General features: G+C 65.2%; 103 protein-coding genes, 1 pseudogene and 1 riboswitch. Of the genes and pseudogenes, 78 read left to right on the top strand and 26 right to left on the bottom strand.

Going from position 1 to position 97,960, the window contains the following annotated elements; translation table 11 throughout:
- Window positions 1-597: 597 nt before the first annotated feature.
- The gene (locus SD72_RS10615) at window positions 598-1,182 is read left to right on the top strand and encodes a hypothetical protein (RefSeq protein WP_157000541.1); all 585 of its coding nucleotides are present in this window, start codon (window positions 598-600) and stop codon (window positions 1,180-1,182) included.
- Between the two features lie 185 nt (window positions 1,183-1,367).
- On the opposite strand, the gene SD72_RS10610 is transcribed toward SD72_RS10615, so the two are convergent.
- Window positions 1,368-3,779 (bottom strand): ATP-binding cassette domain-containing protein, encoded by a 2,412-nt coding sequence (locus tag SD72_RS10610; RefSeq protein ID WP_042544421.1) that lies wholly within the window; start codon window positions 3,777-3,779, stop codon window positions 1,368-1,370.
- 198 nt (window positions 3,780-3,977) lie between these two features.
- On the opposite strand from SD72_RS10610, the gene SD72_RS10605 reads away from it, so the two are divergent.
- Together SD72_RS10605 and SD72_RS10600 are read left to right on the top strand one after the other, a co-directional pair.
- A complete protein-coding gene (locus tag SD72_RS10605) occupies window positions 3,978-4,694 on the top strand; it encodes a hypothetical protein (protein WP_042544420.1) in 717 nt (238 codons plus the stop codon).
- Window positions 4,694-5,605 carry a CPBP family glutamic-type intramembrane protease gene (locus SD72_RS10600; protein WP_420038427.1) on the top strand — a complete coding sequence of 304 codons (912 nt, stop codon included), beginning with the start codon at window positions 4,694-4,696 and terminating at the stop codon, window positions 5,603-5,605. The genes SD72_RS10605 and SD72_RS10600 overlap by 1 nt, the downstream gene beginning before the upstream one ends.
- Before the next feature lie 15 nt (window positions 5,606-5,620).
- Here the strand turns inward: SD72_RS10600 and aroQ are convergent, their stop codons facing one another.
- Window positions 5,621-6,085 carry a type II 3-dehydroquinate dehydratase gene (gene aroQ / locus SD72_RS10595; RefSeq protein WP_232299725.1) on the bottom strand — a complete coding sequence of 155 codons (465 nt, stop codon included), beginning with the start codon at window positions 6,083-6,085 and terminating at the stop codon, window positions 5,621-5,623.
- A gap of 159 nt (window positions 6,086-6,244) precedes the next feature.
- On the opposite strand from aroQ, the gene trmB reads away from it, so the two are divergent.
- The 24 genes from trmB (at window position 6,245) to map (ending at window position 19,884) form a co-directional block, all read left to right on the top strand.
- The gene (gene trmB, locus SD72_RS10590) at window positions 6,245-6,982 is read left to right on the top strand and encodes a tRNA (guanosine(46)-N7)-methyltransferase TrmB (RefSeq protein WP_042544418.1); all 738 of its coding nucleotides are present in this window, start codon (window positions 6,245-6,247) and stop codon (window positions 6,980-6,982) included.
- 588 nt (window positions 6,983-7,570) lie between these two features.
- Window positions 7,571-7,879: a 30S ribosomal protein S10 gene (gene rpsJ, locus SD72_RS10580; RefSeq protein ID WP_010156393.1), complete on the top strand. Its 309-nt coding sequence runs from the start codon at window positions 7,571-7,573 to the stop codon at window positions 7,877-7,879.
- A 14-nt stretch (window positions 7,880-7,893) separates the two neighbouring features.
- Window positions 7,894-8,547 (top strand): 50S ribosomal protein L3, encoded by a 654-nt coding sequence (gene rplC, locus SD72_RS10575; protein WP_042544416.1) that lies wholly within the window; start codon window positions 7,894-7,896, stop codon window positions 8,545-8,547.
- Between the two features lie 3 nt (window positions 8,548-8,550).
- Entirely contained in the window at window positions 8,551-9,204 is a 654-nt protein-coding gene (gene rplD, locus SD72_RS10570) for a 50S ribosomal protein L4 (RefSeq protein WP_042544415.1), read from the top strand.
- Window positions 9,201-9,503 carry a 50S ribosomal protein L23 gene (gene rplW / locus SD72_RS10565; protein WP_042544414.1) on the top strand — a complete coding sequence of 101 codons (303 nt, stop codon included), beginning with the start codon at window positions 9,201-9,203 and terminating at the stop codon, window positions 9,501-9,503. The genes rplD and rplW overlap by 4 nt, the downstream gene beginning before the upstream one ends.
- Window positions 9,504-9,525: 22 nt before the next feature.
- The gene (gene rplB / locus SD72_RS10560) at window positions 9,526-10,362 is read left to right on the top strand and encodes a 50S ribosomal protein L2 (RefSeq protein ID WP_042544413.1); all 837 of its coding nucleotides are present in this window, start codon (window positions 9,526-9,528) and stop codon (window positions 10,360-10,362) included.
- 22 nt (window positions 10,363-10,384) lie between these two features.
- Window positions 10,385-10,666, top strand: a complete 282-nt coding sequence (rpsS, locus tag SD72_RS10555) for a 30S ribosomal protein S19 (RefSeq protein WP_025133706.1) — start codon at window positions 10,385-10,387, stop codon at window positions 10,664-10,666.
- Between the two features lie 26 nt (window positions 10,667-10,692).
- Window positions 10,693-11,073 carry a 50S ribosomal protein L22 gene (gene rplV / locus SD72_RS10550; protein ID WP_042544412.1) on the top strand — a complete coding sequence of 127 codons (381 nt, stop codon included), beginning with the start codon at window positions 10,693-10,695 and terminating at the stop codon, window positions 11,071-11,073.
- Between the two features lie 3 nt (window positions 11,074-11,076).
- Complete coding sequence (rpsC, locus tag SD72_RS10545) at window positions 11,077-11,835, top strand: 30S ribosomal protein S3 (RefSeq protein ID WP_042544411.1); 759 nt, start codon at window positions 11,077-11,079, stop codon at window positions 11,833-11,835.
- A 2-nt stretch (window positions 11,836-11,837) separates the two neighbouring features.
- Window positions 11,838-12,257, top strand: coding sequence for a 50S ribosomal protein L16 (rplP, locus tag SD72_RS10540; protein ID WP_042544410.1), 420 nt, complete (start codon window positions 11,838-11,840; stop codon window positions 12,255-12,257).
- Window positions 12,257-12,577, top strand: a complete 321-nt coding sequence (gene rpmC / locus SD72_RS18475) for a 50S ribosomal protein L29 (protein ID WP_042544409.1) — start codon at window positions 12,257-12,259, stop codon at window positions 12,575-12,577. Before rplP ends, rpmC begins: the two co-directional genes overlap by 1 nt.
- 2 nt (window positions 12,578-12,579) lie before the next feature.
- Entirely contained in the window at window positions 12,580-12,852 is a 273-nt protein-coding gene (gene rpsQ / locus SD72_RS10530) for a 30S ribosomal protein S17 (protein ID WP_042544408.1), read from the top strand.
- A 31-nt stretch (window positions 12,853-12,883) separates the two neighbouring features.
- Window positions 12,884-13,252 carry a 50S ribosomal protein L14 gene (gene rplN / locus SD72_RS10525; protein WP_042544407.1) on the top strand — a complete coding sequence of 123 codons (369 nt, stop codon included), beginning with the start codon at window positions 12,884-12,886 and terminating at the stop codon, window positions 13,250-13,252.
- A 4-nt stretch (window positions 13,253-13,256) separates the two neighbouring features.
- Window positions 13,257-13,619, top strand: a complete 363-nt coding sequence (gene rplX, locus SD72_RS10520; protein ID WP_042544406.1) for a 50S ribosomal protein L24 — start codon at window positions 13,257-13,259, stop codon at window positions 13,617-13,619.
- Entirely contained in the window at window positions 13,619-14,197 is a 579-nt protein-coding gene (gene rplE / locus SD72_RS10515) for a 50S ribosomal protein L5 (protein ID WP_042544405.1), read from the top strand. The genes rplX and rplE overlap by 1 nt, the downstream gene beginning before the upstream one ends.
- 114 nt (window positions 14,198-14,311) lie before the next feature.
- Complete coding sequence (rpsH, locus tag SD72_RS10510; protein ID WP_042544404.1) at window positions 14,312-14,710, top strand: 30S ribosomal protein S8; 399 nt, start codon at window positions 14,312-14,314, stop codon at window positions 14,708-14,710.
- Window positions 14,711-14,716: 6 nt separating this feature from the next.
- Window positions 14,717-15,253, top strand: coding sequence for a 50S ribosomal protein L6 (gene rplF, locus SD72_RS10505; protein ID WP_042544403.1), 537 nt, complete (start codon window positions 14,717-14,719; stop codon window positions 15,251-15,253).
- A 2-nt stretch (window positions 15,254-15,255) separates the two neighbouring features.
- Window positions 15,256-15,630, top strand: coding sequence for a 50S ribosomal protein L18 (gene rplR / locus SD72_RS10500; protein ID WP_042544402.1), 375 nt, complete (start codon window positions 15,256-15,258; stop codon window positions 15,628-15,630).
- On the top strand, window positions 15,627-16,337 hold the full coding sequence (rpsE, locus tag SD72_RS10495) for a 30S ribosomal protein S5 (protein WP_042544401.1): 711 nt from the start codon (window positions 15,627-15,629) through the stop codon (window positions 16,335-16,337). Before rplR ends, rpsE begins: the two co-directional genes overlap by 4 nt.
- Window positions 16,337-16,525 carry a 50S ribosomal protein L30 gene (gene rpmD / locus SD72_RS10490; protein ID WP_042544400.1) on the top strand — a complete coding sequence of 63 codons (189 nt, stop codon included), beginning with the start codon at window positions 16,337-16,339 and terminating at the stop codon, window positions 16,523-16,525. Before rpsE ends, rpmD begins: the two co-directional genes overlap by 1 nt.
- Complete coding sequence (gene rplO, locus SD72_RS10485) at window positions 16,522-16,983, top strand: 50S ribosomal protein L15 (protein ID WP_042544399.1); 462 nt, start codon at window positions 16,522-16,524, stop codon at window positions 16,981-16,983. Before rpmD ends, rplO begins: the two co-directional genes overlap by 4 nt.
- Window positions 16,984-17,135: 152 nt before the next feature.
- Window positions 17,136-18,461 carry a preprotein translocase subunit SecY gene (gene secY, locus SD72_RS10480; RefSeq protein ID WP_042544398.1) on the top strand — a complete coding sequence of 442 codons (1,326 nt, stop codon included), beginning with the start codon at window positions 17,136-17,138 and terminating at the stop codon, window positions 18,459-18,461.
- Window positions 18,458-19,036, top strand: a complete 579-nt coding sequence (locus tag SD72_RS10475; protein ID WP_042544397.1) for an adenylate kinase — start codon at window positions 18,458-18,460, stop codon at window positions 19,034-19,036. Before secY ends, SD72_RS10475 begins: the two co-directional genes overlap by 4 nt.
- Before the next feature lie 62 nt (window positions 19,037-19,098).
- On the top strand, window positions 19,099-19,884 hold the full coding sequence (gene map, locus SD72_RS10470; protein WP_198141939.1) for a type I methionyl aminopeptidase: 786 nt from the start codon (window positions 19,099-19,101) through the stop codon (window positions 19,882-19,884).
- Between the two features lie 12 nt (window positions 19,885-19,896).
- Here the strand turns inward: map and soxR are convergent, their stop codons facing one another.
- Complete coding sequence (soxR, locus tag SD72_RS10465; RefSeq protein WP_042544395.1) at window positions 19,897-20,409, bottom strand: redox-sensitive transcriptional activator SoxR; 513 nt, start codon at window positions 20,407-20,409, stop codon at window positions 19,897-19,899.
- A gap of 52 nt (window positions 20,410-20,461) precedes the next feature.
- On the opposite strand from soxR, the gene SD72_RS10460 reads away from it, so the two are divergent.
- The 7 genes from SD72_RS10460 to rplQ all read left to right on the top strand — a co-directional run bounded on the left by SD72_RS10460 (window position 20,462) and on the right by rplQ (window position 25,138).
- A complete protein-coding gene (locus tag SD72_RS10460; RefSeq protein WP_198141936.1) occupies window positions 20,462-21,913 on the top strand; it encodes an MFS transporter in 1,452 nt (483 codons plus the stop codon).
- Window positions 21,914-22,083: 170 nt separating this feature from the next.
- Entirely contained in the window at window positions 22,084-22,305 is a 222-nt protein-coding gene (gene infA, locus SD72_RS10455) for a translation initiation factor IF-1 (protein ID WP_025133723.1), read from the top strand.
- A gap of 82 nt (window positions 22,306-22,387) precedes the next feature.
- Window positions 22,388-22,504 (top strand): 50S ribosomal protein L36, encoded by a 117-nt coding sequence (gene rpmJ, locus SD72_RS10450; RefSeq protein WP_005050492.1) that lies wholly within the window; start codon window positions 22,388-22,390, stop codon window positions 22,502-22,504.
- Between the two features lie 153 nt (window positions 22,505-22,657).
- Window positions 22,658-23,026 (top strand): 30S ribosomal protein S13, encoded by a 369-nt coding sequence (rpsM, locus tag SD72_RS10445; RefSeq protein ID WP_042544394.1) that lies wholly within the window; start codon window positions 22,658-22,660, stop codon window positions 23,024-23,026.
- A 48-nt stretch (window positions 23,027-23,074) separates the two neighbouring features.
- A complete protein-coding gene (rpsK, locus tag SD72_RS10440) occupies window positions 23,075-23,473 on the top strand; it encodes a 30S ribosomal protein S11 (protein ID WP_042544393.1) in 399 nt (132 codons plus the stop codon).
- Between the two features lie 124 nt (window positions 23,474-23,597).
- Window positions 23,598-24,584, top strand: coding sequence for a DNA-directed RNA polymerase subunit alpha (locus tag SD72_RS10435; RefSeq protein WP_042544392.1), 987 nt, complete (start codon window positions 23,598-23,600; stop codon window positions 24,582-24,584).
- A 44-nt stretch (window positions 24,585-24,628) separates the two neighbouring features.
- Complete coding sequence (gene rplQ / locus SD72_RS10430) at window positions 24,629-25,138, top strand: 50S ribosomal protein L17 (protein WP_042544391.1); 510 nt, start codon at window positions 24,629-24,631, stop codon at window positions 25,136-25,138.
- Between the two features lie 252 nt (window positions 25,139-25,390).
- On the opposite strand, the gene SD72_RS10425 is transcribed toward rplQ, so the two are convergent.
- Complete coding sequence (locus SD72_RS10425) at window positions 25,391-27,310, bottom strand: acyltransferase family protein (protein WP_232299723.1); 1,920 nt, start codon at window positions 27,308-27,310, stop codon at window positions 25,391-25,393.
- Between the two features lie 97 nt (window positions 27,311-27,407).
- Here SD72_RS10425 and SD72_RS10420 point away from each other — a divergent pair, with 97 nt between their 5' ends.
- The 4 genes from SD72_RS10420 to glmM all read left to right on the top strand — a co-directional run bounded on the left by SD72_RS10420 (window position 27,408) and on the right by glmM (window position 30,831).
- Window positions 27,408-28,352 carry a tRNA pseudouridine synthase A gene (locus SD72_RS10420; RefSeq protein ID WP_042544390.1) on the top strand — a complete coding sequence of 315 codons (945 nt, stop codon included), beginning with the start codon at window positions 27,408-27,410 and terminating at the stop codon, window positions 28,350-28,352.
- 149 nt (window positions 28,353-28,501) lie between these two features.
- A complete protein-coding gene (rplM, locus tag SD72_RS10415; RefSeq protein WP_042544437.1) occupies window positions 28,502-28,948 on the top strand; it encodes a 50S ribosomal protein L13 in 447 nt (148 codons plus the stop codon).
- A gap of 32 nt (window positions 28,949-28,980) precedes the next feature.
- A complete protein-coding gene (gene rpsI, locus SD72_RS10410) occupies window positions 28,981-29,463 on the top strand; it encodes a 30S ribosomal protein S9 (protein ID WP_042544389.1) in 483 nt (160 codons plus the stop codon).
- Window positions 29,464-29,481: 18 nt separating this feature from the next.
- Window positions 29,482-30,831 carry a phosphoglucosamine mutase gene (gene glmM / locus SD72_RS10405; RefSeq protein WP_042544388.1) on the top strand — a complete coding sequence of 450 codons (1,350 nt, stop codon included), beginning with the start codon at window positions 29,482-29,484 and terminating at the stop codon, window positions 30,829-30,831.
- Window positions 30,832-31,117: 286 nt separating this feature from the next.
- Here glmM and SD72_RS10400 read toward each other — a convergent pair whose 3' ends face one another.
- The gene (locus SD72_RS10400; RefSeq protein WP_042544387.1) at window positions 31,118-31,948 is read right to left on the bottom strand and encodes a DUF559 domain-containing protein; all 831 of its coding nucleotides are present in this window, start codon (window positions 31,946-31,948) and stop codon (window positions 31,118-31,120) included.
- Between the two features lie 374 nt (window positions 31,949-32,322).
- Window positions 32,323-33,366: a type I pantothenate kinase gene (coaA, locus tag SD72_RS10395; protein ID WP_084767117.1), complete on the bottom strand. Its 1,044-nt coding sequence runs from the start codon at window positions 33,364-33,366 to the stop codon at window positions 32,323-32,325.
- Window positions 33,367-33,397: 31 nt separating this feature from the next.
- Between coaA and glmS the strand changes: the two genes are divergently transcribed.
- The 8 genes from glmS to SD72_RS16985 all read left to right on the top strand — a co-directional run bounded on the left by glmS (window position 33,398) and on the right by SD72_RS16985 (window position 40,236).
- Complete coding sequence (glmS, locus tag SD72_RS10390; RefSeq protein ID WP_042544386.1) at window positions 33,398-35,248, top strand: glutamine--fructose-6-phosphate transaminase (isomerizing); 1,851 nt, start codon at window positions 33,398-33,400, stop codon at window positions 35,246-35,248.
- Window positions 35,245-35,610, top strand: coding sequence for a holo-ACP synthase (locus SD72_RS10385; protein ID WP_042544385.1), 366 nt, complete (start codon window positions 35,245-35,247; stop codon window positions 35,608-35,610). Before glmS ends, SD72_RS10385 begins: the two co-directional genes overlap by 4 nt.
- Window positions 35,607-36,746 carry an alanine racemase gene (gene alr / locus SD72_RS10380; protein ID WP_042544384.1) on the top strand — a complete coding sequence of 380 codons (1,140 nt, stop codon included), beginning with the start codon at window positions 35,607-35,609 and terminating at the stop codon, window positions 36,744-36,746. Before SD72_RS10385 ends, alr begins: the two co-directional genes overlap by 4 nt.
- A 38-nt stretch (window positions 36,747-36,784) precedes the next feature.
- Entirely contained in the window at window positions 36,785-37,258 is a 474-nt protein-coding gene (tsaE, locus tag SD72_RS10375) for a tRNA (adenosine(37)-N6)-threonylcarbamoyltransferase complex ATPase subunit type 1 TsaE (protein ID WP_042544435.1), read from the top strand.
- Window positions 37,255-37,917: a tRNA (adenosine(37)-N6)-threonylcarbamoyltransferase complex dimerization subunit type 1 TsaB gene (tsaB, locus tag SD72_RS10370; protein WP_232299722.1), complete on the top strand. Its 663-nt coding sequence runs from the start codon at window positions 37,255-37,257 to the stop codon at window positions 37,915-37,917. Before tsaE ends, tsaB begins: the two co-directional genes overlap by 4 nt.
- On the top strand, window positions 37,914-38,438 hold the full coding sequence (rimI, locus tag SD72_RS10365; RefSeq protein ID WP_332307503.1) for a ribosomal protein S18-alanine N-acetyltransferase: 525 nt from the start codon (window positions 37,914-37,916) through the stop codon (window positions 38,436-38,438). Before tsaB ends, rimI begins: the two co-directional genes overlap by 4 nt.
- Window positions 38,435-39,541 carry a tRNA (adenosine(37)-N6)-threonylcarbamoyltransferase complex transferase subunit TsaD gene (gene tsaD, locus SD72_RS10360; protein WP_232299721.1) on the top strand — a complete coding sequence of 369 codons (1,107 nt, stop codon included), beginning with the start codon at window positions 38,435-38,437 and terminating at the stop codon, window positions 39,539-39,541. Before rimI ends, tsaD begins: the two co-directional genes overlap by 4 nt.
- Before the next feature lie 71 nt (window positions 39,542-39,612).
- Window positions 39,613-40,236: a hypothetical protein gene (locus SD72_RS16985; protein WP_052492604.1), complete on the top strand. Its 624-nt coding sequence runs from the start codon at window positions 39,613-39,615 to the stop codon at window positions 40,234-40,236.
- A gap of 11 nt (window positions 40,237-40,247) precedes the next feature.
- Here SD72_RS16985 and SD72_RS10350 read toward each other — a convergent pair whose 3' ends face one another.
- Window positions 40,248-41,534 carry a THUMP-like domain-containing protein gene (locus tag SD72_RS10350; protein ID WP_332307502.1) on the bottom strand — a complete coding sequence of 429 codons (1,287 nt, stop codon included), beginning with the start codon at window positions 41,532-41,534 and terminating at the stop codon, window positions 40,248-40,250.
- 10 nt (window positions 41,535-41,544) lie between these two features.
- Complete coding sequence (locus SD72_RS16980; RefSeq protein WP_052492603.1) at window positions 41,545-41,997, bottom strand: DUF4190 domain-containing protein; 453 nt, start codon at window positions 41,995-41,997, stop codon at window positions 41,545-41,547.
- A gap of 182 nt (window positions 41,998-42,179) precedes the next feature.
- Between SD72_RS16980 and groES the strand changes: the two genes are divergently transcribed.
- The 3 genes from groES to guaB all read left to right on the top strand — a co-directional run bounded on the left by groES (window position 42,180) and on the right by guaB (window position 45,094).
- A complete protein-coding gene (gene groES, locus SD72_RS10340) occupies window positions 42,180-42,476 on the top strand; it encodes a co-chaperone GroES (RefSeq protein ID WP_042544383.1) in 297 nt (98 codons plus the stop codon).
- Window positions 42,477-42,620: 144 nt separating this feature from the next.
- On the top strand, window positions 42,621-43,553 hold the full coding sequence (gene rarD, locus SD72_RS10335) for an EamA family transporter RarD (RefSeq protein ID WP_042544382.1): 933 nt from the start codon (window positions 42,621-42,623) through the stop codon (window positions 43,551-43,553).
- A gap of 38 nt (window positions 43,554-43,591) precedes the next feature.
- Window positions 43,592-45,094 carry an IMP dehydrogenase gene (gene guaB / locus SD72_RS10330; RefSeq protein WP_042544381.1) on the top strand — a complete coding sequence of 501 codons (1,503 nt, stop codon included), beginning with the start codon at window positions 43,592-43,594 and terminating at the stop codon, window positions 45,092-45,094.
- A gap of 42 nt (window positions 45,095-45,136) precedes the next feature.
- Here the strand turns inward: guaB and SD72_RS10325 are convergent, their stop codons facing one another.
- Window positions 45,137-45,523: an ArsR/SmtB family transcription factor gene (locus tag SD72_RS10325; RefSeq protein ID WP_042544380.1), complete on the bottom strand. Its 387-nt coding sequence runs from the start codon at window positions 45,521-45,523 to the stop codon at window positions 45,137-45,139.
- Between the two features lie 122 nt (window positions 45,524-45,645).
- Window positions 45,646-46,641: a cation diffusion facilitator family transporter gene (locus SD72_RS10320; protein ID WP_042544379.1), complete on the bottom strand. Its 996-nt coding sequence runs from the start codon at window positions 46,639-46,641 to the stop codon at window positions 45,646-45,648.
- 159 nt (window positions 46,642-46,800) lie between these two features.
- Here SD72_RS10320 and SD72_RS10315 point away from each other — a divergent pair, with 159 nt between their 5' ends.
- The 12 genes and pseudogenes from SD72_RS10315 (at window position 46,801) to SD72_RS10265 (ending at window position 59,257) form a co-directional block, all read left to right on the top strand.
- Window positions 46,801-47,667: a MurR/RpiR family transcriptional regulator gene (locus SD72_RS10315; protein ID WP_084767129.1), complete on the top strand. Its 867-nt coding sequence runs from the start codon at window positions 46,801-46,803 to the stop codon at window positions 47,665-47,667.
- Window positions 47,668-47,697: 30 nt separating this feature from the next.
- Window positions 47,698-48,162 (top strand): annotated as a pseudogene (locus SD72_RS18605) (NAD(P)-dependent oxidoreductase); the annotation flags it as partial.
- A complete protein-coding gene (locus tag SD72_RS18600; protein ID WP_420038426.1) occupies window positions 48,142-48,615 on the top strand; it encodes an NAD-binding protein in 474 nt (157 codons plus the stop codon). The pseudogene SD72_RS18605 and the gene SD72_RS18600, both read left to right, overlap by 21 nt.
- Window positions 48,616-48,617: 2 nt before the next feature.
- Window positions 48,618-50,156, top strand: a complete 1,539-nt coding sequence (locus tag SD72_RS10305) for an aldehyde dehydrogenase family protein (RefSeq protein WP_042544377.1) — start codon at window positions 48,618-48,620, stop codon at window positions 50,154-50,156.
- A gap of 21 nt (window positions 50,157-50,177) precedes the next feature.
- Window positions 50,178-51,383 (top strand): amidohydrolase, encoded by a 1,206-nt coding sequence (locus SD72_RS10300; RefSeq protein ID WP_042544376.1) that lies wholly within the window; start codon window positions 50,178-50,180, stop codon window positions 51,381-51,383.
- A gap of 27 nt (window positions 51,384-51,410) precedes the next feature.
- A complete protein-coding gene (locus SD72_RS10295) occupies window positions 51,411-52,781 on the top strand; it encodes a DUF3100 domain-containing protein (RefSeq protein ID WP_042544375.1) in 1,371 nt (456 codons plus the stop codon).
- Window positions 52,782-52,992: 211 nt separating this feature from the next.
- A complete protein-coding gene (locus tag SD72_RS10290; protein ID WP_042544374.1) occupies window positions 52,993-54,114 on the top strand; it encodes a GuaB3 family IMP dehydrogenase-related protein in 1,122 nt (373 codons plus the stop codon).
- A 2-nt stretch (window positions 54,115-54,116) separates the two neighbouring features.
- Window positions 54,117-55,034 carry an SURF1 family cytochrome oxidase biogenesis protein gene (locus tag SD72_RS10285; RefSeq protein ID WP_042544373.1) on the top strand — a complete coding sequence of 306 codons (918 nt, stop codon included), beginning with the start codon at window positions 54,117-54,119 and terminating at the stop codon, window positions 55,032-55,034.
- A 10-nt stretch (window positions 55,035-55,044) separates the two neighbouring features.
- Entirely contained in the window at window positions 55,045-55,533 is a 489-nt protein-coding gene (locus tag SD72_RS10280; RefSeq protein WP_042544427.1) for a DUF3817 domain-containing protein, read from the top strand.
- A complete protein-coding gene (gene guaA / locus SD72_RS10275; RefSeq protein ID WP_042544372.1) occupies window positions 55,530-57,113 on the top strand; it encodes a glutamine-hydrolyzing GMP synthase in 1,584 nt (527 codons plus the stop codon). The genes SD72_RS10280 and guaA overlap by 4 nt, the downstream gene beginning before the upstream one ends.
- A gap of 227 nt (window positions 57,114-57,340) precedes the next feature.
- On the top strand, window positions 57,341-58,036 hold the full coding sequence (locus tag SD72_RS10270) for a bifunctional 4-hydroxy-2-oxoglutarate aldolase/2-dehydro-3-deoxy-phosphogluconate aldolase (protein ID WP_232299720.1): 696 nt from the start codon (window positions 57,341-57,343) through the stop codon (window positions 58,034-58,036).
- Window positions 58,037-58,126: 90 nt separating this feature from the next.
- A complete protein-coding gene (locus SD72_RS10265; protein ID WP_052492602.1) occupies window positions 58,127-59,257 on the top strand; it encodes an NYN domain-containing protein in 1,131 nt (376 codons plus the stop codon).
- 15 nt (window positions 59,258-59,272) lie between these two features.
- On the opposite strand, the gene SD72_RS10260 is transcribed toward SD72_RS10265, so the two are convergent.
- The 3 genes from SD72_RS10260 to SD72_RS10250 form a co-directional block, all read right to left on the bottom strand.
- Window positions 59,273-60,262 (bottom strand): aldo/keto reductase, encoded by a 990-nt coding sequence (locus tag SD72_RS10260; protein WP_042544371.1) that lies wholly within the window; start codon window positions 60,260-60,262, stop codon window positions 59,273-59,275.
- Complete coding sequence (locus SD72_RS10255) at window positions 60,259-61,158, bottom strand: amidohydrolase family protein (protein ID WP_042544424.1); 900 nt, start codon at window positions 61,156-61,158, stop codon at window positions 60,259-60,261. Before SD72_RS10255 ends, SD72_RS10260 begins: the two co-directional genes overlap by 4 nt.
- A 225-nt stretch (window positions 61,159-61,383) precedes the next feature.
- Window positions 61,384-62,202, bottom strand: coding sequence for a Bax inhibitor-1/YccA family protein (locus SD72_RS10250; RefSeq protein ID WP_042544370.1), 819 nt, complete (start codon window positions 62,200-62,202; stop codon window positions 61,384-61,386).
- A 126-nt stretch (window positions 62,203-62,328) separates the two neighbouring features.
- Here SD72_RS10250 and SD72_RS10245 point away from each other — a divergent pair, with 126 nt between their 5' ends.
- Window positions 62,329-63,369: a glycerophosphodiester phosphodiesterase family protein gene (locus tag SD72_RS10245; protein WP_042544369.1), complete on the top strand. Its 1,041-nt coding sequence runs from the start codon at window positions 62,329-62,331 to the stop codon at window positions 63,367-63,369.
- Between the two features lie 64 nt (window positions 63,370-63,433).
- Here SD72_RS10245 and SD72_RS10240 read toward each other — a convergent pair whose 3' ends face one another.
- Both SD72_RS10240 and SD72_RS16975 read right to left on the bottom strand, forming a co-directional pair.
- On the bottom strand, window positions 63,434-64,453 hold the full coding sequence (locus tag SD72_RS10240) for an asparaginase domain-containing protein (protein ID WP_042544368.1): 1,020 nt from the start codon (window positions 64,451-64,453) through the stop codon (window positions 63,434-63,436).
- Window positions 64,454-64,499: 46 nt separating this feature from the next.
- The gene (locus tag SD72_RS16975) at window positions 64,500-66,356 is read right to left on the bottom strand and encodes a hypothetical protein (protein WP_157000540.1); all 1,857 of its coding nucleotides are present in this window, start codon (window positions 66,354-66,356) and stop codon (window positions 64,500-64,502) included.
- 145 nt (window positions 66,357-66,501) lie between these two features.
- Between SD72_RS16975 and SD72_RS10230 the strand changes: the two genes are divergently transcribed.
- Window positions 66,502-69,108, top strand: a complete 2,607-nt coding sequence (locus SD72_RS10230) for an ATP-dependent helicase (protein WP_042544367.1) — start codon at window positions 66,502-66,504, stop codon at window positions 69,106-69,108.
- Between the two features lie 94 nt (window positions 69,109-69,202).
- On the opposite strand, the gene SD72_RS10225 is transcribed toward SD72_RS10230, so the two are convergent.
- From SD72_RS10225 to SD72_RS17755, 4 genes are all read right to left on the bottom strand, one after another.
- Window positions 69,203-69,670, bottom strand: a complete 468-nt coding sequence (locus tag SD72_RS10225) for a hypothetical protein (RefSeq protein ID WP_042544366.1) — start codon at window positions 69,668-69,670, stop codon at window positions 69,203-69,205.
- Between the two features lie 423 nt (window positions 69,671-70,093).
- On the bottom strand, window positions 70,094-70,480 hold the full coding sequence (locus tag SD72_RS10220; protein WP_042544365.1) for a hypothetical protein: 387 nt from the start codon (window positions 70,478-70,480) through the stop codon (window positions 70,094-70,096).
- Window positions 70,481-70,620: 140 nt separating this feature from the next.
- Complete coding sequence (locus SD72_RS10215; protein ID WP_042544364.1) at window positions 70,621-71,115, bottom strand: hypothetical protein; 495 nt, start codon at window positions 71,113-71,115, stop codon at window positions 70,621-70,623.
- Window positions 71,116-71,281: 166 nt separating this feature from the next.
- The gene (locus SD72_RS17755) at window positions 71,282-71,443 is read right to left on the bottom strand and encodes a hypothetical protein (protein WP_157000539.1); all 162 of its coding nucleotides are present in this window, start codon (window positions 71,441-71,443) and stop codon (window positions 71,282-71,284) included.
- Between the two features lie 241 nt (window positions 71,444-71,684).
- Between SD72_RS17755 and SD72_RS18470 the strand changes: the two genes are divergently transcribed.
- The 13 genes from SD72_RS18470 (at window position 71,685) to SD72_RS10155 (ending at window position 86,555) form a co-directional block, all read left to right on the top strand.
- The gene (locus SD72_RS18470; RefSeq protein WP_269745579.1) at window positions 71,685-71,807 is read left to right on the top strand and encodes a hypothetical protein; all 123 of its coding nucleotides are present in this window, start codon (window positions 71,685-71,687) and stop codon (window positions 71,805-71,807) included.
- Between the two features lie 330 nt (window positions 71,808-72,137).
- The gene (gene sucC / locus SD72_RS10210) at window positions 72,138-73,304 is read left to right on the top strand and encodes an ADP-forming succinate--CoA ligase subunit beta (RefSeq protein ID WP_042544363.1); all 1,167 of its coding nucleotides are present in this window, start codon (window positions 72,138-72,140) and stop codon (window positions 73,302-73,304) included.
- A 33-nt stretch (window positions 73,305-73,337) separates the two neighbouring features.
- Complete coding sequence (gene sucD / locus SD72_RS10205) at window positions 73,338-74,240, top strand: succinate--CoA ligase subunit alpha (protein ID WP_042544362.1); 903 nt, start codon at window positions 73,338-73,340, stop codon at window positions 74,238-74,240.
- Window positions 74,241-74,541: 301 nt separating this feature from the next.
- Window positions 74,542-76,170, top strand: a complete 1,629-nt coding sequence (locus SD72_RS10200) for a hypothetical protein (protein WP_157000538.1) — start codon at window positions 74,542-74,544, stop codon at window positions 76,168-76,170.
- Between the two features lie 196 nt (window positions 76,171-76,366).
- Complete coding sequence (locus SD72_RS10195) at window positions 76,367-77,416, top strand: hypothetical protein (RefSeq protein WP_042544360.1); 1,050 nt, start codon at window positions 76,367-76,369, stop codon at window positions 77,414-77,416.
- A 32-nt stretch (window positions 77,417-77,448) separates the two neighbouring features.
- The gene (locus SD72_RS10190; RefSeq protein ID WP_042544359.1) at window positions 77,449-79,290 is read left to right on the top strand and encodes a cell division protein PerM; all 1,842 of its coding nucleotides are present in this window, start codon (window positions 77,449-77,451) and stop codon (window positions 79,288-79,290) included.
- A gap of 6 nt (window positions 79,291-79,296) precedes the next feature.
- Window positions 79,297-79,406: riboswitch (TPP riboswitch) on the top strand.
- A complete protein-coding gene (locus tag SD72_RS10185; protein WP_042544358.1) occupies window positions 79,404-80,510 on the top strand; it encodes a thiamine ABC transporter substrate-binding protein in 1,107 nt (368 codons plus the stop codon). It overlaps the preceding riboswitch by 3 nt.
- Before the next feature lie 33 nt (window positions 80,511-80,543).
- Window positions 80,544-82,220 carry an ABC transporter permease gene (locus tag SD72_RS10180; protein WP_042544357.1) on the top strand — a complete coding sequence of 559 codons (1,677 nt, stop codon included), beginning with the start codon at window positions 80,544-80,546 and terminating at the stop codon, window positions 82,218-82,220.
- Complete coding sequence (locus SD72_RS10175) at window positions 82,217-82,906, top strand: ABC transporter ATP-binding protein (RefSeq protein WP_052492599.1); 690 nt, start codon at window positions 82,217-82,219, stop codon at window positions 82,904-82,906. Before SD72_RS10180 ends, SD72_RS10175 begins: the two co-directional genes overlap by 4 nt.
- Window positions 82,903-83,517 (top strand): AAA family ATPase, encoded by a 615-nt coding sequence (locus SD72_RS10170; protein ID WP_052492598.1) that lies wholly within the window; start codon window positions 82,903-82,905, stop codon window positions 83,515-83,517. Before SD72_RS10175 ends, SD72_RS10170 begins: the two co-directional genes overlap by 4 nt.
- 253 nt (window positions 83,518-83,770) lie before the next feature.
- The gene (purN, locus tag SD72_RS10165) at window positions 83,771-84,370 is read left to right on the top strand and encodes a phosphoribosylglycinamide formyltransferase (protein WP_042544355.1); all 600 of its coding nucleotides are present in this window, start codon (window positions 83,771-83,773) and stop codon (window positions 84,368-84,370) included.
- An 80-nt stretch (window positions 84,371-84,450) separates the two neighbouring features.
- Window positions 84,451-86,121 carry a bifunctional phosphoribosylaminoimidazolecarboxamide formyltransferase/IMP cyclohydrolase gene (gene purH, locus SD72_RS10160; protein ID WP_042544354.1) on the top strand — a complete coding sequence of 557 codons (1,671 nt, stop codon included), beginning with the start codon at window positions 84,451-84,453 and terminating at the stop codon, window positions 86,119-86,121.
- Window positions 86,122-86,204: 83 nt separating this feature from the next.
- Window positions 86,205-86,555: a hypothetical protein gene (locus SD72_RS10155; protein ID WP_042544353.1), complete on the top strand. Its 351-nt coding sequence runs from the start codon at window positions 86,205-86,207 to the stop codon at window positions 86,553-86,555.
- A 144-nt stretch (window positions 86,556-86,699) separates the two neighbouring features.
- Here SD72_RS10155 and SD72_RS10150 read toward each other — a convergent pair whose 3' ends face one another.
- The 7 genes from SD72_RS10150 to SD72_RS10120 form a co-directional block, all read right to left on the bottom strand.
- A complete protein-coding gene (locus tag SD72_RS10150) occupies window positions 86,700-87,092 on the bottom strand; it encodes an META domain-containing protein (protein WP_042544352.1) in 393 nt (130 codons plus the stop codon).
- 15 nt (window positions 87,093-87,107) lie between these two features.
- On the bottom strand, window positions 87,108-87,518 hold the full coding sequence (locus tag SD72_RS10145; RefSeq protein ID WP_042544351.1) for an META domain-containing protein: 411 nt from the start codon (window positions 87,516-87,518) through the stop codon (window positions 87,108-87,110).
- 33 nt (window positions 87,519-87,551) lie between these two features.
- Window positions 87,552-88,241 (bottom strand): HAAS signaling domain-containing protein, encoded by a 690-nt coding sequence (locus tag SD72_RS10140; protein ID WP_042544350.1) that lies wholly within the window; start codon window positions 88,239-88,241, stop codon window positions 87,552-87,554.
- Entirely contained in the window at window positions 88,238-88,591 is a 354-nt protein-coding gene (locus tag SD72_RS10135) for a PadR family transcriptional regulator (protein WP_042544349.1), read from the bottom strand. Before SD72_RS10135 ends, SD72_RS10140 begins: the two co-directional genes overlap by 4 nt.
- Window positions 88,592-88,738: 147 nt before the next feature.
- Complete coding sequence (locus SD72_RS10130; RefSeq protein WP_042544348.1) at window positions 88,739-90,262, bottom strand: aldehyde dehydrogenase (NADP(+)); 1,524 nt, start codon at window positions 90,260-90,262, stop codon at window positions 88,739-88,741.
- A gap of 103 nt (window positions 90,263-90,365) precedes the next feature.
- Window positions 90,366-91,388 (bottom strand): agmatine deiminase family protein, encoded by a 1,023-nt coding sequence (locus SD72_RS10125; RefSeq protein WP_042544347.1) that lies wholly within the window; start codon window positions 91,386-91,388, stop codon window positions 90,366-90,368.
- 58 nt (window positions 91,389-91,446) lie between these two features.
- Window positions 91,447-95,160: a multifunctional oxoglutarate decarboxylase/oxoglutarate dehydrogenase thiamine pyrophosphate-binding subunit/dihydrolipoyllysine-residue succinyltransferase subunit gene (locus tag SD72_RS10120; protein WP_042544346.1), complete on the bottom strand. Its 3,714-nt coding sequence runs from the start codon at window positions 95,158-95,160 to the stop codon at window positions 91,447-91,449.
- Window positions 95,161-95,403: 243 nt separating this feature from the next.
- Here SD72_RS10120 and SD72_RS10115 point away from each other — a divergent pair, with 243 nt between their 5' ends.
- Both SD72_RS10115 and SD72_RS10110 read left to right on the top strand, forming a co-directional pair.
- Window positions 95,404-96,747 (top strand): hemolysin family protein, encoded by a 1,344-nt coding sequence (locus tag SD72_RS10115; RefSeq protein WP_042544345.1) that lies wholly within the window; start codon window positions 95,404-95,406, stop codon window positions 96,745-96,747.
- Window positions 96,744-97,796 carry a hemolysin family protein gene (locus SD72_RS10110; RefSeq protein ID WP_042544344.1) on the top strand — a complete coding sequence of 351 codons (1,053 nt, stop codon included), beginning with the start codon at window positions 96,744-96,746 and terminating at the stop codon, window positions 97,794-97,796. Before SD72_RS10115 ends, SD72_RS10110 begins: the two co-directional genes overlap by 4 nt.
- Window positions 97,797-97,960 lie beyond the last annotated feature (164 nt).

Here is a 97,960-nt window from a genome sequence, read left to right as displayed (position 1 = left end):
CAGAGTTGGCAGTTGTTGTCGCTTCAGCCCGCAGCAACCGACAACAACTGCCAACTCACGGAGGGATGAGCTGCGCCGAAGCGTCTCGGCGTGCAGCCGCGGCCTGTTGAAGGCGCAGCAGAGTTCTCCACAGTGCGAAACCGGTTCAGTGCGACGCGGGCAACTCCGATAAAGCTGGGTGCCATGAGTACCCCGAAACGTGAGATACCGCCGGAACTTGGAGACACCTTCCTCTGGTCCGATGCAATCGATGCGGGTGTGTCCCCGAGACGACTGCGACATTCCGACCTTGAAGCCCCGTTTCGCGGCGTGCGCCGGCGTCGCGACTTCGCGCTCACCCAGGCCGTGCCAGCCGGACCAGACCGTTGGCGAACGAGCCTTCAGCATGCAAGCCGGGGCCACCCACTTTCGGTCCGACGAGCTGAACACCTCGAGCGTGCTCGGCTGTACCGTATCGCCGCGAGCGAGGATTCCTTTTTCTGTGGGCTCACAGCGGCTACGGTGTTTGGCCTGTCCGCGACAATCGAACCCCGGCAGGCGATTGAGGTAGCCCGACTGTTTCCTGAACGGGCCCCTAGGGCTCGGGGCGTCCGCGGGGTGCAGATCCGACCGTGGCTTGCTTCCGTCGAGACGGTCGGTGGGCTCCGAGTGACCAGCCCAGCGACAACCTGGGCCATGCTCGCCCGTCGGCTCAGCGTGGAGGAGCTCGTGGTGCTTGGCGACGCAATCGTGTTTGCCCCGCGCTCCAAGGGGACACACCCCCGCCCACCTTCGCTGGGGAGCCTGGCAGAGCTTGAGGAAGCGGCCAACGCCCGTGGGCGTCCCGGCGCGCCGCTACTGCGAAGAGCCCTTGCTCAGATCCGGGTCGGTAGCGCGTCGCCGCCTGAGACTCGGCTGAGGTTGCTGCTGACTGCGGCTGGCTTGCCTGAACCCACACTCGACTTCGAGGTGCGGGACGAACGAGGCAGGCTCCTCGGACGCAGCGAGCTCGCCTATCCCGACGCCAAGGTCGCCATTGAATACGAGAGCGAACACCACCGCGTTGACCGGCAGCAGTGGAACCGCGACATCGAAAAGTATCAGGGGTACGCGGAGACAGGCTGGAGCATCGTCAGGGTGACCGCAGACATGTTGCACAGGAACAGCGAGGAGATCGTGCGGAGAGTGAGGCGTTCGGTGTAGCCCTCTCCAGTCGAGCTCACCCAGGGATCACCGTTGCGGAGTCGGCAGTAGTTGTCGCCAGGAGGACGCTCAAGTGACAACAACTGCCAACTCCGGGCGGGTGGCGGGCGGGGCCGGGCGGGGCCGGGGCCGGGCAGGCGGGGTCGGGGCCGGCCCGGGTTAGGCCGGCGCGGGTTAGGCCGGCCCTAGCTCACGTAGTCGGCGAGGTGCTCGCCCGTGAGGGTCGAGCGGGCAGCGACGAGGTCGCGCGGCGTTCCCTCAAACACGACGCGGCCGCCATCCTGGCCAGCGCCTGGGCCGATGTCGATGATCCAGTCGGCGTGCGCCATGACGGCCTGGTGGTGCTCGATGACGACGACACTCTTCCCCGAGTCGACGAGCTGGTCGAGCACCCCGAGGAGCTGCTCGACGTCGGCGAGGTGGAGCCCCGTGGTTGGCTCGTCGAGCACGTAGACGCCGGCGTCTTCACTCATCGCGATCGCGAGCTTCACGCGCTGCCGCTCGCCGCCCGAGAGCGTCGTGAGTGGCTGCCCGAGTGTGAGGTAGCCGACGCCAACGTCGACGAGTCGCGAGAGGATCTTCGCGGCCTTCGGAACCTTCGCGCTCGCGCCGGCGGGGGAGGTCCCGGCGAAGAAGTCGTGCGCCTCCGCGATCGACATCTCCAGCACCTCGGCGATGTTCTTGCCAGCGCCCTCACCAGCACCGTCACCGTCACCACCCAGCTCGTACTGGAGCACGTCGGCCTGGTAGCGCCGCCCCTCGCACTCGTCGCATGGCGTCGCGACGCCTGCCATCATCACGAGGTCGGTGTAGATGACGCCCGCGCCCCTGCACACGGGGCAGGCGCCCTCCGAGTTCGCGGAGAAGAGCGCTGGCTTCACACCGTTCGCTTTCGCAAACGCGGTGCGGATCGGGTCGAGCACGCCCGTGTAGGTCGCCGGGTTCGACCGGCGGGATCCCTTGATGGGGGATTGATCCACCGCGATGACGCCCTCGCGCTTCGACACGTAGCCGTGGATGAGCGACGACTTCCCCGAGCCCGCGACGCCCGTCACCGCGCAGAGCACGCCGAGCGGCACGTCGACGTCGACGTCCTGGAGGTTGTTCAGGGAGGCCCCACGCACTTCGATCGCGCCGGTCGCCTCGCGCACGGTTTCCTTGAGCGCAGCCCGGTCGTTGAGGTGCCTGCCGGTGACGGTGTCTGAGGCTTCGAGCCCCGCGACGGTTCCCTCGTAGCAGATCTCGCCGCCGCCTGATCCGGCGGCTGGCCCGAGGTCAACGACGTGATCGGCAATGCGGATCATCTCGGGCTTGTGCTCGACGACAAGCACGGTGTTCCCCTTGTCCCGCAGCTGCAGCAGCAGCGCGTTCATGCGCTGGATGTCGTGTGGGTGCAGCCCGATGGAGGGCTCGTCGAAGATGTAGGTCACGTCGGTGAGGCTGGAGCCGAGGTGGCGGATCATCTTCGTGCGCTGCGATTCACCGCCGGAGAGCGTGCCTGCCGGGCGGTCGAGCGAGAGGTAGCCGAGGCCGATATCGACGAACGATTCGAGCGTGCCGCGCAGCCCCTCGAGCAGTGGTGCGACCGATGGTTCCTCGAGGTCGGCGACCCAGGCGGCGAGGTCCGAGATCTGCATCTTGCACGCGTCAGCGATCGAGATGCCCTTGATCTTCGAGGAGCGGGCGAGTGCGGTGAGGCGGGTTCCCTCGCACTCTGGGCACGTGTCGAACGCGATCGCGCGGTCGACGAAGGCGCGGATGTGCGGCTGCATCGCCTCCCGATCTTTCGAGAGCATCGACTTCTGGATGCGCGGAATGAGCCCCTCATAGGTGATGTTGATGCCGTCGACCTTGATCTTCGTCGGCTCCTTGTAGAGCAGCGCGTCGAGTTCTTTCTCGGTGAAGTCCTTGATTGGGGTGTCTGGGCTGAAGAAGCCGCTGCCGCCGTAGACGCGGCCGTACCAGCCGTCCATCGAGTAGCCGGGGATGGTGAGCGCGCCCTCGTTGAGCGTCTTCGACGCGTCGTAGAGTGCGGTGAGGTCGAAGTCGCTCACCTGGCCGCGGCCCTCGCAGCGCGGGCACATGCCGCCGACGACGTTGAAGGATCGCCGCTCCTTCGTCGTGCGGCCGCCCTTTTCGAGCGTGACTGCGCCCGCGCCCGAGACTGAGGCGACGTTGAAGGAGAACGCCTTCGCGGTGCCGATGTGCGGGGTGCCGAGGCGGCTGAACAGGATGCGGAGCATCGCGTTCGCGTCGGTCGCGGTGCCGACGGTGGATCGTGGATCCGCGCCCATGCGCTGCTGGTCGACGAGGATCGCGGTCGTGACGCCGTCGAGGAGGTCGACGTCTGGCCGGGCGAGCGTCGGCATGAACCCCTGCACGAACGTCGAGTAGGTCTCGTTGATGAGGCGTTGAGACTCGGCGGCGATGGTCGCGAACACGAGCGAGCTCTTGCCCGAGCCTGAGACGCCGGTGAACGCGGTGAGCCGGCGCTTCGGCAGCTCGACGCTCACGTCTTTGAGGTTGTTCTCGCGTGCGCCGTAGACGCGGATGCGGTCGTGTGCATCGGCGGGGTGGATCGCTGCCTGATTGCTCATACGCAAATCGTAGTGTGGACGGCCGACACTCACTGCACAGGTTTGTTCGCGGCCTGAGCGCCGCCGCCCCGCGAGCGGCTGCTCCGCCGTGCACGCCTGGCCCCGCCGCGCTGACCCGGCGCTGCGGATCGTTGCGGGTCGCCGCGGAACGTGACTCGGAATTCCCCGGATGTCGGCGGCTGCGGCTAACCTGGGGGCGTGACCGATGCTCGGAGTGACCAGGCGCCCGCCGCGGATCTCCGCGCGCGCCGCGCCAGCCTCGCACTCCAGGTCGCCGTGTGCGCCCTCGGGGTACTCAGCGCGGTGCTGATCGCGCGGCTGTCCGTGTCCGTGGCCGTAGGTGCCGTCGGTATCGCGATCGCCGCACTCACCCTGGTCCCGCTTGCGGTGCCCGCGAGCGTGCGCACGCGCACCGCGCTCGGTGTCGCGGTCGTGCTCACCGCGGGTGCGGTGCTCGGGGGAACCGACACGGCCTTCCTGCTCGTCCCGGTTGCTGTTCTTGCGTGGGTCGCGGCTCTCGTGCCGTGGCGCGTGGCGCGCGGCTTCGCCCTCGCCGGATCCCTTCCGTGGCGGATGCTCTGCGCGATCCTCATTGCCCTGCCGGCGCTGCTGCTCGTCGCAGGAGCACTGTCGGGGACGGTGGGGCTCGAGCTCCTGGGCTGGACAATCGTGGGCATCACGCTGCTCATCGCCGTGTGCCTCGCCGCGGGTCTGCGCTCCGCCGCCATCGTTGCGGCGGTGCTTGGCCTGGTGACGGCGCTGCTGACGGTGATCATCCCTGGACTGCTGGTCATCGGCACCTGGTGGGCGGGTGCGTTGCTGCTGGTGATCGGCCTGGCGGCGCTAGTCGCGTGGGGCGTGCGACCCGGGGCTGCCGCTGGGCTCGGAGAGGGATTGGCTACGCTGGAGCCGTGATCACCAGCCAGGCATCGAAGCCAGTGGGGCCGCCGCGGGCGCTGCACCTCGCGGCCGCGCTGCTCACCGTGCTTGCCGCGCCCGCGTTCTTCGTTGCAGAGCTGCCCTGGCTTGGCTTCGGATTGCTCGTGGCTGGGCTCGGGTTCGCGTGGGGAGCGGATCGCGTTGCCGGGGTACCGATCCGCCCGCCCCGTGCCGCGCTGGCCACCGGAGGCTCCGCCGCTGCGCCGTCGCTCACGCGCGACCTGTCACTCGTGGCGCTCGGCCTCGTGATCATCCGCACGATCCCGCTCGCCGCCGAGCTCGACAACCTCGCAATGCTGCGGTTCACCCTCGCGCTCGGCGGTGCCGTGCTTGTGCCATACCTCGTCTCCCGGTTCCTGTACCGCGACCGGGCGACCGGCTTCCCCTGGCTTGGGGAGCGTGAGGCTGGGCAGCCGCGCCGAAAGTGGGGCGCGCTGCACTGGGGATGGCTTGGGGGCGTGCTCGTGCTCGGGTGGCTGATCCTGCCGTACTACTTCATCTCATCGGGCGTCTATGCGAACTGGCCCGAGGTGGATACGCCGGATCTCATTGCACGGCTCTTCGTCGGCGTCGGCGCGGTCGGGATCTGGGACGAGCTCTTCTTCATCTGCACGGTCTTCGCGGTGATGCTGCGGCACTTCCCCACGTGGATCGCGGACGCGCTGCAGGCGGTCGTGTTCGTCGCGTTCCTCTGGGAGCTCGGGTACCGGGCGTGGGGGCCGGCGCTCACGATCCCGTTCGCGCTCGTGCAGGGCTTCATCTTCCTGCGCACGCGCTCGCTCGGCTACGTCGTGACGGTGCACCTGTTGTTTGACGCGGTCGTGTTCGCGGTGCTCGTGCACGCGCACAACCCGGCGCTGTTCAACGTGTTTCCCACCGCTCCGTAGCGGCTGCTGACACGGTTAACGCGCGAGCAGGGCCGCGATCCTGCGCACCGCGAACTCGTAGCCCTGAATTCCCGCGCCGGTGATCACGAACTCGGCCAGGGCAGAAACGAAGGAATGGTGCCTGAACTCCTCGCGCGCGAACACGTTTGACAAGTGGATCTCGGCGAACGGCAGCGGCACTCCAGCGAGCGCGTCTCTGAGCACAACCGAGGTGTGCGTCAGTCCGCCGGGATTGATGATGATCGCGGAGCAGTCGTGGCGGGCCTCGTGGATCGCGTCGATGATGACGCCCTCGTGGTTCGACTGCACAGCACGCACATCGATGCCGTATTCCTTTGCGACCCGGACGACGAGCCGCTCAACGTCGACGAGCGTGTCGCTCCCGTAGATCTCTGGCTCGCGGGTGCCGAGCAGGTTGAGGTTGGGTCCGTTTACTAGCAGTATCCGCTTCATCTCGGCACACTCCCTTGATCGCGTCATGTTTCACCTATCGTAGTGCCGCGTGCCACGGTGCCGGGGATACTTCGGCGTGTGGGTGCTGCAGGGCTTCGGGCGGAGCGCGCCGGGCGTGAGCGCGCCGGGCACGAGCGCGGAAGCCCAGCAATTGCACTCTCGGGGGCGCACGGATACCGTTGTCGGGTGACTGACCAGCCTCGCAGAGCCTTTGACCCGACTACCTTCCGTGACAAGCCCGTCTCATTTGTGCGGCGCAGCGGGCGCATGACGCCCTCACAGGAGCGCGCTTGGGAGGAGTCCCGCGGCGATTTCCTCCTCGAGATCGAACACGGTCCTGCTGCGACGAGCGTCGCTGCAGGACAGCACGGCAACCCCGCCGAGATCTTCGGGCGTGAGGCTGAGCTCATCGTCGAGGTCGGATCGGGGCAGGGTCACCAGATTCTCTCAGCGGCAGCGGAGCGGCCCGAGACGAACTTCATTGCGGTGGAGGTGTTTCGTGCGGGTCTCGCTCGGACAGTGATTCGCGCTGCCGATGCCGGGCTCGAGAATCTTCGCTTGGCCGAGGTGAATGCACCGGAGCTCCTCGAGCACTACCTCCCCGAGGGTTCGGTCGCGGAGATCTGGGTGTTCTTCCCTGACCCGTGGAAGAAGGCGAAGCACCACAAGCGCCGTCTCATCAGTGCGGACTTTGCGCGTATCGCGCATCGGGTATTGCAGCCCGGTGGGGTGCTGCGGCTCGGAACAGACTGGCAGAACTACGCGGACCACATGCGCGTCGTGATGGACGAGGCGCCCGGCTTCGAACGGGACTTCGAGGGGGAGTGGGCAGAACGCTTCGAGGGGCGCGTGCTCACCGCCTTCGAAAACAAGGGCATTGAGAAGGGGCGCGCGATCCGCGACCTTTCCTATCGCAGGGTTTAACGACCGGGTAGCGTGCGGCGACTGGCGTGTGCCTGCCGCGCCGACCCGTGCAGGTCAGCCGCTGAGCCGCCTGTTGCGGCGATAACTCTTGGATCCGCGATAGCAAGGACGCGATTCGCGTGTTGTGCCCTTTCTTCTGCGGATCTCTGGTCCAGTGCAGGCGGCTCGGAGCCCGGCTCGGTACCCGGCTGGGAGCCCGGCTCGGTACCCGGCTGGGAGCCCGTCCCGCGAGCCCGAGAGCACCAGGCGGCGACGACGCGCGGATCGCGACACGCCCGGGTTGCACCGCGGGAATCCCTGTGTCAGAATAGACAGGTTCAGTACTCCGTGCATGCGGATCACTGCCAGGTTGTGCATTGCCACTCGGGTTTCCGGGTCGGTGAGGCCGCGGGCAGCGAACACCACTGCACGCCTCAGGGCGGCCAGACGCAAGTCCGGCCGTTTTTCGCGTGCGGAAATTGACAGGTGAACAGAGACCCAGCACAAGACGCCGTGAGGCGTCCGTCTGCCAAGGGCGCTGGTACGCAAGACGTCCAATGCTGTCGGCCACAAGCCGGGAGTAAGACGCAAGTAGAAAGTAGAGATGTCATGGCGGGACAGAAGATCCGCATTCGACTCAAGTCGTATGACCACGAGGTCATTGATAGCTCGGCGCGCAAGATCGTTGACACGGTCACCCGCGCTGGAGCAACCGTGATCGGCCCAGTGCCGCTCCCCACGGAGAAGAACGTGATCGCAGTGATCCGTTCGCCACACAAGTACAAGGACAGCCGCGAGCACTTTGAAAAGCGCACGCACAAGCGCCTGATCGACATCGTCGATCCCACCCCGAAGGCCGTCGATTCGCTCATGCGTCTCGATCTCCCGGCCGATGTCAACATCGAGATCAAGCTCTAAGGGGGGATCCAGACATGACTGCAGTACGTAATGTGAAGGGTCTCCTGGGCACCAAGCTCGGCATGACTCAGGTATGGGACGAGGACGGCAAGGTCGTTCCCGTTACCGTCATCGAGGTGGCACCGAACGTTGTCACTCAGATCCGTACCCCCGAGGTCGACGGCTACAGCGCCGTGCAGATCGCCGCGGGTCAGATCGATCCCCGCAAGGTGAACCAGCCTTCAGCTGGTCACTTCGAGAAGGCCGGCGTTACGCCGCGCCGCCACATCACTGAGGTCCGCACCTCGGACGCGGCTGACTACAGCCTCGGCCAGGAGCTCACCATCGATGGCGCTTTCGAAGCCGGTCAGAAGATCGACGTCGTTGGCACCTCGAAGGGCAAGGGCTTCGCGGGCGTTATGAAGCGTCACAACTTCGGCGGCGCTAAGGCATCGCACGGTGCGCACCGTAACCACCGTAAGCCTGGCTCCATCGGCGGCGCAGCGACCCCCGGTCGCGTGTTCCGCGGTAAGAAGATGGCCGGCCGTATGGGCGGGGATCGTGTCACCGTACAGAACCTCACCGTGCAGGCGATTGACGCGGAGAAGGGACTCATCCTCGTGAAGGGTGCTGTTCCTGGTGCGCGTGGTCGTCTCGTTTTCGTCCGCAACGCAGTGAAGGGGGCGTAGTTCATGGCTACCGCTACCAAGCTCGAGGTTTTTGACGCGAAGGGCAAGAAGGCTGGGTCGGTTGACCTTCCCGAGGCTATCTTCGCCGTTGAGACCAACGTTCCGCTGATCCACCAGGTGGTCACGGCACAGCTTGCAGCTGCCCGTCAGGGTACGCACAAGACCAAGACCCGTGGCGAGCGCTCGGGTTCCGGCGTCAAGCCGTTCAAGCAGAAGGGCACTGGCCGTGCACGCCAGGGCTCGGTCCGCATGCCGCAGCACCGCGGTGGCGGCATCGTCCACGGGCCCGTGCCCCGCGATTACTCGCAGCGCACCCCCAAGAAGATGATCGCTGCTGCGCTCACCGGTGTGCTTTCGGATCGCGCTCGCGCGAACCGCCTGCACGTTGTCGAGGGCTTCGGCATCGCCGACAAGCCCAGCACGAAGGCCGCGCGCGATTTCCTCGCGCAGGTCGCACCGGGCAACCGCGTGCTCGTCGTGATCGACCGCGAGGATGAGCTCACCGCTCTGAGCGTCCGGAACCTGCCGGGTGTACACGTGCTGTTCCAGGATCAGCTCAACGCCTACGACGTTATCGTCAGTGACGATCTCGTCTTCACTAAGGCGGCCTTCGACGGCTTCGTCGCCGGTCGCGCCGCTAAGGAGGACACGAAGTGAGCATTGACAACAAGATCGCGCACGACGTCATCATCCGCCCGATCGTCTCTGAGAAGAGCTACGGTCTCATCGACGCAAACGGTCAGTACACCTTCGAGGTAGCTCCGACCGCTTCGAAGACTGAGATCAAGTTCGCTATCGAGCAGGTGTTCAACGTGAAGGTCGCTTCGATCAACACGCTGAACCGCAAGGGCAAGACCCGCCGCACGAAGTATGGCCTCGGCAAGCGCAAGGACACCAAGCGCGCCATCGTCACGCTGAAGTCGGGCTCCATCGACATCTTCACGGCTGCGCTGTAGAAGGGGCGAAAAGGAACACAACATGGCAATTCGCAAGTACAAGCCGACGACCCCGGGTCGTCGCGGGTCGAGCGTTGCTGATTTCGCTGAGATCACGCGCTCCACGCCTGAGAAGTCGCTGCTTCGCCCGCTCCCGAAGACGGGTGGCCGCAACAACCAGGGCCGCATCACCACTCGCCACATCGGCGGTGGCCACAAGCGCCAGTACCGTGTCATCGACTTCCGTCGTAATGACAAGGACGGCGTAAACGCACGCGTAGCTCACATCGAGTACGACCCGAACCGCACGGCGCGCATTGCGCTGCTGCACTTCGAGGACGGCGCAAAGCGTTACATCATTGCTCCGAACAAGCTGAAGCAGGGCGACATCGTCGAGTCCGGCGCTGGCGCGGATATCAAGCCGGGTAACAACCTCCCGCTGAAGAACATCCCCACCGGTACCGTCATTCACGCGATCGAACTGAAGCCAGGCGGGGGAGCGAAGCTCGCTCGTTCCGCAGGTTCCTCGGTTCGCCTCGTGGCGAAGGATGGCCCCTACGCTCAGCTGCGTCTCCCCTCGGGCGAGATCCGCAACGTCGATGCGCGCTGCCGCGCGACCATCGGCGAGGTCGGCAACGCCGAGCAGTCGAACATCAACTGGGGTAAGGCCGGCCGTATGCGCTGGAAGGGCGTCCGCCCGACCGTGCGTGGTGTCGTCATGAACCCGGTGGATCACCCCCACGGTGGTGGCGAAGGCCGCACCTCGGGTGGCCGTCACCCGGTTAGCCCCTGGGGCCAGAAGGAAGGCCGTACGCGCCGTCCGAACAAGGAAAGCGACAAGCTCATTGTGCGCCGCCGTAACGTTGGCAAGAAGCGCTAGTCGGCGGGTAGGAGAATAGAAGATGCCTCGTAGTCTCAAGAAGGGCCCCTTCGTCGATAACCACCTGCTGAACAAGGTGGTTGTCCAGAACGAAGCTGGCACCAAAAACGTGATCAAGACCTGGTCGCGCCGTTCGATGATTATCCCCGCAATGCTGGGACACACCATCGCGGTGCACGACGGTCGGAAGCACATCCCCGTATTCGTCACCGAAACCATGGTTGGACACAAGCTGGGCGAGTTCGCCCCGACTCGTACCTTCCGTGGCCACGTGAAGGACGACAAGAAGGGCCGTCGCCGCTAAGCGGGGACGTGAAGGAGGAGAGAGAAATGGTGGAATCGATCGCACGCGTGCGTCATATCCGCATTACCCCCCAGAAGGCCCGTCGTGTCGTTGACCTGGTTCGTGGGAAGAACGCACAGGAGGCACTTGCCATCCTGAAGTTCGCCCCGCAGGCTGCCGCTGAGCCCGTGTTCAAGCTTGTCGCTTCGGCGATCGCGAACGCACGTGTGAAGGCTGACGCCGAGAACCTGCGCCTCAACGAGGACGAGCTCGTCATTGCTCGCGCCTTTGTCGACGAGGGTGCAACGCTCAAGCGTTTCCGCCCCCGTGCACAGGGCCGCGCGTTCCGTATCAACAAGCGGACCAGCCACATCACGGTCGTACTTCAGACCGCAGATGAGCTTGCTGCTGCCAAGAAGGGAGCCTAAGGAATGGGCCAGAAGATTCATCCCTACGGCTTCCGCCTCGGGATTACCACCGACCACGTGTCGCGTTGGTTCTCGGACTCGACGAAGAAGGGCCAGCGTTACGCTGACTACCTCGCCGAGGACATCAAGATCCGTCAGCACCTGCAGGTCCAGCTGGACCGCGCCGGTGTCTCGCGTGTCGAGATCGAGCGCACCCGCGACCGCGTCCGCGTAGACATTCACACGGCTCGTCCGGGTATTGTCATCGGCCGCCGTGGAGCAGAGGCTGAGCGTATTCGCGCTGACCTCGAGAAGCTCACCGGCAAGCAGATCCAGCTGAACATCCTCGAGGTCAAGAACCCCGAGGCTGACGCTCAGCTCGTCGCACAGGGCATCGCCGAGCAGCTCGCTGCTCGTGTGGCGTTCCGTCGTGCGATGCGCAAGGGTCTCCAGGGCGCACAGCGCGCTGGTGCCAAGGGCGTACGTATTCAGGTCTCAGGCCGCCTTGGCGGCGCCGAGATGAGCCGTTCGGAGTTCTACCGCGAGGGTCGTGTGCCGCTGCACACGCTTCGTGCGAACATCGACTACGGCTTCTACGAGGCAAAGACCACCTTCGGCCGTATCGGCGTGAAGGTCTGGATCTACAAGGGCGACCTCACGAACAAGGAGCTTGCTCGCGAGCAGGCTAACCAGAAGCCGTCTCGTGAGCGTGGCGATCGCCGCCGTGCGCCCCGTGGCGCGCAGGCTGAGGCTGCACCCGCTGCAGCAGGAGCGGAGAAGTAACTATGCTGATTCCCCGTCGAGTCAAGTACCGCAAGCAGCATCACCCCGGCCGTAGCGGCCAGGCAAAGGGTGGAACCAAGGTCGCCTTCGGCGAGTTCGGTATCCAGGCACTGACCCCCGCTTACGTGACGAACCGTCAGATCGAGTCCGCTCGTATCGCGATGACCCGTCACATCAAGCGTGGTGGCAAGGTGTGGATCAACATCTACCCCGACCGTCCGCTCACGAAGAAGCCTGCCGAAACCCGCATGGGTTCCGGTAAGGGTTCGCCCGAGTGGTGGGTTGCGAATGTCAAGCCGGGCCGCGTCCTCTTTGAGGTCGCCGGTGTCGATGAGGAGCTTGCGCGTGAGGCACTTACCCGTGCGATCCACAAGCTGCCCCTCAAGGCCCGCATTATTAAGCGCGAGGAGGGTGACGCGTAATGGCGATCGGAACCAAGGAACTGGCTGTCACTGAGCTTGACAGCTTCGAAAACGAGCGTCTCGCGGAGGAGCTGAAGAAGGCCAAGGCCGAGCTCTTCAACCTGCGTTTCCAGTCGGCCACAGGCCAGCTTGAGAACCACGGGCGCGTACGTCAGGTGAAGCGCGACATTGCTCGCATCTACACCGTGCTCCGCGAGCGTGAGCTCGGCATTCGGGTAGCCCCGGTTGCTGAGGCACCAGCGAAGAAGTCTTCTGCGAAGAAGGCGTCCACCAAGAAGACAGAGCAGGCGCCCGCCGCCGCTGAGACGAAGGAGGCCTAGGAATGGCTGAGGTCGAGAAGGAACAGCGACCGTATCGCAAGGCGCGCCGTGGCTACGTCGTCAGCGACAAGATGGATAAGACCATCACCGTTGAGGTCGAAGATCGCGTGAAGCACCCGCTGTACGGCAAGGTGATGCGTCGCTCATCGAAGGTGAAGGCCCACGACGAGCAGAACACCGCCGGTATCGGCGATCTCGTTCTCATCCACGAGACCCGTCCGCTGAGCGCTTCCAAGCGCTGGCGTCTGGTCGAGATCCTCGAGAAGGCGAAGTAAGCCTCGGCTTACTGAGTGAAGGAGTAAGCAAGTGATTCAGCAGGAATCCCGACTCAAGGTTGCCGATAACACCGGCGCCAAGGAGTTGCTCACAATCCGTGTCCTCGGGGGCTCAGGGCGTCGCTATGCAGGTCTCGGCGATACCATCGTTGCGACCGTCAAGGACGCAATCCCCGGTGGCAACGTCAAGAAGGGTGAGGTCGTCAAGGCCGTCATCGTTCGTACCCGCAAGTCGACCCGTCGCATTGACGGTTCGTACATCAGCTTCGACGAAAACGCCGCCGTCATCCTGAAGGCAGACGGGGAGCCTCGCGGCACCCGTATCTTCGGACCGGTTGGTCGTGAGCTTCGCGATAAGAAGTTCATGAAGATCGTCTCGCTCGCACCGGAGGTGATCTAGTCCTATGGCTGCAAAGATCAAGAAGGGTGACCTCGTAGAGGTCATCTCGGGCCCGACCCAGGAGCGCGGTGGCTACCGCGGCAAGCAGGGACGCGTCCTCGAAGTAATCACCGAAACCGACCGCCTGGTCGTTGAAGGTGTGAACTACGTCACCAAGCACGTCCGCGTCGGCCAGTCCGACCGCGGTACGAAGGAGGGTGGCATCGAGACCGTCGAGGCTCCAATCCACGTGTCGAACGTTGCTGTTGTTGACCCCTCGACTAAGAAGCCGACTCGCGTTGGCTTCCGCGTCGAAGAGGTTGAGAAGGACGGCAAGAAGAAGACGGTTCGCGTACGTTACGCGAAGTCGTCGGGGAAGGACCTCTAATGTCTGAAGCTGCTGTGGCGGCTGGCAAAATCCAGCCTCGCTTGAAGCAGAAGTACCGCGACGATATCGTCCCGGCACTCCGTGAAGAGTTCGCATACGGCAACGTCATGCAGGTTCCCGGTCTCGTGAAGATCGTTGTGAACACTGGCGTTGGCGAGGCGGCTCGCGACAGCAAGGTCATCGAGGGCGCAATTGCCGACCTCGTACTGATCACCGGCCAGAAGCCGAAGGTCACCCTTGCACGCAAGTCCATCGCACAGTTCAAGCTGCGCGAGGGACAGGCCATTGGCGCACACGTCACGCTTCGTGGCGATCGCGCGTGGGAATTCCTTGACCGTCTCGTGAACCTCGCACTGCCCCGTATCCGCGATTTCCGCGGTCTTTCGGACCAGCAGTTCGACGGCGCAGGAAACTACACGTTCGGTTTGACCGAGCAGAGTGTGTTCCATGAGATCGATCAGGATAAGATTGACCGCGTGCGTGGTTTTGACATCACCATTGTCACCACCGCCAAGACTGACGACGAGGGTCGCGCGCTGCTGAAGGCGCTCGGCTTCCCGTTCCAGACGAACAACTAAATAGTCCAAGCGGACAGGGTGCCCGGTTTCCCCGGGCACCCCGTTCGCGTGTCACCCAGGTCGCGCTCTGTGTAACAGGGCGTGAAACCAGGCGAGAAAAAGAAAGAGTCAATCATGACGATGACTGATCCGGTAGCAGACATGCTTACCCGGTTGCGCAATGCTAATGGCGCACATCATGACGACGTTTCGCTTCCCGGCTCAAAGCTGAAGGAGCGGATCGCCGAGATCCTCAAGCGCGAGGGTTACATCAGCGACTGGAAGGTTGAGCCGGCACGCGTCGGAACGACCCTCACCATGACGCTGAAGTACGGCCCGAACCGCGAGACCTCGATCGAGGGCCTCAAGCGCGTTTCGAAGCCGGGCCTCCGTGTGTACGCAGGCTCGACTGAGATCCCGAGCGTGCTCGGCGGCCTCGGCATCGCGATCCTGTCCACCTCCTCCGGTCTTCTTACTGACCGCGAGGCTGAGCAGAAGGGCGTGGGCGGAGAAGTTCTCGCCTACGTGTGGTAATTCGCTATGTCACGTATTGGAAAGCTTCCCATCACCGTTCCCGGTGGTGTAGATGTCAAGATCGATGGCCAGAAGGTCACCGTTAAGGGTTCGAAGGGCGAGCTGTCGCTCGTCGTCGCAGAGCCCATTCGCGTCGCAGTTGAGGAGGGCCAGATCCTGGTCACCCGCCCCAACGACGAGCGCGAATCACGAGCGCTGCACGGCCTCAGCCGCACGCTCATTCACAACAACATCATTGGTGTGACCGAAGGCTACGCAAAGTCGCTCGAGGTTGTTGGTACCGGTTACCGCGTGCAGCAGAAGGGCCAGGGCCTCGAGCTCCAGCTCGGCTTCTCACACCCGGTCAACTTCGACGCTCCTGAGGGCATCCAGCTCGCAGTCGAGGGTGCCACTAAGATCACCGTCAGCGGCATCTCCAAGCAGGCTGTTGGTGAGGCCGCCGCAAACATCCGCAAGCTGAAGAAGCCGGAGCCCTACAAGGGCAAGGGCATTCGTTACGCTGACGAGGTTGTTCGCCGCAAGGCTGGAAAGGCTGGTAAGTAACCATGGCCGCTAACATCACCCGTGCAAAGGGTCGTTCGGCTGCGCGAGTTCGCCGCCACGCCCGCCTGCGCAAGAAGATCGTCGGCACCGAGATGCGTCCGCGTCTCGCAGTCACCCGATCGGCACGCCACGTATTCGTTCAGGTCATCGACGACTCGAAGGGCCACACTCTGGCTTCCGCGTCGACGATGGAAGCTGATCTTCGTGCGTTCGACGGCGACAAGACCGCTAAGGCCCGCAAGGTCGGCGAGCTTGTAGCTGAGCGCGCAAAGAGCGCTGGCGTAGAAGCGGTCGTCTTCGACCGTGGCGGCAGCAAGTACGCAGGCCGTGTCGCTGCGATCGCCGACGGCGCTCGCGAGGGAGGGCTGACGCTGTGAGCAACGAAACGAAGGAGCAGGAAGTGACTGCTGAAGCACAGACCCAGGCTCCGGCCGCAGAGGTGCAGAACAGCGATCACCGCAACGAGCCTCGCGAGCAGCGTCGTGGAAGCCGCGACCGCGGCACCCGTGGCGAGCGCGGTGGCCGTGGGGAGCGGGCTGAAAGCCAGTTCCTCGAGCGCGTCGTAACCATCAACCGTGTCTCGAAGGTCGTCAAGGGCGGCCGTCGCTTCAGCTTCACCGCGCTTGTCGTGGTTGGCGATGGCAACGGCACCGTCGGCGTCGGCTACGGGAAGGCGAAGGAAGTTCCCCTCGCAATCTCGAAGGGCGTCGAAGAGGCAAAGAAGAACTTCTTCCGCGTGCCTCGCGTCGGCAGCACGATCCCGCACCCGGTGCAGGGCGAGGCCGCAGCCGGCGTCGTACTGCTCCGTCCGGCAGCAGCAGGTACCGGTGTTATCGCCGGTGGCCCAGTGCGCGCCGTACTCGAGTGCGCTGGCATCCACGACGTGCTGAGCAAGTCGCTCGGTTCGTCGAACACCCTGAACATCGTGCATGCGACCGTTGAGGCACTGCAGCAGCTCGAGGAGCCCCGCTCCGTCGCAGCTCGCCGCGGCCTTGACTTCGACCGCGTCGCTCCGGCTCGCCTCGTGCGCGCTGAGGCGAAGGCTGCGGCCGACGCTGCCTCGAAGGCAAAGGCAGGTGCGTAATGGCTAAGAGCCTGAAGATTACGCAGACGAAGTCCGTGATCAGTGAGAAGCAGAACCAGCGTGACACGCTGCGCAGCCTCGGTCTCCGCAAGATCGGCCAGTCGGTCGTTCGCGAGGACACCCTGGCAAACCGCGGCTACGTCCGTGCGGTCGCTCACCTGGTCCAGGTTGAGGAGATCGACGAATGAGCGAGAACAACGAAGAGCGCGGCGCCGTGCTGAAGGCACACCACCTTCGCCCGGCTCCCGGCTCGAAGAAGGCGAAGACCCGTGTGGGTCGCGGTGAGGGATCCAAGGGTAAGACCGCAGGCCGCGGCACCAAGGGCACCAAGGCGCGCTACCAGGTCCGCGCTGGCTTCGAAGGCGGCCAGATGCCGCTGCACATGCGCACCCCGAAGCTGCGCGGGTTCAAGAACCCGTTCCGCACCGAGTACCAGGTGGTGAACGTCGCAAAGCTCGAGGAGCTGTACCCCAAGGGTGGCGACGTCACGATCGAGGATCTCGTCGCAAAGGGTGCCGTCCGTAAGAACCAGCCCGTCAAGGTGCTGGGCAACGGTGACCTCAAGGTCAAGCTCTCCGTACAGGTCGACAAGGTCTCCAGCTCAGCTGAGCAGAAGATCGTCGCCGCTGGCGGAGAAGTGAAGTAACATTCGAGCTTTGCTCGAGTGAAGGGGGGGTGTGGGGACCCGTTGGTTTCCCGCACCTCCCTTTTTTCGTATTCCAGCACGCTCCACCCGTGTAGGCTGGTCTAGTTGCTCCTCGCCGGAGATCGCCGGCGAACTATCCAGGAGGCTAAGTTTTGTTCAGCGCCATTGGACGGATCTTCCGTACCCCCGACCTCCGTCGGAAGATCGTTTTCACACTCGGAATCGTCGCACTCTTCCGACTCGGTTCCTTCGTACCTACGCCCTTTGTTGACTTCAACAACGTGCAGGTCTGTCTCGCATCGAATGCGAACACGGGCACGGCCGGGCTGTACGACATGGTTAACTTGTTCAGCGGCGGCGCCCTCCTGCAGCTTTCGATCTTCGCCCTCGGCATCATGCCGTACATTACGGCGTCGATCATCACGCAGCTGCTGCGCGTGGTCATCCCGCACTTCGAGACGCTCCACAAGGAGGGTCAGGCAGGTCAGGCGAAGCTCACGCAGTACACGCGTTACCTGACGATCGCACTCGCGATCCTCCAGTCGACGACGCTCATCACTGTGGCTCGCTCAGGGCAGCTCTTCGGTTCGCTGGCGAACCAGGCATGCCAGAACCTCGTCGCCCAGGAATGGTGGGCAATCCTCATCATGATCATCACGATGACCGCCGGTACCGGCCTCATCATGTGGTTCGGTGAGCTCATCACCGAGCGTGGCGTCGGCAACGGTATGTCGCTCCTCATCTTCACCTCTATTGCAGCCACCTTCCCCGGTGCCCTCTGGGTCATCAAGGAAGAGCGCGGCTGGGAGGTCTTCTTCTTCGTGATTCTCGTCGGCATGGTCGTCATTGGTGCGGTCGTGTTCGTTGAGCAATCGCAGCGCCGTATCCCGGTGCAGTACGCGAAGCGAGTGGTTGGCCGCCGTACCTACGGTGGGTCGAGCACGTACATCCCGATCAAGGTCAACATGGCCGGCGTTATCCCCGTGATCTTCGCCTCCGCGATCCTGTACCTCCCGATGTTGCTCGCGAACTTCAACCAGCCGAAGGCGGGCGAAGAGCCGGCAGCTTGGGTTGTCTGGATCCAGAACAACCTCGTCTACGGCGACCAGCCGCTGTACATGCTGGTGTTCTTCCTCTTGGTCATCGGCTTCACCTTCTTCTACGTGCAGATCACCTTCAACCCTGAAGAGGTCGCAGACAACATGAAGAAGTACTCGGGCTTCATCCCAGGCATTCGTGCAGGGCGCCCGACCGCAGAGTACTTGAACTACGTGCTGACGCGTATCACCAGCGCCGGCTCGCTCTACCTCGGTGTGATCGCGTTGCTTCCGCTCGTGGCACTCTCGTTCTTCGGCGCCAACCAGAACTTCCCGTTCGGCGGCGCGTCGATCCTCATTATTGTCGGCGTTGGTCTTGAGACGGTGAAGCAGATCGACGCACAGCTGCAGCAGCGCCACTACGAAGGACTTCTCAAGTGACAGTAACTCGTCTCCTCATCATCGGCCCGCCAGGTGCGGGCAAGGGCACCCAAGCGGCAAAGATCGCCGAGACCTACGGGGTCCCAGCGATCTCCACGGGCGATATCTTCCGCGCCAACATCAAGGGTGGCACGGAGCTCGGCCAGCGTGTCCAGGCGATCATCGAAGCGGGTGAGCTTGTCCCAGACACGCTTACCAACGAGATCGTCCAGGATCGCCTGCTGCAGGAAGATGCCGCTACCGGCTTCCTCCTCGACGGCTACCCACGCAACGTCGAGCAGGTTGAGGCGCTCGACGGCATGCTCGAGGGTGACTCGCTCGACGCAGTCGTACTCCTCGAAGCTGACACCGATGCGGTTGTTGCACGGCTGCTCAAGCGCGCGGAGATCGAAGGGCGAGCAGACGACACCGAAGAGGTTATTCGTCATCGCCAGGAGATCTATGCGCAGCAGACGGAGCCGCTCATTGCGCTCTTCACTGCTCGTGGCATCCTGGTGAGCGTTGATGGCCTTGGCGGTATCGATGAGGTTGCTGAGCGGATCGCCGGCGCGCTGAGCGCAAAGCTGGGTCGCTAGCCGTGGCCAGACGTGGCCTGCTGCGTCGGTCGATTTATAAGTCGCCTGCGCAGCTCCGCCTCATGGTTGAGCCTGGCCTCGCGGCTGTCGACGCGCTCGCTGCGATGCGCGCCGCCGTCGCGCCCGGCGTCACCACGCTGGAGCTCGACGCGATTGCTGAGGCTGCGATCCGTGCGCGTGGCGGCGAGCCGAACTTCATGCTTGAGCCTGGCTACCGGCACACGATCTGCGCGAACGTGAATGCCGACGTCGTGCACTCGATCCCCACGGATCGGCCACTCGAGCCAGGCGATATTGTCTCGCTTGACGTTGGGGCGATCATTGGTGGGTGGAACAGTGACGCCGCGTTTACCGCGGTGATTGCTGATCCGGCGCGTCCCGAGCTCACTGCGGAAAACGAGCGTCTCTCGCATGTCACCGAGCAGGCAATGTGGCAGGGTATTGCGAGGCTTGCACGTGCCAAGTACCTCAATGAGGTCGGGGAGTCCGTGCAGGGGTACGTCCGAAAGCACAGCGATTACGGCGTGCTTGAGGATTACATCGGTCACGGCATCGGTCGCAGTATGCATGAGGACCCTCCGGTATTCAACGTCCCGGTTCCGAAGCGCGGACCCGAGGTCAAGCCCGGTCTCGTTGTTGCTATCGAGCCGATCATCTCGGCTGGCACGATCGACACCGTTGTGCAGAGCGATGACTGGACCGTCACCATCGCTGACGGATCGAACAGCGCCCAGTGGGAGCATTCGGTTGCGGTGCACGAGGGTGGCGTCTGGGTGCTCACCGCTGATGACGGGGGAGCGGCAGGGCTCGCTCAGTTCGGGATCACTCCCGTTCCGATTCCCGCGTAGGTTTTATCGTCATCATGGGCGTTGTGCGGCTGCTGCCGTGCGGCGCCCATGATCGTTTTCGGGCGCGTGCTCAGCCTCGGCTTCAAGGCGAATAGGCCCTGCTCCCTGCGCCGCAAGCACGTCGCCAGGGTTGAGCGCGTTGCAGTTGTTCAGTGAGAGGCAGCCGCAGCCGATGCAGGCCGAAAGCTCGCTCTGGAGGGCCTCGAGGCGCCTCCGTCGCTCATCGAGCATGTCAGACCAGCGCTGCGTGATCCGCGTCCAGTCACGCTTTGAGGGCATGCGGTCGTCTGGGAGTTGCTCGAACACCGTCGCGACCTCGGTGAGCGGAATCCCGAGCCGTTTCGCGTAGTGGATGATTGAGAGCCGTCTGAGGACGTGGCGGGGGTAGCGCCTTTGGTTCCCCGCTGTGCGGATCGACGTGATCAGCCCCTCCTGCTCGTAGAAGCGAATGGCTGACGTTGCGATGCCGACGCGCTGCGCGACCTCGCCGATCGTGAGGAGGTCTGTTGGGGTCTTGCGTTCCATTGCTACTCCGTCGCTTGACTTCAAGTGCACTTGAAGTTTTAGTGTAGCTCTCGTGCCTGAACATGAAACTCACACTGTCCCCGTTCCTCTGCCGTCGGCAACACGCTCAGATCACCAACCTCGCCTCTTCGCCCGCGGCAACCTCGCCGCTGTCTCCGTGCTCGCAGGCGGCACGGTGCTCTACGCGATGAACCTCTACTTCACCGCCGCGCTGCTCCCATCAATCGTTGACGATATTGGTGGCGCCCACCTCTACGCCTGGGTCGCGACGGGATTCCTCCTCGCGGCGGTCATCTCCTCCATGCTCGTCGCCCGTACGATCTCGGCAATGGGGGCGAGGGGCGCGTATCTTCTCGGCTTCGGTGCCTTCGCGCTCGGCTCAGCTGCCGCCGCACTGAGCAGCAGCATGGAGCTGTTCGTCGCGAGCAGGGTGCTACAGGGCGTCGGGGGTGGGTTGCTCGCCGGGCTCGGCTATGCGGTGATCCGCTCGGCCCTGCCGCAGGCGCTCTGGCTCAAGGCTGCCGCGCTCGTCTCCGCCATGTGGGGCGTGGGTGCCCTCGTCGGCCCGAGTCTTGGCGGGATCTTCGCTGAGCTTGACGCGTGGCGAGCTGCGTATGCGGTGCTGGCGGTGGTCGCAGTGGTGCTCGGCGCCGCGAGTCGCTCCGCCCTCCCCGCGCGGGTCGAGGGCGCGGAGCGGGCTGAGCCGCTTCCATACGCATCCCTTGTCGCGCTCGTGCTCGTCGCCGCGAGCTTCAGCCTCGCACCCATGTTCGCCCCTATCGGATACGACGGCTTCTTGATCGGGTTGGGTGTGCTCCTGCTTCTGCTCTTCCTCGTCATCGAGGCGCGGGCAAGGCACACGGTCTTGCCGCGCATGACGTTCCAGCGTGGCAACCCGCTGAAGTGGGTGTATCTGCTCGTTGCCGCGCTCTGCGCCGGCGTGATGGTCGAAACGTATGTGCCGCTCTTTGGCCAGCAGCTCGGTGGGCTGTCGCCAGTGTTGGCTGGCTTCCTTGGCGCTGCGCTCTCGCTCGGGTGGACCGGCTCGCAGCTGTTCAGCGTGCGCTTCGGCCCTCGGCTGTCAGCCCTCGTCATGGTAATCGCCCCGCTGCTGCTCGCCGGCTCGCTTGTGGCGTACGGCATGCTGCAGCAGGGCGAGGTGACCGGGGGCCGCATCATCCTGTGGGTGATTGCCCTCGTGCTTGCTGGCACCGGAATCGGCGCAGCCTTCCCGCACCTGAGCGTGCGGGCGATGGGATCGAGCGACGACCAGGCTGAGGGGGAGAAGGCTGCGGCAGCGCTGAGCACCACCCAGCTCATCTCGTACGCGCTTGTCTCTGCGCTGCTCGGCGTCTTTGCGGCTGGCGGGGCAGGAGACACCGCACTCGTCGCCGAGCGCATCTCCTTCGGCCTCGGGATACTCACCGCAGCCGGAGTAATCCCCGGGATAATGCTCTTCCTTTCGTGGCGACGGGCTACGCGGGCGGAGGGCAAGCTCAAGTGACGCGTGCGCTAAGGCTGGTGCTATGAGGGCGGGAAGCACGCTAGGGTGGACATTTGAGGGTAATCCGGGATAGGATTACTCGTTGGTGCTTTGTGCCTGTTTTCGTGATCGCGAAACCAGGGGGGAAGCATTCGCAAGACCGGTGAATCAACACGAGCGACAGTGAGGCTATGGCGAAGAAAGACGGCGTCATCGAGATCGAGGGCCAGGTCGTAGAGGCACTCCCGAATGCAATGTTCAGGGTAGAGCTTACGAACGGCCACAAGGTGCTCGCGCACATCTCGGGCAAAATGCGTCAGCACTACATCCGCATCCTTCCAGGGGACCGCGTGATCGTGGAACTGACCCCGTACGATCTGACCCGCGGTCGCATCGTCTACCGTTACAAGTAGACCTGCGGTCTCGTTTACCGGAAAGTAACGGCTCTCGGCATCCCGCGAGCACGAGGACAGCGAACCCGCTAAAGGAAAAACAATGAAGGTTAACCCCAGCGTTAAGCCCATCTGCGATCACTGCAAGGTGATCCGCCGCCACGGCCGCGTCATGGTGATCTGCAAGAGCAACCCGCGTCACAAGCAGCGCCAGGGCTAATTGCCCTGACCTGCAGCTCGCAGATCAAACGAACACAACAGAAACAGCGCATCGAAGAGCCGGGGAACGAGAGTTCCCAGGTGACACCTCGGGTCGGAGGCCTGAACCCACGATGCGCACCACACCTCCACTAATCCGCAAGGAGAGCCAGACATGGCACGTATTGCAGGCGTAGACATCCCGCGCGAAAAGCGCGTAGAGATCGCGCTCACCTACATCTATGGCGTTGGACGCACGAGCGCGCTGAAGACGCTCGAAGCGACCGGCATCGACGGGAACACCCGTGTTCGCGACCTGAGCGACGAACAGCTCGTTCTGCTCCGCGATCACGTTGAGGGCAACTTCAAGGTAGAGGGTGACCTCCGCCGTGAGGTCCAGGCCGACATCCGCCGCAAGGTAGAGATCGGTAGCTACCAGGGGATTCGCCACCGCCGAGGCATGCCTGTGCATGGTCAGCGCACCAAGACGAACGCTCGTACCCGCAAGGGCCCGAAGCGCACCGTCGCCGGTAAGAAGAAGTAACGCCGGTTCACACCGACCATTCACACATAGCTTTCAGGAGAATACTCAATGGCTGCACCCAAGTCGGCAGCGCGCAAGCCGCGTCGCAAAGACAAGAAGAACATCGCAGTGGGCCACGCTCACATCAAGTCGACCTTCAATAACACGATCATCTCAATCACCGACACCACCGGGGCTGTGCTCACGTGGGCATCGTCGGGTGGCGTTGGCTTCAAGGGTTCGCGTAAGTCGACCCCGTTCGCCGCGCAGCTCGCTGCAGAGTCTGTTGCCCGCAAGGCGCAGGAGCACGGCATGAAGAAGGTTGACGTCTTCGTCAAGGGCCCGGGCTCGGGCCGCGAGACCGCGATCCGCTCGCTGCAGGCCGCTGGCCTCGAGGTTGGCTCGATCAACGACGTCACCCCGCAGACCCACAACGGCTGCCGCCCGCCCAAGCGTCGCCGCGTCTGAGCCCTACTGTCGCGTCGGCCTCGGCCGGCGCGACACCGGCTCGCTCGTTTGACGAGCTGGTACGTTCCCAACACCCTCTTTACCGCAGAGTCATATAGCGGACTCCAGCGAAAGGAACTAAACAGTGCTCATTGCACAGCGCCCCACTCTGACCGAAGATTCGATCTCCGAGTACCGCTCACGTTTCACCATTGAGCCCCTCGAGCCTGGCTTCGGTTACACGCTTGGAAACTCACTCCGTCGCACGCTGCTCTCCTCGATCCCCGGAGCCGCTGTCACCAGCGTCCGCTTCGAGGGCGTGGCTCACGAGTTCACGACGATCCCCGGTGTCACAGAAGACGTCACCGAGATCATCCTGAACATCAAGGGCCTCGTAGTTTCGAGCGAGCACGACGAGCCGATCACTGCGTACCTTCGCAAGACCGGGGCAGGCGAGGTAACCGCCGCCGACATCTCAGCGCCCGCAGGCGTCGAGGTGCACAACCCCGAACTAGTCATCGCCACCCTTGGTGACGATGCACAGTTCGAGCTCGAGCTCACCATCGAGCGCGGCCGTGGCTACGTTTCTGCAGCGCAGAACCGTAACGACGACGCAGAGGTTGGCCGCATCCCGGTTGACTCGATCTACTCGCCAGTGCTGAAGGTGACCTACCGCGTCGAGGCAACTCGTGCCGGTGAGCGCACCGACTTCGACCGCCTTGTGGTCGATGTTGAGTCGAAGCCGGCTATCAGCCCCCGCGACGCGATTGCGTCGGCAGGTTCGACTCTCGTCGAGCTGTTCGGGCTGGCACGCGAGCTGAACACTGCTGCTGAGGGCGTCGAGATCGGCCCAGCGCCGGTTGAGGTTGTTGCCGAGGGCGAGCTTTCGATCCCGATCGAAGATCTCGACCTTTCGGTGCGCAGCTACAACTGCCTCAAGCGTGAGGGAATCAACTCCGTGAGCGAACTCGTTGCGCTCTCGGAAGCTCAGCTCATGAACATTCGTAACTTCGGTCAGAAGTCCGTCTTCGAGGTGCGCGACAAGCTCGCCGAGATGGGTCTCTCGCTCAAGGACGCGGTTCCCGGTTTCGACGGGGCCAACTTCTACAGCTACGAAGACGACGTTAACTAACGATCCGGCTTCGCCGCTGATCGAACACCAACAGGAGTACACACATGCCTAAGCCCACAAAGGGCGCCCGCCTCGGAGGCGGTCCCGCTCACGAGCGTCTGATGCTCAACCAGATGGCTGCGCAGCTCTTCGAGCACAAGCGTATCCAGACCACCGAGACGAAGGCGAAGCGCCTGCAGCCACTCGCAGAGCGTCTCGTGACCTTCGCGAAGCGCGGTGACCTGCACTCGCGTCGTCGCGTCATGCGTCGCATTCTCGACAAGTCGGTTGTTCACGAGCTCTTCACGGAGATCGCACCGCTCGTCGAGGACCGCGAAGGTGGCTACACCCGCATCGTCAAGACCGGCTACCGCAAGGGCGACCGCGCCCCGATGGCAGTGATCGAGCTCGTTCTCGAGCCCGTACAGCCCAAGGCAAAGAAGGCCGCTGCAAAGCCGGCCGAGCCCAAGGCTGAGGTTGTCGAGGAGACCGCACCCGTCGAGGAGACCGCAGAGGTCACCGAGACTGAGGCTCCCGCAGAAGAGGCAGCAGCTGCCGAGGAGAAGGCCGAATAGGTTTTCCTCTCTGAGCAACGCGAAAGCGCCCCGTGGTTTTTCCACGGGGCGCTTTCGCGTTCCCCCTGTGCAGCGTTGGGTTGCCCCCCTGTGCAGCGTTGGGTGCCCCTTCGGCAGGTGTCGCGGGCGCGGCGTAGCGCGGTGCGCGCACGTTGGCGCGGCGACGGCATCTCGGCCAGGCGTGAGCGGTGTTTAGGGGCTCAGGGGCGCCGCGGCTGCGTCGGGGTGCTCGCCGGTGGGGGAGGCCGCGCGCTAGCGGCGGGGGATCGCCCAGCCAGGAGCCTCGCCCGGCGTGAAGAGATCATCGAGCGCGGAGCGGATCGAGGCCGCATACACCTCACCGCCCTCCGGGCCGGGGTGGATGCCGTCTTCAGCGAGGTACTCGGGCGTATCCGCGACACTCGCGTCCCACCTGGCCAGCGCTACGCCGCGGCGCTCCTGCGCGAACCTGGTGAGGTTAGCGTTGACCTCGGGAATCCAGTCCCGCTCAGCGTGCGCGTCGATGAGGATCAGCTGGCGACCACCAACGGCTTCTTGCAACGCGACAAGCGCGTCCTCATCCACCGGGCCATTGGTGCCGAGGCCGACCACGACAACCTGCCTGAGCGTACCGCTTTGCGCCATGTCCGCGACGATGTCGACCCCAGCCCACAGGCCGCGGGAGACGGCGGCGTCTACCTCGATCCCGGGAAAAGCCTCGGTGAGTTCGGGGTAGCTCGCAAGCATGACGGAGTCCCCGACGGCCGTGATGTCGCGTCCCTCGATCTCGACGACGGCGGGCGCCGCCGGTTCTGCCGCGCCAGGCTCGGCATCGGTCTCTGCTGCCCCGGGCCCGGGTGGCGCCGTATCGGCGTCGCTGGTGCCCTGCTCGCTGTTGCTGCGGTCTGCCTCAAGCATTTCCTGGCCCCTGAGGATCTGCTCAGCCGACGTGGTGCGCTCGGGCGCAGTGGCGACCGCGATGCCGGTGAGTGGGAATGTGATGGCAACGATGATGGCTAGCGCAACAGAAACGCGCCTGCGGCGCGGCGTGTAGTTGCGTGGGCTGAACCACCTGACGAGCGCACCGCGGAGCCCCACCCGGCGAACGGGCTGCTCGATGTAGCGGTAGGAGAGAGCCGCGAAGGGGAGTGTGAGCGCGAGCGTTGCTGCGGGTACCAGCCAGCTCGTGCCCAACCCCGCAGCCGTGGCCGCGCTCGTGACGACCATGAGCAGCGGCCAGTGCCACAGGTAGATGCCGTATGAGCGTTCTCCGATCCACCGCAGCGGCTGCACGTCGAGCATTCGGCCGGCGATAGCGCCCTCGCGGGTGATCGCCCACACGACGGCGAGGGCAGCGACGGTAGCGAGCTGGAAGCCGCCGAGGAAGCTTTCGGGGCTGCCCTCGCGCAGGGTGAACGAGAGAACGCCGAGCGCGGTGAACCCGAGCAGTGCGACGCCAAGCGAGACGGCTTGCCCGGCTGTCGTGAGCGCGGCGGCCGCGCGCCGCGACAGCACAACGGCCATCGCGGCGCCGAGGAACAGCCCAAAGCTGTGCGAGTCGGAGCCGAAGTAGATCCGCGTGGGGTCCGCCGCCGCGTTGGCGAGCGCCGCCATGAGGAACGCCGAGCTGACACCAAGGACGGCGAGCGGAATTGCCCAGGTAATCCGGTGGCGCAGCCGGAATACGAGGATCGCGATGAGCGGCAGCACAATGTAGAACTGCTCCTCAAGCGCGAGCGACCAAAAGTTGCGAAAGAGCTCAGGGGTGTCACGCGCAAAATAGTCTGAACCGTTCGCGATGAAGACCCAGTTGCTCACGAAAAACACGGCGCCGGCAATTTGCTGGGCGACCCCAACGAGCAGGTCCCTGCCCGCGGCGAGAGCGAGCGATGTGCTCACCAGCACCACGATCGCGACGGCGGGCAGCAGCCTCCGCGCGCGCCTGCGCCAGAAGGCGAGCAAATTGATCCGCCCGGTCGTCTCAAGCTCGCGCAGCAGCAGCGAGGTGATGAGGAACCCACTCATCACGAAGAACACATCGACCCCGAGGAACCCACCAGGGAGAGCCTTGGGGAACAAATGGTAGATGAGGACGAGTCCGACAGCGATTGCACGAAGACCGTCAAGCCCACCGAAGCGGGCCGCCCGAGCGTTCACCCGTGCACCGGTGGGAGAAAACGCACGAACAGACACCCGAAGATGGTACCCCGGAATGCTCACAACAGTCCTCAGCCGTGCTGTGCCACCCAGCAGGCCTCGAAACGCGTAAACATCTGGCACACTTGAGCGCGTGGATACCTCCCGCTTGCGCCTCGACATCGCATACGACGGCACCGACTTCTCCGGCTGGGCAACCCAGCCCGGCCTGCGCACCGTGCAGGGCGAAATTGAAGCGGCGATCGCCACGCTGCTTCGCGTGGACGGTGCAGAGGTGCGCCTCACCGTCGGCGGGCGCACGGACGCCGGGGTCCACGCCAGGGGCCAGGTCGCCCACCTCGACCTCACCGCGGACCAGCTCGACAGGTGGGCCGCGTCCCAGCGAAGCGGACGCCAGACAAACGCTCCGGAGAACTCACCGACCGCAGCAGACCCAAGCGGGCAACCGCTCCAGGGCGCGAGCGACGCGGACGAACGAGTGCGGATCATGACCCGACGACTCAACGGGATCCTGCAGCGCAGCGCACGCGACATCTCGATCCACCGGGTCGCGCCTGCCGCCGAAGGCTTCGACGCGCGCTTCTCCGCGACCAAGCGCCGCTACGAGTATCGGCTACGGCCGGAGAACGCGCGCCGCGATCCGCTCACCGCAAGATTCACCGCGGAGGTACCCCGCACCCTCAACCTCGCCACCATGCAGCGAGTGTCGGAAGACCTCCTCGGGCTCCAAGACTTCACGACCTTCTGCAAAGCGCGTGAGGGCGCGACCGCGGTCCGCGAGCTACTCGCCTTCGACTGGACAGAAACCCGCGACGGGGCATACGCCGCCAGAATCGAAGCGGACGCGTTCTGCCACTCGATGGTGCGGGCACTCGTCGGATCGGTCGTTGCCGTCGGCCACGGCAGGATCGGAGAGGGGGAGCTGCTCGAATTGCGCGACGCACGCGAGCGGACGAGCCGCTTCACCGTCATGCCAGCCCACGGTCTCTCGCTCGAAGAAATCGGCTATCCAGAAGACGGTGAGCTCGCTTGGCGCGCCGAGCAGACGCGGGCACGCCGCGATCCGCTCGATGACTGACGCTTCTGTGCTAAAGTTGATCCTTGGTGCGCAAGCACCCGAATTGTTGAGCCCTCCACCGCACAGGAACTCACGCAGCTAGCCCGCGTGAGACCTCGCACGGAGTGGGATTCAAGAACTCCTCCATTTCGACAGAAAGCAGCACGACAGTGACTCGCACATATTCGCCGAAGGCAGCTGACAAGCAGCACGACTGGATCGTCATCGACGCAACAGACGTGGTCCTTGGCCGCCTCGCATCGCACGCCGCAGCCCTGCTCCGTGGCAAGCACAAGACCACCTTCGCACCGCACATGGACATGGGCGACTACGTCGTCATCGTCAACGCGGACAAGGTTGTGCTCACGGGCAACAAGGCCGCACAGAAGAAGGCTTACCGCCACTCGGGTTACCCGGGCGGCCTCCGTTCGGTGACCTACACCGAGCTCCTCTCGAAGAACCCGGAGCGCGCTGTTGAGAAGGCGATCCGCGGCATGCTTCCGAAGAACTCGCTTGGCGCTGACCTGTTCCGCAAGCTCAAGGTTTACGCGGGTCCGGAGCACCCCCACGCTGCACAGCAGCCGACCCCATACACCTTTGGCCAGGTTGCGCAGTAGCGCGCTAGAGACGCAAGAAGAGAGACTTTAACGTGACTGAAGAGCAGACTGTGGCCACTGAGAGCTACACCACCGAGACCCCTGCATCGCAGGCAACCAGCGCCGCTGCGCCCCGCCCAGCACTCACCGTTCCCGGTGCAGCTGTTGGTCGTCGCAAGCAGGCTGTCGCCCGCGTGCGCCTCATCCCCGGCGAGGGCAAGATGACCGTCAACGGTCGTGAGTTCGCGGAGTACTTCCCGAACAAGCTGCACCAGCAGCTCATCACCGACCCGTTCACCGTGCTTGAGCTCGGTGGGGCATACGACCTCATCGCGACCATCGACGGCGGCGGCCCCTCGGGCCAGGCAGGCGCACTCCGCCTCGCCGTTGCTCGTGCACTCAACGAAATCGACGCAGAGCACAACCGTGCGACGCTGAAGAAGGCTGGCTTCCTGAGCCGCGACGCTCGCATCAAGGAGCGCAAGAAGGCCGGACTCAAGAAGGCCCGTAAGGCGCCTCAGTACTCGAAGCGCTAAACAGGAGCGATTTCCCAAATGGGACGCCTGTTCGGCACCGATGGGGTGCGAGGCCTGGCCGGGGTGGATATCACCGCCGACCTTGCCCTTGCCCTCGCGCACGCAGCGGCTCTCGTACTCGGGCGTAATGCCCGAGGCGAGAGCCGTCGCGCTACCGCGATCGTTGCGCGCGATCCGCGAGTTTCTGGCGAGTTCATCTCGGCTGCTGTGTCAGCCGGACTCGCCGCAGCTGGCGTCGACGTGCTCGACGCTGGCGTCATCCCCACCCCGGCAGCCGCGTACCTCGTTGCCGACACCGGAGCCGATTTCGGCGTGATGGTGTCCGCATCGCACAACCCGGCCCCCGACAACGGGATCAAGTTCTTTGCCGAGGGCGGTCGCAAGCTGCCCGACGACGTCGAGGACGCGATCGAGGCCGCTATGGCCCTGCCGCCCGTCGCTGTCACAGGCCACGAGGTCGGCCGGATTCGTCGCTTCGCCGACGCCGAGGACCGCTACCTTGTGCACCTCCTCGGCACCCTCGAAGGCACCAGCCTTGCCGGCCTCACGGTCGTGCTCGATTGCGCACACGGTGCAGCGTCGGGGATCTCGCCAGACGCGTTCACCGCAGCCGGTGCTCAGATCGTCGTGATCGGCAACGATCCCGACGGCATGAACATCAACGACGGTGTTGGCTCGACCTACCTTGATCCGCTCAAGGCGGCAGTGCTTGAGCACGGTGCCGATCTTGGCATCGCGCACGATGGCGACGCCGACAGGTGTCTCGCGGTCGACAGCAGCGGCAACGAGATCGACGGCGACCGCATCATGGCGATCCTCGCCCTGTCGATGTCGCGCCGGGGCAAGCTCGAGAAGAACACGCTCGTCGCAACCGTGATGTCCAATCTCGGGCTGATGCTTGCGATGGCCGACAACGGTATTGACGTCGTGCAGACCGGCGTTGGCGATCGCTACGTGCTCGAGTCGATCAACGAGCACGGTTACTCCCTTGGCGGGGAGCAGTCGGGCCACGTAATCATGAGCGAGTTCGCCACAACAGGCGACGGCATTCTCACCGGCCTGCACATTGCGGCAGAGATCGTCCGGGCGGGGAAGCCGCTCACCGAGCTTGCCGAGTGCATGAAGGTGTACCCGCAGGTGCTCGTCAACGTGCGCGGCGTCGACCGTACACGCGCGAACAGCGATGAGGTCGTGCAGCAGGCAGTGCGCCAGGTCGAAGACGTACTCGGGGGAGAAGGGCGCGTGTTGTTGCGCCCCTCGGGCACCGAGCCCGTCGTACGGGTCATGGTTGAGGCAGCTCACAGTGAGCAAGCGCAGCAGCTCGCAGATGATCTTGCCGCTATCGTCAAGGAGCGGCTCGCCGTCTGAGCGTTGCTACCCCGCGTGTAGGCGCAAGCTATAGCCCGGGCCCCGGTTCGAACCTCGTGTTCGTGCTGGGGCCCGGGTTTTTTGTTGCCGGGGGCTGATTTGTGGCAGTGCGCTTTGGATCTGCGCAAACTCTCCAAGATTTCGCGTTATTCGTGAGAGTTATCGCAGTTTTCGGAGTTATTGCAGCGCCGGTCGCGCAGTGCTCGAGGTGTGTCGGTGTGTGGGTGTGTGGGTGTGCTTGTTCGGGGGCCTGTAGGCCGCCGCGGGAATGTGCGTGCCGCAGGGCTCAGAGCAGGGTCGCCCGCAGGTGGAGCCCCTGGGCGATCGCGTGCATGATCCGCGCCTGCGCTTCAGGCCAGGAATCCATGACCTGGGTGTAACTCACGCGGATCACCGTGAACCCACGGACCCGCAGCTCTGCATCGTGCGCAATGTCTTGCGTGCGCTGCTCGCCGGTGTGATGAGCCCCGTCGATCTGCATGACGAGCCGGTCGCCGAGCAAGAAGTCGACCCGGTGTCCGACAACCCACGCCTGGGGCACGATGCTGATGCGTAACCACCGCAGTCGGAGCCGGACATAGCTCTCAAGCCCCGAGTCCGCGAACGGGTCTGTGGCGGCCAGTACGCGCCGCGCGGCCGCACTCAGGGGGAGCCGCTGCAGCGTGGCCCGGTCCACAAGCCGCGTGTTGAGCGCGGAGTCCCACGTCGCAACGGCGTCTTCAAACGGCTGGCAGTGGGCAACGAGCTTCAATGTGTTCTCGATGGAGTCGGCGAGCGCGAATCGCGGTCGCGGCGTGAGCGGGGCGTGGTAGTGCACAACCGCAGAGGTCGGCATGACCTTCGCGCCCGGACGAGGGACGGCGAAGTGGGTGGTCGAGTTATCGCGCACCCAGAGTCCAAGCCTGTTGGCTTGCGTGATACACGACAGCGTCAGCCCGAGCCTCGCTGCCGTCACGAGCATTGGGTCGGCGCGCGGCGCGGCAACCCAGCCCTTGCGCACACGCACGAGCGTGCCCGCGGCGATCTCTCGGGCTATACGGTGGCGGCTGAGGCCGTGTTCGACGAGCAAGCTGCTTCGGACGACCCCGCCCTGTTGTGCGAGGAGGGTGTGGTGCATACCTCGAGCATGCTCGCCCGGAGACCCGAACTGGTGAACACCCGAGGCAGTGTGGAAAACTCGGGCCCCGAGGAAGGTGTTGCGCGATTGTGAGGGGTCGCAGACGTGCAGGCTGCGCCTCCCAGCCCTGCCGCGCCCAGCCCAGCGACCCCAGCCCAGCGACCTCAGCCCGCACCGCAACGTTCACGAGGCAAAAAGCGATATCAAGGCCAGATTTCCCGGAGACCTCAATGCCAATTGCAGATTTCAGTTCTACTGCGGCCCGCGGGCTCGAAATCGCGCCCGGCCCGCCGCTCCTGCGCCCTGCGTCCTGCGCCATGCGCCATGCGTCCCGCGCCCCCGCTGCAGGTTGTAACCGCGGCAACGCTTGCGCGCTACAGCTTTCTGAGCAGGACTTTCTGCACCCGATGGTTGGCCTCCTTGCGGAGCACCAGCGTCGCCCGCGCGCGCGTAGGCCTGATGTTCTCGACGAGGTTTGGCTCGTTGATCGCCTTCCAGATCTCGTGTGCGTACGCCTTCGACTGCTCGTCGTCGAGATTGGCGAACTTGCGGAAGAAGGAGTTCGGATCGGAGAACGCGCTGTCGCGCAGCCGGAGGAAACGCTTCGTGAACCAGGCCTCGATGTCCGCGGTTCGTGCGTCGACGTAGACGGAGAAATCGAAGAGGTCTGAGACTGCGAGGGGGTGATCGGCGCTTGGCGCCTGCAACACGTTGAGCCCCTCGACAATGAGAATGTCGGGCTGGCGAACCGTGGTGTACTCGTCTGGGACGATGTCGTACACGAGGTGGCTGTAGTGGGGCGCGCGCACCTCAGGCATTCCCGACTTCACCTGTGAGACGAAGCGGAGGAGTGCGCGGCGATCGTAAGACTCGGGGAAGCCCTTGCGGTGCGAGATGCCGCGGCGCTCCAGCTCGGCGTTGGGGTAGAGGAACCCGTCCGTCGTGATGAGTGCGACGTGCGGGGTCTCCGGCCAGCGGGCGAGCAGGTCGCGAAGAATCCTCGCGACGGTCGACTTCCCAACGGCAACGGAGCCGGCTACGCCGATGACGAACGTGCTGGGCCGCTCATCCTCGCGATGCAGGAACCGGCGGGTGCGCTGGTGCATCTCGCGGGCGGCGATTGCGTACTGGTTGATCAGTCTGCTGAGAGGCAGGTACACCTCTGACACCTCGGCAAGGTCGAGCACTTCGCCGAGGCCGCGGAACGACTCGACCTCCTTTTCTGTCAGTGGCAGAGGTGTTTCGCCAGCCAATCTCGCCCATTCAGCTCGACCAATCTCAATGAATGGGGAAGTGAGCTCAGGCCTGATTAGGGCTTGAGTTTCCGGGCCAACAACGACATTTTCTGCGGTGACGGGGGCTGCCTCTTTGCTGCGAGCAGAACCATTGACTGCGCCTTCGCTGTATTTTTCGCTCATCGCCCTCCATCGTGCCACTAAAATCGAGTGCATGTGTGGAATCGTAGGATATGCAGGCCCAAATGACACTGTCGAGGCGCTGCTGAACGGCCTTCGCAGGCTCGAATACCGCGGATATGACTCCGCGGGCGTCGCGGTTATCGACGATACCGGCGGGATTTCCGTTCGGAAGAAGTCGGGCAAGCTCGTGAACCTGGAAGACCTGCTTGAGGCGAGCCCCGTGCGCGCCGCTGGCACGGGCATCGGCCACACACGCTGGGCGACGCACGGTGGGCCTTCGGATCTGAACGCTCACCCGCACCTGGGCGAGGACAACCGTCTCGCGCTCATCCACAACGGAATCGTCGAGAACTTTGCTGAGCTGCGCGAAGAGGTCATCGCGCGCGGTGCGGAACTCGAGAGCGAGACCGACACTGAGGTCGTTGCAGCGCTGCTCGGGCTTGAGACTGGCGCTGGCAAGGACCTTGAGTCCGCGTTCCGCGAGGTCGTTCAGCGACTGCACGGCACATTCACGTTGCTGGCAATGCACGAGAACGAGCCGGGCAAGATTGTGGCTGCGCGCCATCACTCGCCGCTCGTTGTTGGGCTCGGAGACGGGGAGAACTTCCTCGGGTCTGACGTCGCGGCCTTCGTGTCCTCGACGCGCAGGGCCGTTGTCGTGAATGAAGACAACATTGCGATCATCACTCCAGATACCGTGCGCATCACCGACTTCGCTGGCACCGAGGTGACCTTCGAAGAGTACGAGGTCGAGTGGGATGCCGGCGCCGCTGACAAGGGGGGCTGGTCGTCCTTCATGGCCAAGGAGATCAACGAGCAGCCAGAGGCGATAGCGAACACCATTCGCGGCAGGATCGTCGACGGCCATGTCGAGATCCCTGAGCTCACTGAGCTTGGCGCTGAGCGGTTGAACGCTATCGACCGCATCATCATCGTTGCCTGTGGCACCGCATCGTACGCGAGCATGATCGGTTCGTACGCGATCGAGCAGTGGGCGCGGATCCCAGTCGAGGTGCAGCTCAGCCACGAGTTCCGCTACCGCGACCCCGTCCTTTCGGATCGCACAATGGTCATCTCGGTCAGCCAGTCAGGTGAGACCATGGATACCCTCATGGCGGTCAAGTACGCGATCGAACGTGGCGTGACGACCGTCTCGGTGTGCAACACGCAGAGCGCGACGATCCCGCGCGAGTCAGACGCGGCCGTCTACACGCACGCCGGCCCTGAGGTCGCTGTCGCGTCGACGAAGGCCTTCATTGCGCAGGTCACGGCGCTCTACCTTGTCGGGTTGCATCTCGGGCGTGTGCGCGGTGTGCTGTCCGCCGAGGCCGAAGCAGAGGCCGTTGCGCAGCTTGAGGCGCTGCCGGAAAAGATGGTCGAGGCTGTTGCGACTCACGAGCAGATTGCTGAGCTCGCGCACTGGATGGCTGACACCCGGTCCGTGTTGTTCCTCGGCAGGCACGTCGGCTACCCGGCTGCGCTCGAGGGCGCGCTGAAGCTCAAGGAGATCGCGTACATCCACGCTGAGGGCTTCGCGGCAGGCGAACTGAAGCACGGCCCGATCGCGCTCATTGATCACGGCCAGCCTGTCTTCGTGCTTGTCCCGAGCCCGCGGACGTCGCCGCTCATGCACTCGAAGGTTGTCTCGAACATCCAGGAGATCCGTGCCCGTGGCGCGCGCGTCATCGCGATCGTGGAGAAGGGCGACACCGCGGTGCTGCCGTTCGCGGACGAGGTGATCCGGATTCCGTTGAGTGACGCGCTGTTCGATCCGATCCTGCAGGTTGTTCCGCTGCAGTGGTTTGCGCTCGAGCTGTCGACCGCGAAGGGCCTCGACGTTGATCAGCCGCGAAACCTCGCGAAATCGGTGACCGTCGAGTGATTATCGGCATCGGCGTCGACACTGTCGATATCGCGCGCTTCGAGCAGCAACTGAAGCGCACGCCGAAGCTGCGCGAACGGTTGTTCAGCGCAGCGGAGGGGCAGCTGTCGACGCCGTCGCTTGCCGCGCGGTTCGCGGCAAAAGAGGCGCTCATTAAGGCGCTCGGGGATTCAGGCGATCTCACCTGGCCAGACATGGAGGTGCGCCGCAACGAGTTGCGTGCACCGGAGTTCGTGCCGACGGCGGGTCTCGCGGCTGCGCTTGCGGCCCGCGGGGCGGACAGGGTCCACCTGAGCATGACACACGACACGGGCGTCGCGACCGCGTTCGTTATTGTTGAGCACGGAGGTATATCCGTATGAGGACTGGATCGATGCGCGTCGCCGATATTTCGGTTGGGGCGATCCGGAAAAACGTTGGGCGCATTCGCGAGCTCACTGGGGACGCGAATGTCATCGTTGTGGTGAAGGCCGGTGGCTACGGCCACGGGGCTGAGATTGTTGCGCGCGCGGCGGTTGCCGGTGGAGCGACGATGATCGCGACAGCTGATCTCGAGGAGGCCCTGCAGCTTCGCGAGTGCGGCATCGATGCACCGTTGCTGTGCTGGTTGCACGGCCCGCGGGTGGATTTCGTCCCCGCTATCGAACAGTCCATCGATGTGGGGATTTCTCACCTCAGGCAGCTTGAGGCGCTTGCGCAGGCGGCGCGGTCAACTGGCAGGCGTGCGACGCTGCAGTTCAAGGTCGACACTGGTCTGAGCCGCAACGGGGCCTCGCGAGATGAGTGGGATGCCCTGTTCGCGCGTGGCGCTGAGCTTGAGCGTGAGGGCCTGGTGTCCGTTCGCGGGATCTTCAGCCACTTGGCGAATGCCGGCGAAGAAGCTGACCTTGCGCAGGGTGCGAACTTTGACGAGGCTATCGCGATGCTCCGTGCGGCAGGGTGCGAGCCTGAGCTCATCCACCTTGCAGCGAGTGCGGCGCTCTTCACCCGGCCGGAGCTCTACTACAACACGGTTCGTGTTGGGGTCGTAGCGTACGGGCTCAGCCCGATTGCCGGCAAGAACTCGGCGCAGCTGGGACTCACTCCCGCAATGACACTGCGTTCGGAGGTGGTTGCGCTGCGCGGCGTGCCGGCAGGGACGGGCGTCTCCTACGGCTTTAACCACATTTGCGAGGTGGCGACGACGCTTGCGCTGGTGCCCGTTGGCTACGCCGACGGTATGCCCCGAGCGTTGAACGGGGCTGGTGCGTGGGTCACGATTGCCGGTGAGGCCTGCCCGATCGTTGGCCGCATCGGAATGGATCAGTTCATCGTCGACGTCGGTCGGCTCGGCGGGCGCATAGATCTTGGCGAACCGGTTGTGCTGTTTGGCAACCCGGAGCGCGGGTTTCCCTCGATCGATATTTGGGCTGCGCTGATGCGCACGATCCACTACGAAATTCTCGTCGGGATCGGGCCGCGTGTGCTTCGGCGCGCTGTTGATGAGGACGCCGCGTGAGCGTGATCGAGCAGTTCGTTGTGGCAGACCCTGATGCGATGCACGAGCTGGGTGTCGCGTTCGGGCGCGTGCTCTTGGCGGGGGACCTGGTGATTCTCACGGGTCCGCTCGGCGCTGGGAAGACGACGTTTACGCGGGGGATCGGTGAGGGCCTCGGCGTCCGTGGCCCCGTGCAGAGCCCCACCTTTGTTATCGCACGCACCCACCCGTCGCTTGTCGGGGGTGCGCCGCTCGTGCACGTCGACGCGTACCGACTCGCTGATGCGACAGAGGTTGAGGATCTCGACCTCGACTTTGACGGTTCAGTTGTCGTCGCCGAGTGGGGCGCTGGCCTCGTTGATGCCCGCGACTCGTGGGTTGAGGTGGTCATTGACCGCCCAGTTGGCGGCGCTCATGCGGGGGCGGAGCTCGCAACAGACGATCCAGATGAGTTCGCGGAGGCTCCCGTTGAGCCCCGCACGCTCACCGTCACCGGGCACGGCCAGCGGTGGCAGAACGGGGTATTCGCGTGACCGACATCAGTGTGCGTAGCGTCGAGGCGCCGGAAATCGGGCAGCAGGTGATTCTCGCGATCGACACGTCGCTTGGTACGAGCGTGGCCGTTGGCTCAGCCGGGGGCGTTACGGAGGTGTCGAGCGATGACCCGCGCGGTCACGCAGAGGTCATTGGCACCCTCATTGAGCGCGCGTTTGCCGAGCACGGCGTCTCGCCACAGCTCGTCACCCATGTGGTCGCAGGCATGGGCCCCGGCCCGTTCACGGGTCTGCGGGTCGGGATCGCCGCCGCGAACGCTTTCGCGTTCGGGCGTGGACTCGCGACTCTGCCGCTCGTCAGCCACGACGCTGCGGTGCTTGAGGCGCTCGAATCCGGCGCAACGGCAGGCGTGCGGATCGTGCAGGACGCCAAGCGGCGCGAACTGTTCGTCACAGACTACCGTTCGCTCGACTGGGCTGGGATTCCCGAGCGTGCCGCTGAGCCGCACCTCGCCCCGCGCGCGGGGTTTGAGAGCGTCGCGAACGAGCTGTGGCCTGAGCGGCTTCCCGCAGCGGCACTCGTTCGGCTCGCCGCGCGTCACCTTGCGGCCGGTAGAGCGTTCGCACCGGAGCATGCGCTGTATCTCAGGCTCCCCGACGTGATGCAGCCGCGCGCGCCGAAGCCGGTGACCCCGTGAACGGGGCGGCAGTCGACGACGCATCAGCGGAGGGCGGCATCGCCGGGAGCGCGGGGCTTGCTGCGACCGCGACGATCCGCGATGCGACACTCGCCGACCTTGACGAGATCGCGAGGCTCGAAGCGGCGCTGTTCGGCGATGACGCGTGGAGCCGGGAGATGGTGCGCGAGGAGCTCGCCGGCGAGCACCGAAGGTATCTGGTGTTGGCCGATGCTGACGGAGCGCTCCACGGCTACGCTGGGGTGCTCGTGCTTGGCAGCGACGGTGATATCCAGACGATTGCGGTCGCCCCTGAACTTCGCGGCGCAGGCTACGGGCGTGCGCTGATGGACGAGCTGCTCGACGAGGCGGGTCGCCGCGGCGCCGCCCAGGTGTTTCTTGAGGTGCGCGCCGACAACCCCGTAGCGCGCGGGCTGTACGGATCGCTTGGCTTTGCCGAGATCGGTGTGCGCGCGAACTACTATCAGCCGTCGGGAGTCGATGCCATCGTGATGCTTCTGCAGATGAAAGAACGACAGTGAGTGAGACAGTGACCGCAGCACAGACCCCAGCGCGTGAGCCGCTCGTTCTCGGTATCGAGACGAGCTGTGACGAGACGGGCGTCGGCATCGTACGCGGGCGGACCCTGCTCGCGAACGCGATCGCTTCGTCGATGGATGAGCACGCCAGGTTCGGGGGAGTGATTCCCGAGATCGCCGCTCGCGCCCATCTTGAAGCAATGAACCCGACGATTGCGCGCGCGCTCGCCGACGCGGGGGTAACGATCGACGAGATCGATGCCGTCGCGGTGACCGGGGGCCCCGGCCTTGCCGGTGCGCTCATGGTTGGTGTGTCTGCGGCGAAGGCGCTCGCGGTCGCGATCGATCGGCCGCTGTATGCCGTAAACCATCTCGTTGGGCATGTCGGGGCAGATCTGCTGCACGGCGAGGGTCTCAGGCCTGCCGTTGGGTCTGTCGGGGAGCTTGAGCTGCCGACGATTGCGCTGCTGGTCTCGGGCGGTCACACGTCGCTCTTGCTGGTGCGGGATCTCGTGAGCGACGTCGAACTGCTCGGCGAGACGATTGACGACGCGGCGGGGGAGGCGTTCGATAAGGTCGCGAGGCTCCTCGGCTTGCCGTACCCGGGCGGACCGCATATTGACCGCGTTGCGGCCGAAGGTGACCCCGCGGCGATCCGTTTCCCTCGCGGTCTGACGCTCCCGAAGGACATGGCGAAGCATCGATATGATTTCTCGTTCTCTGGCCTGAAGACGTCGGTTGCCAGGTGGGTGGAGAAGCGCATCGCAGCGGGCGAGGAGGTTCCCGTCGCAGACGTTGCGGCGAGTTTCCGGGAGGCCGTCGTAGATGTCCTCCTTACGAAGGCGCTCGCCGCGTGCCAGGATCTCGGCGTGCCGCGGCTGTTGCTCGGCGGTGGCGTGGTCGCGAACGCGCGGTTGCGCGAGGTCGCAGCGGAGCGCGCCAAGGCCGCTGGCGTCGAGCTCAGGGTGCCGCCGCTCTCGCTCTGCACGGACAACGGAGCGATGATCGCGTCGCTCGGGGCGCAGCTTGTTGCGGCCGGTCACGCTCCCTCCGGGATCGACTTCGGCGCCGACTCGACGCTTCCAGTCACTGACATTCAGTTGTAGCGCGACGCCGTTCTCGATGTATCGTTGTTCTGCTGGCTGTCAGTCAGCAGATACATACTGTAAGGAACGATATGTCCGACAACACGCCGAACACCGATCCCGGAGCAACGCCGGAGCAGCCGCAGGCGACTCCGCCAGTAGCACCTCCCGTTGCGCCACCGCTCCCGCAAGATGCCCCGGCTGGCTTCCCTGTCCCGCCGCAGCCTGAGGCGCAGCAGCCGCCGCAGGCCCCCTTCCAGCCTGGCGCGCCGTACGTCGCCCCCGGTGCCCCGCAGCCCGGATACGGTGCAACCCAGGGCTTCGGAGCTGCCCCACAGGCTCCTGGCTATGCCCAGGCTCCCGGGTACAGCCAGGCTCCCGGGTACGGCCAGGCTCCCGCGACGGTCCCGGGCAAGACGCTCGGTATCGTCGGTCTCATCGTCTCGTTCATCCTCCCGATCTCACTGATCGGCCTCGTTCTCAGCATTATTGGGCTCGTGCAGTCCAAGAAGGCTCAGGCGAAGAACCTGCCCGCCGTGATCGGCATCATCGTTGGTGCACTCGGCGTGATTGTTGGCGCCTTCCTCATGTTTGCCGTGCTCGGGCTCGCGAGCTCCGGCGTTTCCGCAGCTGAGGCTTGCCTCGGCGGGGCAACATCCGTTGAGGTATTCGGGCAGACTGTGTCGTGCGCCGAGATTCTCTCTGAGAGCTACTAAGCCACTCTTCCTCAGCAGCGCTCGGCGAGCAGGGCTACATGCCTGCCCGCCGAGCGGCTGAGGATCAGGGTCGCTGACTGCGGCCCCTTCAGGCGCAAACGCGTGCGAAGCGCGGCGGGATCCACATCCACGCCGCGCTTTTTGATTTCGAGCCGGCCGATGCCACGCTGCGCGAGGGCGCGTTTGAGGTCTTTCTCGCGTGCTGGGAGCTCTTCAGTGATGCGGAACACCTGGGCGAATGGGGTCTCGGGCAGCCGATCGGTTGTGAGGTACGCGATGCCCTCGTGGATCATGCCGGCGTCGAGCTCAGCTGCGAGCTGCCCGATGAGGCGCGCGCGGATCACCGCGCCGTCCGGCTCGATGAGGTATTCGCCAAGCTCCCGGACGTCAACGTCTTCCGCGTCAGCTGGCGCGAGCAACTCGTGGAGATCCTGACCGGCTGGCGTCGTGCGAATGACGGTGGCAGCCCGGCGGATGCTTGGCCTTGCCGCAGCGCCAAACCACAGGCCCATCTCGACGAGTTGGCCGTCGACTGAGACCCACTGCGCCTCAGCGTCTTCTGGGATGAGCTCGCGGTCGAGGCCCGGCCCGAGCTTGACCCCGCCTGCGCGTGCCGATCGCGCGGCGTCGAAGGCGAAATCAAGCGAGGGGGAGTAGTCCGCTGCTGCGGCGATCCGTCTGGTGTCGCTGTGTCCCGGTGTGCGTCGCGCTGGATCGAGGAAGACGCCGTCAGCGTCGGCGCTTCCGAGCACGGTTGCGTCGCCGGTGAGCACCTCGAAAGCTGGCGCCGTGCCCCGCTCTGCGTGAAGCGCGGCCGCTTCGATTCCCAGGTTGTGGGCGGCGAATACGGCCGTGAGCGGATCGAGTTCGACGGCGCGAACGCCGAGCCCTGCGCGGAGGAAGGCGAGCGACTCAGCGCCGAGGCCGCACCCGAGGTCGGCTACGGTCGTGCAGCCGGCGAAGCGCGACGCATGGAGCGCGGCGACCTGGCGTCGCGATGCCTGCTCGAGACCGGCTTGCGTGAAAAGCATGTCGCCGGAGCGCTCACCAAACTTTGGCACCGCCTTGGCGCGCAGCCCCGTTACCGTGAGCGCTGCTGCAAGCAGGTTCGGATCGACTTCGGTTTCGCGCCTGAGGCGCTGACCAATGCTGTCGATCGAGGATCCGGACGCGCCAAGCTCCGCGGCTCGTGCCAGCAGCGCCGCACCGTGCGCGGTCGTGAGGGCATCCCAGCCGGGGATTGGGCGTGCTTGCCCCGCAGACGATTCCCGGGGTCGGGTGCTGACGTGCTCGCTCACGCGTCGTTGCTCAATACGACGAGAAGCCCGCGCTCGTGGCTGCACCGATCATCAGGGCGAAGGCGCTGATGTAGAGCCCGATGAACAGGATTCCGAGCGCGGTCACGCAGTAACCGTAGATGAGCGCTGTGAGTGCGAGGCCGCGGCCGGCATCGCCATTGCGCTTGACCTGGTTCAAGCCGAGGTGACCGAAGATGATGCCGGCGATGGGCGCGATGAACGCCAGAATAATCGCGATGACGGCGTACGTGTTCGTATCCTTGAGTGTCGTCGCTGCGGGAGCCTTCCCCGGGTATTCGTACTGCTGTGCCGCGTTCTGGTGGGGTGCGTAAGGCGCAGCGTACGCTGCGGTACCGAACTGCGGGGCACTCGGGGACTGATCAGCCGGGAACGGGACGGTCGGCTGCGCTGCCGTGTCGTTCTGGCCGTACTGCGATGGCTCTTGGGGATTGATGGTGCTCATGGTGCTCCAAGTCAGTTAAGGGTTGGTTCTAAGCCTACCTTTGGGTTGCTGTGTTCGCTGTGCGCGATCCCCGACCCCAGGCGTTGGCACTCGCCTTGCATGAGTGCCAACGGGGGTCATAGAATCTCCTACAGAGGCACCCGCAAGGGTGCAAAACCAACAGCTTTGGAAAGAGGTCAACCGTGTCGGTCGCCATCAAGCCGCTCGAGGATCGAATCGTCATCCAGCAGGTAGAGGCGGAGCAGACCACTGCTTCCGGTCTCGTCATTCCTGACAGCGCGAAGGAAAAGCCCCAGGAGGGCAAGGTTGTTGCAGTGGGCCCCGGCCGTGTCTCGGACAACGGCACCCGGATCCCCGTCGACGTAAACGTCGGCGACATCGTCATCTACTCGAAGTTCGGCGGCACCGAGATCAAGGCCGCTGGCGAGGAGTACCTCGTGCTCTCAAGCCGCGACATTCTCGCGGTCATCGAGCGCTAAATCGTTTCGCGAAGCCGGGGCAGCACCATTGCGGTGCTGCCCCGGCTTCGTGCTTTCCAGGCTCTGAGCGTTGGCCGTCTGCAGTTGCCCCGCCCGCGTAGCGCTACCCCGCATGTCGCGTGAGAAGAGGCGTAGACTGAGGCAGTGAAAGAAACGCGCGCTGGACTTGGCGATGGAATTGGCGCGTACCTCCTCTGGGGGACGTTTCCGCTGTTCTTCACCTTGATTGCGGTCGCGAATCCATTTGAGGTCGTCTCGTGGCGAGTGATCACCACGCTCATCGTCTGCGCCCTCATCGTGACGGTCACGCGGCGCTGGGACCGCATCGTCAGTGTGCTCAGGGCGCCTAAGACCTTCGGGTTGTTTGCCCTGTCGTCGATCCTGCTCTACGCCAACTGGCAGATCTTTGTCCTCGGCGTGATCACCGGCCACGTGCTCGAGACCGCACTCGGCTACTTCATTAACCCACTCTTCACGATCCTCTTCGGCGTCATCTTCTGGCGAGAGAAGCTCTCGCGGTTGCAGTGGGTTGCGGTGATCATCGCGGGCGCGGGCGTGCTGTTCTCCGCGATTTCCTACGGCAGGGTCCCTTGGATCGCGCTCGGTCTCGCCGTCACCTTCGGGCTTTACGGGGTCGTGCACCAGCGCATCGAACACGTTGACGGTGTGACAGGGCTCACGGTGGAGACGCTCGTTTCCGTCCCCATTGGCCTCGTGCAACTCGCGGTCGTCGCGTCGGTCGCTGGTCTGAGCGCCTTCGCCCACGGCGGCGTCATCACCTCGCTCGTGCTCGTGAGCGGCCTGCTCACTGCCATCCCGCTTATTCTGTTTGGTGAGGCAGCGAGGCGGCTGCCGCTCACCTACATCGGCTTCCTGCAGTTCCTCACGCCGATCCTTGGTTTCATCTTCGGATTCTTCGTGATGGGGGAGGAACTGCCGCTCGCCCGCTGGATCGGATTCATCGCCGTGTGGATCGCGCTGATGTTCCTCATCGCCGATATGGTCGTTCGCTTGCGCCGCGCGCCAGACCCTGGAACCGCCCATCAGCCTCACACAGGTCCGATTCCCTTAGACTAGTAACTCTCCGTCGACGCCACGAGCATTAAAGAGGTTGTATGGAACAGCGTGATCCCTTCGCGTTCACTGGACTCACCTACGACGACGTGCTGCTGCTACCAGCGCACACGGACGTCATTCCTAGCGAGGCGGACACCTCGACGCAGCTCACGAGGCGCGTTCGCCTTGCGATGCCGCTCATCTCCGCAGCGATGGATACGGTGACGGAAACCCGGATGGCGGTGGCCATGGCGCGCAACGGCGGCCTTGGCATTCTGCACCGCAACCTGTCGATTCAGGATCAGGCCGAGATGGTCGACCGCGTCAAGCGGTCTGAGGCTGGCATGATCACGAACCCCCTCACCACATCGGTTGACGCTACTGTCGCCGAGGTCGATGCGGTGTGCGGCGAGTACCGGGTCTCCGGTCTCCCCGTTGTTGACCAGGCGGGTGTCCTGCTTGGCATCATCACGAACCGCGACATGCGCTTCATCGACCCGAAGGACCGCGCCAACGTGCGCGTATCGGAGGCGATGACGCGGATGCCGCTCATCACCGCTCGCACCGGCATCACCCGCGACGAGGCTGCTGAGCTGTTCAAGCAGCACAAGATTGAGAAGCTGCCACTTGTAGACGCGGACGGCCGCCTCACCGGTTTGATGACGGTGAAGGACTTCGACAAAGAAGAGCAGTTCCCCTTTGCGACGAAGGACGACGCCGGACGCCTGCGCGTAGGCGCAGCCGTCGGCTTCTTTGGAGACGCGTGGAAGCGTGCTGGCTCGCTCGTTGAGGCTGGCGTCGACGTGCTCGTTGTCGACACAGCAAACGGCGACAGCAAGGGTGTGCTCGACATCATTGCGAAGATCAAGGCAGACCCCGCATTCGCGTCGGTTGACGTGATCGGCGGCAACGTTGCGACTTACAACGGCGCGAAGGCACTCGTTGAGGCCGGAGCTGACGCGGTGAAGGTGGGCGTGGGCCCTGGTTCGATCTGCACGACCCGCGTGATTGCCGGCGTTGGCGTGCCACAGGTGACCGCCGTCTACGAAGCTGCGAAGGCTGCGACGCCAGCCGGTGTCCCCGTGATCGCCGATGGCGGTCTGCAGTACTCGGGCGATATCGCCAAGGCGCTGGTCGCTGGTGCGTCCTCGGTCATGATGGGGTCGCTCCTCGCCGGAACCGACGAAAGCCCGGGCGACCTCGTTTTCGTTGGTGGTAAGCAGTACAAGACCTACCGTGGGATGGGCTCGCTTGGCGCGCTGCAGACCCGTGGCGAGCGCACCTCGTACTCGAAGGACCGCTACTTCCAGGCTGACGTTCCGAGCGACGAGAAGCTCATTCCGGAGGGCATCGAGGGCCAGGTTCCGTACCGCGGCCCCGTCGGTGCTGTCGCCCACCAGATGACAGGCGGACTGCGACAGTCGATGTTCTACGTTGGCGCGCGCTCGATCACCGAGCTGAAGGAGCGCGGCCAGTTTGTGCGCATCACCTCGGCGGGCCTGAAGGAAAGCCACCCGCACGACGTGCAGATGGTTGTGGAAGCGCCGAACTACCGCAAGTAGTCGCCGCTTCGGGCAATGGCCAAGGGCCGCCTGCGAATCAGATCACTCTGATTTCGCGGCGGCCCTTGGTCCGTGTACGGGGCAGAGTTGCACCGCGTCGCCAGTGAGGGCGAGCAGCTTTTCTGCCGCGGCCAGGAGCTCGGTGAGTGCCTCGGCATGCTGCAGCGAGTACACGGAAGCTCTTCCCTCTGGGCGCGAGGCCACGAGGCCCGCGTCCTTAAGCCGAGCGAGGTGCTTTGAGACGGTGCTCTGGGACAGGCCGAGATGCTCGGTGAGGTCGACGACCCTGTGCTCCCCAAGCTGGAGATGCTGGAGGATCACGAGTCGAGACGGATCGCTGAAGCTATGGAAGAGACAGGTTGCAGGGACGAGCGCCTCAAGCTCGGCCGCTCGCTCGCTACCCTCTGCCCGATTCGCGTTCATCATCATTTCTCGATGATACTGCTCGCCGTGTTCATCGTCCCTGAGGTGCTGCTGGCGGGTCCGCCGCGTTCGGGCAGGCCTGGCTTGCCCGGCCGGGCCGGCTGCCCCGGCTGGCGAACGCCCCGCGCTCAATGGCTGTGACCAACATGCTGACCACCGCTTACCGACGGGGTTGGCGATAGCCCGGCGAGGTCGCGGTGCATGAGGCCCTCGTGGTCGAGGTGCGCGAGCTCTTCGAACTGGAATGTGCAGTGCTCGATGCCGAATCGCTCCCGCATGACGAGTGTGAGCTCGTCAAGCATGCGTGGGTGGTCACCGGCGTCGGTCGCGGTGTCCGTCGGAACGATGTGGGCGGACATCACAGAAACGCCGCTGGTGAGTCCCCAGACGTGCAGACTGTGCACGGCTTCGACACCCTCGGTGTCGACGATCGATTCGCGAACCTCTTCGAGATCAATGCCATTGGGTACGCCCTGCATGATGAGGTTCACCGCCTGCTTGAGCAGCATGAACGCTCGGGGCAGAATAATCACGCCGATGGCGGCGGCAGCGAGGGCGTCCCCTTGGTTCCATCCGAGCGTGACGTTGAGGATGCCTGACACGATGATCGCCGCCGCGCCAATGCCGTCGCTCATGACCTCGAGGAACGCAGCCTTCACGTTCAGGCTCTCTTTCGCGCCACGGTTGAGGATCACGAGCGAGGCAGCTGCTCCCGCAAGACCGATCACCGCGAACACGATGACGCCGCCGCCAGCGACTTCGCTCGGGTTGAACCACCGCTCAACCGCCTCAAACAGAATGAAGCCGCCGAGGCCGAAGAGCAACAGGCAGTTGATGAGTACGGCTACGATCTCCGCTCGCATGAGACCGTAGCTGCGTTTTGCGCTTGCGGCCTTTGTTGCGAGCAGGGTGGCGATCAGTGCGATGAGGATCCCGCTTGCGTCGACAGCCATGTGCATGGCCTCGGCAGCCAACGCGAGGCTGTTGGTAATCCACGCTCCGACAACCTGGGCAAGGATGATGCTCGCATAGATGGCGAGGACGACGATGAGTCGCCTCCTGTGGCTTCCCGTCGCTGTCTGCACACCGCTGACGCCGTGATCGTGGTTGTGTCCGGTTCCCATTCCCGCTCTCCTTCGCTCGTGACTCATCTCCTAGAGGCGATGTTAGCTGATCTGAGCGATTATGTCGCCCCCGAGAAACGTTCTGCACTTGACATTGTGGAAGGAGGTTCTGCAATATTGGTTGCAGACGTTCTTTCGATCACAAGGGAGTGGGGCGACATGACCAATGACACCTCGTCGAGCGCTGGCCACGAAGGGCTCTTCGCCGACATTCTCAACATGGCGAGCCTGACGAAATCTCAGCGCCGCGTCGCCGAAGCGCTGAGCCACAACCCGCAGATGATCGCGTTTGCAGACACCGCCGAGGTTGCCAGACGTGCAGGCGTCAACAATTCAACGGTTGTGCGGACCGCGCAGGCCCTTGGCTATCGCGGCTGGCCCGACCTCCAGCGAGAGCTGCGTTCGCTCTATCTCACGAGCATCTCGACGGAGGACACGCTGATTGAGCACGGTCCTTACCACTCGCCCCTGCACCAGGCGCTCGAACGCGATATCGCGAACCTCAGACACGCAGGCGAGTCGAACTCCGAGGCTGACGCTGAGGCTGCGGTTGAGCTACTCGCGGGCGCGACACGGATTCTCGTGTTTGGTCTCGGTTCTTTTGCCGGTCCCGCGACCGTGCTCGCTCACCTCGGTAAGACGATGGGGTACAACATCTCCCACGAGGGCCGCGGCAGCGTCCATATCGCGAGCGCGATGAATGACGTTGGTGAGGGTGACGTCGTCGTCATCATCAACCTCTGGCGCACGATTGGACAGCTACGGGGTGCCGCAGCAGCCGCACGTGCGGCTGGAGCGCGTGTACTCGTCATCACCGATATGAGGCGCGGCCTCCTGTCGGAGATCGCTGACCACGTGCTGATCGTGCCGTCGGAGGGTGTCTCGTTCTTCCAATCGATCACGGCGACAACGTCGCTCGTCTATGGCTTGCTCGCAGGCATGGAAGCGGCACACCCCGAGCGCAGCAGGAAAGCGCTTCGGCGCACGCAACTGCTTTGGAAAGACCTCGACATCTACCTCGACTAACGAACGCATCACTCGTTCACCCCATCGGAAGGAATCATGCAAAAACGAATCGCAGTTATCGGCCTCGGCGCCATGGGCGGCGCAATGGCGGCAACGCTGCACACGAGTGGCTGGAGCGTCACGGGCTTTGACCCCTCACCGGTGGCGCGCGACGCAGCGACGGCGCTTGGAATTCGCGCCGTTGATGCCCTCGAGGGCATCGGCGAGGTCGACTACGCAGTGCTGTCGCTCCCGAACGCCGCGCTCGTCCGATCGACAGTGCCGGCGCTGCTCGCGGGTGGGGTGACCTGCGGAATCGTCGACACCACGACCTCTGAACCCGCGACGAGCAGGGAGATGTCCGAGCTCGCCGAGGCAACCGGATCCGCGTTCGTTGACGCGCCCGTCTCCGGCGGCCGCGCGGGAGCGGCGACCGGCAGACTCAGCGCGTTCGTCGGCGGCACTGACCGGGCGGTTGAAGCCGTGACCCCCGCACTGGAGGCGCTCACCTCCGGGCAATTCCAGCACCTCGGTGCTGCCGGGGCTGGCAACGTCGTCAAGCTCATCAACAACGCGCTCGCTGCGGTCAACCTCGCGACCGTTGGCGAGGCGCTCGCGGTTGCGGAGGCGTGGGGCGTCGACCCAGCCGCTGCGGCAGCCGGCGTTTCAGGCGCTTCGGGCGCGAGCAAGGTGTCTAGCGCGATGTACCCCGACTGGGTGCTCAGCGGAACCCACGATTCGGGCTTCTCTATGGGACTCATGGCCCGCGACGTCAGCCTCGCCATGGACATCGCCGCAGAGGTTGGGGAGACCCCCGAGTTGCTCCGCGCCAGCAGCGCGCTCTGGCAGCGCTCGCTCGCCGAGCTCGGCGCGACAGCTGACTTCACCGAGATCGCGCGCACTGTTGCGCCCGCGGTCACGAATCAGGCACAGAGCCGCGGGGACGCCGCGGAGAAGACGCAGGAGTAATCATGACCACTCACCACACTTCCTCGGCCGAGACCGCGCAGGCAGCGGTGAACAGCTCGCTCGGCGGACGCATCGGCTCGTTCGTCGACGGCGCCATCGTCACCGGATCGGGCGCGACGGTCGACCTCGTCGTCGCGGCGACGGGCGAGCGCTTCGCGAGCTACGGCGACGCTGGCGCTGACGGCGCCGACGCGGTGCTCGAGAGTGCACGCCGGGGCGCCGCGACCTGGGGCGCGCTCGACGCGTTCGAGCGCGCGGCGATCCTCCGACGCGTGTCGGCCGCCGTTGAGTCACACATCGAGGAACTCGCCTTCCTCGAGTCCGCGACGACCGGCAAGACCCTCCGCGACGCGCGTGCCGAGGCGACGAAGGTCGTCGAAATGTTCGGCTACTACGCGGGCTGGGCAGACAAGCTCATGGGGGAGACGATCCCCGTCCCCGGTAACTGGCACACGTACACCGAGCGCGTACCCTACGGCGTCGTCGTCGCGGTGACTCCGTGGAACGCCCCGCTGTTCACGGCAGGCTGGAACTCGGCCGCGCCGCTCGCCGCCGGCAACGCGATCGTGCTCAAGCCGAGCGAGTTCACCCCGCTCTCGACGGTGCGGCTCGCGCAGATCGCCCACGAGGCAGGCCTTCCCGACGGCGTCTTCAACGTCGCCGTCGGGCTCGGGGCGACAGTCGGCTCGGCGGTCACGACCGACGAGCGTGTCGGCAAGGTGTCGTTCATCGGCTCCGTCCCGACGGGCAGGCGCGTCGGCGTCGCGACAGCGCAGGTCGGCATCCCGACCGTGCTCGAGCTCGGCGGCAAGAGCGCGAACATCGTCTTCGCCGACGCGAACCTCGAGCGCGCGGCCGACGGTGCGATCTCGGCCGTGTTCTCCGGGGCCGGGCAATCGTGCGTCGCGGGCTCACGGCTCCTCGTGCAGCGAGACGTCCACGAGGAGTTCATCGCGCTCGTCAGCGAGAAGGCCGCGAAGCTGCGGATCGGTGATCCGCTCGATCCAACCACCGAGATCGGGCCCATCATCACCCGGCCGCAGTACGACACCGTGCGCTCGCTCATCGAGCGCGGCATCGGCGACGGTGCCCGCCGCGTGACCTCTGACACGCTGCCGGCAGCCGTCACCGGTGCAGCCCTCGCGGGCGGCAACTGGGTGCTCCCGACGCTGCTCGACGGGGTCACCCCCTCGAACACGCTCGAGACGACTGAGGTGTTCGGCCCCGTCGTCGGCGCCGACGTATTCGACACCGAAGAGGAGGCCATCGCGCGTGCAAACGCGACACGCTTCGGCCTCGCGGGCGCCGTGTGGACCGAGAACGTGTCGCGCGCGCACTACGTCGCACGCGCCGTTCGGGCAGGCACGTTCTGGGTGAACTCCTACAAGACGATCCACGTCGCCGTGCCGTTTGGCGGCTTCGGCGACTCGGGGCAGGGCAGGTCATCTGGCCCCGGGTTCGTCGACGAATACACGCAGCCGAAGGCCGTCTGGGTTCCGACCCAGGCGACGGGCGCGCCATTCCCGTCGCTGAGTTACTAGTAGGAGAGGGGGAAGCACAGGATGACTACGGATATCACCACGGGGGCTGAACCAGACAGCGTTCGCCGCGCAATTGCCGCGGGGGTCGATGAATGGCACGACAGGGTCGAGGCCCTCGCGCGCGAACTGCACGCGAACCCTGAGCTCGCCTTCGAGGAGCACCGCTCAGCCAAGGCGATCGCTGCGCTCCTCGAGTCCGGCGGCTTCGCAGTCGACCGCGGCGTCGGCGGCCTCGACACCGCCTTCGAAGCGCGCGCCGGCAGCGGCCCGCTCGAGGTCGTGCTCTGCGTCGAGTACGACGCCCTCCCTGGCATCGGCCACGCCTGCGGGCACAACCTCATCGCCGGTACTTCGGTTGCCGCGGCGCTCGCACTCGCGCCCGTCGCCGACGAGCTCGGGATCACCGTCCGCGCGATCGGCACCCCAGCGGAGGAGCACGGCGGCGGCAAGTCCGTGCTGCTCGAACGCGGCGCCTTCGACGGCGCGCACCTCGCGCTCATGCTGCACCCAGTGCAGGACGGCATGAGTTACAACCCGACCGGCACGAGCGCGCAGGCCGTTGGGCGCTTCCGCGCGGTGTTCTCCGGCAAGTCCGCGCACGCGGCCGCCGCCCCTCACCTCGCCGTGAACGCCGCCGATGCAGCGGTGCTCTCGCACGTGGCCATCGGGCTGCTGCGGCAGCAGATCCGCGGCGACGAGCGCATCGCCCTGGTTACCCGCGAGGCTGGTGAGGTCACGAACATCATCCCGGACCGCGCGGTCGTCGAGTTCGAGTGCCGCGCGTTCGAACTCGACGCCTACCTCGCGCTCCTCGAGCGCGTCAGGGCATGCTTCGAGGGGGCGGCCGTCGCGACGGGAACCGTGCTCGAGATCAGCGAAACGGAACCGCTCTACGAGCCGCTGATCCAGGACGACGCGCTCGCCGCTTCGTGGACGAGCGCGATGGCCGCGCTCGGCTACGACACGACGCCATCCGCCGGCGTGAGCGGCGGGTCGACAGACATGGGCAATGTCAGCCAGGTCATTCCCTCGCTGCACCCGTGGTTCAGCCTGCCGGGAGCCACGGCACCGATCCACACCCACGAGTTCGCCGCGTTTGCGAACACGCCCGAGGCCTACCGCGCGATGCGCGACGGCGCGATCGGGCTCGCATGGACCGCGGCGGGCGCCGCGGCACCCGGAGCAACGCGCGACCGGCTGTTGCAGTCCGCCTTTCACTCTGAATAACCAACTAACCCACAAGAAAGGACCACAGTGAGCGTCAAAGCAGTTGCCCCAGTGGTCGGCAAACAAGAAACCCTTCCCATTGCGCTCCTCGCGCTCGCCGTCGCGGGGGTGATGCAATTTGCGGGTGCGCTGAACATCAACGTTGGTATCGGCTCCATCGTGATCTTCCCGATGGTGTGGGGGCTGATCGCCGGCCTGCTGATCTCGGTGCAGAAGTTCAAGCCGCTCGGCATCGACCTGCAGAAGGCGGCCTCCGCGCTCGTCTCCGTGACGGTGCTCGTGCTCGTCGCGCGCCTCGCGTTCAACATCGGCCCCAACCTCATGCTGCTTGTCAACGCGGGCCCCGCGCTGCTGCTCCAGGAGATCGGACACCTGCTCGGCACCGTGGCACTCGCGCTGCCGCTCGCCGTGTTGCTGCGCATGGGCACCTCAACGATTGGCGCGACGTTCTCGCTCGACCGCGAGCCGTCGTTTGCGATCGTGTCAGAGAAGTACGGCCCCGACTCGCACCAGTACCGCGGCGTGCTCTCGATGTACGTCTTCGGCACCCTCTTCGGTGCCGTGTTCATCACGCTCCTCACCTCGCTTGTGACGAACTGGGGCATCTTCGATCCGCTCGCACTCGCAATGGGTGCTGGTGTCGGAAGCGGATCGATGATGGCAGCCTCCGCTGGCGTCATCGCCGACGCCTACCCCGCGCAGGCTGACGAGATCTTCGCGATCGCATCGGTGTCGAACCTCATCACGACCCTGCTCGGCGTCTACGTTGGCATCTGGCTCGCACTGCCGCTCGCTGATAAGTTCTACCACTTCCTCACCCGCGGCAAGCACAAGCAGGAAATCGCAGACGCTGAGGCACAGGCCGAGCGCGCCCGGACCGCGGCCGCAGCCGGAACGCTCGACGCAGCGGAGGCAGAGCAGAACCGGACCCTCGTAACGGCCATTGAATCCGCGACGTCTACGGTGTCAGTCCCGCTGCGGCTGAGTATCCCAATCATCACCGTTCTCGGGCTAGTGACGGCGATGATTGCCGCGAAGGGCTTTAGCTGGCAAGTCCTCGCCGGGTACGGTGTGCTCATCGGGCTCACGCTTCTGGGAATCTGGCTTGGTAAAGTCACTCGAGTGCTCCCCTCAGTCATTTGGATCACCACACTCGGCGCGTACCTCTCGAGCCCGTGGTTCTTCGGCGGGGAGTGGATGGCCGCGCAGGTCGGCGCGATCGACGTGCTGTCGATCGCGACCGTGATGCTGACGCTCGCGGGCCTCTCGCTCGGCAAGGACGTTCCGATGCTCAAGAGCATTGGCTGGAAGATTATCCCGGTCGGGCTCGTTGCGATCACCGCCTCGTTCCTGCTCTCGACAATCATCGCCGAGTTCTCCCTCGGCTTCTGGGGCTAGCGCGCCCGGATAGACACAGCGAGAAGCAACGCCGCACCGGCAGACACAGTTCTGCCGGCGCGGCGTTGCTGTTTGGGTAGATCATCCATCTTCACGGATCCGCCTTTCCCGGCCTGGCGGGGTTTCCTGCAGAGGCAAAGGACGGCCAGTGTGGCTGGCGGTGGGGCGAGAACACAGCCTCGCCAGCGCAAGCACCAGATAGACTGTCCGGGTGAGTAACGAGATCGAAATTGGTCGCGGAAAGCGCGCCCGCCGTGTGTACACATTCGACGAGATCGGTATTGTGCCGACGCGGCGCACCCGCGACCCCGAGCTCGTCTCCACGTCGTGGACGATTGACGCGTTCCAGTTCGGGATCCCCGTCATGGGGGCGCCAATGGACTCGGTCATGTCGCCCGCGACAGCGATCCAGCTTGGCCAGCTCGGCGGACTCGGTGTCCTCAACCTTGAGGGGCTGTGGACACGTCACGAGAACCCCGAGCCGCTGCTCGAAGAGATTGCTCGGGTCGATGACGAGGTCGCAGCGGTCAAGCGCATGCGCGAGCTCTACTCGGCGCCCATCAAGCCCGAACTCATCCGTGACCGCCTCGCGGAGATCCGCGACGCAGGCGTCACTGTCGCAGGCGCCCTGTCGCCGCACCGTACCGCCGAGTTCACTGACACCGTTGTGAAGGCAGGCGTCGATCTCTTCGTGATCCGCGGCAACACGGTCTCCGCGGAGCACGTCTCGGTCGAGGGGCGCGAGCCGCTGAACCTGAAGCAGTTCATCTACGAGCTCGACGTGCCCGTCATTGTTGGTGGAGCCGCGACGTACCAGTCCGCCCTGCACCTCATGCGCACCGGCGCCGCTGGCGTACTCGTTGGGTTCGGCGGGGGAGCCTCGTCGACGACCCGCGCCACCCTCGGGATCCGCGCTCCAATGGCGAGCGCAATCGCTGATGTTGCCGGCGCGCGCACCGACTACCTCGACGAATCGGGCGGGCGCTACGTGCACGTCATCGCAGACGGTGGCCTCGGCACCTCAGGCGACCTCGTCAAGGCGATCGCATGCGGTGCAGACGCCGTGATGCTCGGCGCAGCGCTTGCGCGCGCGACCGACGCGCCCGGGCGTGGCTGGCACTGGGGGCAAGAAGCCCACCACGAGGATCTTCCCCGCGGCCGCCGCGTCGCTGTTGAGCAGATCGCCCCGCTCTCCGAAATCATGAACGGCCCTGCGCACATCGCTGACGGCAGCGCGAACCTCCTCGGAGCGCTCCGCCGTGCGATGGCGACGAGTGGCTACTCTGACGTGAAAGAGTTCCAGCGCGTCGACATCGTTCACGCAGAGCGGTAGCCATGGCGGGCCGGAAGCTTGAATACCTCGGGGAGCCAACGCTCGGCCAGGTCATGCGACGACCCCAGTGGCTCGCAGCGCTGCTGCTTGCCATGATCATTGCCGCGGTGTTCGCGTGGCTCGGTCAGTGGCAGATGGGCAACGCGATCCGCGACAACGTTGACGAGCTCAGCGCAACCGAAACGGTTCGTCCAATCGACGATCTCACCCCGCCGATCGCTGGCATTCCCGAGCTCTCAGCGGGAGCGGTCGTCTCGGTGGACGGCGGCTTCGTCTCCGGCGATTTCTCGGTGATCAGCGAGCGGATGAACCAGGGGCCAGACGCGACCGCTGAGCGCAGCAAGGGCGCGTGGGTGGTTGGTCACCTCGTGCGTCCCGATCACGACAACGCAAGCCTCGCGGTTGCCGTCGGATGGGCGCCGAGTGATGAGGCCGCGGCGAACGCAGTGCAGCATTTGAACACGCTGCCTGAGGGCGAACGCGTACTCGAGGGTCGATACCTTCCGGCCGAAGCGCCCGAGGTGCCGCGCCCTGACGGTGATCCGCACTACTCCCGCACGATGGTTCCAGCGTTCCTTGCGAACTCCTGGAACGCGGCACCCACAGGGCCCATCTACGGTGGTTACTTGGTGCTGCACGAGACCGCAGACGCCCCCGACCTCGCAGACGCAGGACTGGTGCGCATCGACTCCGTCGCCCCTAGCGCCCCCGAGAAGGTCAGCTGGCTCAATGTGTTCTACGGCATCGAATGGGCCGTGTTCGCAGCCGTCGCTCTGTTCCTCTGGTACCGGCTCGCGCGCGACGCCTGGGAGAAGGAACACGAGATGATGCTGCTCACCGCTGAGGCGGACGAGCAAGCCGCCGCAGAGGCCGCCGCGGAGGCGGCCGCGGGCGAAACAGAGACAACAATCAAGCCATAGAATGGAAGTCATGCAACTCCAGCCGAAGCCCGAGGACTACCCCCGTATTCGCCGGGCGCTGAGTGTATACAAGGTCACCTCCGTCATTACCGGCGTCATGCTGCTGCTGCTCTGCGCGGTGATGGTGATGAAGTACGTGTTTGACGTCGAACTCTTCCTGTTCACGCCAAACGCGGTCGCCGAGTTCCTGCCGATCGTGCCCGAGGGGCAGGAAGCAGAATTCGCCCGTCCAGGGTTTGACCTCTTCAAGGCGATCCTCATCGCGCACGGCTGGTTCTACGTCGTGTACCTCATCGCGAACTTCATGCTGTGGAGCCCGATGCGTTGGAACTTCATGCGGTTCCTCGTACTGGCGCTCGGTGGCGTGATCCCGTTCCTTTCTTTCTTCCTCGAGGCGCGCATCGCCCGCGAGGTTAACCAGTTCCTTGACGAGAAGGAGGCGGCTCTCGCCGCGTCCGCCGTCGCCACCGATCAAGATCGCCAGGAAGGCACAGCATGACAGAAGTAGCGCACGAGGGGCACCGGCCCGTTCTCGTCGTCGATTTTGGGGCGCAGTACGCGCAGCTCATCGCACGCCGAGTGCGCGAGGCCGGAGTGTACTCCGAGCTCGTCCCGCACACGATTACCGCTGAGGAAGTCCGGGCGAAGAACCCGCTCGGGATCGTGCTCTCCGGTGGGCCGTCGTCGGTGTACGAAGCCGGCGCGCCCGCGTTTGACGACGCGATCTTCGACCTCGGAATCCCCACCCTCGGCATTTGCTACGGCTTCCAGGTGATGGCCCGCGCCCTCGGCGGCACTGTCGGCAACACCGGCGACCGCGAGTACGGCTCGACTGAAGCGACGCTCGTTGGCGACGGCGGTGCGATCCTCGGCGGCCAGCCGAACACGCAGCACGTTTGGATGAGCCACGGCGACGCCGTGCAGCAGGCACCCGAAGGGTTCGACGTGCTCGCGAGCACCGAGGTCACCCCCGTCGCAGCGTTCGGCTCGCCCGAGCGCAAGATGTACGGCGTGCAGTGGCACCCCGAGGTGAAGCACTCCGAGCACGGCCAGGAGATCCTCAAGAACTTCCTCCACACCGTCGCGGGTATCCCCGCAGACTGGAACGCTGGCAACGTTATCGCCGAGCAGATCGAGGCGATCCGCGCGCAGGTCGGAAACGCACGCGTGATCTCCGCGCTCTCGGGCGGCGTTGACTCTGCGGTATCAACCGCGCTCGTGCACGAGGCGATCGGCGACCAGCTCACCGCAGTGTTCGTTGATCACGGACTGCTCCGCAAGGGCGAGCGCGAGCAGGTTGAGCGCGACTATGTCGCCTCGACCGGCGTGCGTCTCATCACCGTTGAAGCTGAGGACATCTTCCTCGGTCACCTCGCGGGCGTCACCGACCCGGAAGAGAAGCGCAAGATCATCGGCCGCGAGTTCATTCGCGCGTTCGAGAAGGTGCAGCTTGATCTCGTCGCCGAGGCGAAGGCCGAGGGCGAGCCCATCAAGTTCCTCGTGCAGGGCACCCTGTACCCCGATGTTGTCGAGTCGGGCGGCGGATCCGGCACCGCGAACATCAAGAGCCACCACAACGTCGGTGGACTTCCTGAGGATCTCGACTTCGAGCTCATCGAGCCGCTGCGCGCCCTGTTCAAGGACGAGGTGCGTGCGATCGGCCGCGAGCTCGGGCTTCCCGAGGCGATCGTCGGCCGCCAGCCGTTCCCCGGCCCAGGCCTTGGCATCCGTATCGTCGGCGAGGTCACGCGCGAGCGCCTTGACATCCTGCGCGAGGCAGACGCGATTGCTCGCGCCGAGCTCACCGCTGCAGGTCTTGACGATTCGATCTGGCAGTGCCCGGTCGTGCTGCTCGCCGATGTGCGCTCGGTTGGCGTGCAGGGCGACGGCCGCACCTACGGTCACCCAATCGTGCTGCGACCCGTCTCGTCGGAAGACGCGATGACCGCCGACTGGACTCGCGTCCCGTACGACGTGCTCGCACGCATCTCGAACAAGATCACAAACCAGGTGCCTGACGTGAACCGCGTCGTGCTCGACGTCACGTCGAAGCCACCGGGGACGATCGAATGGGAGTAAATCCCGTGTAGCTGGGCGCTCGCGCCTCAGCTCGCTCGCAGCTCACTCACGTGCATCTCGTGTTTCCATTTGGAACCGAGTACTGCACGTGGGTGAGCTGTTTTCGTTGTGCCCATTTCGACTATTCTGAAGGGGAGCGGCGCGAGCCGTGTATCACCCCGGCAGTGCTGCCGGGCCCGGTGCTCTCCGCGAACGAGGGCGCACGTCTGACAACAGAGCGGAATGATATGAGTGAAGCAATGGGGCTTAGCGGAGCGAGCGAAGCGGGCGCCGTGTGGCCGCTTGATCGTGCCTTGGCAGCTGTGGCTGTCGCGCGAATTGTTCCTGTGGTGAGTCTGGCTTCCGTCGAACAGGCCGAGCCGCTCGCGGACGCCCTTATCGCCGGCGGTATCACCGCCGTCGAGATCACACTGCGCACTCCGAGTGGGGTGGGGGCGATAGCGCGTCTCGCTGACTATTCTGCGCTCTTGACGGTTGGCGCTGGCACGGTTGTGTCCGTTGCGCAGGTTGACGAGGTGATTGATGCTGGTGCTCGGTTCGTGATCTCACCGGGGATTGATGAGGCGGTCGTGACGCGCTGTTTGGCTCGCGGCGTTCTCCCCGTGCCTGGAATTGGGACGGCGAGCGAGGTGCAGTTGGCTGACCGTCTCGGTCTCTCAGCAGTGAAGGTGTTTCCAGCGGCGGAGTTGGGCGGGGCCGGTTTCGTGCGGGCGATGCGTGGGCCGTTCCCGCACATGCGGTTTCTGCCGAGCGGCGGGGTGACGGCCGACAACGTCGCCGCCTATCTTGCGACACCGGGCGTATTCGCGGTGAGCGGGAGCTGGACGGCTCCAGACGCCGCCATCGCGGCGGGGGATTGGGAGCGCGTTGCGCAGCTCGCTGCGGCCGCGACGGCCGCAATTGCGGCCCCGCCAGGCAAATGAGCGACTGAGGAGGGCGGGGTCAGCGCGCCCGGGAACCTGGGTATCGGGAAAACGCCTGACAGGGCGCGCTGAGGCTGTCAGACTGGGGGTGTGCTGGATATTCAGAATGGCCGCGTAGCGGTGTACCTCGACTTCGATAACATCGTGCTCTCCTGGTATGACCGGGTGCACGGTCGAAACTCTTTTTCGCGTGACCGACAACGGATCGCGGAGGGAGAGCGTGACGCTGAGATCACTGCGCGCCTCGAAGCTGCGATCGTGGACGTTGGGGCGATCATCGACTACGCCTCCTCGTTCGGGACCCTCGTGCTCACGCGCGCCTACGCGGACTGGTCTGCTCCGATGAACGCCGAGTACCGGTCGCAGCTCGTCGCGCGCGCGGTGGATCTTGTGCAGCTGTTCCCCGCCGCAGCGTACGCGAAGAACGGCGCAGATATTCGCCTGGCTGTTGACACCGTCGAAGACATGTTCCGGCTCGAAGATCTCACCCACGTGGTGATCGTCGCGGGGGATTCGGACTATGTACCGCTCGCGCAGCGGTGCAAGCGCCTTGGGCGCTACGTGGTCGGCGTCGGCGTTGCTGGCTCAACAGCGAAATCGCTTGCGGCTGCGTGTGATGAGTTCGCGACATACGACTCACTTCCGGGCGTTGCCCCACTGCAGCCACGCGACGAGGAGTCGCGGCCAAAGCGCGGCAGGGGAGGGTCGCGCAGGGGCGGCGGGGGTCGACAGGACGATGCGAAGAGCGCTAGCGAGGCCGCAAGCGAAGAGGTGACCGACGTCGCGAAGACAGAGTCTTCTGGCCGCGGAGGACAGGCGTCGAAGGCTGGGCAGACTGGCCGCGCGCAGGCTGCGGCGGGCGCCCCCGTTTCGGACGATCGCGAGGCTGAGCTTCGCGAGGTGTTGCGTGCTGGCGCGGATGAGCACGAGGCAGACCTGCACGATGAGGACTCGCTTGAGGCCGAGAGCCCAGAGGAAGCTGAAATCGCGGTGACCGGTCTCCTCATCCGGGCGCTGTGGCTGAGCCAAGACACCGACGATTCGGGGTGGCTCTACAGCTCTGCGGTGAAGCAGCAAATGCGTCGCATGGATCCGTCCTTCAACGAGAAAGCGCTCGGGTTTCGCTCGTTCTCTGACTTCTTGAAGTCGCGTTCTGATGTCGTGGAGCTCGAGGAGAGCGGGCACGAACGATTGGTTCGGCTCGCCGAACAGACGGGCTAACGCTGTTGCGCGAGGCTAGCCGATGCTTGTCTCGCGCAACAGGCCGGCTTCGACGAGGTCGCCCCAGAGCGCTTCAGGAATCTCTGTCGCGTACCTTTCGATGGTGTCTGGAACGTGGCCTCGCCGAGACGCTCCCACAACGACGCTCCCCACCTGCGGTTGCTGCAGCGGAAACTGGAGCGCTGCTTCGGGGAGGGTGACGCCGTGGCTCTCGCACACGTCGGCGAGTGCGTTGGCACGCGCGATGAGCGCGGCCGGCGCGTCGGCGTAGTTGTACTGGGCGTCAGCTGGCGGTCGTGGGTGTGCGAGCAGCCCGGAGTTGTAGACGCCGGCGATCACGACCGTGGCACCGGTTTCGTTTGCGGCGGGGAACAGGTCAGCGAGCGCACCCTGCTCGAGCAGTGTGTACCTTCCGGCGAGCATGACGATGTCCGCGTCTGCCTCCCGAACAAACCTGGCGAGCATCCCAGCCTGGTTCATCCCAGCACCGAACTCGGCAATGACGCCCGCTGACCGGAGCCGAGTGAGGGCCGGGACCGCTCCGGAAATTGCCTCGTCCCAGTGGTCATCTGGGTCGTGAATGTAGGCGATGTCGATGCGGTCGAGCCCCAATCGTTCGAGGCTCTCCTCGATAGAGGTCAGCACCCCGCGTTCACTGAAGTCCCAGACGCGCCGTGTGGTGTCTGGAACGACGAACCCTTCGGAGTCCTGCCCCGTCCCACCTGGGTTTGGTCGGAGGAGCCGGCCAACTTTCGTGGAGAGCACGTACTCCTCGCGGGGGTAGCGGCGGAGCGCCGCCCCGAGCCGTTCCTCGGAGAGCCCGAGTCCGTAGTGCGGCGCTGTGTCAAACATTCTGATGCCCGCGGCCCAAGCTGCGTCGACGATTTCGTCGGCGGTGGCGTCCGGCATGACGCGGTAGAGATTGCCAAACTGTGCGCAGCCGAGACCGAGCTCGGTGACGCTGATTCCGGTGCGGGTGGTTCGCCGCGAGATGCTCGGGGTCATTGTGGATCCTTCGTAGCGGGTGAGGGGGAGCTGCCCGAAATGGCGGCGCTGAGCGCTGGATACCATCGGCGGGCCGTGCCCGACCAGACCTGCTCCTGTTCCGTTGGGCTGAGTTCCGCGAGGCTGTCCTCAGCAATTCCGACGGCGGCGGCGTAGCCGCCTCCGAGAATGCTCACAGGCCAATCGCTGCCGAACATGAGTCGACTCGGGCTGAAGACCTCGAGCGCGGCATCCGTGTACGGCCTGAGGCGGGCCGCGGTCATGGGTGCGTGGTCGAACGTGAGGAAGCCGGAGAACTTGCACGCGACGTGCTCACTGCCCGTGAACGCGCGGAGCGCATGCGTCCACGCGGTGAGATCCTCGTCCCGCAGCGTGGGCTTTGCGAGGTGATTGATGACCATTCGGGTGCCGGGGTTCGCCGAGGCGAGGCGCTCGGCCGCACGGAGGTGCGCGGGGGTCACCAGGAGGTCGAGGGTGAGGCCGCGCTCGGCGAGCGCCGCAGCGGTGGCGTGAACGTCGGGGGAGTCGAGCCACTCCGGGTCCGCGGCGTACTCGGCAGCGAGGCGGATCCCCGCGAGCCGGGCGCCGCCCCGGCCGGCGATGAGACGGTCAAGCTGTTCGCCTGGCGACCGTGGATCCTGGGCGAGGTCGAGCCACCCGACTACCGCGGCCAGTTCGGGGTGGTCGTCGGCAAGCGCGAGGATCTCAGGCGTCTCTGCGGCGACGGGGACAGTCTGCACGAACACGCCATGCCGAACCCCGGATGCGCCGGCGGCGCGCGACCAGTCGACCTGCGAGTATGGCCCACCTATCGCGGCGCTTGTGGCGTCGTCCATCCACGTCTGGGGCCGCACGGATTGGTCCCAGAGATGATGGTGGGCGTCGATACGCAGCATTGGGTCCTCCGCGGTGAGTGGGCGTAGGCCCGCGCCCGGTGCGGGAACCAGCACGACCATTTCGTGTAGATATTTAGATTATCGTGCACGATTACCGTGTGGCAAACACCGTTTCCACGTGCCAGGCAAGCTCGAGGCGGCTCGGCATACGAAAGGTGGCCCAGAGCACAGCTCCGGGCCACCTGAGAAACGAACCGTCTGGCCCGTTACTTCCTAGCGATGCGCCTAATCTCGGAAGATCGCGATGATACGCAGGATTTCGAGGTAGAGCCACACGAGGGTGACGGTCAGGCCAAACGCTGCGGTCCAACCCCACTTCTCCGGGACGCGGTTCCTGACGCCGTTCTGGATGAGCTCAAAGTCCATCACGAGCGAGTACGAAGCGAGCAGCACTGCGAGGGCGCCGATGATGAGGCCCATGGTGCCACCACGCATACCCCAAGGGTCGGTGTTCAGGCCGGTGAGCATCATGATGAAGTTGATTACGGAGAACGCGAGGTAACCCGCCATCGCGATGAGTACGATCTTGGTCATGCGCGGGCTCGTGCGCACCTTGCCGCTGCGGAACAGGAGGAGTGTCACACCAAACACCGCGAGGGTTCCGATGATTGCCTGCGAGACGATTCCGCTCCACTGGCCTTCGAAGACGCCCGAGATGGCGCCGAGGAAGATTCCCTGCGCTGCTGCGTACGCAACGATGAGCGGGACGCTCGGCTCCTTCTTGAAGGAGTTCACGAGACCAAGCGCGATGCCAGCGATCGCTCCCGGGAGCATAAGGCCCGGCATGAACCAGCCGACGGCGCCGAAGGCGAGCACGACGATGAAGAGCATCACGGTCTTCGAGATCGTGTTCTCGTAGGTCATTGGGTTTTCTGACGGTGCGATCAGCGGCGGCTGGCCGGCACCGACCTGGCTGTCCGCTGGTGCGTCGACGCCCGGCCGCGTTGTCGTCGCAGCCGGCTGATCGTAGATACGGTGCAACTCCTCTGCAGTGAGGGTCTTGCCGTTCAATGCGGGGTTGTTGCTGAGGGCAGGATTGCTCATGCGCAAGGGCCTTTCGAAGCGTAGTCGGGCATTGTGTCCAGTCTACAGACGGGGCAGGAACCCATGCTGTGACTGTACGGAATGTTCGCTCACGGCGGTGTGCAATGAGGCTCTAGGCTGGTACGCATGTCTGAGATTGCACCTCACCCCCTCGTTATTGGGCACCGGGGTGCTCCCGGGTACCGGCCTGAGCACACCGAGGCCTCATATCGGCTCGCGTGCGACCTCGGCGCAGACGCGGTCGAGCCCGACGTCGTGGTGACGAGCGACGGCGTGCTCATTGTGCGTCACGAGAACGAAATCTCGGGGACGACCGACGTCGCGAGCCGTGCAGAGTTCGCGGGGAGGCGAACCTCCAAGGTCATCGACGGGCAGCGGCTCACGGGGTGGTTTGCCGAGGACTTCACGTGGGCGGAGCTGTCGAGCCTGCGTTGCGTCGAGCGGCTCAAACGCGTGAGGTCGGACAATCGTGCATTCGACGGGCAGGAACCAATGCTGCGGCTCGCGGACGTCTTTCGGATTGTCGATGAGGAGAGCGCCCGCCAGGGCCGCGACATCGGGGTTGTGCTCGAAGTGAAGCACGCCGAGTATTTCCGTTCGATCGGTGTCGATATTGCTGCGCTGATCCAGGACGAGCTCGGACGGACTGGCTGGGCGGATCGCTCGGAGCGACTCATCATCGAGTGCTTCGAGCTCGATGTGCTCCGGAGGCTCAGGCAGGCTGGCGTTCGTGGAACGTATGTGTTCCTTGCCGAGCGTCTCGGCTCCCCAGCTGACGAGCTCGCGCGGGCCGCCGAAGGCGGGCCTCGCGCACGCAGTTTTGAGTGGTACCGCAGCGATGAGGGTCTCGACTATCTCCGGTCGCACGTCGACGGCATCAGCGTCGACACGGGCAGCCTCATTCGTACGAACGCAATTGGGTTGGCGGCGGGCCCAGCAGATCTCGCGCGGCGGGCGCACGAGCGTGGTCTCTTGGTCTTTACCTGGACGCTCAGGCCGGAAAACCGGTATCTCAACCTGCGGTTCCATTCCTCGCTCAGTGGCGCGGACTGGGGCGATTGGCAGTCGGAGTTCGCCCTCGTGCTTGCCACGGGTGTCGACGGGATATTCGTCGACCACCCAGATCTCGGCGTTGCAGCGCGGGAAGCTGAGCGCGGCGCGGCTTAGCCCGCAGTGGCCGGACGCCGCGAGGCCCTGGGCGCGACCCTCGAGCTCTGTGCGGCCCCGAGCGCTACGGCTGCGTGGCGGTGGCCCCGCACTCTCCAATGAGGTTCGTCGGCATGAGCCGAGCAATATCGGTGGGGGAGAAGCCCCGGTCGAGCAGATATCCAAGCTTTGCGATCGCTGCTTCGATGGTGAGATCTGCGCCTGCGGTCACACCGGCAGCCGCGAGTTGCCGGCCGACTGCGTAACGGTCCGTGTCAACGCTGCCGTTCGCGCACTGTGTGATCGCCACGACGGGCATGCGTTCGCTGATGCTCTTCAGCGCATCTTTCATGCCGGGTTTCGTCATCGGTGCGTTCCCGGACCCGTAGCACTCCAGCACCATTGCGGCTGGCTCGCCGGACGCGAGCGCGAGCAGGTCACGTGCCGCGAGCGCTGGGGTGAACCTCACCGACAGCACGCGTGCGTGTGCTGGCCGAACGAGCGCCTGCTCGCTCGGCGTTCCCGGCAGGCCCAGTGGGTTGCTTCCCAGCTCGCGTTCCGCGCGGAACGCCTTGAGCGCTTCCGCGTCTGACTTGGTCACCCGCACGGCGGGCAGGATCGCGCCGCCGAACGCGACCGAGACTGGCGCCGTCGGGCTTGCCTGCGTCACGGCACGGATCGCGAGCTGCAGATTGTCGAAGGCGTCGGTGGGGCGCACGCCGTGGGCGAACTGACTCCCTGTCACCACGACGGGCACCCCAAGTCCTGAGAGTTCGAACGCGAGACGCGAGGCAGTGAACGCGAGTGTGTCGGTGCCGTGGGTCACCACGACGGCGCTTGCGCGCATCGCTCCGACCCGTGCCCTGAGTGCGCGGGCAATCTTGGGTGCTGTCTCTTCGTCGGCGTTCGCGCTATCGATCGCCGGTTGGAGCTGATTCACGCGGGCCCGGTAGCCGTAGCGGGAGGCGATGCGGTCGGCGCGCTCCTCGAGGATCTCGAGAAACCCGGGGTCCGGTTCGAGGCCGTTGCCGGTGTCGTGCATCCCGATGGTGCCGCCGGTCGCGAAGATCAGGATCGTTGGCAGCTCGGGCGGTGTGTTACGCATTCTTCCATTCTCTCTCACCATCGTCGATCGTGCGCAGTCGGGCGGGTTAAGCGAGCTGGGCGATCCAAAAGAATACGAGCGATGCGACGAGGGTGCCGACCGCCACAACGGCGACGGGGTTGAGCGCGCCGCGCAGCCTGGCGCCGGCGTGTGCGACCCCGGTCGGCGCGGTGAGAGCGAGGTGGGGCGCTTCCCCTTCCGCGCCTGTCTCTGCGGAGCTGGCGAGGCGCGTGTCGCGCCAGCGCTGCCACTGCGTTGTGCGCTCGATGAGTTGCTCGGCCGCGTGCAGCAGGCTGAGCCAGATCCCGGGATCGAGGGTCACCACGTCGTGGCGGGTGCGCAGCAGCAGGCGGTCGTCGACGATTTCTACGTCGAAGCCCTGTGCGCCGTCGATGAGGGCGGCCATCACGTCGGGGGTGAGGAGGTACAGCGCGTCGCGTTCGTACCCCACTGGGCAGTACACCGTGAAGTAGCGGTCGAAGTCACCCTCGAGCTGCAGCCGTTGCTGAGCGGCCGGCCTGCGCTTTGAGAGTATCCCGGATGCGAAGCTGCTCTTGCGGATGAGGAGGAGGTGCGGGAGCGTCGTGGGGAGCGGAAACTCCGCGTAGCCAGAGAGGTACGTCGTTGGCGCGACGGCATCACCGACCTGCCCGTTCTCGTGCACCGTGTTCGCCGCATGCCAGCCGTGCGGAGAGGTCACCGTGCGGCGAAACAGCACGGTCGCCTGGTCGCCAGTCGGTCCATGCTCGTAGCTCAGACTGTTCGCGCGGGCGAAGTCAGTGAGCCGGAAGATGTCGGCGGCCGAGGTGATGTGGATCTGCCTTCGCAGCACGGCCATGCCCAGTGAGAGTAGCAGCAGGACACACAATCCAATCGCGGCAACGGCCCACACTCCCTCCCACAGCGAATCTGTCAGTGGGGCGAGGTGCGCAAACGACGGGATCACCACGACGATGACGACGGGGGCCGACATTAGAAAGCTGGTCGTTGGGGAGCGGTGCTCAAGGCCCTTGTGTTCGCTGAGGTGTGCTGTGACGAACCGCTCAGAGTCTGTTTTGGCCACGGCGGCCAGTAGCGGTCGCACGTCGAGACTGGCTGGCACGGCGGCGGGTCTGCCCTCGCGGGGGCGGGGGCGACGCTGACCCGCCGTCGTGAGCGTTCCGTCGGCATGCACGTGTGTGACGCCCTCCCACGCGGCCTGCACGAGCGCGCGGCGCGGCCCGGCGTACTCGCGCTCCATGAGAGCGGTCCCCTGTGCGCCGAGCACGAACCCGGCACATGTTGCCGCGCCAACGGACAAGGCGAAGCCAGCGGCCAAGTCGTCTCCCTGCCAGACCCAGGTGAGCACGACGGCGAGTGCGGACCCTAACGGTGCTGCACCGATCGCTGTCGCACGCTGCAGCCAAGCCTTCGTCGAGCGATAGCGCCAGAGGAGTGCGCCGATGACCGCACCGATCAGTGCGAGACCAACCGTGTAGTAGGCAAGTGGGGGCGGGTCGTTCGCGGCGGCCGCGGTGATGACAAGCACGGCCGCGATGAGGTCGAGGATGCTGTGTCCGATGACGGCGTGCGGCGTGAAGTCGATCCGGTGCGGGCCGTGCACGAGTCGGCCGGTTCGCGCGAGCGGGTGCGCACGGCGGTGCCCGCCCGCCGAGCGCGCTGCAGCAGTTGCGCCGAGCGCAAGGGCGGCGAGGCACGCGGCGATCGCCCAGGTTAGCGCAGCGACGTGGGGCGGCGCGGTGGATCTCGCGAGCGCCCACAGAGCCATAGCTATCGAAGCGAGCGCCAGCAGGATCGGGCGGAGCGCGGGTGCGGCTCGCGTGATTCGCGGAGTGGGCGTCTCGAGCGTTTTGGGTCCACCGCGCCCATGGGAGCGAGGGGATTCGGCCGGGTTCGTGCGCATGTCGCTGTCCTGTTCGGTGGCTGGGCGTGCGGCGCGAGGAGCAGTAACACTGTATTACATAAGTTGCGCAATAGTCCGTCCTGTGCCGCTTTTGGTGTGGTGCCGATACGCCAATGTCATCGGCCCCGCCTACACTGGAGACACGATGAGCGACTTTGAACTTCTTGATCCCGGCGCACCCTTCGGCGGCGCCCAGGCTACCGACGGCACCGACCCGCTGCTCGACGGGTTGAACCCAGAGCAGCGCCGTGCGGTCATCGCCCGCGGCCCTGCCCTCCTCATCGTCGCAGGGGCGGGCTCAGGCAAGACACGCGTGCTCACGCACCGCATCGCGCACCTCATCCGCGAGAAAGAGGCCTGGCCAAGCCAGATTCTCGCGATCACGTTTACGAACAAGGCAGCAGCAGAGATGCGCGAGCGGCTCGGTTCGCTGCTCGGCGCGGGTGTCGAGGGCATGTGGGTGTCGACGTTCCACTCTGCGTGCGTGCGGATCCTGCGGCGCGAGGCAGAACGCTTCGGCTACGTCTCCGGCTTCACAATCTACGACTCGGCCGACTCGCGCGCGCTCCTCAAACGCATCATCAAGGAGCTCGACGCCGACACCTACGGCTTCACACCAGCCAACACGAGCGCGAAGATCTCCAAGCTCAAGAACGAGCTTTCCGACGCGCACGACTACGCGGCCACCGCGAACGCGAGCGACCCGCGCGAACGGCTCTTTACTGAGATCTTCACGTCGTACGAGCAAGAGCTGAAGCGGGCAAACGCCTTCGACTTCGACGACCTCATCGGGCAGACCGTGCAGCTGTTCCGCGCGCACCCCGACGTAGCCGCGATCTATCAGCGCCGCTTCAGGCACATCCTCGTCGACGAGTACCAGGATACGAACCACGCGCAGTACTCGCTCATCCGTGAACTCACGAAGCACGTCGAACCGGAACAGGTCGAGCGCATGGTTCCACCCGTGCGCGAGCGTGAGCTCGACGGGCTCGGCCGTATCCCAGGCGCGAGCCTCACGGTCGTCGGCGACTCCGACCAGTCGATCTACGCGTTCCGCGGCGCCAACATCAGAAATATCGTCGAGTTCGAACGCGACTTCTCGAACGCTGAGGTCGTGAAGCTCGAGCAGAACTACCGCTCGACGCAGAACATCCTCAGCGCGGCAAATGCGGTCATCGGCAACAACTTTGACCGCCAGGACAAGAAGCTGTGGACCGCGGAGGGCGACGGCGAAAAGATCGTCGGCTTCACCGGGTATTCGCAACACGACGAGGCGCGCTTCGTCGCTGAGGAGATCGAGGACCTCCACCGAGACGGCATGCCCTACGGCGACATCGCCGTCTTCTACCGCACGAACTCGCAGACGCGAGCGCTCGAGGAGTTGCTCATCCGCTCCGCGATCCCGTACCGCGTGCTCGGCGGAACGAAGTTCTACGATCGCGCCGAAATCAAAGACGCGATGGCTTACCTCACCACGATCGCGAATCCGTTCGACCCGATCTCGTGGTCGCGCATGCTCGGAACACCGAAGCGCGGCGTTGGCCCCATGGCAGAAGCTCACCTCGCGAACTTCCAAGAGGCCGAGGGCATCACGTTCCACGAAGCGATGCAGCGTGCCCAGGAGATCCCGGCCCTCGGGCCGAAGATCCGCACAACAGTAGTCGAGCTCGCAGACCTGCTGACTCGGGCGACACACATGGCGCTCGGGGGTGGCGCGACCGACATCGCTCCGCCGCCAGCCGACGATGCTGCCACTGAAGCCACCGACGGCGACGCCGAATCCACGCAGAAGAAGCCCGCACCGGTCGCCGATGTGCTCAAGCTCGTGCTCGACTCAACCGAGATGATCGAGAAGCTCCGCGCGAAGCGTGACCCGCAGGACGACGCCCGTGCTGAGAACCTCGAGGAGCTCATCGCGGTCGCCCGCGAGTTCGACGCGCAGCAGCCGGGCGCAGGCCTCCTCGCGTTCCTCACCGAGGTCAGCCTCGTGGCAGCAGCCGACGACCTCGACGACCAGAGCGGCACCGTCTCGCTCATGACGCTGCACACCGCGAAGGGCCTCGAATACCCAGCAGTGTTCATCACGGGCGTCGAAGAGGGGCTCATCCCGCACCAGATGTCGATTGACGAGCTCGGCGGCATCAACGAGGAGCGAAGGCTCATGTACGTCGGCATCACGCGTGCCCGCGAGAAACTGTTCATCACGCTCGCCTCGACGCGTGCGACGTTCGGCGACATCGCGGTCGCGATGCCGTCGCGGTTCCTCCAAGAAATCCCGGAGTCGCTCATCGAATGGCGGCAGTCGCCGGGCGAGGTTACCGGCCGCGGCGGGACGCAGTCGCGTGCGCTCAACGCCGGCCGCGCGCCCGGCGCGAGCGGCGCCTCGTGGTCGCGCAACCGCGACTCCCAGGTCTCCTTTGGTGCGAGCGGCGGTAGCTCCGCAGCGGTCGCCGAGCCCGCGAGCGGAAACATGCAGTCCGCACTCGACAAGTGGCGCGAGCGCAAGCGTCTCGCAAAGGAAGCCCAGGCCACTGGCGGCGGCTTCCCAAACACGATCGTCGGCAATATTCGCGACAACGGTGACCTCGAACTCGCTTTGGGCGACCGGATCCGGCACGACGAATACGGTGAGGGCCGCGTGAACGCGGTCACCGGAGCCGGCTCCAAGCGCGTCGCTCACGTCACCTTCGACACCGTGGGGGAGCGGAAGCTGCTCGTGAAGCTCGCCCCGATCGAGAAGCTCAGCGAATAGGGTTACGCGGAGCTGGGCTGGGCTGGGCTGGGGTCAGTGTTCGACCCTGAGCAGCGAGGAGCCTGGCCGGCGAGTATGCCTTTTCGTGCCGCGATCATTTGCTGCACTGAATCGTTGCTTCGAAAGAGCCGGGCGAGGTTTTGACGTCTTCTTCGTTGTAGCTTTCGCCAGGGACGGTGTTTCTCTCGTTGATCGGCGTGTATTTCACGGTGCCCTTCCCGCTGACCGACACCGTGTTGCCTTCGCGGCTTAGCGAAATATCCTCGGTCTGCAGCAGTACGAGTACTTCGTCGTACACCTTCACCTGGGCGCTATAGATTTCGCGGTCGTCATCGAACGTCGCTGAGAGCGAGGCAATGCGGGGTTTGACGGCCACCGCGAACACCTCGGTATCGGTGCAGTCGGCACTCTCGAAGACACCGGTGGCGGTCTGGTTGTCGCCATAACTGATGGTGACCTTGGACCCTCCCGCATTGCACTGGGTGAGTAAGAACACGACACAGACTCCAAGTGCCGCGAGGAGAAACCAGATTCCCCTGCGCTTGCGCGCTACCTGCGCCATGCGGAAAGCCCCTCTGCTGTTGACCGGTTCAACGCCATCACGGTGGTGCGGCGCGAAAGCCCTCGCGGACCCGCAGGCAATCACTCGAGCCTGCCCCCGATGCAATCTCAAACATACCCAACACGGGTGACCGCGTGTGGCTGTGCCCGAAGCGCGCGCCGCCCAGTCACGCACATTGCCCCCGGATCCTGCGCACGCCCCTGGACAGTGCGCACGACTCCGGGGGCAACTCGTCGCAGGTCACCGGCATTGACTGTAATCGCGGCGCGTACTTCACGTGTGACCGTGTGGGGAGCGGAATCTGCCCGTGAAGTTCGCCCCGTTCGAGGAACTCCGTGAGCCTGGCTACGAGGAGCTGGGGCAGTGGGGCTGATTCAGTGAGAAGCCAGTTCGCCGAGCAGTCGGCGCGGTGAGATAGAGCGGTTAGCGGAGGCAGTCGACGGTAACAGTGACGGTTGCCGGAACACTGACGCCCTCCGACTGATCGATTTTCGACAGGCCAGGATTTTCCCCTGCTGGGGCTGGCGAAACCATCGCGGTTCCGGGCGCTTCGACAACAACCGCCCGGCTAGCGCTCTCGCCCTCGCTGAACTCGGGAACGCCAAACCCGATGAACGTGACGAAATTGTCAGCGAGAATCGCGGCAGAAATCTGCGGACTCTTCCCCGTGACGCTTTCCTTGTTGAGCAACAGGCTGGCGTTGCGGCTCTCGGGGGCCTCAGCCCAGAACAGCTTTTCAGTACATCCCTGAGTGGTGAGTTCCGTTGAAACTGTGTGGAATGCACCCTCGATTTCGTAGGTGATGGACATCTTCGGAGACGTGAACGGGGACGTCGTCGGGGCTGGACTTGAGGTGTCCTCAGGGGGAGCGCTGGATCCTCCGCTCGGCGCACTACATGCTGCGAGCGTGAGGAGCATGGCGCAAGCCAGTATGCCTTTTCGTGCGGCGATCATTTGCTGCACTGAATCGTTGCTTCGAAAGAGCCGGGCGAGGTTTTGACGTCTTCTTCGTTGTAGCTTTCGCCAGGGACGGTGTTTCCCTCGTTGATCGGCGTGTATTTCACGGTGCCCTTCCCGCTGACCGACACCGTGTTGCCTTCGCGACTTAGCGAAATATCCTCGGTCTGCAGCAGTACGAGTACTTCGTCGTACACCTTCACCTGGGCCCGAGAGAAATCTCTCGCTTCGTCTAAGGTCGCTGAGAGCGAGGCGATGCGGGGTTTGATGGCCACCGCGAACACCTCGGTATCGGTGCAGTCGGCACTCTCGAAGACACCGGTGGCGGTCTGGTTGTCGCCATAACTGATGGTGAGTGTGGACCGTCCCGCGCTGCACTGAGTGAGTAAGAACACGACACAGACTCCAAGTGCCGCGAGGAGAAACCAGATTCCCCTGCGCTTGCGCGCTACCTGCGCCATGCGGAAAACCTTTCTCTTGTCGAACATTTCAATGGCATCAAAAGCGAGTCTTGCCTCCCCGACCTATTGATGCTCGATCAGTGCTCAGTGCTCAGTGCTCAGCGCTCTTCGAGGGTACGAAGAGCGTGTCCGATACCAGTGATGCCGGCTCGGATGCTATCGCGACTGCCGCTGGTTTCTTTGGTCACCTTGATCATAGGAGGTCCGCTGCTTGAATGACCGTGATCGCCTCACGCATGTCTTTGGGTCGGTTCTCGAACTGCGGCAGGGTGAGGCCGCCCTCCGCGAAGAGGGAACCGAGGACTTCTCTGCCATCGAGTACTGGGGAAATCCGCCGGCTCAGGTTTGTGGGCAACTCGGATGGCTTTGGATGTCTGGCAGACCTTCTCTGAGGTCGCGATTGAGGCGTGCTGAGGCTGGAAAAGTATCTGTCAGCACCTCTCTCGGTTGTGCGGGGAGGAGAGAAGGCAACCATCCCTCTAGCTCCGCCAAGGGGTCCAGGGGAAAGCCTGCTGAACTCGCCGACTTCGTTGAGCGGCTGTCACGGTCACTTGCACTGCTCATCATGGCGGTGGACCCAAGCAAGGTCGTCATCGGTGGTGGGCTTTCGCGCACACGGCGCGCTCGTGCTCGCGTTCCGCCGCTCGTCGGGGGAGATCTATGGTCTCGACGACATGACGGTGCCGCGCATCACTCCACTCACCGCCCTCGGAGAGTGAATCCGCCGCCGGGCGGGGAGGGGCGCTTCGGTGCGCATGCTGAGTGGGGGATCAAGGTGTGTGCGCGGCGCGCCTCAAAGAGTGCGTTTTTCGTGGTGTGAGGGACGATTTCGGCGGGATCGATTGCTGCGCCTGTCCAGGAACGCTGGTTCAGTTGTTCCATGGCACGAGTGGGTGTGCTCTATGTGGGGCCGGACGGGCGAGCTGTGTATCCGGGCGGCTTCCTATGAGAACGCGGTGTTAGACTGACAAACGGTCAACATTTCTCTCGACATCGAGACATTCTTGCCTCGGGTCATTTCAAACAAATCCCAAGCAGAAGGACAGTACGTGGATCTGTACGAGTACCAGGCACGCGATCTTTTCGAACGATACGGGGTGCCCGTGCTCCCCGGCATCGTCGCCGACACTCCTGAGGAGGTGCGTGCAGCCGCTGAGAAGATTGGCGGCGTCGTTGTCGTCAAAGCCCAGGTGAAGGTTGGTGGCCGCGGCAAGGCTGGCGGCGTGAAGGTCGCAAAGACCCCCGACGAGGCGTTCGAAGCAGCACAGGCAATCCTTGGCCTGGATATCAAGGGCCACGTCGTCAACCGCGTCATGGTTGCCGCTGGAGCAGACATCAAGGAGGAGTTCTACTTCTCCGTGCTGCTCGACCGGGCAAACCGTTCCTACCTCTCGCTGTGCAGCGTAGAGGGCGGCATGGAGATTGAGGTCCTCGCAGTCGAGAAGCCCGAGGCGCTCGCGCGCATCGAGATCGACCCGATTGCAGGCATCGACGCAGCAAAGGCTGAGGAGATCGCTCGCGCAGCGCGCTTCCCGGAAGAGCTCGTCGCGAAGGTCGTTCCGGTCTTCCAGAAGCTTTACGAGGTCTACGTTGGCGAGGACGCAACCCTCGTCGAGGTGAACCCACTCGTGCTCACCGGCGCAGGCGACATCGTCGCACTCGACGGCAAGGTGTCGATCGATGAGAACGCTGACTTCCGTCAGCCCGCTCACTCGGAGCTCGAAGACAAGTCCGCTGAGGATCCCCTCGAGGCCAAGGCCAAGGCCCAGGACCTGAACTACGTGAAGCTCGACGGTGAGGTGGGTGTCATCGGAAACGGTGCTGGCCTCGTCATGTCGACGCTCGACGTTGTTGCCTACGCAGGCGAGAACCACGGCAACGTGAAGCCCGCGAACTTCCTCGACATCGGCGGCGGAGCATCGGCTGAGGTTATGGCAGCTGGCCTCGACGTGATCCTCGGCGATCCGCAGGTCAAGTCCGTCTTCGTGAACGTCTTCGGCGGCATCACCGCGTGTGACGCTGTCGCGAACGGCATTGTCGGCGCGCTCGAGACCCTCGGCGATGCCGCGAACAAGCCACTCGTTGTTCGCCTTGATGGCAACAACGTCGAAGAAGGTCGCCGCATCCTCAACGAGGCGAACCACCCACTCGTGACCCAGGCCGCAACCATGGACGAGGGCGCCGACAAGGCCGCCGAGCTCGCCAACGCGCGCTAACCCGCCCCTGGAACTCAAAGGAACTATAGAACTATGTCGATCTTCCTGAACAAGGATTCCAAGGTCATCGTCCAGGGCATCACCGGTGGCGAAGGCACGAAGCACACCGCTCGCATGCTCGCTGCAGGCACCCAGGTTGTTGGCGGCGTGAACGCTCGCAAGGCTGGCACCACCGTGTCGCACGTTGACGCAAACGGCCAGGCCGTCGAGCTCCCCGTGTTCGCAACCGTCGCCGAGGCGATGGCAGCGACCGGCGCCGACGTCTCTGTCGCATTTGTGCCGCCGGCCTTTACCAAGGACGCTGCGATCGAGGCCATCGATGCGAGCATCGGCCTCCTCGTAATCATCACCGAGGGCGTTCCCGTCAAGGACTCCGCTGAGCTCTGGGCGCACGCCAAGGCAACCGGTGGGAACACCCGCATCATTGGGCCGAACTGCCCCGGCATCATCACGCCGGGTGAGGCGCTTGCTGGCATCACTCCCGCAACGATCACCGGCAAGGGGCCGATCGGCCTCGTGTCGAAGTCGGGCACCCTCACCTACCAGATGATGTACGAGCTCCGTGACCTCGGCTTCTCGACCGCGATCGGTATCGGTGGCGACCCCATCATCGGCACGACGCACATCGACGCACTCGAGGCGTTCGAGAACGACCCCGAGACCAAGGCCATTGTCATGATTGGTGAGATCGGTGGCGACGCTGAAGAGCGCGCAGCCGAGTACATCAAGGCGAACGTGACGAAGCCGGTCGTCGGCTACGTTGCAGGCTTCACCGCTCCCGAGGGCAAGACCATGGGCCACGCTGGCGCCATCGTGTCGGGCTCCGCTGGCACCGCGCAGGCGAAGAAGGAAGCACTTGAGGCCGCTGGCGTGAAGGTCGGCAAGACCCCGACCGAGACCGCAGAGCTGCTGCGCACGGCGTTCGCACAGCTGTAACGCGCAGCGTTACAGGCGAACCCGTGCCGGGGCCACTGCCCCGGGCGTTCGCACAGCTGTAAACGCGAAGCTGCTCCCAAGAGCGCAAACGAGCCCCACCCAACCGTTGTTGGGTGGGGCTCGTTCGTGTTCTGACGGTCGTATCGAGAGCGCTGGGTGGCGCGCGACAGGCCGTATTTCATTGCTATTGCTATGCGTTTTCAATACCAGTAGCCTGGAAAGATTGTGTGGAAACCCCCGCCGCTGTGCGCCTGGGAGACCCGTGCAACATAGCTCGATTATCAAGGGGGACATCTCGCTCATGTTGAAACGAATCGCAGGCTCGGTAGCCGCGCTGACGCTCGCCGTCGCAGGCGTCGGCCTCGTTGGCTCCGCAGCCCAGGCCCAGGGGGCTGGCGCGACCGTAACCGCTGCCGACATTCCCAGGGTCGAGACGCTGGAGAACTACACGACGTGGCACCAGGGGGCCACTCCCGGTGGGCGCTACGCGTCAACCACCGACGGGCTCCTCGTCGAGGGAACAACGCAGATCATCAAGGGCGAGACCGTGCTGCCCAGCGCGAGCGAGCTGCTCGCGTACGCGCAGTCGAGCACAATCGTCGCGACTGGCGGACCGGTGTGGCACCAGATCGGATTCGGGATCGACGACGGCAGCTGGACGACGGTGCGTGCTCTGGCTGGTGCCGAGTCAGGCAACTGGATCACGAGCCAGCCGATCAACGGTGTCGCGAAGAACACGGCGGCGCCGCTTGAGACGCTGCTCGACGGCTTGACCGGCAACCTCACCTACCTGTCAGGCGGTTTCTACGTCGACAAGAAGGCCCCAGTGCTCGTCGCGAGCTACTCCGTGAACGGCGTCACGACTTCGTTCGACCTGGCAGCGATCGGCACGCAGCCGACGCAGGTGAAGACGGTGCTGAGCGCCGATATTCGCCCCAACGAGGACACCTACCTCGGCTGGCACGACGGTGCAGCAGTCGGAGGAACGTACGAGTCGACACTCGACGGGCTCACCGTGACCGGCAAGGCACAGATCCTCAACGGCGAGAACGCGTCGAGCACCCAGGTCGCGCAGTTCGTCACGGGTCTGGCGCTCGAGGCTTCGGGCGACGACGTGTGGTACCAGGTGCCCGTGCAGTCAGAGGCCGGCTTCACCACGCTGCGTGCCACGCAGGCGATGGCTGATTCAGGCACGTGGGTGACCAGCAGGCAGGTGGGCACGCTCGCGGCGAACGCTCGCGCGAACATCAATGACATCGCGCTCTCGCTCGGCAACCACACGGTGATCGGCTACGGCTTCTACCTCGACGCGGGCAAGACCGCGACCGTGAAGAGCATCACCGCGAACGGCACGCAGACCTTCTTCAACAGTGAAGCGCCGCTTCCCGCTGGCGCGGGCAAGGGACTCGGGGCCGACGTTGCTCCGCCAGCTGCCATCGGATCCATCACCCTGGAGCGCGGCGGCGCACTGCCGCTGCACGCCCCCAGTGGAATCTTCACCCCAGGAGAAGACGTCACCGTAACGATGTACTCCGAGCCCATCGAGCTTGGCAGCTTCTTCGCGGCCGAAACCACCGGTGCGGTCACAGGCGAGGCAGTGATCCCAGAGAACGCGCCTGCAGGCACGCACCGCGTGCTCTTCCAGGGCGCTGACACCTACTACTGGGCCCCCGAAGCCTTCGTGCTCGGGTCCGGCCCCGGAAACGGCAACGGCAACGGAAACGGCAACGGCAACAACGGTGGCGAGGGCACGATCACGCCGAACGACCCGACGAAGGTATCGGATGGCTCGAGTCAGGCCGGCGGGGCGAAGGGGCAGCAGCTCGCAGTCTCAGGCTCCGCACAGAACCTCCTGCCCGTGCTCATGGGAGGCGTTGCCCTCATGCTCGGCACCGGCCTGGTCATGATGCGTCGCCGCCTGAACTCCTAACTCAGACCGCTCCGCGCGCGTGGGCGCCCCGACACTGCAAGGTATCGGGGCGCCCACGAGTGTGTCGGGGCCCCAATCTCGCCCCACGCTCTCGCCTGCGGGCTCTCGCCTGCGGGCTCTCGCCTGCGGGCATCCGCCCAAGCGCTCGGACCGCTCGGCGGCAACGCGCGGCCCCCGCGAACGGCATACTTGATGTATGAGTCACGTACAGGGAGCCCATCTCGTTGGCAGCATCAACTTCGATGACGCGGAGACCACGATGCGCGTCGCGGCCGAACACCTCGGTGCGCGGCTTCGCCGAATCCCAGACGGCGAGGTCGGCGAACGCTTCCACTGGATCCTGTTCCAAGCCGACAGGATCGGAGAAGCCGCCGGAATGTCCAGGGTCGGAGACACGCCCATCCCGCTGCGGATGCTCGATGTACGCCCGGTACGGCTCGCTGACGGTGTCCGGGCCAGCGACGTTGAGCTGCCCCCGCTGGGCTACGCGGCGGCAGCACTCGCCTCATGGGAAACGTTCTCGCGCCTGGTGGGCGAGGGAGTGATCCCCGCTGGAACGCGCTTCCAGGCCGCGCTCCCCACACCGCTTGGTGTCGTCGGCAGTCTCGTGCTGGCAAGCGACAGGGCAGCATTCGAACCGGTGTATGAGGCGGCGCTAGCGCGCGAACTCGACGAGATCCTCGCGGCGATCCCGCACGAGCAGCTCTCGATCCAATGGGACGCTGCACTCGAGTTTGCCATGCTGGAGGGCGTGGCAAGCATGACTCAGCAGCCCTACGAATGGTTCGACGACGTGTGGTCGGGGACGACCGAGCGCTTGGCCCGCCAGATCGACCGCGTGCCGGCTGACGTCGAGGTCGGCGTGCACCTTTGCTACGGCGACGTCGGGGAACACCACTTCGTTGAACCGGTCGACACCGAAAACCTCACCCGGTTCGCAAACCTCGTGATCGACACCGCGAAGCGCGACCTCACCTGGTTGCACCTGCCAGTGCCGATCGAGCGGGACGACTCCGCATACTTCGCGCCGCTCGCCGAGCTTCGCCTCCCGAGCACGAGTGAGCTGTATCTCGGCCTGGTGCACCGTGAGGACGGGACCGAGGGAGCCGCGCGGCGAATCGCGGCGGCGCGCACGAGCGTTGCGCGTGATTTCGGTGTCGCAACGGAGTGCGGGTTCGGCCGCGCACCCGAGGGTACAACGGTTCCACTGTTCGAGGCACACCGCGACGTGACCGCCGCCTGGTAGCCCCGTCAGCTGGCCAGGTAGACTTTCGGGCGATGAGAGCAATACTGACCGGGGTCGTCGCAACGATTGAAGCTGTCGCGGTCGCGCTGGCTTCGCTCCTTGTCGTCGCGGGCCTCGCCTTCCTCGTGTGGTGGCTCGCCTTCGACCTTGGGGCGGAACCCGGAGCGGTCTTCGCTGGCGCGGGAGCCGCCTGGCTGCTGGCGCACTTCGTGCCGCTCACGATCGAGCTTTCAGCGGAGACCATGCAGCTGTTTGGCTTCGCGCCAGACGCACTCAGCTTCCCGCTTTCGCTCGCGCCGCTCGGGATCACACTCGTGACCGTTGGCTTCGCGGTTCGGGCCGGCTGGCGGTTCGGCGCGCGCGGTGGGGCTGGCGCAGCAGGCGTCCTTGGGGGAGCGGCTGGCTTCGGTGCTGTCACCGGAACGGTGAGCTCATTTGCGCCGCTTGCGCAGCCGGGGTGGATCGGCGCCGCGATCATCGGCGCGCTCGTCTACGGCGTCAGCTCGGGGCTCGCCTTCCTCATCCGCGCAGGTCGCGACGAGCACCAGTGGTGGATCGCGCTGCTCAGCACCATCGAGGTCGGTCTCGCGAAACTCGGGGTGCGCAGGCCAGCGGTCTTCCCGCACCGCGCCGGGCAGACGCTGCGGCTTGCCGCAATGCTCGTGGCCGGTTACGTCGGGCTCTCAGGTCTCGTCCTCGCGGTCGGGCTACTCACCCAGTTCGCGGTGATCGTTGGCGCCTCAGAGGCGCTCCAGCTCGACCTGTGGGGCACGATCCTCATGTTCGTGTTGCAGCTTGCGCTGCTCCCAGTGCTGCTGCTGTGGACGGGCGCGTGGCTCTCTGGCGCCGGTTTCGCGGTCGGCGCCGGAAGCTCAGCATCACCATTTGGCCAGCTGCTCGGTCCGATGCCTGGACTTCCCGTGCTCTCGGCGATCCCCGACGGGTGGGGGAGCGCGGCGGTGCTCGCACCCGTGCTGCTCGCCCTCGTCGGAGTCGCAGTTGGTGTTTCGCTCGGGCGCGCGGCGCGCGGGCATAGCCGCGGATGGCTCGCGCTGCAGGTGACGCTCGCGGCCGCACTCGCCGGACTCACGATCGCGCTGCTCAACTGGGCCTCCTCCGGCTCACTCGGCCCTGGACGGCTTGAAACGGTTGGCCCCGAAGTATGGCCGGGCGCGGGTCTCGCTGCCGCATGGCTTGGGCTCGGGTGCTTCCTCGGGGCGCTCGCCGCGCGCGCTGATATTGCCAGGCGCGTCGCGCACGCGCCCGTCGACGTGCTGCAGCGAGTCGGCGCGGGAGGCCTTGGCGCGGGAGGCCTTGGCGCGGCGGAAATCGCTGCCGCGGACGACGCGGCCGCATCAGAACCCGATCCACACGATCCGCAAGCCGACGACCAGCCGGAGGAGCACCTCGCTCCGGTTGACCCGCTGTGGCCGCGCGAAGCGGATCGAGAGCGCGCGCCAGAGGCGGCAGGTGCAGCCCGGTCGGTGCGCCTCGACAGCGAAGCAGAAAGCGACGAGCAGATTACTGAGCCGTTCGGTGCGGAAACCTTCGTGTCCGCTCACGATGGCAACCAGCGCGACGCCGATTACCGCGACAGCGACGCGTCTGACGGCGAGACCGACGTACTCGCCGACCTTGACGCCACCCCCGAAGCAGAGCTCTTCGACCAGCACTCAGTCGACGACGCGCGGGCCGCAGCAGGCCGCAGCGTCCCCGAGGTACCCGAGAGCCGTGCCAGTGCGTACGGGACACCGGAGGACCTCGATCCCGAGGCGCTCATCGAAGCTTATTCGTGGGACAACGTCGACGCCGACGAGGCACCAGCAGTCGAACAGAAGCGCGCGGGCTGGCGCTGGCCAGGCCGCAAGGGCTAGGCTGAGGGAGCAATCCACGGGAGTCCCGACGCGCGGGGCTGAGAGGGAGCACGCGTGCTCCGACCGTTCAACCTGATCTGGTTCATGCCAGCGGAGGAAGGACTCTTCTCATCATGCGTACGTCCGCACGCTCACACACCCGTTCATTCGCGCTCCTCGCGCTCCCACTCGCCGGGGCGCTCGCGCTCACCGGCTGCGCCGGCAGCGACGACGCGAAGCCGGCGGAGACGAGCAGCACAGCCGTCACGCTCGTCGTGCACGACAGCTTCGTCGACGGGGAGGCATTCGCCGCGCAGGCGAGCAAGGCAACCGGCTATGACGTCACCGTCATGACCGCAGGCGACGGCGGCGAACTCGCCAACAAGCTCGTGCTCACGAAGGGCGCACCCATCGCCGACGCCTTCTTCGGCATCGACAACGCCTTCGCATCGCGCCTCATCGAGAACGACGTCGTCGAGCAGGTTCCCACCGACACGCTCCCGGAGCGGGCGCTGAAGATCGCAACCGAACTCGATCCAGCAGCCGCTAAGGCCGGCACCGTTCCCCTCGTGCCGATCGACATCGGCGCGACCTGCGTGAACATCGACACCGCTTGGTTTGCGAAGCAGGGCATCGAGGAACCAGCGACGTTCGAGGACCTCGCCGACGCGAAGTACAAGGACCTCGCAGTACTGCTTGACCCGACCGCGTCGAGCACTGGCGCATCGTTCATGATCGCGACGATCGCGGCCTTCGGCGAGGACGGCTTCACCGACTACTGGAAGAGCCTTGAGGCGAACGGTGCGCGCATCGTGCAGGGTTGGAGCGAGGCCTACAACACCGAATTCACGGGAGTGAACGATGCAGGCAGCCGCCCCATCGTTGTCTCATACTCGACATCGCCAGCGTTCACCGTGAACGACGACGAGACAGCCTCGAACACCCGCGCGCTGCTTGACACCTGCTCGAGCCAGACCGAATACGCTGGCGTGCTCGCGGGCAGCGCGAACCCCGAGGGCGCGCAGGCCGTCGTCGAATACCTACTCTCGACCGAGTTCCAGGCCGAGATCGCCGACCAAATGTACATGTACCCGGTCGACGAGGCCGTCGAGCTGCCGGCGAGCTGGGCAAAGTTCGCGCCGTTGCCAGCCGACGACCAGTCGCACGACCTGAGCTCGGAAGAGATTCAGGCAGGGCTTGACGGTTGGCTGCGCACGCTCGGCGACGCAGTCGGGCTGTAACCACTGCCGCAGGAAACGACTGAGGATACCGCGGTGCGCGCCCTGATCCGCCGCCCGCTCGGGCCCATCGCCTGGGCGCTCGCCGCGGCCATCCCAGTTCTCTTCGTCGGGCTGTTCTTCCTCTGGCCCGTCATCGCGCTCGTCGCGACCGGGCTCACGAGCGACGGGCAGCTCGACCTCGGAGGGATCCCCGAGGTGCTCGGGCTCGCCCGCAGCTGGAAGGTGCTCGGAAACACGCTCGTGCAGGCGATCCTCGCGACCGCGCTCGCGATGCTGCTCGGCGTGCCGACCGCGTTCGTGCTGTACCGGCTCGAGTTTCGTGGCCGCGGCGTACTGCGGGCGCTCCTCACAGTGCCATTCGTCCTCCCCGCCGTCGTGGTCGGCGTCGCCTTCACCGCGCTCTACGGGCCGGGCGGCGCACTCCACTGGCTCGGCCTCGACCGCTCGCTCACCGTCGTGGTGCTCGCGCTCGCCTTCTTCAACGTCACCGTCGTCGCCCGCACCGTCGGCGGATACTGGGCGCAGCTCGACACCAGACAGGGGCAAGCCGCCCGCACGCTCGGCGCAGGCCCCGTGCGCGTGTTCCTCACCGTGACACTCCCTGCGCTAGGCCCGGCGCTCGCCTCAGCTGGGGCACTCGTATTCCTGTTCTGCGCCACCTCGTTCGGCGTTGTCCTCATCCTCGGTGGGAGGGAATTCGCGAACATCGAGACCGAGATCTACCGGCTCACCGTGCAGTTCCTCGATCTCCGCTCCGCCGCAGTGCTCTCCCTCGTGCAGTTCGCCATCGTCGCCCTCGCGCTCCTCGCGTCGGCCCTGCTCCGCAAGCACAACGAACGGGCGCAGAGCGTGAGCTACGAGGTGCGTGCACCGCGCACGAGTGACGCGCCGATCCTCTCCGTCTTCGGCGTGACCGTGCTGCTGCTCCACGTGCTCCCAATCGGCGCCCTCGTCTGGCGCTCACTGCAGGGGCCGCGTGGCGCGGGATTCTCCCTCGTGAACTACCGGGCGCTCATCGATCCGCCACCCTCGTCCCCGCTCCACGGATCCGTGTTCGAGGCCGCTGGCCTCTCCTTCGGGATTGCCTGCGTAGCGACCGTGATCGCCGTAGCGCTCGGCATGCTCGTGTCGCTCATTGTGTCGCGCAGGCCAAGGTCGCGCGGCCTGCAGCGTGCGGTTGCGCTGTACGACGCAGCGATCATGCTGCCGCTCGGCATCTCGGCCGTCACCCTCGGCTTTGGCCTGCTCCTCACGATGCACCGGCCGCTTGGCATCGGGTTTGATCTGCGCACCTCCGTCGTGTTGATCCCCATCGCCCAAGCCCTCGTCGCGCTGCCGCTCGTGGTGCGCACGCTCACCCCGGTGCTCAGAGCAATCGATCCTCGCACCCGCGAAGCGGCGATGATGCTCGGCGCATCACCCCTCAGGGTGCTGCGCACCATCGACCTCGCGCTCCTCGGAAAATCAGCTGGGCTCGCCCTCGGATTCGCTTTCGCGGTGTCGCTCGGCGAATTCGGGGCAACAGCGTTCCTGGTACGGCCGGACGCGCAGACGCTCCCGGTCGCGATCGCAGCGCTCGTCGGGCACCCAGACCCGGCGAGCTACGGCACAGCGCTCGCCGCGTCGGTTGTGCTCGGCGCACTCGCTGCGGGCATTATGGTGTTGGCAGAGCGCTGGCGAGTTGACAGCGGAGTAGGGGGAAGCTGGTGACAGTGCAGCAGGTGCCTGAGCGCGCACGCGTGACGGGGCGGAGCGGCCTTGCCGTCGCCGACGTGAGCGTTGCGTACCGGCGCGACGAGCTCGTGGTTCGCGGCGCAAGCTTCACCGTTCCCCGAGGTGACGTTGTGGCGTTGCTCGGCCCATCGGGGTGCGGCAAATCGACCCTCTTACGCGCGATAGCGGGGCTCGAACCGCTCGCCGGCGGGTCGGTGAGCTGGGATGCGGCAGACCTCGCACGCGTGCCGCCACACCGCAGGGAATTCGGGCTCGTCTTCCAAGACGGGCAACTGTTCTCGCACCGCTCCGTCGCGGAGAACATCGCGTACGGTCTTCGGGTCAAGAAGTGGTCGAAGGACGCCCGCGAGGCCCGTGTGACCGAACTGCTCGAACTCGTGGGGCTCGCAGGATTCGGAGGCCGGGCGGTTACGGAGCTGTCGGGTGGGCAGCGGCAGCGCGTCGCCCTCGCGCGGGCGCTCGCACCAAGCCCTCGGCTTCTCCTCCTCGACGAGCCGCTCTCCGCGCTTGACCGCGAGCTGCGCGACCGCCTCGCCCTCGACCTCGCCGAGCTGCTGCGGGCAACGGATACGACCGCCGTGCTCGTCACACACGATGAGGGCGAGGCCGAAACGATTGCCCGCAGGGTGCTGCGCATGCGCGAGGGGCGGATCGTCGAGTGAGCGGGCAACGCGGTGCTGGTGCTGGAGCCGGTGCTGACGCTGGTACCACGGCCGCGCTCGCTGAGAGGCTCGCTGGGCGCATTGCCTTGCGCCTCGGCGGAGCCGCGTGGCCGAGCGTGGTCTTCATCGAAGGGCGTTCAGGGTCGGGCAAGACGACGCTTGCAGAGGCACTCGCCGCTCGGCTCGAGCAGGCTGGCTGCGCGCGCCCACAAATCGTCGGAATGGATGAGCTCTATCCCGGGTGGCGCGGGCTCGCTGAGGGGAGCGCATCGGTCGCAGCCATGCTGAGCCGCGGCGCATACCTGCGATACGACTGGTACGCGGAGCGCTTCACCCCAGAGATCACGCTCGACCGAACCGCGCCCATTATCGTCGAGGGCTGTGGTTCGTTGAGCGCGGCGGCGCTCGCTGCCGCCCGTGAGATCGGCCCGGCGTACGCGGTGTGGATCGAGTGCCCGACTGCGCTCCGCCGCGAGCGGGCGATCGCACGGGACGGTGAGACATTCCTGCCGCACTGGGACGCGTGGGCCGATCAGGAAGCAGCACACTTCGCCGTGTCGCTTCCGCTGGCTCGGGCGCACGAGCTCGTGCATGTTGGGGCGCAGGCGTAGGGTACGGCCAGGCGTTGACCGCTCGCACCTGCCCTGCTCGCACCCGGTGCGCTCGCACCCGGTCCGGCCTCGGGCGTGCGTATGTGGCCGTGTGCCCTGCAGTACGTCTGAAATCGGCGATTCCGAGGCCGAAACTTGCGAAATTCTCCAGAGCAAACGTCGATCCCGTATCTTCTGCGGATCCACGCGCCAGTGTCACCCGGGCAAGCCCGAGCGAGTCAGTCGCAGATGCCACAGCCGGTAGACTGGACGGGTGTTGAAACTCGCGGTTCTTATCTCCGGTGGCGGCAGCAACCTCAAAGCCCTCATTGAGGCCGCAATGAATCCGGAATACCCGGCGGAGATCGTGTGCGTCGGCTCAGACACCGACGCTGCCGGTCTCGCGCACGCAGCCGCAGCTGGGGTGCCCAGTTTCGTGGTCAGGCCTTCCGACTACGCTTCCCGTGCAGAGTGGGGTGCAGCGCTCGCCGCAGCGATCCGCGACTTTGAGGTCGACCTTGTTGTCAGCGCCGGACTGATGCGGATCCTCCCAGCTGAGTTCGTGAGCGAGTTCTCGCCGGCGCTCATCAATACGCACCCAGCCCTGCTGCCGCTCTTCCCGGGCGCCCATGCGGTGCGCGATGCGCTCGCCGCTGGCGCGACCGAGACCGGCGTGACCGTGCACATCATCGACGAGGGTGTTGATACCGGGCCGGTGCTCAGGCAGGCCGCTGTGTCGATTCGCGCGGGGGAGCCGGAAGCAGAGCTTCACGAGCGAATCAAAGCTGAGGAGCGGCCGCTGCTCGTTGACACCGTTCGCGCGATCGCCGAAGGTTCCCTCAATCTTGCCGCGGTCGCGGCAGCACACCAGTAACCGAGCTGGGATCCGCAGCTGCGGACACAGCCACACCCACACGTACCAAATCCCACACCGAGCAACACCCAAGGAGCCCCATGGCAGTCCAGAGCCACGACCCGAGCATGTACGAGCACCGCGACATCATTGAGGTGAAGCGCGCGCTCATCTCGGTGAGCGACAAGACCGGGCTGCTCGAGCTCGCCGCGGCACTCGCCGGGGCCGGCGTCGAGATCGTGTCGACCGGTTCTACCGCGGCGACGATCCGCGACGCGGGTCACCAGGTGACCGACGTTGCCGAGGTCACGGGCTTCGCCGAGGCGCTTGACGGACGCGTGAAGACCCTGCACCCCGCAGTGCACTCGGGGCTGCTCGCAGACCTGCGGCTGGCGGACCACCGGGCGCAGCTCGCCGAGCTCGGCTTCGCACCGTTCGAGCTCGTCGTTGTGAACCTGTACCCGTTCGAGCAGACCGTCGCGGCTGGCAAGCCCGCCGCGGACATCGTCGAGAACGTCGACATCGGGGGCCCTGCGATGGTGCGCGCGACCGCGAAGAACCACGCGAACGCCGCCATTGTTGTCTCGCCGGGCAGGTACGACGAGGTCATTGCCGCGGTAAACGCCGGAGGCACCACGCTCGAACTTCGCCGCTCGCTTGCGACCGAGGCATTCGTGCACACCGCGCAGTACGATGCCGGCGTAGCGAACTGGTTCCTCGACCAGCAGGACGCGGGCTGGGCAGACGCACCCGCCGCCGAGACTGCAACTGATGACGGGGCTGCGGGCGACGAAATCGACAGCATTTTCGCGACCAGCGAGGGCTACGTCGGGTATGAAGTATTCGGGCTCCGCGAGTCCGTGCTGCGCTACGGCGAGAACAGCCACCAGCGCGCCGCGCTCTTCAGCGAAAGCGAGGGAGTCGGTATCGCCCAGGCGACCCAGCTGCACGGCAAGGAGATGTCGTACAACAACTACGTCGACGCCGATGCTGCGCTGCGTGCCGCGTTCGATCACGAGCGTCCAGCCGTCGCGATCATCAAGCACGCGAACCCCTGCGGTGTCGCGGTCGCGCCCGAGGGCGCAGCCGACCCGATCGCCGCTGCCCACGAGCTCGCGCACGCGTGCGACCCTGTCTCCGCGTTCGGCGGCGTCATCGCCGCGAACCGCGTCGTGACCGAGGGCATGGCAAAGACCGTCTCCGAGATCTTCACCGAGGTCGTTATCGCGCCGGGCTTCGAGCCCGAGGCGCTCGCGATTCTCGCGCAGAAGAAGAACGTTCGCCTGCTCGTACTGCCAGAGGGCTACGAGCAGAACCCTGTCGAACTCAAGCAGGTCTCGGGCGGCTTCCTCATCCAGGATTCGGATCGCCACTTCGCGCCGGCCAGCGAGTGGACGCTCGCCGCCGGCGAGGCAGCCGACGCAGAAACACTCGCCGAGCTCGAGTTCGCCTGGCGCGCCAGCCGCGCGGTGAAGTCGAACGGGATCCTGCTCACGCAGGGCGGCGCCTCGGTTGGCGTTGGCATGGGCCAGGTCAACCGGGTTGACTCCTGCCGCCTCGCGGTGTCGCGCGCGGGGGATCGGGCGACCGGCTCCGTCGCAGCCTCTGACGCCTTCTTCCCGTTCGCTGACGGTCTGCAGGTGCTCCTCGACGCTGGCGTGCGCGCCGTCGTGCAGCCGGGCGGATCAGTGCGCGATGAAGAGGTCATCGCCGCTGCAGAGGCTGCCGGCGTCACCATGTACTTCACGGGTGAGCGTCACTTCTTCCACTAGGAAACGGTGGGCGCTCCGCTCGCACACGTCCCGGCCAGACCGCCGGAACCCACACCAGTTCGTCACTTGAAGGGGAACACACCATGGAAATCGTTCGGAATATCCTGCTGATCCTGCACATTATCGGCTTCGCGGGCGTCGCCGGTGCCACGATCGCGCAGCTGCCCAAGGTGAAGGAGGGCGTCGCCAAGGTTTCCGGCGGCATCCTGCACAGCTCGTGGCTCATGCTCGCGACCGGCCTCGGCCTTGTCGGCATGATGTACGCGATGGGCGGCGAGCCCAACAACATGAAGATCGGCGTGAAGACGCTCGTGCTTATCGCGATCATCGTCGTCGCGCTCGTGAACAAGAAGAAGGCGAGCGTTTCGGGCGGCGTGCTCGGCGCGATCCTCGGCCTCTCGGTACTGAACGTGGTGCTCGCGGTCGCCTGGTAAATCTGGCGCGGGGCCCTTGGCCCGGCTAGCACGAAAGGGGGGTGCGGATCGTAAGATCCGCACCCCCCCTTTCGTGTGCGTCGTAGCATACGAGCGAGCGCCACGCTACTGCGCCGAGCTACTCCGCCTCGCTACTGCGCCGAGCTACTCCGGCGCGGTGAACTCGGTCTTGTCGAGTGAGCCAAGTTCCTTGCCGTCTTCGTCACTGAACGTGATCGTGTCGCCGTCGACGACCGCCGCGTTTGCTTCGGTGAGCCACGTATCGACTCCCTCACAGAACATCATCGTGGAGAAGACGTCCGAGATCTCTACGCCGTTCTGCGTCTCGCTCCAGTTACCGCCAAAGACGTTGCAGCCGTCGTTGCCTCCCAAGCCGCCGTCCGCTGTGAACGTGATCACCGGCTTCCCCTCGGTATCGGGGGTGCCCCAGGTGGTGTCTGCGACGGAGGCTGGCGCATCAGCGCCGCCTGAGCAGCCTGCGAGTGCGAAAGCCGCCGCCACCACGAGTGCTGCCGTAGCGGTGCGATTGCTGATCATTGCGAGTTCCTTCAGTTACTTCGGTGCCGTGAACTCGGTCTTGTCGAGCGAGCCGATCTCTTTGCCGTCTTCATCGCTGAAGGTGATCTTGTCGCCCTCGGCCACTGCGGTTGCGGCCGCGCCGAGCCACGTGTCAACGCCCTCGCAGGCCATCATCGTTGAGGCGAGTGGGCCAAAGGTGACCGTGCCCTTTTCTTCGGTCCACTTGCCGTTGATGATGTTGCAGCCGTCGCTTCCGTGGGCGCCACCGTCGGCGGTGAACGTGATCGATGTCTCGCCGCGTGTGTCGAGCTTGCCCCAGCTCGTGTCCGCAACCGAGGCTGCGCCAGAACAAGCGGTGAGGAGGAGTGCGGTGGCGCCGAGGAGGGCTGCGGCGGCTACGCTACGACGGTGGCTGGAGCTGAATGCGGTGCGCGTGAGATTCATAGCCTCAGCGTAACCTATCTAGTTTCAATCACACTAGGAGCGAGCTTGCGGGGAGTGCCGGCCGCGCAAGCGCAGGATGAGCCAGAGCCCCACTAGCGGAACTGCCACCACCCACACGAGCAGCACTGCCGAGAACAGCAGATCGTACCCGGCTGGCATGAGTGGGTTCGAAGCGGGATCGGCGCCCTGGGACCCGTCGCCCCCGTTGAGCTCACCCGAGCCGCCTGCCCACGCCGCAACCCAGATTGCCAAGAACGATACCGCGAGTACGAGGAGCGGGGTCGCTATCGCCCACGCCTTCTCCCTGACCCGCCAGAACTTGCTCGTTGCAACGAGACCGCATCCGATCACCCAACCGATAATCGGGAGCGCGAGACCGCCAATTCCGAAGACGATTGCTGCGGCAATCGCGTACCCGCGAGACTCGCTCAGCGGGGTGACCGTGCGGTGGTTCGCGGGGGCTGCCTGTGCACCGAACGCGTCGAGCGGCGCTTCGCCAAGGCCCTCCACGCGTGCTGCGCGTGCAACGTCCTCGGGTGGCCCGAGCTCCGCGATCCGCCGCTGCAACTCATCTCCGTCGAGCTCGGCGAGTTCCTCAACAACGCCGGAACGCAACTCGGTCGCCATCCCGTGTGGCAGCTCAGTGAGGGCGAGGTCGAGGTCGGTGAGGTACCTCGCACGGAGTTCAGCATCGGGATTCTGAGTCTCATTGGTGTTCGTCACGGTGTGCTCCCATGTGTGATGATCTCGGTGACGCTGGCCGTGAACGGGCCCCACTGAGACCGAAAGTGGTCGAGGTGCTGCTCGCCGAGGGGGGTGAGCCTGTAGTACTTGCGAGTGGGGCCGCCTGTAGCCTCGGAACCGCTGTCCTGTTGCTGCTCGAAGGCCACGATGAGGTCGCGGTCCCGGAGCCTGCCGAGCAGCGGATAGAGGGTCCCGATGCTCGCTATGAGGTTGCGCTCGGTGAGGGCTGAGGCGAGCTGCCAGCCATACATGGGTTCGGCAGCGAGGAGCCCGAGCACGCAGTATTCGACGACGCCGCGGCGGAGCTGCGTGGTTACGTCATCTATCATGTGACACAAGGTAGCATGCGCTGCAAGATAGCGTCAACGGCCTTGCGTTCACGGGCCGGGTTCCCGCTCTTGTGCGCATGCTGGCAGGCAACGCAATGGCGGCCCGCCCCGAAGGGCGAGCCGCCATTGCGTACGCATCTGCCGAGGCTAGCCGCGGTACTGGCTGCCCCAGTCGCCCGACTGGCCAGCGGGCGAGATCGCCTGCGGCACGCCGAGCGGATTCTCGTCGCGCAGCGCTTCTGGCAAGAACGCCGCAGGCACATTCTGGAACGCGACTGGGCGCAGGAAGCGCTTAATGGCCGAGGTGCCAACCGAGGTGCTCGCATCGTTGCTCGTCGCGGGCCACGGGCCGCCGTGCTGCTGCGCCGGGGTCACAGCGACGCCGGTCGACCAGCCGTTGAACAGCACGCGGCCGACCTGCTTCGAAAGCGCGGTGACGAGCGCGCGCAGCTCGCCGACGTTCGCGGTGGTGCCCGTTGCCTCGTCGGCGCTGATGTGAATCGTGCCAGAGAGGTTGCCCTCATAGAACTCGGGCAGGAGCGCGGCCAGATCGGTGCCCTCCGGGGTCTCAACGAGGATCGTGAGCGGGCCAAAGGCCTCCTCAACAAGGCTCTCGTGGCCCAAACGGAAATCCTCGAGCGAGACGCTGACGACAGTGGGTGAGGCCCAGCCGTGACCCGCATCGTCGAAACGCACGCCGCCGGGGATTACCGCGGAAACTCCGGCCGTTGCGAGGATCGCGTCGCGGCGTTCGTTGAAGCTCTGTGCGATGCGCGGGTCGAGGAGACGGTGCTCCGGAAGGTCGTTCGCCGCTGCGGAGATCGCTGCCGGCAGCGCTGAGCCCGCAGGAGTGAATACGAAGCCGGGCTTCGTGCAGAGCTGGCCTGCTGAGCCGGCGACGCTGGTGATGAGCCCTGAGGCAATTTCCTCAGCGCGCTCGGTGATCGCTGCTTCAGTGATGAAGACAGGGTTCACGGAGCCGAGCTCACCGTAGAAGGGGATCGGGGTGGGGCGCGCCGCAGCGATATCGGTGAGGAGGCGACCAATGCCAATCGATCCGGTGAACGAACCAGCCTTGATGCGCGGATCCTTGAGCACTGCAACACCGGCTTCACGCCCGTGAATGAGGTTGAAGACCCCCTCGGGTGCGCCCACCGAGCGCAGCGCCTCGCGGGCGACCTCGGCGGTCGCGTCGGAGAGCTCGGGGTGACCGGAGTGCGCCTTCACGATGACGGGGCAGCCAGCCGCGAGAATCGATGCGGTATCGCCGCCGAGTACTGAGAACGCGAACGGGAAGTTCGAGGCAGAGAAGTTGATGATCGGGCCGAGCGGAATGTGCGTGCGGCGGATATCGGGGCGCGGGCCAAGCACGAACTCGGGGTCCGAGTAGTCGATGCGGGCGTCGAGGTAGGAGCCGTCAATCACCGTCTCCGAGAACAGCCGCAGCTGCACTGCTGTGCGGGTGACCTCTCCGTTCAAGCGGGCCTCGGTGAGGCCGGTCTCGCGCATCGCGATCTCGACGAGGCGCGGCTTTGCGGCCTCCAGTGCGTCGCCGAGTGCTACGAGCACGCGCGCACGATCCGCGGGAGTGAGCGCTGCGTATGCAGGGGCTGCGGCTGCGGCGCCGGCTACCACTGCTTCAAGCTCTGGGGTGAGAGTGCTCTCAGTCATCTATCGTTCCTTCTCGTGTGGTGGATCGTGACGCGCGCTTCGGTGCGCCCCGAACATCATCATGTGACATTGTACAGGGTGGGCGTGGTGGGACGCCGAGAAGCTACAGGGCCGGCTGCTGCTGCGTGATGCAGTGGATGCCGCCGCCGCGCGCGAACAGCGGGCGCGCGTCAATAGCGACGACCTCTCGGCCAGGGTAGGCGTCACGAAGCACACCAAGCGCGCGGTCGTCCGCCGGGTCGTCAAACGAGCAGGCGAGCACGCCACCATTCACAACGAGGTGATTGATATAGCTGTAGTCGACGTAGCCCTCATCGTCTCGCAGCGCCTCGGGGGCCGGCAGGTCAACGATCTCGAACTGGTCCGAGTGATCATCCCGGTAGCGCTCCACAACCTCACGGTTCGCGCGCGCGATCTCGTGATCCGGGTGCGAACCTGCATCCTGCCGGTGCATGAGGAGCATGTCTGGCGTGGTGAACGCAGCAAGAATATCCGCGTGACCGCGCGTGCCAAATGTGTCGTGGTCGCGGGTGAGCCCGCGGGGGAGCCAGATGGCGCGATCCGTCCCGATCGTGCGGGTGAGCTCACGCTCCACCTGCTGCTTCGTCCAGCCAGGATTGCGGCCAGGGTCGAGCTGCACAGTTTCGGTGAGAATAACCCGACCTGTGCCGTCGACCTGGATCCCCCCACCCTCGTTCGTCATCTCAGAGTCGACGAGTGTTGCTCCGGCAGCCTCTGCGATGATTCTGCCGATGTGCTGGTCCTTGTCCCACTCTGCCCAGTCCTGGCCGCCCCAACCGTTGAACTTGAAGTTCACCGCTCCGAGCGATCCATCATCGCCGATCACGAAGCTCGGGCCGATGTCGCGCATCCACGCGTCGTTCAGGGGAGCGACGAGGCGATCGATCTGGCCCGAAAGGTATCGGGCAGCGATCGCCTCGTCGCCTGGGTTCACAACCACGGTGACGGCCTCGAACTCGCTCGCAGCGTTTGCGACTGCGGCCCACGTCGTGCGTGCGCTCTCAACTTCAGACTCGGTGTCACCGAGTGAGTAGCCTGCGGTCGGCCACGCGAGCCAGATACGCTCTTGGGGCTCGCCCTCGATAGGCATGCGCCATGTGGTCATACGTGATCCCTTTGTGTTCTGAATTACTCGATCTGCTGGAGAAGCTCGGATCCGACTACTAGAACCCGAGGGCCCGAGCGATCAGATCTTCCTGCTCAGCAGCGTGCACCTTTGCCGAGCCCGTGGAGGGCGCAGCGGATGCCGCACGCGAGACGACGCTGATGCGGTCGTTCGCGAGGTGCTTTGCGAGCACGAGCGAGATGAAGGGCCAAGCGCCCTGGTTCTCCGGCTCGTCCTGAACCCACATGAGCTCGGCGTTCGGGTAGCTCGCGATAATACGGGTGAGGTCGATCACCGGCATCGGGTAGTACTGCTCGACACGAACAACGGCAACGCGCGAGTCGGGGTTCTTCGCGAGCGAGCCCTCAAGGTCGTAGTAGACCTTGCCCGAGGTGAGGATCACGCGCTTTACCGCAGCGCGGTCACTGACATTCGGGTCGTCGATGACGGGCTGGAAGTGCCCGGTCGTGAAGTCCTCGACGTTCGACGTTGCACCGCGCAGGCGCAGCATCGACTTCGGGGTGAACACGACGAGCGGCTTCCGCGGACGTGCGTATGCCTGGCGGCGCAGCAGGTGGAAGTAGTTCGCCGGCGTTGACGGGCGCGCCACGATCATGTTGTCCTCGGCGCACAGCTGCAGGAAGCGCTCGATGCGCCCTGACGAGTGGTCCGGTCCCTGGCCTTCGTAGCCGTGGGGGAGCAGCATGACGAGCGAGGCCTGCTGGCCCCACTTCTGCTCTGCCGCAGCGATGTACTCGTCGATCACGGCCTGAGCCGTGTTCACGAAGTCACCAAACTGCGCTTCCCAGAGCACGAGTGCGTCCTCGCGCTGCAACGAGTAGCCGTACTCGAATGCGAGCGCAGCGTACTCGCTGAGCAGCGAATCGTAGATCCAGAAACGTGCCTGCTCGTCCGACAGGTTCAGCAGCGGCAGCCATTCCTGACCGTTCTCACGATCGTGGAAGACCGCGTGACGCTGCGTGAAGGTTCCGCGGCGAGCATCCTGACCGGCGAAGCGCACAGGGGTGCCCTCCATGAGGAGCGAACCGAGCGCAAGCAACTCGCCAAAGCCCCAGTCGATCTCACCGGAGCGGCTCATCTCGCGACGCTTTGTGAGGAGCTGCTGCAGCTTCCGGTGGACGGTGAAGCCCTCCGGAACGTTCGCGTGTGCATCACCGATGCGGTGCACAACGTCAGTCGCCACTGCGGTGTCGAGCACGTCGCCGGACGCCTGTCCTGGCTCCTCGCGCTCTGCAATCCCCGACTGATCGATCACGGGGATCGATCCGGTCTGCGCTGCGTGGGTTTCCATGAAGGCCTGCTCGAGGCGGTTCTGGAAGTCCTGCTTCGCGGTCTCGTACTGCTCGCGGGTGATGTCACCGCGGCCAACGAGGCCCTCAGTGTAGAGCCGACGTGTCGAACGCTTCGCCTCAATGAGGTCGGTCATTAGCGGCTGCGTCATCGAGGGGTCATCGCCCTCGTTGTGTCCGCGACGGCGGTAGCAGATGAGGTCGACGATGACGTCCTTGTGGAACTTCTGTCGGAACTCGTAGGCGAGCTGCGCGACGCGTACGACCGACTCTGGGTCGTCGCCGTTCACGTGGAAGATCGGTGCCTGCACAACCTTGCCAACGTCAGTCGAGTAGATGCCGGTGCGCGAATCGAGCGGCAGCGTCGTGAACCCGACCTGGTTGTTGATGATGATGTGGATCGTGCCACCCGTGCGGTAGCCGCGCAGCTGCGACATCTGGAGTGTCTCGTAGACAACACCCTGACCCGCCATCGCGGCGTCGCCGTGGATGAGGATCGGGAGCGTGGTGAACGAGCCGATCGGCTTGAGATCCTGCTTCGCGCGGACGATGCCCTCGAGGACGCCGTTGACGGTCTCAAGGTGCGAAGGGTTCGCGGCGAGGTGGATCGGCACCTGCGTGCCGTTCGGAGCAGTGAACACGCCGGAGGTGCCGAGATGGTACTTCACGTCGCCCGAACCGGTCTTCTGCGCTGTTCCCTCGAACTCGCGGAAGATCTGGCCGTAGGTCTTGCCGGCGATGTTCGAGAGCACGTTCAAGCGCCCACGGTGCGCCATGCCGATGTCGACGGAGTCGACCCCGTCTTCTGCGGCGTCGATGAGCATCGCGTCGAGCAGTGGGATGACCGACTCGCCGCCCTCAAGGCTGAAGCGCTTCTGGCCGACGTACTTGGTCTGCAGGAAGGTCTCGAAGGCCTCGGCCTCGTTGAGCTTCTCAAGAATGCGAACCTGCTCCTCGGAGTTCGGCTTCGCGTAGGGCACCTCGAGCTGGTTGCGCAGCCAGATCCGCTCGTCCGGATCCTGGATGTGCATGTACTCGACGCCGATCTTGCGGCAGTACGTGTCGCGGAGCACACCGAGGATGTCACGGAGCTTCATGGTCGGCTTGCCGCCGATACCGCCGGTGACGAACTCGCGGTCGAGGTCCCAGAACGTGAGCCCATGGTTCTCGATCTCAAGATCCGGGTGCGTGCGCTGCACGTACTCGAGCGGGTCGACGTCTGCCATGAGGTGGCCACGCACGCGGAACGCGTTGATGAGCTCCTGCACGCGCGCCGACTTGTTGATCGCACCCGACACGTCGACGTGGATGTCTTTCGCCCACTGGATCGGCTTGTACGGGATGCGGAGCGCGGCGAAAACCTCTTCGTAGAAGTTGTGGCCGCCAGCGAGGCGTTCGTGAACTGCCTTGAGGAACTCGCCGGATCCTGCGCCCTGGATGACGCGGTGATCGTAGGTGCTCGTGAGTGTGATCGTCTTCGAGATACCGAGGTTTGCGAGCACCTCTTCCGAAGCGCCCTGGAACTCAGCCGGGTACTCGAGCGCGCCGGCGCCGATGATGGAGCCCTGCCCGTTCATGAGGCGCGGAACCGAGTGCACGGTGCCGATGCCGCCGGGGTTAGTGAGGGAAAGCGTTGTTCCCTGGAAGTCGGTCGCGGTGAGCTTGTTGTCGCGCGAGCGCTTCACAAGGTCTTCGTACGCTGCGAGGTACTCGTTGAAGTCGAGCGTCTCTGCGTACTTGATCGACGGCACCATGAGCGAGCGAGTGCCGTCGGCCTTCTGCACGTCTACGGCGATCCCGAGCCCAATGTGCGCTGGCACAACGACGCCTGGCTTGCCGTCGACCTCGGTGTAGGCGACGTTCTGCGCCGGGTGAGCCTTCAGCGCCTGAATGAGCGCCCAGCCGATGAGGTGTGTGAACGACACCTTTCCGCCGCGGCTGCGACGAAGGTGGCTATTGATCACGATGCGGTTGTCGATGAGGAGCTTCGCCGGGATCGTGCGCACGCTGGTCGCGGTCGGCACGGTGAGGCTCGCGTCCATGTTCTTCGACAGGGTGCGGGCCATGCCCTTGAAGACCGTGACCTGATCCTCAGCCGTGTCGCTGGCAGCAGCTGCCGCGGTGGTCGCGGGCTTTCGTGGAGCATCCGCGGGGATCGGGGCCGTGCGAGGGGCCACGTTCGTCGTGCGGGCCGGCTGCGTCGCTGGACCAGTGCTCGGAGCAGCGTGCGCCGCCGGAGACGGCGGTGCTGAAGTCGCGGCGGCCGCTGGTGCTGAGGGCGCCGCCTTGGGTTGAACTGCGGACTGCGACGCTGCAAATTTCTCGAGAGTCGGCCACCAAGCCGGGTCTACCGAGTTCTTGTCGACGACGTACTGTTTGTACATCTCGTCGACAAGCCAAGCGTTCGCACCAAAATCTTCTGCGGAACCATCCTGTGAGGTGGTTTCCGAGCGCTCTGCCAAAGCGACTTCCTCTCCCGTGAGTGTTGTTGTCTCGTGCAAGAAATGCCGCTCGTATCCGGCGGCGCGACCCGAGATAACGGTTCGCCATCGCACACTGTATAAGCCTACGCCTTTCCCAGGCGGAAAACGGCATTCTCGCTGATAAAGTAGAGCAATCATGGAAGCAGACCCCCGAAGACCCGCAGACCCTCCGAGTATTTGCCGCGCGATTGCGCGGTCATCCCTGTGTAATGCGGTCATCCGATGAGCGAATGGGTACAACTCGCACTCGGTATCCTCCTCACATTTGGCACCGGCGTGTTCGTCGCGGCAGAGTTCTCTCTGGTCGCGCTGGACAGACAAGATCTTGAGCGTCGGCGAGGTGGGGGAGAGCGCGGGCTCGACCGCGTCATCCGCGGTCTCTCCCACACATCAACGCATCTTTCGAGTGCACAGCTGGGCATCACGCTCACAACGCTCCTCGCTGGGTACCTCCTCGAGCCCGTCATCAGTGGCGCACTCAGCGGTCCGTTGCAGGCGATCGGCCTACCTGCCGACCTGCTCGGTGTCGTTACTGTGCCGGTCGCGGTGATCGTCGCCACGATCTTCTCGATGATTGTTGGCGAGCTCGTTCCGAAGAACTTCGCGATCTCGAAGCCGCTTGCGACGGCGAAGATCGTCATGCCGCTGCAGGCTGGATTCACCGCGGTTTTCCGGCCAGCTGTGAAAGTGCTCAACGGAAGTGCGAATGGGATCCTCAGGTGGATCGGAATCGAACCAAAGGAGGAGCTTTCGGGCGCGCGTTCGGCCCAGGAGCTCTCCTCGCTCGTTCGGCACTCGGCGAGCGCTGGCCTCCTCGAGGCTGACACCGCGACGCTGCTCGACCGGACGCTCCACTTTGCTGAGCTCACCGCGGCCGACGTGATGACGCCGCGCCTTCGAATGGAGAGCATTCAACGGCTCGAGTCTGCGCAGGCTGTACTTGAGCTCTCGGGCCGTACCGGCTACTCCCGCTTCCCCGTGATTGACGAGGACCGTGACGACGTCGTTGGCGTCGTGCATGTCAAGCAGGCCGTGTCGGTGCCACGTAACAAGCGGGCCGAAGTGCCAGCTGCCGCCCTCGCAGAGGAGTCCCTGCGTGTCCCTGAGACGCTGCGCATCGACCAACTGCTCGAGCAACTGCGCGCCTCCGGCTACCAGCTCGCCATCGTTGTGGACGAGTACGGCGGCACCGCAGGACTCGTGACCCTTGAGGACCTCGTTGAAGAAATCATTGGCGAGGTGTCGGACGAACACGACAGGAGCGCGGCCGGCGTCGTTGGCACTGCGAACGAGATGACGTTCCCAGCCGACCTCCGCCCCGACGAGCTTCGCGAACAGACCGGTATCGAAGTACCTGAGGCCGATGACTACGACACCATCGCTGGCTACGTTCTCCTCGGGCTCGGACGCATCCCCGAACCTGGCGATGAGGTTGCGCTCCCTGACGGTGCGACCCTGAGGGTCGAACGGATGGACGGACGCCGCATTGCAAGGCTGCGATTCTTCGCAGCGCCCGAGACGAACCGCGAAGTCGGCGCAGATAACGGAGAGGGGGTCCGCGCATGAGCGACTGGCTAGGAATTGTGTGGCTGGTGGTGCTGCTCGCGGCAAACGCCTTCTTCGTTGCCGCAGAGTTTGCGGTGATCTCGGCGCGGCGATCGCAGATCGAACCGCGGGCCGACGCTGGTTCAAAGCCTGCGAAGACCGCGCTGTACGCGATGGAGCACGCGACGCTCATGCTGGCGACCTGCCAGCTTGGCATCACCGTGTGCTCGCTCGTGATCCTCAACGTGTCGGAACCAGCGATCCACCACCTGCTTGCTGGCCCCCTTGAGTGGACGGGCATGAGTGTAGAGGTTGCCAGCGTTTCGGCGTTCGTGCTCACACTGCTGCTCGTGACCTACCTGCACGTTGTGTTCGGTGAAATGGTGCCGAAGAACGCCGCGTTTACGCTGCCGGATCGGGCAGTGCTGCTGCTCGCGCCGCCGCTCGTAGCAATCTCACGCCTGCTGCGACCGCTCATCACAGCGCTCAACGCTGTCGCGAACGGTGTGCTCCGCATGTTCAAGGTGGAGCCGAAATCGGAGACGACGAGCACGTTCACCCTCGAGGAGGTTGCGAGCATCGTCGACCATTCCCGGCGAGAGGGTGTGCTCGAGGATCGCAGCGGGGCGCTTACCGCAGCGTTCGAGTTCACGTCAAAGCGTGCTGGGGATGTGCTCGTGCCGCTCGACAGGCTCGTTGTGTTGCAACCGGGTGCCACGCCAGCGGACGTCGAGGCGGCGGTCGCTCGTCACGGCTTCTCGCGGTACCCGATCGTGAACGCCGAGGGCGGCCTTGTCGGGTATGCGCATATTAAGGATCTCGTGCGCATCAGCGAGCGGTGGATCGACGAACCCATTCCGCCGAAACGCGTACGCGAAATGGTGACGATGCGTGTCGACTCCGAGCTTGAGGACGTGCTTGCGCATATGCAGCGGCGCGGGATCCACATGGCCCGCATCGTTGACGCGGAGGGCACCGAGCTCGGCGCGGTCTTCCTCGAGGACGTCATCGAGGAACTCGTCGGCGAGATCCAGGACGCCACGCGGCGTCAGCGTTACGCCAGCGAGTAGCAGCCGACGGTTCCGCCCGGCCGGCCCTGCCACACATCCTCACCATCCCACCCGGCCGGCCCGGCCCGGTCCCGCCCCTCCCGGCCGCCCGGCCCCGGCATCCGGCCCCGCCCGGCCCCGAGTTGGCAGTTGTTGTCGTTTCGCCAGAGCTGAGGCGACAACAA

This window comes from Leucobacter komagatae, from assembly GCF_000834055.1.
GTDB lineage: Bacteria > Actinomycetota > Actinomycetes > Actinomycetales > Microbacteriaceae > Leucobacter > Leucobacter komagatae_A.
The sequence above is the reverse complement of the archived record's forward strand: the minus strand, read 5'-3'. Positions and strand labels throughout refer to the sequence as shown.

Bases quoted from the DNA above. Each gene is read 5' to 3' on its own strand.
- SD72_RS10610 (WP_042544421.1), bottom strand. From the start codon at position 3,779: ATGAGCAATCAGGCAGCGATCCACCCCGCCGATGCACACGACCGCATC.
- aroQ (WP_232299725.1), bottom strand. From the start codon at position 6,085: ATGACGCGATCAAGGGAGTGTGCCGAGATGAAGCGGATACTGCTAGTA.
- rpsJ (WP_010156393.1), top strand. From the start codon at position 7,571: ATGGCGGGACAGAAGATCCGCATTCGACTCAAGTCGTATGACCACGAG.
- rplC (WP_042544416.1), top strand. From the start codon at position 7,894: ATGACTGCAGTACGTAATGTGAAGGGTCTCCTGGGCACCAAGCTCGGC.
- rplD (WP_042544415.1), top strand. From the start codon at position 8,551: ATGGCTACCGCTACCAAGCTCGAGGTTTTTGACGCGAAGGGCAAGAAG.
- rplB (WP_042544413.1), top strand. From the start codon at position 9,526: ATGGCAATTCGCAAGTACAAGCCGACGACCCCGGGTCGTCGCGGGTCG.
- rpsS (WP_025133706.1), top strand. From the start codon at position 10,385: ATGCCTCGTAGTCTCAAGAAGGGCCCCTTCGTCGATAACCACCTGCTG.
- rplV (WP_042544412.1), top strand. From the start codon at position 10,693: ATGGTGGAATCGATCGCACGCGTGCGTCATATCCGCATTACCCCCCAG.
- rpsC (WP_042544411.1), top strand. From the start codon at position 11,077: ATGGGCCAGAAGATTCATCCCTACGGCTTCCGCCTCGGGATTACCACC.
- rplP (WP_042544410.1), top strand. From the start codon at position 11,838: ATGCTGATTCCCCGTCGAGTCAAGTACCGCAAGCAGCATCACCCCGGC.
- rpmC (WP_042544409.1), top strand. From the start codon at position 12,257: ATGGCGATCGGAACCAAGGAACTGGCTGTCACTGAGCTTGACAGCTTC.
- rpsQ (WP_042544408.1), top strand. From the start codon at position 12,580: ATGGCTGAGGTCGAGAAGGAACAGCGACCGTATCGCAAGGCGCGCCGT.
- rplX (WP_042544406.1), top strand. From the start codon at position 13,257: ATGGCTGCAAAGATCAAGAAGGGTGACCTCGTAGAGGTCATCTCGGGC.
- rplE (WP_042544405.1), top strand. From the start codon at position 13,619: ATGTCTGAAGCTGCTGTGGCGGCTGGCAAAATCCAGCCTCGCTTGAAG.
- rpsH (WP_042544404.1), top strand. From the start codon at position 14,312: ATGACGATGACTGATCCGGTAGCAGACATGCTTACCCGGTTGCGCAAT.
- rplF (WP_042544403.1), top strand. From the start codon at position 14,717: ATGTCACGTATTGGAAAGCTTCCCATCACCGTTCCCGGTGGTGTAGAT.
- rplR (WP_042544402.1), top strand. From the start codon at position 15,256: ATGGCCGCTAACATCACCCGTGCAAAGGGTCGTTCGGCTGCGCGAGTT.
- rpmD (WP_042544400.1), top strand. From the start codon at position 16,337: ATGGCTAAGAGCCTGAAGATTACGCAGACGAAGTCCGTGATCAGTGAG.
- rplO (WP_042544399.1), top strand. From the start codon at position 16,522: ATGAGCGAGAACAACGAAGAGCGCGGCGCCGTGCTGAAGGCACACCAC.
- map (WP_198141939.1), top strand. From the start codon at position 19,099: ATGGTTGAGCCTGGCCTCGCGGCTGTCGACGCGCTCGCTGCGATGCGC.
- soxR (WP_042544395.1), bottom strand. From the start codon at position 20,409: ATGGAACGCAAGACCCCAACAGACCTCCTCACGATCGGCGAGGTCGCG.
- infA (WP_025133723.1), top strand. From the start codon at position 22,084: ATGGCGAAGAAAGACGGCGTCATCGAGATCGAGGGCCAGGTCGTAGAG.
- rpmJ (WP_005050492.1), top strand. From the start codon at position 22,388: ATGAAGGTTAACCCCAGCGTTAAGCCCATCTGCGATCACTGCAAGGTG.
- rpsM (WP_042544394.1), top strand. From the start codon at position 22,658: ATGGCACGTATTGCAGGCGTAGACATCCCGCGCGAAAAGCGCGTAGAG.
- rpsK (WP_042544393.1), top strand. From the start codon at position 23,075: ATGGCTGCACCCAAGTCGGCAGCGCGCAAGCCGCGTCGCAAAGACAAG.
- rplQ (WP_042544391.1), top strand. From the start codon at position 24,629: ATGCCTAAGCCCACAAAGGGCGCCCGCCTCGGAGGCGGTCCCGCTCAC.
- glmM (WP_042544388.1), top strand. From the start codon at position 29,482: ATGGGACGCCTGTTCGGCACCGATGGGGTGCGAGGCCTGGCCGGGGTG.
- SD72_RS10400 (WP_042544387.1), bottom strand. From the start codon at position 31,948: ATGCACCACACCCTCCTCGCACAACAGGGCGGGGTCGTCCGAAGCAGC.
- coaA (WP_084767117.1), bottom strand. From the start codon at position 33,366: ATGAGCGAAAAATACAGCGAAGGCGCAGTCAATGGTTCTGCTCGCAGC.
- glmS (WP_042544386.1), top strand. From the start codon at position 33,398: ATGTGTGGAATCGTAGGATATGCAGGCCCAAATGACACTGTCGAGGCG.
- alr (WP_042544384.1), top strand. From the start codon at position 35,607: ATGAGGACTGGATCGATGCGCGTCGCCGATATTTCGGTTGGGGCGATC.
- tsaE (WP_042544435.1), top strand. From the start codon at position 36,785: ATGCACGAGCTGGGTGTCGCGTTCGGGCGCGTGCTCTTGGCGGGGGAC.
- SD72_RS16985 (WP_052492604.1), top strand. From the start codon at position 39,613: ATGTCCGACAACACGCCGAACACCGATCCCGGAGCAACGCCGGAGCAG.
- SD72_RS16980 (WP_052492603.1), bottom strand. From the start codon at position 41,997: ATGAGCACCATCAATCCCCAAGAGCCATCGCAGTACGGCCAGAACGAC.
- guaB (WP_042544381.1), top strand. From the start codon at position 43,592: ATGGAACAGCGTGATCCCTTCGCGTTCACTGGACTCACCTACGACGAC.
- SD72_RS10325 (WP_042544380.1), bottom strand. From the start codon at position 45,523: ATGATGATGAACGCGAATCGGGCAGAGGGTAGCGAGCGAGCGGCCGAG.
- SD72_RS10320 (WP_042544379.1), bottom strand. From the start codon at position 46,641: ATGGGAACCGGACACAACCACGATCACGGCGTCAGCGGTGTGCAGACA.
- SD72_RS10315 (WP_084767129.1), top strand. From the start codon at position 46,801: ATGACCAATGACACCTCGTCGAGCGCTGGCCACGAAGGGCTCTTCGCC.
- SD72_RS10305 (WP_042544377.1), top strand. From the start codon at position 48,618: ATGACCACTCACCACACTTCCTCGGCCGAGACCGCGCAGGCAGCGGTG.
- SD72_RS10300 (WP_042544376.1), top strand. From the start codon at position 50,178: ATGACTACGGATATCACCACGGGGGCTGAACCAGACAGCGTTCGCCGC.
- SD72_RS10285 (WP_042544373.1), top strand. From the start codon at position 54,117: ATGGCGGGCCGGAAGCTTGAATACCTCGGGGAGCCAACGCTCGGCCAG.
- SD72_RS10280 (WP_042544427.1), top strand. From the start codon at position 55,045: ATGCAACTCCAGCCGAAGCCCGAGGACTACCCCCGTATTCGCCGGGCG.
- guaA (WP_042544372.1), top strand. From the start codon at position 55,530: ATGACAGAAGTAGCGCACGAGGGGCACCGGCCCGTTCTCGTCGTCGAT.
- SD72_RS10270 (WP_232299720.1), top strand. From the start codon at position 57,341: ATGAGTGAAGCAATGGGGCTTAGCGGAGCGAGCGAAGCGGGCGCCGTG.
- SD72_RS10260 (WP_042544371.1), bottom strand. From the start codon at position 60,262: ATGACCCCGAGCATCTCGCGGCGAACCACCCGCACCGGAATCAGCGTC.
- SD72_RS10255 (WP_042544424.1), bottom strand. From the start codon at position 61,158: ATGCTGCGTATCGACGCCCACCATCATCTCTGGGACCAATCCGTGCGG.
- SD72_RS10250 (WP_042544370.1), bottom strand. From the start codon at position 62,202: ATGAGCAATCCTGCCCTCAGCAACAACCCCGCATTGAACGGCAAGACC.
- SD72_RS10245 (WP_042544369.1), top strand. From the start codon at position 62,329: ATGTCTGAGATTGCACCTCACCCCCTCGTTATTGGGCACCGGGGTGCT.
- SD72_RS10240 (WP_042544368.1), bottom strand. From the start codon at position 64,453: ATGCGTAACACACCGCCCGAGCTGCCAACGATCCTGATCTTCGCGACC.
- SD72_RS16975 (WP_157000540.1), bottom strand. From the start codon at position 66,356: ATGCGCACGAACCCGGCCGAATCCCCTCGCTCCCATGGGCGCGGTGGA.
- SD72_RS10230 (WP_042544367.1), top strand. From the start codon at position 66,502: ATGAGCGACTTTGAACTTCTTGATCCCGGCGCACCCTTCGGCGGCGCC.
- SD72_RS10225 (WP_042544366.1), bottom strand. From the start codon at position 69,670: ATGGCGCAGGTAGCGCGCAAGCGCAGGGGAATCTGGTTTCTCCTCGCG.
- SD72_RS10220 (WP_042544365.1), bottom strand. From the start codon at position 70,480: ATGTCCATCACCTACGAAATCGAGGGTGCATTCCACACAGTTTCAACG.
- SD72_RS10215 (WP_042544364.1), bottom strand. From the start codon at position 71,115: ATGTTCGACAAGAGAAAGGTTTTCCGCATGGCGCAGGTAGCGCGCAAG.
- sucD (WP_042544362.1), top strand. From the start codon at position 73,338: ATGTCGATCTTCCTGAACAAGGATTCCAAGGTCATCGTCCAGGGCATC.
- SD72_RS10200 (WP_157000538.1), top strand. From the start codon at position 74,542: ATGTTGAAACGAATCGCAGGCTCGGTAGCCGCGCTGACGCTCGCCGTC.
- SD72_RS10195 (WP_042544360.1), top strand. From the start codon at position 76,367: ATGAGTCACGTACAGGGAGCCCATCTCGTTGGCAGCATCAACTTCGAT.
- SD72_RS10190 (WP_042544359.1), top strand. From the start codon at position 77,449: ATGAGAGCAATACTGACCGGGGTCGTCGCAACGATTGAAGCTGTCGCG.
- SD72_RS10185 (WP_042544358.1), top strand. From the start codon at position 79,404: ATGCGTACGTCCGCACGCTCACACACCCGTTCATTCGCGCTCCTCGCG.
- purH (WP_042544354.1), top strand. From the start codon at position 84,451: ATGGCAGTCCAGAGCCACGACCCGAGCATGTACGAGCACCGCGACATC.
- SD72_RS10155 (WP_042544353.1), top strand. From the start codon at position 86,205: ATGGAAATCGTTCGGAATATCCTGCTGATCCTGCACATTATCGGCTTC.
- SD72_RS10150 (WP_042544352.1), bottom strand. From the start codon at position 87,092: ATGATCAGCAATCGCACCGCTACGGCAGCACTCGTGGTGGCGGCGGCT.
- SD72_RS10145 (WP_042544351.1), bottom strand. From the start codon at position 87,518: ATGAATCTCACGCGCACCGCATTCAGCTCCAGCCACCGTCGTAGCGTA.
- SD72_RS10135 (WP_042544349.1), bottom strand. From the start codon at position 88,591: ATGATAGATGACGTAACCACGCAGCTCCGCCGCGGCGTCGTCGAATAC.
- SD72_RS10130 (WP_042544348.1), bottom strand. From the start codon at position 90,262: ATGACTGAGAGCACTCTCACCCCAGAGCTTGAAGCAGTGGTAGCCGGC.
- SD72_RS10125 (WP_042544347.1), bottom strand. From the start codon at position 91,388: ATGACCACATGGCGCATGCCTATCGAGGGCGAGCCCCAAGAGCGTATC.
- SD72_RS10115 (WP_042544345.1), top strand. From the start codon at position 95,404: ATGAGCGAATGGGTACAACTCGCACTCGGTATCCTCCTCACATTTGGC.
- SD72_RS10110 (WP_042544344.1), top strand. From the start codon at position 96,744: ATGAGCGACTGGCTAGGAATTGTGTGGCTGGTGGTGCTGCTCGCGGCA.